At 41.7% G+C, this 114,676-nt stretch carries 119 protein-coding genes and 1 tRNA gene; 49 read left to right on the forward strand and 71 right to left on the reverse strand.

Going from position 1 to position 114,676, the window contains the following annotated elements; all coding sequences use genetic code 11:
• Window positions 1–441 precede the first annotated feature (441 nt).
• The 3 genes from W7W_RS0103410 to W7W_RS23420 all read left to right on the forward strand — a co-directional run bounded on the left by W7W_RS0103410 (window position 442) and on the right by W7W_RS23420 (window position 1,719).
• Window positions 442–924, forward strand: a complete 483-nt coding sequence (locus W7W_RS0103410; protein WP_010662441.1) for a hypothetical protein — start codon at window positions 442–444, stop codon at window positions 922–924.
• 171 nt (window positions 925–1,095) lie between these two features.
• Window positions 1,096–1,326, forward strand: a complete 231-nt coding sequence (locus W7W_RS0103415; RefSeq protein WP_010662442.1) for a hypothetical protein — start codon at window positions 1,096–1,098, stop codon at window positions 1,324–1,326.
• Window positions 1,327–1,572: 246 nt separating this feature from the next.
• Entirely contained in the window at window positions 1,573–1,719 is a 147-nt protein-coding gene (locus W7W_RS23420) for a hypothetical protein (protein ID WP_157202435.1), read from the forward strand.
• Between the two features lie 13 nt (window positions 1,720–1,732).
• On the opposite strand, the gene W7W_RS0103425 is transcribed toward W7W_RS23420, so the two are convergent.
• From W7W_RS0103425 to W7W_RS0103460, 8 genes are all read right to left on the reverse strand, one after another.
• Entirely contained in the window at window positions 1,733–3,046 is a 1,314-nt protein-coding gene (locus W7W_RS0103425; protein ID WP_010662443.1) for a carboxypeptidase-like regulatory domain-containing protein, read from the reverse strand.
• 145 nt (window positions 3,047–3,191) lie between these two features.
• Window positions 3,192–3,428, reverse strand: coding sequence for a DUF3820 family protein (locus W7W_RS0103430; protein ID WP_010662444.1), 237 nt, complete (start codon window positions 3,426–3,428; stop codon window positions 3,192–3,194).
• A 78-nt stretch (window positions 3,429–3,506) separates the two neighbouring features.
• Window positions 3,507–4,331: an aldo/keto reductase gene (locus W7W_RS0103435; RefSeq protein ID WP_010662445.1), complete on the reverse strand. Its 825-nt coding sequence runs from the start codon at window positions 4,329–4,331 to the stop codon at window positions 3,507–3,509.
• Between the two features lie 100 nt (window positions 4,332–4,431).
• Window positions 4,432–5,328 carry a glycine betaine ABC transporter substrate-binding protein gene (locus tag W7W_RS21605; RefSeq protein WP_010662446.1) on the reverse strand — a complete coding sequence of 299 codons (897 nt, stop codon included), beginning with the start codon at window positions 5,326–5,328 and terminating at the stop codon, window positions 4,432–4,434.
• Window positions 5,329–5,418: 90 nt separating this feature from the next.
• Complete coding sequence (locus W7W_RS0103445) at window positions 5,419–6,336, reverse strand: universal stress protein (RefSeq protein ID WP_025006799.1); 918 nt, start codon at window positions 6,334–6,336, stop codon at window positions 5,419–5,421.
• 25 nt (window positions 6,337–6,361) lie between these two features.
• Window positions 6,362–8,047 carry a BCCT family transporter gene (locus tag W7W_RS0103450; RefSeq protein ID WP_010662448.1) on the reverse strand — a complete coding sequence of 562 codons (1,686 nt, stop codon included), beginning with the start codon at window positions 8,045–8,047 and terminating at the stop codon, window positions 6,362–6,364.
• A 143-nt stretch (window positions 8,048–8,190) separates the two neighbouring features.
• Window positions 8,191–9,687, reverse strand: a complete 1,497-nt coding sequence (locus tag W7W_RS0103455) for a glutamine synthetase family protein (protein WP_010662449.1) — start codon at window positions 9,685–9,687, stop codon at window positions 8,191–8,193.
• A 131-nt stretch (window positions 9,688–9,818) separates the two neighbouring features.
• Window positions 9,819–10,430, reverse strand: a complete 612-nt coding sequence (locus W7W_RS0103460) for an HAD family hydrolase (RefSeq protein ID WP_010662450.1) — start codon at window positions 10,428–10,430, stop codon at window positions 9,819–9,821.
• A gap of 594 nt (window positions 10,431–11,024) precedes the next feature.
• On the opposite strand from W7W_RS0103460, the gene W7W_RS0103465 reads away from it, so the two are divergent.
• A complete protein-coding gene (locus tag W7W_RS0103465) occupies window positions 11,025–11,588 on the forward strand; it encodes a helix-turn-helix domain-containing protein (RefSeq protein WP_010662451.1) in 564 nt (187 codons plus the stop codon).
• Between the two features lie 39 nt (window positions 11,589–11,627).
• Window positions 11,628–13,265, forward strand: coding sequence for an AMP-binding protein (locus tag W7W_RS0103470; RefSeq protein ID WP_010662452.1), 1,638 nt, complete (start codon window positions 11,628–11,630; stop codon window positions 13,263–13,265).
• 62 nt (window positions 13,266–13,327) lie between these two features.
• On the opposite strand, the gene nspC is transcribed toward W7W_RS0103470, so the two are convergent.
• The gene (gene nspC / locus W7W_RS0103475; RefSeq protein WP_010662453.1) at window positions 13,328–14,470 is read right to left on the reverse strand and encodes a carboxynorspermidine decarboxylase; all 1,143 of its coding nucleotides are present in this window, start codon (window positions 14,468–14,470) and stop codon (window positions 13,328–13,330) included.
• A 221-nt stretch (window positions 14,471–14,691) separates the two neighbouring features.
• On the opposite strand from nspC, the gene W7W_RS0103485 reads away from it, so the two are divergent.
• Entirely contained in the window at window positions 14,692–14,919 is a 228-nt protein-coding gene (locus W7W_RS0103485; protein WP_010662455.1) for a hypothetical protein, read from the forward strand.
• Between the two features lie 349 nt (window positions 14,920–15,268).
• Here the strand turns inward: W7W_RS0103485 and W7W_RS0103495 are convergent, their stop codons facing one another.
• Both W7W_RS0103495 and W7W_RS0103500 read right to left on the reverse strand, forming a co-directional pair.
• A complete protein-coding gene (locus W7W_RS0103495; protein ID WP_010662456.1) occupies window positions 15,269–16,033 on the reverse strand; it encodes a LytR/AlgR family response regulator transcription factor in 765 nt (254 codons plus the stop codon).
• A gap of 211 nt (window positions 16,034–16,244) precedes the next feature.
• Window positions 16,245–17,270: a sensor histidine kinase gene (locus tag W7W_RS0103500; protein WP_010662457.1), complete on the reverse strand. Its 1,026-nt coding sequence runs from the start codon at window positions 17,268–17,270 to the stop codon at window positions 16,245–16,247.
• A 316-nt stretch (window positions 17,271–17,586) separates the two neighbouring features.
• Between W7W_RS0103500 and W7W_RS0103510 the strand changes: the two genes are divergently transcribed.
• The 8 genes from W7W_RS0103510 (at window position 17,587) to W7W_RS0103545 (ending at window position 26,362) form a co-directional block, all read left to right on the forward strand.
• Window positions 17,587–18,876, forward strand: a complete 1,290-nt coding sequence (locus W7W_RS0103510; RefSeq protein ID WP_025006798.1) for a TolC family protein — start codon at window positions 17,587–17,589, stop codon at window positions 18,874–18,876.
• Between the two features lie 74 nt (window positions 18,877–18,950).
• Complete coding sequence (locus W7W_RS0103515; RefSeq protein WP_234408519.1) at window positions 18,951–19,976, forward strand: efflux RND transporter periplasmic adaptor subunit; 1,026 nt, start codon at window positions 18,951–18,953, stop codon at window positions 19,974–19,976.
• Window positions 19,977–20,063: 87 nt separating this feature from the next.
• A complete protein-coding gene (locus tag W7W_RS0103520; protein ID WP_010662461.1) occupies window positions 20,064–23,231 on the forward strand; it encodes an efflux RND transporter permease subunit in 3,168 nt (1,055 codons plus the stop codon).
• 168 nt (window positions 23,232–23,399) lie between these two features.
• Complete coding sequence (locus W7W_RS0103525; RefSeq protein WP_010662462.1) at window positions 23,400–23,693, forward strand: PG0541 family transporter-associated protein; 294 nt, start codon at window positions 23,400–23,402, stop codon at window positions 23,691–23,693.
• Between the two features lie 22 nt (window positions 23,694–23,715).
• The gene (locus W7W_RS0103530; RefSeq protein ID WP_010662463.1) at window positions 23,716–24,324 is read left to right on the forward strand and encodes a TetR/AcrR family transcriptional regulator; all 609 of its coding nucleotides are present in this window, start codon (window positions 23,716–23,718) and stop codon (window positions 24,322–24,324) included.
• A gap of 157 nt (window positions 24,325–24,481) precedes the next feature.
• Entirely contained in the window at window positions 24,482–25,177 is a 696-nt protein-coding gene (locus W7W_RS0103535) for an alpha-2-macroglobulin family protein (RefSeq protein WP_010662464.1), read from the forward strand.
• Window positions 25,174–25,752: an NAD(P)H-dependent oxidoreductase gene (locus tag W7W_RS0103540; protein ID WP_010662465.1), complete on the forward strand. Its 579-nt coding sequence runs from the start codon at window positions 25,174–25,176 to the stop codon at window positions 25,750–25,752. The genes W7W_RS0103535 and W7W_RS0103540 overlap by 4 nt, the downstream gene beginning before the upstream one ends.
• A gap of 169 nt (window positions 25,753–25,921) precedes the next feature.
• Entirely contained in the window at window positions 25,922–26,362 is a 441-nt protein-coding gene (locus W7W_RS0103545) for a hypothetical protein (protein ID WP_010662466.1), read from the forward strand.
• Window positions 26,363–26,503: 141 nt separating this feature from the next.
• Here W7W_RS0103545 and W7W_RS0103550 read toward each other — a convergent pair whose 3' ends face one another.
• Window positions 26,504–27,697: a saccharopine dehydrogenase family protein gene (locus tag W7W_RS0103550; protein WP_010662467.1), complete on the reverse strand. Its 1,194-nt coding sequence runs from the start codon at window positions 27,695–27,697 to the stop codon at window positions 26,504–26,506.
• Between the two features lie 140 nt (window positions 27,698–27,837).
• On the opposite strand from W7W_RS0103550, the gene W7W_RS0103555 reads away from it, so the two are divergent.
• Window positions 27,838–28,872 carry an endonuclease/exonuclease/phosphatase family protein gene (locus W7W_RS0103555; protein ID WP_010662468.1) on the forward strand — a complete coding sequence of 345 codons (1,035 nt, stop codon included), beginning with the start codon at window positions 27,838–27,840 and terminating at the stop codon, window positions 28,870–28,872.
• Window positions 28,873–28,880: 8 nt separating this feature from the next.
• Here W7W_RS0103555 and cobO read toward each other — a convergent pair whose 3' ends face one another.
• From cobO to W7W_RS0103570, 3 genes are all read right to left on the reverse strand, one after another.
• The gene (cobO, locus tag W7W_RS0103560) at window positions 28,881–29,387 is read right to left on the reverse strand and encodes a cob(I)yrinic acid a,c-diamide adenosyltransferase (RefSeq protein WP_010662469.1); all 507 of its coding nucleotides are present in this window, start codon (window positions 29,385–29,387) and stop codon (window positions 28,881–28,883) included.
• 85 nt (window positions 29,388–29,472) lie between these two features.
• Entirely contained in the window at window positions 29,473–30,219 is a 747-nt protein-coding gene (locus W7W_RS0103565) for an MBL fold metallo-hydrolase (RefSeq protein ID WP_010662470.1), read from the reverse strand.
• Window positions 30,220–30,538: 319 nt separating this feature from the next.
• Window positions 30,539–31,762: an aminotransferase class I/II-fold pyridoxal phosphate-dependent enzyme gene (locus tag W7W_RS0103570; protein WP_010662471.1), complete on the reverse strand. Its 1,224-nt coding sequence runs from the start codon at window positions 31,760–31,762 to the stop codon at window positions 30,539–30,541.
• 306 nt (window positions 31,763–32,068) lie between these two features.
• Here W7W_RS0103570 and W7W_RS0103580 point away from each other — a divergent pair, with 306 nt between their 5' ends.
• From W7W_RS0103580 to W7W_RS0103640, 13 genes are all read left to right on the forward strand, one after another.
• On the forward strand, window positions 32,069–32,875 hold the full coding sequence (locus tag W7W_RS0103580; RefSeq protein WP_010662472.1) for an outer membrane protein assembly factor BamD: 807 nt from the start codon (window positions 32,069–32,071) through the stop codon (window positions 32,873–32,875).
• 12 nt (window positions 32,876–32,887) lie between these two features.
• Complete coding sequence (locus W7W_RS0103585; RefSeq protein WP_010662473.1) at window positions 32,888–33,226, forward strand: DNA-directed RNA polymerase subunit omega; 339 nt, start codon at window positions 32,888–32,890, stop codon at window positions 33,224–33,226.
• 101 nt (window positions 33,227–33,327) lie between these two features.
• Window positions 33,328–34,536, forward strand: coding sequence for a bifunctional phosphopantothenoylcysteine decarboxylase/phosphopantothenate--cysteine ligase CoaBC (gene coaBC, locus W7W_RS0103590; protein ID WP_010662474.1), 1,209 nt, complete (start codon window positions 33,328–33,330; stop codon window positions 34,534–34,536).
• The gene (gene porD, locus W7W_RS0103595; protein ID WP_010662475.1) at window positions 34,533–35,435 is read left to right on the forward strand and encodes a type IX secretion system protein PorD; all 903 of its coding nucleotides are present in this window, start codon (window positions 34,533–34,535) and stop codon (window positions 35,433–35,435) included. Before coaBC ends, porD begins: the two co-directional genes overlap by 4 nt.
• Window positions 35,436–35,441: 6 nt before the next feature.
• Window positions 35,442–37,097, forward strand: coding sequence for a DNA repair protein RecN (gene recN / locus W7W_RS0103600; protein ID WP_010662476.1), 1,656 nt, complete (start codon window positions 35,442–35,444; stop codon window positions 37,095–37,097).
• 233 nt (window positions 37,098–37,330) lie between these two features.
• Window positions 37,331–38,176, forward strand: coding sequence for an enoyl-ACP reductase FabI (locus tag W7W_RS0103605; protein ID WP_010662477.1), 846 nt, complete (start codon window positions 37,331–37,333; stop codon window positions 38,174–38,176).
• A 278-nt stretch (window positions 38,177–38,454) separates the two neighbouring features.
• Window positions 38,455–39,360 (forward strand): sulfate adenylyltransferase subunit CysD, encoded by a 906-nt coding sequence (gene cysD, locus W7W_RS0103610; RefSeq protein WP_010662478.1) that lies wholly within the window; start codon window positions 38,455–38,457, stop codon window positions 39,358–39,360.
• 135 nt (window positions 39,361–39,495) lie between these two features.
• Window positions 39,496–40,773 (forward strand): sulfate adenylyltransferase subunit 1, encoded by a 1,278-nt coding sequence (locus W7W_RS0103615; RefSeq protein WP_029510298.1) that lies wholly within the window; start codon window positions 39,496–39,498, stop codon window positions 40,771–40,773.
• A 159-nt stretch (window positions 40,774–40,932) separates the two neighbouring features.
• Window positions 40,933–41,544 (forward strand): TetR/AcrR family transcriptional regulator, encoded by a 612-nt coding sequence (locus W7W_RS0103620; RefSeq protein ID WP_010662480.1) that lies wholly within the window; start codon window positions 40,933–40,935, stop codon window positions 41,542–41,544.
• A gap of 236 nt (window positions 41,545–41,780) precedes the next feature.
• Window positions 41,781–43,157 carry a TolC family protein gene (locus tag W7W_RS0103625; RefSeq protein WP_010662481.1) on the forward strand — a complete coding sequence of 459 codons (1,377 nt, stop codon included), beginning with the start codon at window positions 41,781–41,783 and terminating at the stop codon, window positions 43,155–43,157.
• A 60-nt stretch (window positions 43,158–43,217) separates the two neighbouring features.
• Window positions 43,218–44,252 carry an efflux RND transporter periplasmic adaptor subunit gene (locus W7W_RS0103630; protein ID WP_010662482.1) on the forward strand — a complete coding sequence of 345 codons (1,035 nt, stop codon included), beginning with the start codon at window positions 43,218–43,220 and terminating at the stop codon, window positions 44,250–44,252.
• Between the two features lie 104 nt (window positions 44,253–44,356).
• Window positions 44,357–47,479 (forward strand): efflux RND transporter permease subunit, encoded by a 3,123-nt coding sequence (locus W7W_RS0103635; RefSeq protein WP_010662483.1) that lies wholly within the window; start codon window positions 44,357–44,359, stop codon window positions 47,477–47,479.
• 151 nt (window positions 47,480–47,630) lie between these two features.
• The gene (locus W7W_RS0103640) at window positions 47,631–47,924 is read left to right on the forward strand and encodes a PG0541 family transporter-associated protein (RefSeq protein WP_010662484.1); all 294 of its coding nucleotides are present in this window, start codon (window positions 47,631–47,633) and stop codon (window positions 47,922–47,924) included.
• Between the two features lie 111 nt (window positions 47,925–48,035).
• Here W7W_RS0103640 and W7W_RS0103645 read toward each other — a convergent pair whose 3' ends face one another.
• From W7W_RS0103645 to W7W_RS0103655, 3 genes are all read right to left on the reverse strand, one after another.
• Window positions 48,036–49,649: an OmpP1/FadL family transporter gene (locus W7W_RS0103645; RefSeq protein ID WP_238532124.1), complete on the reverse strand. Its 1,614-nt coding sequence runs from the start codon at window positions 49,647–49,649 to the stop codon at window positions 48,036–48,038.
• Window positions 49,650–49,730: 81 nt separating this feature from the next.
• Window positions 49,731–51,245, reverse strand: coding sequence for a hypothetical protein (locus W7W_RS0103650; protein WP_010662486.1), 1,515 nt, complete (start codon window positions 51,243–51,245; stop codon window positions 49,731–49,733).
• A 166-nt stretch (window positions 51,246–51,411) separates the two neighbouring features.
• Window positions 51,412–52,779: a GntP family permease gene (locus W7W_RS0103655; RefSeq protein ID WP_010662487.1), complete on the reverse strand. Its 1,368-nt coding sequence runs from the start codon at window positions 52,777–52,779 to the stop codon at window positions 51,412–51,414.
• Between the two features lie 379 nt (window positions 52,780–53,158).
• On the opposite strand from W7W_RS0103655, the gene proS reads away from it, so the two are divergent.
• The 3 genes from proS to W7W_RS0103670 all read left to right on the forward strand — a co-directional run bounded on the left by proS (window position 53,159) and on the right by W7W_RS0103670 (window position 56,564).
• Window positions 53,159–54,634: a proline--tRNA ligase gene (proS, locus tag W7W_RS0103660; RefSeq protein WP_010662488.1), complete on the forward strand. Its 1,476-nt coding sequence runs from the start codon at window positions 53,159–53,161 to the stop codon at window positions 54,632–54,634.
• Window positions 54,635–54,809: 175 nt separating this feature from the next.
• Entirely contained in the window at window positions 54,810–56,045 is a 1,236-nt protein-coding gene (gene pepT, locus W7W_RS0103665) for a peptidase T (RefSeq protein WP_010662489.1), read from the forward strand.
• Between the two features lie 9 nt (window positions 56,046–56,054).
• Window positions 56,055–56,564, forward strand: a complete 510-nt coding sequence (locus W7W_RS0103670; protein WP_010662490.1) for a SixA phosphatase family protein — start codon at window positions 56,055–56,057, stop codon at window positions 56,562–56,564.
• Between the two features lie 108 nt (window positions 56,565–56,672).
• Here W7W_RS0103670 and W7W_RS0103675 read toward each other — a convergent pair whose 3' ends face one another.
• The 3 genes from W7W_RS0103675 to queC form a co-directional block, all read right to left on the reverse strand.
• The gene (locus W7W_RS0103675; protein ID WP_010662491.1) at window positions 56,673–57,548 is read right to left on the reverse strand and encodes an NADPH-dependent 7-cyano-7-deazaguanine reductase QueF; all 876 of its coding nucleotides are present in this window, start codon (window positions 57,546–57,548) and stop codon (window positions 56,673–56,675) included.
• A 174-nt stretch (window positions 57,549–57,722) separates the two neighbouring features.
• On the reverse strand, window positions 57,723–58,580 hold the full coding sequence (locus tag W7W_RS0103680; protein ID WP_010662492.1) for a 7-carboxy-7-deazaguanine synthase QueE: 858 nt from the start codon (window positions 58,578–58,580) through the stop codon (window positions 57,723–57,725).
• Entirely contained in the window at window positions 58,577–59,281 is a 705-nt protein-coding gene (queC, locus tag W7W_RS0103685) for a 7-cyano-7-deazaguanine synthase QueC (protein ID WP_262492824.1), read from the reverse strand. Before queC ends, W7W_RS0103680 begins: the two co-directional genes overlap by 4 nt.
• A gap of 306 nt (window positions 59,282–59,587) precedes the next feature.
• Here queC and W7W_RS0103695 point away from each other — a divergent pair, with 306 nt between their 5' ends.
• Complete coding sequence (locus W7W_RS0103695) at window positions 59,588–60,733, forward strand: acyloxyacyl hydrolase (protein WP_010662494.1); 1,146 nt, start codon at window positions 59,588–59,590, stop codon at window positions 60,731–60,733.
• Between the two features lie 86 nt (window positions 60,734–60,819).
• On the forward strand, window positions 60,820–61,566 hold the full coding sequence (locus W7W_RS0103700) for a GIN domain-containing protein (RefSeq protein WP_025006794.1): 747 nt from the start codon (window positions 60,820–60,822) through the stop codon (window positions 61,564–61,566).
• Window positions 61,567–61,576: 10 nt separating this feature from the next.
• On the opposite strand, the gene W7W_RS0103705 is transcribed toward W7W_RS0103700, so the two are convergent.
• The 5 genes from W7W_RS0103705 to W7W_RS0103730 form a co-directional block, all read right to left on the reverse strand.
• The gene (locus tag W7W_RS0103705) at window positions 61,577–62,014 is read right to left on the reverse strand and encodes an RrF2 family transcriptional regulator (protein WP_010662496.1); all 438 of its coding nucleotides are present in this window, start codon (window positions 62,012–62,014) and stop codon (window positions 61,577–61,579) included.
• Window positions 62,015–62,026: 12 nt separating this feature from the next.
• Window positions 62,027–62,707, reverse strand: a complete 681-nt coding sequence (locus W7W_RS0103710) for a YceI family protein (protein WP_025006793.1) — start codon at window positions 62,705–62,707, stop codon at window positions 62,027–62,029.
• Between the two features lie 42 nt (window positions 62,708–62,749).
• Complete coding sequence (locus tag W7W_RS0103715) at window positions 62,750–64,009, reverse strand: hypothetical protein (RefSeq protein ID WP_010662498.1); 1,260 nt, start codon at window positions 64,007–64,009, stop codon at window positions 62,750–62,752.
• Window positions 64,010–64,057: 48 nt separating this feature from the next.
• Entirely contained in the window at window positions 64,058–64,636 is a 579-nt protein-coding gene (locus W7W_RS0103720) for a YceI family protein (RefSeq protein WP_010662499.1), read from the reverse strand.
• 733 nt (window positions 64,637–65,369) lie between these two features.
• Entirely contained in the window at window positions 65,370–66,308 is a 939-nt protein-coding gene (locus W7W_RS0103730) for a diacylglycerol/lipid kinase family protein (RefSeq protein ID WP_010662500.1), read from the reverse strand.
• A gap of 135 nt (window positions 66,309–66,443) precedes the next feature.
• Between W7W_RS0103730 and W7W_RS0103735 the strand changes: the two genes are divergently transcribed.
• From W7W_RS0103735 to W7W_RS0103750, 4 genes are all read left to right on the forward strand, one after another.
• On the forward strand, window positions 66,444–67,139 hold the full coding sequence (locus tag W7W_RS0103735) for a phosphatase PAP2 family protein (RefSeq protein ID WP_010662501.1): 696 nt from the start codon (window positions 66,444–66,446) through the stop codon (window positions 67,137–67,139).
• A gap of 373 nt (window positions 67,140–67,512) precedes the next feature.
• Window positions 67,513–67,782, forward strand: a complete 270-nt coding sequence (locus tag W7W_RS0103740; protein ID WP_010662502.1) for a hypothetical protein — start codon at window positions 67,513–67,515, stop codon at window positions 67,780–67,782.
• A gap of 139 nt (window positions 67,783–67,921) precedes the next feature.
• A complete protein-coding gene (locus W7W_RS0103745; protein WP_010662503.1) occupies window positions 67,922–68,953 on the forward strand; it encodes a hypothetical protein in 1,032 nt (343 codons plus the stop codon).
• A gap of 145 nt (window positions 68,954–69,098) precedes the next feature.
• A complete protein-coding gene (locus W7W_RS0103750; protein ID WP_010662504.1) occupies window positions 69,099–69,821 on the forward strand; it encodes a glycosyltransferase family 2 protein in 723 nt (240 codons plus the stop codon).
• A 130-nt stretch (window positions 69,822–69,951) separates the two neighbouring features.
• Here the strand turns inward: W7W_RS0103750 and nhaA are convergent, their stop codons facing one another.
• Window positions 69,952–71,289 carry a Na+/H+ antiporter NhaA gene (gene nhaA, locus W7W_RS0103755; protein ID WP_010662505.1) on the reverse strand — a complete coding sequence of 446 codons (1,338 nt, stop codon included), beginning with the start codon at window positions 71,287–71,289 and terminating at the stop codon, window positions 69,952–69,954.
• A 297-nt stretch (window positions 71,290–71,586) separates the two neighbouring features.
• Between nhaA and nhaD the strand changes: the two genes are divergently transcribed.
• A complete protein-coding gene (gene nhaD / locus W7W_RS0103760; protein WP_010662506.1) occupies window positions 71,587–72,972 on the forward strand; it encodes a sodium:proton antiporter NhaD in 1,386 nt (461 codons plus the stop codon).
• A 39-nt stretch (window positions 72,973–73,011) separates the two neighbouring features.
• Here nhaD and W7W_RS0103765 read toward each other — a convergent pair whose 3' ends face one another.
• From W7W_RS0103765 to W7W_RS0103820, 11 genes are all read right to left on the reverse strand, one after another.
• Complete coding sequence (locus W7W_RS0103765; RefSeq protein ID WP_025006792.1) at window positions 73,012–73,761, reverse strand: sugar phosphate nucleotidyltransferase; 750 nt, start codon at window positions 73,759–73,761, stop codon at window positions 73,012–73,014.
• A gap of 190 nt (window positions 73,762–73,951) precedes the next feature.
• Entirely contained in the window at window positions 73,952–74,278 is a 327-nt protein-coding gene (mnhG, locus tag W7W_RS0103770; RefSeq protein ID WP_025006791.1) for a monovalent cation/H(+) antiporter subunit G, read from the reverse strand.
• On the reverse strand, window positions 74,275–74,562 hold the full coding sequence (locus tag W7W_RS0103775; RefSeq protein ID WP_010662509.1) for a monovalent cation/H+ antiporter complex subunit F: 288 nt from the start codon (window positions 74,560–74,562) through the stop codon (window positions 74,275–74,277). Before W7W_RS0103775 ends, mnhG begins: the two co-directional genes overlap by 4 nt.
• A 1-nt stretch (window position 74,563) precedes the next feature.
• Complete coding sequence (locus tag W7W_RS0103780) at window positions 74,564–74,881, reverse strand: Na+/H+ antiporter subunit E (protein ID WP_010662510.1); 318 nt, start codon at window positions 74,879–74,881, stop codon at window positions 74,564–74,566.
• A gap of 137 nt (window positions 74,882–75,018) precedes the next feature.
• Window positions 75,019–76,527, reverse strand: a complete 1,509-nt coding sequence (locus W7W_RS0103785) for a proton-conducting transporter transmembrane domain-containing protein (protein WP_010662511.1) — start codon at window positions 76,525–76,527, stop codon at window positions 75,019–75,021.
• On the reverse strand, window positions 76,524–76,877 hold the full coding sequence (locus W7W_RS0103790) for an NADH-quinone oxidoreductase subunit K (RefSeq protein ID WP_010662512.1): 354 nt from the start codon (window positions 76,875–76,877) through the stop codon (window positions 76,524–76,526). The genes W7W_RS0103785 and W7W_RS0103790 overlap by 4 nt, the downstream gene beginning before the upstream one ends.
• Window positions 76,865–77,278, reverse strand: a complete 414-nt coding sequence (locus W7W_RS0103795) for an MnhB domain-containing protein (protein WP_010662513.1) — start codon at window positions 77,276–77,278, stop codon at window positions 76,865–76,867. Before W7W_RS0103795 ends, W7W_RS0103790 begins: the two co-directional genes overlap by 13 nt.
• Entirely contained in the window at window positions 77,275–79,608 is a 2,334-nt protein-coding gene (gene mbhE, locus W7W_RS0103800; RefSeq protein WP_010662514.1) for a hydrogen gas-evolving membrane-bound hydrogenase subunit E, read from the reverse strand. The genes W7W_RS0103795 and mbhE overlap by 4 nt, the downstream gene beginning before the upstream one ends.
• A 207-nt stretch (window positions 79,609–79,815) precedes the next feature.
• On the reverse strand, window positions 79,816–81,249 hold the full coding sequence (locus W7W_RS0103810) for a RapZ C-terminal domain-containing protein (RefSeq protein ID WP_010662515.1): 1,434 nt from the start codon (window positions 81,247–81,249) through the stop codon (window positions 79,816–79,818).
• An 11-nt stretch (window positions 81,250–81,260) separates the two neighbouring features.
• Window positions 81,261–81,965, reverse strand: coding sequence for a DUF554 domain-containing protein (locus tag W7W_RS0103815; protein WP_010662516.1), 705 nt, complete (start codon window positions 81,963–81,965; stop codon window positions 81,261–81,263).
• 271 nt (window positions 81,966–82,236) lie between these two features.
• Window positions 82,237–83,010, reverse strand: coding sequence for a class I SAM-dependent methyltransferase (locus W7W_RS0103820; RefSeq protein ID WP_010662517.1), 774 nt, complete (start codon window positions 83,008–83,010; stop codon window positions 82,237–82,239).
• 501 nt (window positions 83,011–83,511) lie between these two features.
• On the opposite strand from W7W_RS0103820, the gene W7W_RS23425 reads away from it, so the two are divergent.
• The 8 genes from W7W_RS23425 to W7W_RS0103865 all read left to right on the forward strand — a co-directional run bounded on the left by W7W_RS23425 (window position 83,512) and on the right by W7W_RS0103865 (window position 89,399).
• On the forward strand, window positions 83,512–83,742 hold the full coding sequence (locus tag W7W_RS23425) for a hypothetical protein (protein ID WP_010662518.1): 231 nt from the start codon (window positions 83,512–83,514) through the stop codon (window positions 83,740–83,742).
• 70 nt (window positions 83,743–83,812) lie between these two features.
• Window positions 83,813–85,390 (forward strand): calcineurin-like phosphoesterase C-terminal domain-containing protein, encoded by a 1,578-nt coding sequence (locus W7W_RS0103835; protein ID WP_010662519.1) that lies wholly within the window; start codon window positions 83,813–83,815, stop codon window positions 85,388–85,390.
• A 49-nt stretch (window positions 85,391–85,439) separates the two neighbouring features.
• Window positions 85,440–86,183 carry a helix-turn-helix domain-containing protein gene (locus tag W7W_RS22745; RefSeq protein ID WP_010662520.1) on the forward strand — a complete coding sequence of 248 codons (744 nt, stop codon included), beginning with the start codon at window positions 85,440–85,442 and terminating at the stop codon, window positions 86,181–86,183.
• 52 nt (window positions 86,184–86,235) lie between these two features.
• A complete protein-coding gene (locus W7W_RS0103845; protein WP_010662521.1) occupies window positions 86,236–86,940 on the forward strand; it encodes a transglutaminase-like domain-containing protein in 705 nt (234 codons plus the stop codon).
• A 7-nt stretch (window positions 86,941–86,947) separates the two neighbouring features.
• Window positions 86,948–87,394: a putative quinol monooxygenase gene (locus W7W_RS0103850; protein ID WP_010662522.1), complete on the forward strand. Its 447-nt coding sequence runs from the start codon at window positions 86,948–86,950 to the stop codon at window positions 87,392–87,394.
• Window positions 87,395–87,425: 31 nt separating this feature from the next.
• Window positions 87,426–87,641 carry a DUF5808 domain-containing protein gene (locus W7W_RS0103855; RefSeq protein WP_010662523.1) on the forward strand — a complete coding sequence of 72 codons (216 nt, stop codon included), beginning with the start codon at window positions 87,426–87,428 and terminating at the stop codon, window positions 87,639–87,641.
• A 15-nt stretch (window positions 87,642–87,656) separates the two neighbouring features.
• On the forward strand, window positions 87,657–88,187 hold the full coding sequence (locus W7W_RS0103860) for a lipocalin family protein (RefSeq protein WP_010662524.1): 531 nt from the start codon (window positions 87,657–87,659) through the stop codon (window positions 88,185–88,187).
• Window positions 88,188–88,202: 15 nt separating this feature from the next.
• Window positions 88,203–89,399: an outer membrane beta-barrel protein gene (locus tag W7W_RS0103865; RefSeq protein WP_010662525.1), complete on the forward strand. Its 1,197-nt coding sequence runs from the start codon at window positions 88,203–88,205 to the stop codon at window positions 89,397–89,399.
• A 165-nt stretch (window positions 89,400–89,564) separates the two neighbouring features.
• Here the strand turns inward: W7W_RS0103865 and W7W_RS22750 are convergent, their stop codons facing one another.
• Together W7W_RS22750 and W7W_RS21620 are read right to left on the reverse strand one after the other, a co-directional pair.
• Window positions 89,565–89,819: a T9SS type A sorting domain-containing protein gene (locus tag W7W_RS22750; protein WP_010662526.1), complete on the reverse strand. Its 255-nt coding sequence runs from the start codon at window positions 89,817–89,819 to the stop codon at window positions 89,565–89,567.
• Window positions 89,820–89,921: 102 nt separating this feature from the next.
• The gene (locus W7W_RS21620) at window positions 89,922–90,266 is read right to left on the reverse strand and encodes a carbohydrate-binding domain-containing protein (protein WP_010662527.1); all 345 of its coding nucleotides are present in this window, start codon (window positions 90,264–90,266) and stop codon (window positions 89,922–89,924) included.
• Between the two features lie 248 nt (window positions 90,267–90,514).
• On the opposite strand from W7W_RS21620, the gene W7W_RS0103885 reads away from it, so the two are divergent.
• Window positions 90,515–90,598 (forward strand) — tRNA-Leu (locus tag W7W_RS0103885).
• A gap of 243 nt (window positions 90,599–90,841) precedes the next feature.
• Here the strand turns inward: W7W_RS0103885 and W7W_RS21625 are convergent.
• A complete protein-coding gene (locus W7W_RS21625; RefSeq protein WP_148660830.1) occupies window positions 90,842–91,114 on the reverse strand; it encodes a hypothetical protein in 273 nt (90 codons plus the stop codon).
• A gap of 578 nt (window positions 91,115–91,692) precedes the next feature.
• On the opposite strand from W7W_RS21625, the gene W7W_RS0103895 reads away from it, so the two are divergent.
• Window positions 91,693–92,484 carry a hypothetical protein gene (locus W7W_RS0103895; RefSeq protein ID WP_238532125.1) on the forward strand — a complete coding sequence of 264 codons (792 nt, stop codon included), beginning with the start codon at window positions 91,693–91,695 and terminating at the stop codon, window positions 92,482–92,484.
• A 27-nt stretch (window positions 92,485–92,511) separates the two neighbouring features.
• Complete coding sequence (locus tag W7W_RS0103900) at window positions 92,512–93,348, forward strand: phage antirepressor KilAC domain-containing protein (protein ID WP_010662530.1); 837 nt, start codon at window positions 92,512–92,514, stop codon at window positions 93,346–93,348.
• A 55-nt stretch (window positions 93,349–93,403) separates the two neighbouring features.
• Here W7W_RS0103900 and W7W_RS23430 read toward each other — a convergent pair whose 3' ends face one another.
• The 30 genes from W7W_RS23430 to W7W_RS0104060 all read right to left on the reverse strand — a co-directional run bounded on the left by W7W_RS23430 (window position 93,404) and on the right by W7W_RS0104060 (window position 114,669).
• Window positions 93,404–93,577 carry a hypothetical protein gene (locus W7W_RS23430; RefSeq protein ID WP_010662531.1) on the reverse strand — a complete coding sequence of 58 codons (174 nt, stop codon included), beginning with the start codon at window positions 93,575–93,577 and terminating at the stop codon, window positions 93,404–93,406.
• Window positions 93,561–93,845 carry a hypothetical protein gene (locus W7W_RS0103910; protein ID WP_148660829.1) on the reverse strand — a complete coding sequence of 95 codons (285 nt, stop codon included), beginning with the start codon at window positions 93,843–93,845 and terminating at the stop codon, window positions 93,561–93,563. The genes W7W_RS23430 and W7W_RS0103910 overlap by 17 nt, the downstream gene beginning before the upstream one ends.
• 25 nt (window positions 93,846–93,870) lie before the next feature.
• Entirely contained in the window at window positions 93,871–94,047 is a 177-nt protein-coding gene (locus tag W7W_RS23435) for a hypothetical protein (RefSeq protein WP_157202436.1), read from the reverse strand.
• A gap of 25 nt (window positions 94,048–94,072) precedes the next feature.
• Window positions 94,073–94,360 (reverse strand): hypothetical protein, encoded by a 288-nt coding sequence (locus W7W_RS0103920; protein WP_010662533.1) that lies wholly within the window; start codon window positions 94,358–94,360, stop codon window positions 94,073–94,075.
• A gap of 10 nt (window positions 94,361–94,370) precedes the next feature.
• A complete protein-coding gene (locus tag W7W_RS0103925) occupies window positions 94,371–95,729 on the reverse strand; it encodes a hypothetical protein (protein WP_010662534.1) in 1,359 nt (452 codons plus the stop codon).
• 1 nt (window position 95,730) lies between these two features.
• Window positions 95,731–95,922, reverse strand: coding sequence for a hypothetical protein (locus W7W_RS0103930; RefSeq protein ID WP_010662535.1), 192 nt, complete (start codon window positions 95,920–95,922; stop codon window positions 95,731–95,733).
• Between the two features lie 2 nt (window positions 95,923–95,924).
• The gene (locus W7W_RS0103935) at window positions 95,925–96,140 is read right to left on the reverse strand and encodes a hypothetical protein (RefSeq protein WP_010662536.1); all 216 of its coding nucleotides are present in this window, start codon (window positions 96,138–96,140) and stop codon (window positions 95,925–95,927) included.
• A gap of 4 nt (window positions 96,141–96,144) precedes the next feature.
• Entirely contained in the window at window positions 96,145–98,496 is a 2,352-nt protein-coding gene (locus tag W7W_RS0103940) for a pyocin knob domain-containing S74 family peptidase (RefSeq protein ID WP_010662537.1), read from the reverse strand.
• A gap of 1 nt (window position 98,497) precedes the next feature.
• On the reverse strand, window positions 98,498–100,576 hold the full coding sequence (locus W7W_RS0103945; RefSeq protein ID WP_010662538.1) for a hypothetical protein: 2,079 nt from the start codon (window positions 100,574–100,576) through the stop codon (window positions 98,498–98,500).
• 2 nt (window positions 100,577–100,578) lie between these two features.
• Entirely contained in the window at window positions 100,579–102,282 is a 1,704-nt protein-coding gene (locus tag W7W_RS0103950; protein WP_010662539.1) for a coiled-coil domain-containing protein, read from the reverse strand.
• A 2-nt stretch (window positions 102,283–102,284) separates the two neighbouring features.
• Complete coding sequence (locus W7W_RS0103955; RefSeq protein WP_010662540.1) at window positions 102,285–102,548, reverse strand: hypothetical protein; 264 nt, start codon at window positions 102,546–102,548, stop codon at window positions 102,285–102,287.
• Window positions 102,549–102,625: 77 nt separating this feature from the next.
• Window positions 102,626–102,883 (reverse strand): hypothetical protein, encoded by a 258-nt coding sequence (locus W7W_RS0103960; protein ID WP_010662541.1) that lies wholly within the window; start codon window positions 102,881–102,883, stop codon window positions 102,626–102,628.
• 64 nt (window positions 102,884–102,947) lie between these two features.
• Entirely contained in the window at window positions 102,948–103,385 is a 438-nt protein-coding gene (locus tag W7W_RS0103965; protein WP_010662542.1) for a phage tail tube protein, read from the reverse strand.
• A gap of 31 nt (window positions 103,386–103,416) precedes the next feature.
• On the reverse strand, window positions 103,417–103,812 hold the full coding sequence (locus W7W_RS0103970) for a DUF3168 domain-containing protein (protein ID WP_010662543.1): 396 nt from the start codon (window positions 103,810–103,812) through the stop codon (window positions 103,417–103,419).
• 1 nt (window position 103,813) lies between these two features.
• Window positions 103,814–104,266, reverse strand: a complete 453-nt coding sequence (locus tag W7W_RS22755) for a hypothetical protein (RefSeq protein WP_010662544.1) — start codon at window positions 104,264–104,266, stop codon at window positions 103,814–103,816.
• 2 nt (window positions 104,267–104,268) lie between these two features.
• The gene (locus W7W_RS0103980) at window positions 104,269–104,586 is read right to left on the reverse strand and encodes a phage head completion protein (RefSeq protein ID WP_010662545.1); all 318 of its coding nucleotides are present in this window, start codon (window positions 104,584–104,586) and stop codon (window positions 104,269–104,271) included.
• Window positions 104,586–105,101, reverse strand: coding sequence for a head-tail connector protein (locus W7W_RS21635; protein ID WP_010662546.1), 516 nt, complete (start codon window positions 105,099–105,101; stop codon window positions 104,586–104,588). Before W7W_RS21635 ends, W7W_RS0103980 begins: the two co-directional genes overlap by 1 nt.
• 77 nt (window positions 105,102–105,178) lie before the next feature.
• On the reverse strand, window positions 105,179–106,840 hold the full coding sequence (locus tag W7W_RS22760; protein ID WP_010662547.1) for an HK97 family phage prohead protease: 1,662 nt from the start codon (window positions 106,838–106,840) through the stop codon (window positions 105,179–105,181).
• A complete protein-coding gene (locus tag W7W_RS0103995) occupies window positions 106,833–108,074 on the reverse strand; it encodes a phage portal protein (protein ID WP_010662548.1) in 1,242 nt (413 codons plus the stop codon). The genes W7W_RS22760 and W7W_RS0103995 overlap by 8 nt, the downstream gene beginning before the upstream one ends.
• 5 nt (window positions 108,075–108,079) lie before the next feature.
• Window positions 108,080–109,801 carry a terminase large subunit gene (locus W7W_RS0104000; RefSeq protein WP_010662549.1) on the reverse strand — a complete coding sequence of 574 codons (1,722 nt, stop codon included), beginning with the start codon at window positions 109,799–109,801 and terminating at the stop codon, window positions 108,080–108,082.
• Window positions 109,802–109,811: 10 nt separating this feature from the next.
• Entirely contained in the window at window positions 109,812–110,111 is a 300-nt protein-coding gene (locus tag W7W_RS0104005) for a P27 family phage terminase small subunit (protein WP_010662550.1), read from the reverse strand.
• Window positions 110,112–110,229: 118 nt separating this feature from the next.
• Window positions 110,230–110,451 (reverse strand): hypothetical protein, encoded by a 222-nt coding sequence (locus tag W7W_RS0104010; RefSeq protein WP_010662551.1) that lies wholly within the window; start codon window positions 110,449–110,451, stop codon window positions 110,230–110,232.
• Window positions 110,438–110,818 carry an HNH endonuclease signature motif containing protein gene (locus tag W7W_RS21645; protein WP_010662552.1) on the reverse strand — a complete coding sequence of 127 codons (381 nt, stop codon included), beginning with the start codon at window positions 110,816–110,818 and terminating at the stop codon, window positions 110,438–110,440. The genes W7W_RS0104010 and W7W_RS21645 overlap by 14 nt, the downstream gene beginning before the upstream one ends.
• Window positions 110,808–111,092 carry a hypothetical protein gene (locus tag W7W_RS0104020; protein WP_010662553.1) on the reverse strand — a complete coding sequence of 95 codons (285 nt, stop codon included), beginning with the start codon at window positions 111,090–111,092 and terminating at the stop codon, window positions 110,808–110,810. Before W7W_RS0104020 ends, W7W_RS21645 begins: the two co-directional genes overlap by 11 nt.
• A complete protein-coding gene (locus W7W_RS0104025; RefSeq protein ID WP_010662554.1) occupies window positions 111,089–111,277 on the reverse strand; it encodes a hypothetical protein in 189 nt (62 codons plus the stop codon). Before W7W_RS0104025 ends, W7W_RS0104020 begins: the two co-directional genes overlap by 4 nt.
• Window positions 111,278–111,487: 210 nt before the next feature.
• Entirely contained in the window at window positions 111,488–111,724 is a 237-nt protein-coding gene (locus W7W_RS0104035) for a hypothetical protein (protein ID WP_010662556.1), read from the reverse strand.
• A gap of 268 nt (window positions 111,725–111,992) precedes the next feature.
• Complete coding sequence (locus W7W_RS0104045; protein WP_010662558.1) at window positions 111,993–112,247, reverse strand: hypothetical protein; 255 nt, start codon at window positions 112,245–112,247, stop codon at window positions 111,993–111,995.
• Window positions 112,248–112,249: 2 nt separating this feature from the next.
• On the reverse strand, window positions 112,250–112,603 hold the full coding sequence (locus tag W7W_RS0104050; RefSeq protein WP_010662559.1) for a hypothetical protein: 354 nt from the start codon (window positions 112,601–112,603) through the stop codon (window positions 112,250–112,252).
• Window positions 112,600–113,676 (reverse strand): BRO family protein, encoded by a 1,077-nt coding sequence (locus W7W_RS0104055; RefSeq protein WP_010662560.1) that lies wholly within the window; start codon window positions 113,674–113,676, stop codon window positions 112,600–112,602. The genes W7W_RS0104050 and W7W_RS0104055 overlap by 4 nt, the downstream gene beginning before the upstream one ends.
• A gap of 384 nt (window positions 113,677–114,060) precedes the next feature.
• A complete protein-coding gene (locus W7W_RS0104060) occupies window positions 114,061–114,669 on the reverse strand; it encodes a hypothetical protein (RefSeq protein ID WP_010662561.1) in 609 nt (202 codons plus the stop codon).
• Between the last annotated feature and the right edge of the window lie 7 nt (window positions 114,670–114,676).

Consider the following 114,676-nt stretch of genomic DNA (forward strand, 5'->3'; position numbering starts at 1 on the left):
CCCCGCGGTTTATTGGTCGAGACGCGACCAATAAACCGCGGGAGGAGAGGTATTACAATTTTTCTGGGACGTTGCCCCAGGCTATTGCTTAAAGAACTTCGGCCTTAAAAAAGCACAGCCTAATCTTGTCAAAGTGGCATTATGTATTTCTTTAAAAGGAAAAAGCGAGGCTTTTGGGAGGACTGAATAATTGACTTCGTCGAGCTTCGTTTCATAAATTATCTATTACAATGTTCAACTACCGGCTAAATACAGGCGTCCTCAATAAAATTGACTTGAAAATAAATTTTTATTCCCTTCATCAATTATCTTTGCGGTTGCCCGTATTTATTGGTATTTGAACATCTCATGACGAAAACTTATGAATAGACCAGGTTAATAAAGTATGCATAGTTCGGCATTAATGATTAAATTTGATTTACAATACAAAATCTTGAAACAATGAAAAATATTGAACTAGGAAAAGGTGTCGATAATCTTCAGTTTGGAATGACCCGTGAGGAATTTAAAGCAATCATGGGAGAGCCGGATGAAATTGAGGTTATGGAAAATGAAGATTTAGCTGAAGATACGTCTGAAGCCTGGCACTATGATGAAATAGAGTTGTCGGCTTCCTTTGATCAGATGGAAGACTGGCGACTGACATCCCTGGCAGTTAGTTCTGATGAATATACTTTTGAGGGGGTAGATCTTATAGGGTTGAGCCAACAGGAAGTAATGGATCAGATAGAATTACTTGGATTGGGTGATGTTTCCATAGAGGAGTTGTCGGACGATGAGGATAACAGTCAGCAGATTGCAACTTTGTTGGATGTAAGTCTTAATTTATGGTTCGATAATGGGATTCTTTCCGAGATTCAATGGGGGCCGTATTGGGATGAAGACGAGGAAGAACTGATCTGGCCCGGCGAAGAAGAAGAATGAAACGAGCATGGCAACGATTGTCACAAGTGAACATGTATAAATTCCTAAATGCGAGTTCCATCCGACCGTAATAAGTAGATTTTAAACGGATGAAAAAAAAAGTTCTGATCTTTTGCAATATATTGAATTGAATGTATAAATTTATCGCGTAATTTTTATATTTGTAATTGCATGGAAAAGAGTATTTTAAAGGTTGATCCCGTGGCATTTCGTTACGATGATCCCGAGATTGATGATGATGATTTCGGTGAAGATGATGATTATGAGTGGGGAGAGGAAGACCTGGATGATGAAAATTTCGATGAAGATATTGACGAAGACTTTGATGAAGATTACGACGAAGACTTTGACAATGATTTCGATGAGGATCTTGAGGACGGGTTCGATGACGATGATTTTTAATGTCCGGCTTTAATCATCTTTGTTTTGTGAATTGAGAAAAATAACTTGTTTTATTCATAATAAAGGCCAATGGTCATAGAGTAATAGCTTTCAGCCTGTTGACCCGTTTGCGGCTTTATGTATATGGTAAGTTAAAATAAAGACAGGGGTTGTACATCTTTCTTTGTACAACCCCTGTTGTTTTTTGGCTATTGTTCTGTAAAACGCTAACTGGCTTCAATGGATCACATTCAAAAACCTGGGTCTTTGCAAAAATCTTACACAATCTGTAAAGGAGGGTTTTTCTTCAGTATTCTTCCTGTCAACGGTTTCCCCTCGCTTAAAACCTTTTTCTATTACAAAGAATCCAATCCTTCTTCCAGGGATGGGTTAGGAGAGGCCGTCAATTCGTAGACGGCCTGTTTCCTTAGATGTCTTCCCGGATAAGCTTTTTCTGAATCTTTTTTATTACGTTCTCAATAGGCTGTTCGGGTTCAATGACATTGTAGTCGCCCCAGAAATCCGGATCAGAAAAACCACTGACTTCATCTTCCATGATGGCGTTAATCTTAAGTCTGTCTGAACCTCTGAAAGGATCTTCATTGGTAACATCCCAATCGGTAATGGCCATCTCCAGGGTGGTGTGGTAATTGGTATTAAAGAGTTTTCTGCGCCAGTTGATTTTAAAGGAAGCCTGACCACGGCTGTATCCGAAGTACCATTTCCCATCTTCATTTTGCCGGTAATTGACAATATAGGAGGCCTCGGTGGGATAAACCCGGGCGCCAAAAGGTTTTTTTCGGATAAACATTCTGGCCACTTCATCTTTATCTTCTGTGTTCATGTTAAAAACTGCTCTTGTTACCGCCAGATTTTCGGTGTCCACATAAAGTTTTCCATAGAAAAGCGGAATCTTAACTGAGGGTTTCTGTTCAAAACTCAATACATAGATTGTTCGATCTTCAATGCGTGTAATATTACTGATCTTGAAGTTGTAATAGTCAATCATGTCATTGTCAAACAACAGGTACGGGTCTTTCATGATGTCCAGCATGGTGGCTGTATAAGGGCCGCCCTGCAGTTTAAAGGCTACCGTATCCAGTTTTTCATAATCCGTGCTTTTTCTTCCGATGTGTAGTTTTACCCGGTCTTCGCGCGGATTGTCGTACGAAAACTTATAGACATCGACTACTGCTTCGGAAAGAGAAACGTAAGACCAGCCTTTCTTGATTGTCTCGCGGTAAAAAGCTGTCATTTTTGTGGGTTCGGACAGGTAGTTCTCATCTCTCCGGTTCAGTACGGCTCTGATCAGCAGATTAGGGTCAGAAGGGAAAACGGAAACTTCTACCAAAGGAACTGTAATCATCTTCAGTTCAATGGTGTTTCGCCCATGCCGGAAGGTCGAAACCGGCACATATTTCTTCTCATATCCAATAAAAGAGATGCGGATTTGTTCGTTTGATTTCTCTTTGGGAACCTTTAAAGAGAAATTACCACTTGAGTTACTTACGGTGGCAATGTTTGTTCCTTCAATAGCCACTGTGGCAAAGGCCAGGGGATCGCCGGAGTCTTCATCTTCGACACTTCCCCGGAGCAGTAAAAATTTGGTGGTGTCGGGCAACTGTTCTTCTTCTTCAAATACTGAAGAAGCATATGTTGCAGTGGCGGTCATCGAAATCATGGCTACTAAGACCAATATGAATCGAAAACCTGTGCGGGTATTAAATCTGTTTGTTTTCATGGCATCAGTTTTTGGTGTTCATTATTATGCAGAATGCTATTTTAATCGTTGTTAACAGCGATGGATGTTGTTATTCATCCTTTTCAACATATAGACACCGGGATGCCGGAAAACCCTTATTGGAAATTGAATTTTTTATTTGCCATTAACGATACATTTGTTTCATGGGCTTGAGCAGGTATTCCAGTCCATTGAGTTTTATTTCGTAAATGGTTCCCAGAAGCATCCCCAATTTCCCGTTGGGCCATCCTTTCTGTGACATCCATACCAGGTATGGTTCGGGCAGGTCGCATATTCTGAGCCCTTTATATTTACCGTAGGGCATGCGGTTTGTTATCAGTTCCTTGAGAATTCCTGAATTAATTTGTGGAGTTGGTTCCATTAATATGATTTTTGAGGTAATAAAAAAGCCCGGACATTGGGAGTGCTAATGTCCGGGCAAATGTAGGAATATTTGATGTTAGATTCTATCCGGATGAGGTCCGATTCGTTCGTCGCAGTCCAATGCATCAATTTTTTTCATGTCTTCTTCCGAAATTTCGAAATCAAAGATGGATGCATTTTCTTCGATGCGGGTTTTTCTGACGCTTTTGGGAATGGTTACTATTCCTTTCTGAAGATCCCACCTAAGCACAATCTGGGCGATGCTTTTACCGTATTTTTCAGAAAGATTTTTCAGCAAATCGATTTCAAATATTCCCCCTTGCATCAACGGGCTCCATGCTTCGTATTGGATACTGTGTTTTTTACAGAAATCGATAAGATCCTGTTGGACCAGCTGCGGATGAAATTCCATTTGATTGACCATGGGCACAATTTTCCCTGAGGCCATCACATCTTCCAAATGGTGCTGCAGGAAGTTGCTGACCCCGATGGCCCGTACGCGTCCTTCTTCGTATAAAGTTTCCAGGGCACGCCAGGTATCTGTGTATTTGCCTTTGATGGGCCAGTGAACCAGGTAAAGATCCAGGTAATCGGTTTGCAGTTTTTTCAATGACTCTCCGAAAGCCCTTATCGTTTCATCATACCCCTGATCGGTATTCCACACCTTGCTGGTAATAAAAAGGTCCTTTCGCGCAATGGAGTGTGATTTGATGGCTTCTCCCAGACCGTTTTCGTTTTCGTAAAATGCGGCGGTGTCAATGTGGCGATAACCGAAGTCCAGGGCAGCATGGACAGCGTTTTTTATTTCGTCGTTGGGGGTTTGGAAAACGCCTAATCCCAGGTAGGGCATTTTGATTCCGTTGGCCAATTCTACTGTACCGTTTAAGTCTGTTATTCGCATAATGGTATTGTGTTTTTTGTATTTAAAACAAAAGAAAACCCGTTTTGTTGGTTGCCTGACAGCTATAAAAACGGGTTTTTATTTTATGTTTTAAATGGTATTACATTACTTTAAGTCGTTCTGGTTGCAGGTCTTTAACCCATTTGTTGACGATAAATTTGTTTTTTTCCATCCACTGATGAATGCCGTTGACCGGATCGGTGGCCATTTTTACCTGGTCAATCAGGCTGTTGAATTGTTTATCGGTAAGTTTCATTCGTCTGAAGAACTCGGCAGCATGAGGATGTTCTTCGATACTTTTTTTGTTTCCGACTACATAAATATGCTCGTCGGTAGGGAATATATTGTCCGGGTCTTCCAAAAACCGCACATCATGACGACTGAATATCCAGTGAGGTTCCCAGCCTGTTACTACGATCTCTCTACGACGCTTTATGGAATCGGTCATTTGAAAGGTCATTTGGTCATCCGAACCGGTGAGCAATCGGTTGTTAAGTTTGTAGTGCTTGATGGCTCTGTCCGTGGATGTCATGATACCGGCTCCGGCGTCAATACCCACAATGGGGATGGTGTCTCCGGTCAGGTCGGTGATTGAGACATATTTGCTGTAATCAGGGACCACCAGTCCTGTTTTGGGACTTTGAAATACAATTCCGATGGTGTCGATTTCATTTTTGTGCTTCTCGAAATATTGACGCTGGGTGTGAGGAAGCCAGGCATCCGGAAAGAAGTCGGCCTGCTGACCGGCAACTTCCTGATAGGCCGATTCCACATCTGTCAGTTTCAATTCTACTTCGTATCCCATCTTCTCTTCCAGAACAGTGGCAGCCATCATGGTAATGGCCACACTTTCGGTCCAGTCGGTATAATTGAGTTTTACCACACGTTTGTCCTCTTCTTCCTGTGAGGGTTTGGTGTAGTTACAGGAAACCATTATGCCCGAAATGACTATGCCGGAAAGCATAAGTGAGATCATATTGGAGATTGTTCGTTTCATGCTTTTTTTCTTTGTTAGAGAATTCGTTGGTTTTCAATTTGTTGTTCATGAAAGCCTGCTTTGTGTTGATTATCAGTAATTTTTGGGCTTTCAATCAAAGATACGTTCCAGAATTCCGGTGGACAATTTTTTGTCCTTGACAATCAGTACCGGAAGTGTTTTGCCACCTCCTGCAAGCTTCTCAGAAGTGTTGTCGAGAATGACATGCGTAAGGCCTGATTTCATTTTTGATCCTGACAAAATCAGATCGGCCTGGTTTTGAACCGCTTTGTGATAAAGAATCTGAGCTTCTCCGCCTTCTTTATTCATGCTGAATTCACAGGGAAATTCTTCCTCTTTGATGTTCAGTTTCTTGATGATTTTCTGATATTCTTTTCTGCCGTGTTTGGTCATCTGATCCAGCAGCCTTTTTTCCTGTTTCTCGGTTTGCTGTGGAAAATAGTTTAACGGCAGTTTAAAAACATTGTGGCAGGTGACCTTAGCTCCTGTTTGTTCTTTAATTGACTGAGCCATTTTGAGTGCTTCGATGGAGATTTTGGAAAAGTCCATGCGTACCCAAAGGTGGTTGATGTTGTAAGGGGCTGTTTCGGTAACCAGCAGTACGGAGGAGGGGATCAGGCTCGTGACTTTGCGGGTAATTCCACCCTCTCCGGTGTAGCCTATCTTCTTCCCCATAATCGCGAGGTCTATCTTATTGTTTTTTGCGTATCCCACAATGGTTTCGGTCGTGAGCCCCTGCTTAACCTGAATCGAGAAATCTACTTTGGCATTGAACAGTTCCTTGGCTTTCTCTTCCAGTTCTTCGCGTACTAGTTGGTCCACCGGTTCATTGAACCCGGGAAATGATGATTTGATTTCATCAGGGATTTCCACAGGGTGCATCACATGCATAAATACTACCGATGAAGGTGTAAAGGTATCCACGATAAAGTTGGTGTAGCGAAACAGAAAATCATCCATTTCTGTGAGGTCCAGGCAGACCAGTATTTTATTGAATTTCTTGTTCATAATGCTAGACTTTTTAAGATCGGTATTATTTTTCATTTTTCTTATCTGACGGGGCTTCGGTGCCTGAAGGTTGTTTTGCATGACGTGAAGCTTCCCGCTTACGAATCAATTCGCCAATAACCTTTTGATAATTTTCACGTTCGCGTTTTTTAATGACTGACTGCATGATGCCATGTTCTTCCTGTAAACCTTTGAGTAAACTGAACATCAGTATGATCAGGATAAGTGCAAATGGTAACCCTGTAATGATGGAAGCCGTCTGAAGAGCCCCGAGACCTCCGCCAATCAATAATACTGCTGCTACGGCTCCCTCTGTCAATGCCCAGAAAACCCGTTGTGGAACCGGTGCATCCAGCTTTCCGCCGGCTGTAAGGCTGTCAACTACCAGAGATCCTGAATCGGAAGAGGTTATGAAAAAGCTGGTTACCAGCAAAACTCCCACCAGTGAGGTAATGGAGGAAATCGGGTACTGCTCGAGTAGTATATACAGCGAGGTGGCTACATTTTCCCTGACGGCTGTGGCGATATCGGCCATAGAGTTTAACTCCAGGAAGATGGCACTTCCTCCAAAGGCGGAAAGCCACAGAAAAGTAAGCAGGGTAGGTACAATCAGTACTCCCAGAACAAACTCCCGTAGTGTGCGACCTCTTGAAATTCGTGCAATAAACATTCCCACAAAAGGTGACCAGCTGATCCACCATGCCCAGTAAAATACTGTCCAGCCATTTTGCCAGTCAGATTGCTGATAGGTCTCTGTCCAGAAGCTGATTTCGAAGAAACTCTGGATGTAATAACCTGCATTCTGGGTAAATGAATCTAAAATAAACAGGGTGGGGCCAACGATAATTATAAATATTAAAAATATGGCTGCCAGTACTATGTTTATTTCACTCAGGCGTTTTACTCCGGCATCAAGGCCTGCAACCACTGACGCTGTGGCTCCAAGTGTAATCACCGTGATCAGAATGACCTGAACGGTGATGGTGTCCGGGAGGTTTACCAAATGTGCAAGTCCGGCGCTGACTTGCTGAACTCCTAACCCCAGCGAGGTGGCCAGTCCAAACAGTGTGGAAACAACCGCCAGTACATTGATGCCCTTCCCCAGAGGGCCATTGACGCGTTCTCCCAAGAGCGGATAAAAAATGGAACTGATGGTCAGCGGAAGTTTTTTATTGAAGGTAAAAAACGCCAGGGCCATACCCACCAGCGCGTAAATGCCCCAGGCATGAAGTCCCCAGTGAAGAAACGTGGTTTGCATGGCATGTTTGGCAGCTTCAACTGTTCTGGGTTCGCCCATGGGGGGATTCACAAAGTGACTGATGGGTTCGCCAACACTCCAGAACAAAATACCGATACCCATACCGGCACTGAAGAGCATGGCAAACCAGCCTCCTTTGGAAAATTCAGGTTTCGCTTCGGGTCCTCCGAGTCTTATTTTTCCATATTTGCTGAATGCCAGAAAAAGGATAAAAAACAAAAACAGGTTGACTGATAGAATAAAAAACCATCCACCATTGTCTGATATACTGGTTTGAATGGTGGCAAAAATTTTATTCATGGGAGCTCCGATGGCCAGTGTAACTACAATAAAGGCCACAATCAAAACTGCAGAAGGCCAGAAAACAGGACCGTCCACATCAAAATACTTGTTTTTGCTGATCAGGTGCTCCTCGCCCTCATGGGGAGAGGTGGGGGTGTTTTTATCGTCCATACTTTACTCGTTTGGTTGCAATTAAATTTTCGTCACCGTTTGGAAGCTTTAAGTTATGAACTTTTATAAATAAACAGGGAAGAAATTGTGTTTTTTTTAACAAACTTCTTCCCTGTGTGAAAAGTAACTACTTGTCAGTTAGATTATTGGCAATGGATGTGCTTGATTACTAATTCCCGTTCTCTCTCTTTATCATGAGCAATTTCATTTCGGATGTTGATGTCATTGAAGTTTTTTAGTTTATCGATGGTGTGGGTAATTATTAACCGTGGAAATACACCACTTCCTATAAATACATCTCTTTTCTCATCGAGGCGTTCAGCCGACTCATAACAGGAAGCGGGCAACTGATTCAGATTTTTAAAGTCAGATGTGTGAAAGATGTTACCCTTGACATACAGACTTTCTGCTTGTTCCAGAGCATCATTCATTTTCAGTCCGTGTACGGCAGAGATTAACAAACCTGCCATTATCAGATGGATATTTGCACTTCCGTCGGGAACCCTGAATTCAAAAGTCTGAGTCTGGTTAGTCGGGCTTTTGGTATCCTTTGTCATTCCCGGATTTACGATTTCAGCCATATTGTTTCCGCCCGTCCATCCCAATGGGATCCTCACCAGTGCCGACCGATTTCGTTCTCCCCAGCAAATATAAGTTGGAGCTTCCTGATTGGGTACCAGCCGTAGATATGAGGTAGGCACTGTATTCCCAAAAGCGGTGAGCGCGTCGGCTAAATCCAGAATTCCTGCAATGATTTTTTTTGTGGTTGTGCTGAGATGCTCGTTTTCCATGACGATGTTTTGATCATCTTTGAGAATCATCATGTGAAAATGCAGCCCGTTTCCGGCTTTGCCTGTACTGATTTTGGGAGCAAAACTGATTTCTACATTTAGTTGATCTGCCAGCATTCTTAGAATCCATTTGGCAATGAGAATCTGATCTGCCGCCATTTCCGGAGAGGTGGGAAGAAATTCAATTTCGTGCTGTTCAAAGGCTTCATCTTCTTTGGTGAAATTTCCCACTTCGGAGTGTCCGTATTTTATTTGGCCTCCGCATTCAGCAATCAGGCGCAGGGCTTCTTTACGCATCCATTCAAATTTGGCAAATGGCTCCGATTCGTGATACCCTTTCTGGTCGGTGGCCTGAAAAAGACTATCTGTGGGACTGTTGACATAATACTCCAGTTCCCCGAGCATTTTCATCTCCAGCCCAGTAGATTCATTGAAATAACGGGATGCGTTTCGGAGAATGTTTTCGGGAGCCAGTTCCAGCAGGTTACCCGTATGGTCAAAAAACGAACAAAGTATTTCCACGGATGGAATCTCAGAAAAGGGATTCAGAAAAGCAGTCTGATATCTGGGGATTACATACAAATCACTGCTTCCTGTTTCCATGAACGAAAAAAGTGATGAACCATCCACGCGTTCGCCGAAAGTCAGAATCTTGTTGAGATGGTCAACACTGTGAATGGCAAAATTGAGCGTTTTTAGCCGTCCGTCCTCTCCCGGATATCTGAAGTTTAGCAGCCTGATATCATTGCCTGTCATATAACTGATGATGTCTTCCCGGGTAAACTGTTCCGGTTGTTTCTTCAGAAATTTGGCCAGTGGATTGGGGCTGAAATTAAATTGTTGTTCCATGATTTTGTCCTTAAAAGTTTATAGAAGCAGACTGCATTCGCCTGTTGCAATATGGAATCTAACTTAAGGATATTGTGTCATGAAAAAACTGAGAAACATCAGAAATAAAAGATGTTAGGACTTGATTTTTGTCAGGCTTCCTGTCCGATGGTTACCTCATAGTATTCGGTAACATCGGTAATTTTCATACCTGCTTCCCGGGCTGCATTCATACCCAGAATTCCGTCTTCAAATACCTGACACTCATGAGGGGCAACGCCCATTTGTTCTGCACATCTGAGAAAAGTTTCCGGATGTGGTTTGGGATTGGAAATGTCATCAGAAGTAACCAGAATATCGAAATACCTGTCCATGCCCACCACTTTCAATGTTTGCTCGGCAATGCTCCTTTGTCCCCCTGTACCTACCGACATGGGAAGTTTCCCATGATATTTTCTGATGATGTCAGCCACAGGTTCAATAATTTTAGTTCGATGAATGGTTGCCCTGAAGATATCTTCCTTTTCTTCACCCATTTGCACCGGGTCAATGTTTTTATTAAACATCCCGTTGAGTTTCTCCACAGTGCCATAAAGCGGAATTCCGGCAAGCTCCATGAATAGGTCTGTGGTGAAATCAATACCATGTTTTTTTAATGTGTCACGCCATGCAATAAAATGTGCCGGCATGGTGTCGGCAATCGTTCCATCCAGGTCAAAAATTAGTCCTTTTACTCCCGGAAGAATTTGAATGTTATTTTGCATCTCGAAATTATTGTCTTTATTCAGAAAGCAAAGATAATGAATTGGAATGAGGCCCGGTGTTACCGGAACATTAATGGCTGTTAATGATTATCAAATGACATAGCTTTGCTTATGAATGAAAACAAAAAATGCTAAAATCTTGTATATTTTTTCAAAAAACCGTTCTTTTGAAGTCAATTTGTCAATTTTAATTCATTTTTTGCTTGTTCATAAATAAGTAACGGTTCGTGGTTTTGTCCGGATCTTACCTTAAAAGATGCTTTTACAGAAGTTTGTTTCGAAGAATCGGAACCATTTCCTTTAGCCTGAATAATTGACTTCGTCGAACTTCGTTTTATGGATTTTCGTTATGAGATGCTCAAATACCAGGAAATATAAGAAACCGCAGGCAAATTTGAAGAAGGAAATAGTGAACTATTTTCAAATTAAATTTGCTGAGGACTCTTGAATTTCGCTGGTAGTTGAGTATCGTAATAGATAATTTGTGAATTAATCAGGTTAGTCCTAATAAACATCAAATATTTAACGAATGAAACGAGTCCCGATTACTCGGGACGAGTTCCATTAGATTTTTAATAATCAAATTATACACTAATGAAACCCGGAGAGAAAATCAAATTACAAAGAGAGGATAAGAAATTAGACCTCAAAGAGGTGGCACAAAGGACTCAACTGGATGAACAACAATTGGCCAGAATAGAGGCCGGTGAGGTTGCTCCTGCACTTGGAACATTGATTAAGCTGGCTCGTGTATTCGGGGTGCGCCTGGGAACTTTTCTTGATGATCAGGAAGAAACCGGCGCTGTTGTTTCCAGAAAAGGGGAGAATGGCCCTTCCGATAATATGAATGCGGCAGGATCGCAGCCAAGGGAAAATCTTGCTTTTTCCTCTCTTGCCAGACAAAAAAGTGATCGGCATATGGATCCTTTTCTTATTGAGGTTCAGCCCGGTGATGAGTTCAATTCCGGATCTTCATCACACGAAGGAGAGGAGTTCTTATATGTGTTGAAGGGTACGCTGGAAGTCACCTACGGAAAAGAAAAGTATGAGTTGAAAGAGGGGGATACCATCTATTATGATTCCATTGTGGATCATAAAGTATCCGCAACGGGTACTGAGAAAGCACTGGTGTTGGCGGTTGTTTATCTGCCTGTTTAATGCAATAATTGTTTATCAACTCATCCGAAAAATTTACTTATGTCTTTTCAATTAACCGAAGATACGCTGGGCGGACTGCTTGAGAAGTGGTCCGGTGAGATGCCTGAACATGATTTTATGGTTTACCCGGATCGTGGTCTGCGCTTCTCCTACAGCGAATTTAATGACCGTGTGGATAAAATGGCCAAAGGATTGATGGCCATTGGAGTCCAAAAGGGTGATAAAGTAGGTATCTGGGCCAATAATGTACCCGACTGGACAACACTGATGTTTGCCACAGCCAAGATTGGCGCTATTTTGGTTACCATCAACACCAATTATAAGCTCGCGGAACTGGAATATCTCATAAAGAATGCAGATCTGAATACACTTTGTCTGATTGACGGGTATCGTGACAGTGATTATGTGGATATGGTGTTTCAGTTGGTACCCGAATTGAAAACCTCTCAACGGGGCCATCTGAAAAGTGAGAAATTTCCTGAACTTCATAATGTTATGTTTCTGGGTCCCCAGAAACACCGGGGAATGTATAATACCCCTGAAATTCTGACATTGGGCAATCATGTTGATGATGCTACTCTGCTGGAGCGCAAGCAGCAGGTGACCTGCCACGATGTGGTGAATATGCAGTATACTTCGGGAACCACCGGGTTCCCAAAAGGGGTTATGTTGACGCATCATAATATAGTGAACAACGGACTCGGGGTAGGCGACAATATGAAATATACCCCAAAAGACAGATTGTTGTTGCCGGTTCCTCTTTTTCACTGCTTTGGTTGTGTGCTTGGTGTTTGTGCTGTCATAACACATGGGGTGAGTATGGTTATTACCGAGGATTTTGACCCTTTGAAAGTCCTCGCCGCCGTGCAAAAGGAGAAATGTACTTCCATTTACGGAGTGCCTACCATGTTTATTGCCGAACTCAATCATCCCATGTTTGATATGTTTGACCTCTCTTCCCTGAGAACAGGTATAATGGCTGGCTCATTGTGTCCCATTGATACCATGAAAGAGGTGATGACCAAAATGCATTGTGATGACATTATCATTGTTTACGGTTTGACAGAATCGTCACCCGGGATGACCACAACAAGAACTTTTGATGAGCCGGAAATCAGGGCTACTACCGTTGGGAAAGAACTTCCCGGAGTAGAGGTGAAAATTGTTGATCCGGAAACGGGAGAAGAACTTGAGTCCGAACAGCAAGGTGAAATCTGTTGCCGCGGTTACAATGTGATGAAAGGTTATTACAACAATCCGGAGGCTACCCAAAAGGCAATTGATAAGGAAGGCTGGTTACACTCGGGCGACCTGGCAGTGAGAACGCAGGATGGTTTTTACAAAATCACCGGGCGTATCAAAGACATGATAATCCGGGGCGGGGAGAATATCTATCCGCGTGAGATTGAAAACTACATTTACAATATGCCTGAAGTGGAGATGGTGGAAGTAGTTGGTATTCCGGATGAAAAGTACGGTGAGATTGTGGGGGCTTTCATTAAGCTGAAAAGCGGCAAATCTCTTACCGAAGAGGTTGTCCAGGATTTCTGCCGCGGAAAAATATCACGGTACAAAATTCCCAAACATGTATTTTTTGTTGATGATTTTCCGAAAACAGCCAGTGGCAAGATTCAGAAATATAAGCTCCGGGATATGGGGGCGGAAATGGCGAAATAGATTTGTGTTTTACAGGCGTATTTTGGCAAAACCAAAATACGCCTGTAAAACACTTTTTCAACTTACCCCATTCGCGACTTGTAATCCTCATAACCAAACTTCCGGACAACTTTCAGCCCTTCCGTATTGTTCCAAAAGGCGATGGATGGATGCGGAACCCCGTTAAACATGGTGGTTTTTACAATGGTGTAATGAATCATATCTTCAAAAACAACTTTATCTCCCGGTTTGAGGGGTTCGTCGAACGACCAGTAGCCGATAAAATCGCCTGCCAGACAACTGTTACCACCCATGCGGTAAGTCGGTAAACCTTTTACCGGTTCGTGGTAAGCGCCCCTAATGCGCGGTTTGTAGGGCATCTCCAGACAATCGGGCATATGGGCAGTGAAGCTGACATTTAGAATAGCCGTTTGGATACCGTGGTTTTCTACTATGTCCATCACCTCAGATACCAGAACTCCTGTTTCCCAGGCAAATGCACTGCCGGGTTCCAGAATAATGTGCAGATTCCATTTTTCTTTGAAGGCTTTCAGGGTATGAATCAGATGTTCTACATCATAGTCTTTGCGGGTCATCAGGTGACCTCCGCCCATATTGAGCCATTTAATCTGATTAAGCTGCTTCCCGAATTTAGTCTCTACATTTTCCAATATCTTTTCCAGTTCATCGCTCGATGATTCGCACAAAGCATGAAAATGCAAGCCTTCTATTCCTTCAGGAAGCTGATCAGGAATCTGGTCCGCAATGATTCCCAGTCGAGAACCGGGAGAACAGGGGTTGTACAAATCGGTGGAGACTTCCGAATATTCCGGGTTGATACGTAAGCCCGGGGAGATGTGTTTATTATGATTCTGAAGGAACTTCCTGAACCGTTCGTATTGATTGATGGAATTAAACGTGATGTGGCTGCTGTACTGCATGATGCCCGGAAAATCATCTTCTGTATAGGCCGGGCTGTAGGTATGTGCCGGGCTTCCCATTTCCTCAAAAGCAAGGCGGGCCTCGTGAATGGAGCTGGCGGTGGCGCCGGGAATGTACTCCCTTACGATGGGAAATGCCGGCCACAACGAAAAGGCCTTGAATGCAAGTATTATTTCTATTCCGGCCCTGTCACGGACACTTTTTATAAGTTCAAGGTTTTTGCGCAATAAAGCCTCATCCATCACATAGGCTGGCGAGGGAACCTGATTGATATTGATGCTCATTCTGCTGTTTTTAGTAAACGACAAATATAGCAGAGAATTGTTTGCTGACAAATGGTTTTGTTTGGAAAGGGAACCTGGGTTGCATTTCATGATTTCGATTAATATTTTGCAATTGCAAGGCATTGAGAAACCATCCTGGAAAGAAATCTTTGGTTATTTAAACCCAACATCATTGATAAATTTTGTAACTTTGATTGATTCGAGAATAAAAAAGTTAAATTATGGGGAATGAGGCAATTAAGTTGGAGCTTATTGAATGGTTAACCAAACTGGAGGATGAGGAAACCATCGAATATCTGAAAGTTGTAAAGGATTCAAAATCTACTGAAAAGGAATGGTGGACTGATTTGACTGATTCTCAAAAGCAGGGGGTTGAAAGAGGATTAAATGATATCGAAAATGGTCCGACAGTTTCTCATGATGATGTAAAACGCAGGTATGGACTTTGAATTGAGATGGTCTGAAGAATCTGTAAAGAATCTTGAAGATATTTTGGAAGATTTACGTTTAAGATGGACCGAAAAGGAAGTCAGTAATTTTAAATAGAAGTTGAGTCAATAATTGCAATTGATTGTTCAGAATCCTCTTTTGTTTCCATTATCAACTCAGAAAGATGAATTGAGAAAGGCTGTTTTAAGTAAGCAAACTACAATTTTTTACAAGATAAAAGGGAATGTTGTTTTTCTTGCTTATCTTCATTTGAATAGAAGGGATATGGGGTATATTAAATAAAACGAGCATAAACCTTCGGTGTCTTTTTTGTACTGCAGATTTGTAAACAAAGAAACACGATGATTTCTACTTCTTCCCCGCAAAATAACTCAGCAATTTGGGTTTCATCATTTTACTCACAGATATTGTGTGTTCTCCTACTTTTACCAGATTGCCATTGATTTCCCTGATTTTATCCAGTGCCACAATATAGGATTTATGAATGCGCATAAAACGCTCTGCAGGGAGCTCCTGCTCTAGCTTACGGAGTGAGAAGAGCCCCATATATTTGGCTGTGTGCGTGTGAAAAGTAACATATTCCAGAGCTCCTTCAATATATAGGATATCGTCATAAAGAAGTTTTACCATTCTTCTGTCTGATTTCACTATAATGAAATTTTTTGTTTCCTCGGCGGGAGCTTCCTGAACGATTGATTTTCCTGCAGGTGATTCCAGTTCCTTGTATTTTTGCTTGTAATTGAGAATGGTAATAATCTTGTTGACTGCTTTAACAAACCGTGGAAAAGAAACCGGTTTCAGCAGGTATTCTACTGCATTCACTTCAAATCCCTGAACAGCATATTGAGGATAAGCCGTGACAAAAACGATTAGGGGCCCGTGGGGGACCATCAGGTTCTTGATGAAATCCATTCCCGACATATCCGGCATCTCAATATCTGTAAAGATGACATCAATTTGGCCGTTGGAAATGGTATCGATGGCAGCCATCGGGGAGTCAAACGAATCGATCAGATTGAACTGAGGAATTTTTGAAATATAATCGGCCATCAGTTTACGTGCCAGAAATTCGTCATCAATTACAATGCAGTTATATTTTCCCTGAGCTGCCATAGGATAGATTATTTAGAGTCTGTCTATAAAATAAGCGTTTTTCACGTGTTTGAGATAGAAAGTTCAAATTCAAGGCGTGTGAAAAATCTAAACCGCAGTCCCGAAGTAGCTTTTGTAAGGTTTTTTAAACAAAAAACCAACAAAAAGCACAATCGGGATGAGGACTTAGATTTTGAGCAACAACGCAGAAGTTGGACTTCATAGACAAACACTATTTATACAATTTCAAAGTTATTTTATATTTGTCTTCATCATGGACGATAATCAGCTTATGCTTTTTAGGATAAAGTAGTTCAAGCCTGTTGCGTGCATTCTCAATGCCAATACCACGTGTTTTGCCTGTTTTTTTGTCGGTTGTCTGAGCCCGGATGCTGTTTTCCACACTGAAATGAAATTCTTCAGCGTTTTGTTTCAATTCAATATTTACAAAACCTGATTTATCCTTTTCAATCTTGCTGTGTTTGAACGCATTTTCCACAAAGGTAACCAGAAGCATGGGAGCAATTTGATAATTTTCGTCATGTATTCCTACTTCAAAGGTGATATTTTGTCGCTTTTCAGTTTTTAGCTGCTGAAATTCAAGGAAACTGTTGATGTAATCGATCTCCTTGTAGAGAGATATATAGTCCGATTCGCAATCGTACAGCACGTACCGAAGCATATCTGACAGCATGGTGATTTTTTCGGGTGTTGATTCGTCACCCGTATAGGCCATGGAGTATATATTGTTAAGTGCATTGAACAGAAAATGCGGGTTGACCTGTGTTTTTAGGAATTTTAATTCACTTTCAGCCTTCTCGCGCTTGAGCGTTTCAATTTCCACAATGCTGTTTTCCTGTTTTTCTTCCAGGTATTTGGTCATGCTGATCCAGAAGGCAATCAGACACAGTATGATATGAAAAATAAAGGCACCAAAAAGGTTGAAGTTCTCCGGTCGTAATGACGGGTATAGTTTTGTGAAGAAGGCTTCGATACTAACACCTATAACAGCCAGACTTACAATGAGTATTGTGTTGTATACTCTGAATTTGGTCTTATAGCCGGAATGATAGCGGGGCATAAGCCATTTAATGTTTACATTGTAAACAATATACTGGATGGAGGTCAGTACCACAGCATGAATAAGGCCTTTCAGGGCACTGATCTGAGATCCTATTGAAAAGTAAAACAGAGCCAGCATTATCCATATTGCAATGGATGGAAGGGCCTTGTACCACCTGGTGAAGTTTGAAAACATGGTATCCTTTCTAAATTTATTTTTTGGCGTCCGGCCCGGGGCAAAATTATTATTTATCCCCGGGAACACTATTGTCTTCTGTCAAATTTCAATAAACGGACGAAAATTTCAATAATCGGCCTTTTTTTTCAATGAACGGACTTTCTCCCGGATTTTGTCTGATTATTGAAAACTCTCCGCGTTTCCTTGATTCCATTTTAAATACCTGTTGGCATGGGTGATATTTGCTGACGGAATTCAAAAATAAGCTTTGTCCGGCCCTTTTGATTTCCTGAAAGTAATTGAAACCATGTTGAAAATCAAATTTTAGTACAATATGCAAAACAGGATTTTAATGTTTTTGATGGCGGTGATGCTGACGGGTACTGTCGGTGCTCAGGAAAGTCTCCGTTTGACGTTGGAAGAAGCGCAGAACCATGCTTTGGAGCACAACCGTACACTGAAAAATGCTTCTATGGATGTGCAGATCGCGGAGGCAAGCCGTTGGCAGACCATAGCAACCATGCTGCCACAGGTAAATGCCACCGTTGATTACAGTAATATGTTCGGGTATTCGATGGATTTGGGAGACTTTCAGATCTCTATGCCCAACTCAGTAACGTATGGAGGTACCGCTTCGGTTGCCCTCAGTGGTGCACAGGTTGTTGGAGTGCAGTTGGAAAATATTGCCAAAAATATGGCTGATATCACCCTGAAGCAGAGTGAGAAGGAAGTGACCGATCAGGTAAAAACATTATACTATTCTGCACTGGTGATGGAGGAGACCACATCTTTGTTGGAGAAGAACCTGGAAAATCTGGAAAAGCTTTTCAATTATACACAGCAATCGGTGGAAGTGGGGATTTCTGAGCAGACTGATGCCGACCTTATCTCGGTGCAGATTGCCACCATGAATACCAATATCAATTCCACCCGGAGATCATTAGAGATGATATATAACTCTCTTAGACTGCAACTGGGACTGGACGTTAATTCAGAAATTGAATTATCCCAAACCATTGATGAATTGATGCAACCTCAAAAAGCCATGGCGTTGCTTGATATGGATTTTATGCTCGACAATAATTACAACTACCAGTTGCTGGAACAGAATGTGGAACTGGCCAAAAAGCAGGTGACAATGAAGAAGTGGGAGTATGCTCCGTCGCTACAGGCATTTTATCAATACACCAAAAAGGAGTATTTGAGTGATGAGGCCACGATGAACAGCACGCCTCCCAATATGTTCGGGGTTTCACTGAATATTCCCATTTTCTCCAGCGGCAGCAGATATAAAGCTGTGCAGGAAGCCAAACTGGGATACAAGCAGCAACTGAATACTTTCGACGATACACGTGAGTCTTTGATTATTCAGCATCGTCAGCTTTCGTACAATCTTACTTCATCTTATGAAAGTCTGGAAACCCAGGAAAAAAATATGGTGGTGGTTCAGCGGGTATTCGATAATGTTTCCCGTAAGTACGAACAGGGAATTGCATCCAGTCTGGATGTGACCAATTCCGGAACCGAACTTATTTCAGCCCAGAACAGCTATGTGCAGGCACTGCTCGATGTGGTGACGGCTCAGATTGAGCTGGAGCAACTGCTGAATGTGGAAGCACCTTAGAAAGGCAGGAGTGAGGTTGAGGCTAAGGTTAAGTGATATTAGAATAATAATCAGATAACAATAAAACACAGATAATGATGAACCGTTTTTTAATACTTGTAATTACAGCAGGACTTTCTTTGGCAATGGTTAGTTGTGGTGCTGCCACCGAAAAAGCTGAAGCCAAAAACGAAGCTGAACGGGTAGAAAATGTAAAAGTTACCGAACTAAAGAAAAGCACGGTGACCCGTAAAATTGATATCTCTACTACCCTGGAAGGGTATGAGACAGTGAATATTGCACCCTCTCTGACCGGAATTATTGAGGAGATTTTTGTGGAAGTGGGATCACGTGTGAATAAGGGAGATATGCTGGTGCGACTGGATCAGAATCAGTATAAAACAGCCAGGCTCACTTATTCCAATGCAAAAATTGAGTTTAAGCGGCTGGAAGTGTTGAAAGAATCGGGAACCGTTTCTCAACAAGCTTATGATCAGGCCAAGCTGGCTCTTGATCAGGCCAAAGAGAATCTTGAGTTTCTGGAACCCAACACATTTGTGAAAGCACCAATACGCGGTGTGATTTCCGAAAAGAATTATGAGGAGGGCGAGTTGTTTAGCGGAAGTCCGATTCTTACGCTAACCCAAACCCATCAGCTAAAGGCGTTGATTAGCATTCCCGAATCTTATGTGCCTTTTGTAAAGGAGGGAATGGAATTGACTGTGAAACCCGATGTCTATAAAAATCAGGAATTTCCTGCTGTTATAGAAATTGTTTATCCCACCATCGATCCTGCAACTCATACCTTTCAGGCAAAAGTACGGATTCCCAATTCAGAGAATTTGCTGAGGCCAGGAATGTACGTGCAGACATCAATAAACCTTTACGATGTTGAAGCATTGATGGTTCCTTATCGCGCAGTATTGAAACTGACAGGTTCGGATGAACGATATGTTTTTGTGAACGAAAATGGTACAGCAAAAAGAATGAGGGTGAAGCTGGGACAACGTTTTGATGACCTCATAGAAGTTTCTTCTGATGAATTGAAACCAGGAGACCAGTTGGTAACCGTGGGACAGGCCAAACTGATTGAGGGCATGAAGCTCAATGTAGTAAAGTAATCCTGATTGTTGTTTTAGGTTACTCCGGTTCGGTGACTTTTTCCACCGAAGGGAGACGTTCTGTCCTTAATAAAAACTTTTTTTAATATGAGTATTTTTAAATCATCTATCAATAAGCCGGTTACGACTGCACTTGTTTTTGTGGCCGTGATAGTGATAGGGCTGTTTTCTTTACAACAGTTGCCTATCGATCAGTATCCTGAAATTGATCCGCCTTACATTTCGGTGATGACCTCCTATCCGGGAGCCAACGCCAGCGAGGTGGAAACCAATGTTACCCGTCTGCTGGAGAATAGTCTGAACTCGGTGGACGGATTGAAAGAGTTGACTTCCAGGTCGCAGGACAATATGTCACTGGTTACCCTGGAACTTGAGTGGGGAATGAATCTCGATGAGGTCATTAATGATGTGCGATCGTACATCGATATGGCCAAAGACAACCTGCCCACGGGAGCGGGTACGCCTTTTATCTTTAAGTTCAGCACCAGTTCAATGCCTATTATTATGTATTCGGTAACGGCTGAGGACAGTTATGCAGGACTGGATAAAACTTTGAACGATGTGGTGATTCCACAGCTTAACAGAGTTGATGGAATCGGAAATATTTCTCTTTCCGGAACGCCTGAGCGTTATGTATATGTGGACATCGAACAGGAGAAGCTGGATGCATTTAATATTCCGCTCGAAACAGTGGGAAATGTCATCAGCAGCAACAATCTGAATATGTCTTCGGGTACTGTGAAGATGAATAAAGAACAGTACCAACTTCAGGTGCGTAGCGAGTATGTGGAGAGTTCGGAGATTCGTGACATCGCGGTGACGACCACCAGTGACGGTCGTCAGGTGTTTGTCCGGGATCTGGCAACTGTTCGGGATACCATCAAAGACCTTGCGCTGGATGAGAAAATCAACGGAAGAGAAGGCGTCCGGGTGATTATTGCCAAGCAGTCTGGCGCCAATACCGTTGAAATTTGTAAGGAGGTCAATAAGGAAATGGCAAAAATCCAAAAACTTTTGCCTGCCGATGTGGAGGTGGATATTATTTACGACTCGTCCGACAATATTAAAGATTCCATCAGCAGTCTCGAGGAATCTATCTTATATGCCCTGATGTTTGTTGTTCTGGTGGTATTGCTTTTCCTGGGACGATGGCGGGCCACTTTGATTATCGGTATTACGATTCCCATTGCATTGATCGTGTCGTTTATCTACCTTGCTTTTGTGGGGAGTTCATTGAATATCATTTCTTTGTCGTCGCTTACCATCGCAATTGGTATGGTGGTGGATGATGCCATTGTGGTGCTCGAAAATATTACCAAGCACATCGAACGGGGCTCCAGTCCACGTGAGGCTGCAATTTATGCCACCAATGAGGTGTGGGTGTCAGTAATCGCAACAACCATGGTAATTGCTGCGGTGTTCGTTCCCCTTACGATGCTGGGAGGATTGGCAGGAATCATGTTTAAGGAGCTGGGATGGATTGTAACCATCGTGGTAGTTACCTCAACAGTAGTGGCTATTTCGTTAACTCCGATGTTGACTTCCAAATTGCTTAAAGCCCGCGATTTTAAAGTGGATGCCAAAGGGCACATCATCCCGGAAGAGCCTAAGCGTAACTGGTATCAGAAGTATGTGGTGGGTGCTCTTGACCGGCTGGATGGCTGGTACTCCAGGGTTCTTCGTTTCTCTCTGAACCATAAGAAACTGACTTTGCTGGTTGTGGTGGTGTTGTTTTTCATTTCTTTAATGCCTGTTTTCTTGGGAGTTATCGGTACCGACTTCATGCAGCAGAGTGATCAGGGACGGATTTCCGTTACGGTTGAATTGAACCGGGGAACACGGGTTGAAGAAACCATAAAGACCGCTCGCAGGCTGGAAACCCGGTTTTCTGAACTCGCTCCTGAAATAGAAATGGTGGCGACCACAACCGGTTCCAATGATGAAGCCAGTGTCTCTGCGCTTTTTGCATCCTCAAGCAACAATAAGATTGCCATGACGGTTGTGCTCAGAGATAAGGATGAGCGTGAACGCAGCGTATTTGAGATTGCAGAACTCTTCAGACAGGAGATGTCTGAGTATCCGGAGATTATCGATTATCAGGCCAGCGTGTCCAGTGGAATGGGGGGGTCTGCTTCTACTGTTGATGTGGAAATCTATGGTCATGATTTTGACAAAACCAATATTTTGGCCGAAGAGGTTCAGCATATTATCAGAGCCAATGTGCCAGGCGCCCGTGATATCACCATCAGCAGAGATGAAGATCGTGCGGAGTTGAAAATTGATGTGGACAAGGAAAAGCTTGCCCGTCACGGATTGGATGCTGCCACTGTGGCGAGCATGGCCTACAATCGCGTGAAAGGAATGTCAGCCAGTTTTCTGAAAGAAGATGGAGAGGAATATCCCATTGTGGTTCGAATAGAGGAAGAAGATCGTAACTCTATTTCAGATATTGAATCACTGACCATTCCCGCCGCCAATGGCAATATCAAACTGAGTGAGATTGCCGATGTGGACGAGTACTGGTCACCACCTACCATTGAGCGTAAACGTCGTCAGCGGATTGTCACCGTTGCCGTTACGCCCTATGAGGTTTCGTTGGGCGAACTGGCCATAGAAATGGAGAAAGCCCTGGATGAAGTGGATGTCCCTCAGGGAGTGACGCTGCGTCTGGCCGGTGACTACGAAGAACAGCAGGAGACATTTGCCGATATCGGACTGCTGCTGGCATTGATTGTGATGTTGGTTTACATCGTGATGGCTTCTCAGTTTGAATCCATGTCCAAGCCCTTTATCATTATGATGTCCGTCCCTTTTGCGATCTCGGGTGTGGTGCTTGCTCTCTGGGTGACTGGTGTGTCGCTGGATATGATTGGGGCACTCGGGGTGGTCATGCTCGTTGGTATTGTGGTGAAAAACGGTATTGTGCTGGTGGATTACATTAATCTGATGCGTGACCGTGGCTATGAGCTGAACGAAGCGATTGCTTTATCCGGTGCTTCCCGACTGCGTCCGGTATTGATGACGGCCTTCACAACCATTCTGGGTATGTTGCCTATGGCCATGAGTACCGGTACGGGTTCGGAAACATGGAGACCTATGGGAATCGTGGTGATTGGCGGATTGTTGGTGTCAACCATGGTCACCCTTATCGTGGTGCCACTGCTTTACGGTATCATGTCCAAACATGGAGAACGTGATAAAGAGGAGAAAACCCGTAAAGAGTTTAAGTTCCTGCAGATTGCAGATGATGAATAATTTTTGAATGATAAAAAGCAGTTTCTCCTCCCCCTCGATTCCGATCGAGGGGAGCCCTGGCTCTCGTTTCTCACGAGTAGGTGAATGTCAAAGACTACGGGTTGTTTGCCTCGATCAGACTAAATAAAAAGGGGATATTTTTGTCAGATAATTAAAAATTCTATAGAAATGAAAGCAGTATTTATAATATTTAATCAGGCCAATACCGAACGTGTAGAGTATATGCTTGATCAGTTGGAGATAAGAGGATTTACCTTTTGGGAACAGGTGCAGGGACAAGGATCTCTGACCGGGGAGCCTCGTCGCGGAACCCATACGTGGCCCGAAATGAATTCGGCCATCATCACCATGGTTGAGGATGATAAGGTCGATGTGTTGCTTAAAACAGTTCACAAACTGGATATACGTAATAAAGCCATTGGTGTGCGTGCATTTGTATGGGATATTACGCAGTCGTATTAGGTCGAAAGAAAAAATATTGGGTATGAAGAATAAAGTCTTAGATCTCGACCGCATCATGAATCTCTATTTTCGTTACGGCGTTAAAAACCTGACTATGGATGATGTGGCTCAGGAATTGGGGATTTCAAAAAGAACGCTTTATCAGCAGGTAACTACCAAAAATGAGTTGGTTGATATGGTGCTGAATGACCAGTTCTCAAAGTACAGGGAGGCAGTGTCTTCCATCGTTGATAAAGAGGATGGCAGCATCCGTAAACTCTATTGCGTTTACAAGTTGATTGCTGATTTTTTTAAGCCATTGACCCCTGTTTTTGTTTATTCATTAAATAAAATGAGTTCAAAACTGGCCGAAGAATTGCATCGAAAATACAACGATTTTATAGTTGAAATATTCGGTCGGATTGTGGATGAGGGGGAAGAAGAGGGAATCTTCCTGGTGCGATTTAAAGATGATTTTGCCCGTTTGGTGGCTGGTTATCTTTTTCAGACCAATGAGAAAGGAGCGGTGTTACAGATGGCTGAAATTGACTTGAACAATGCTTTTTATTTGCAGACCAGTGGTGTATGCACCGATCACGGACGAAAAGTGTTGAACCAGTTGATGGATAATCCGAAACTATTGACAGCATAGATTAAGGTTACATTTATCCTTGTTTTGAGCGGGGTTTCTGTTTTTGCAGAATCCTCGCTTTTTTATGTTCGGATTTCTGAAACCAGAAGGTAATCCTCAAAAGATTTTATATATTTGAGTATTGTGTTCTGTATGTGGTAACTATATCCAATAAACTGTGGCATCCTGGGATAAGGATAAATTTTCAAATGATATTCCATCCAACTATTTTCTGGAAACCCGACAGAATGGCTATTGGAGAAATACTTATGAGTCAGCTCAAATTGTCGAAGCCATTCTGCCTGATTTGCTGGGGGATAAATCAAAAGTGAGCAAGCCAGAGCTGCAATTGACCGGTGATGTCACTAAAACGGTTACCCAATTTCCCTTTGAGATGCAGTTAGCACCATCACAACAAGTGGAAATCACTAAAACAGGAGACTTTCCGGTTTACCTGACTTCATATCAGCGCTTTTGGAACAGTCGGCCTGTTTTAAAAAAGAATGATTTTGAGATTTCCACCAGTTTTGACAATGGAGCTTCTGTTAAGTTGGAGTCTGGGCAGGAAACCATGCTCATTGCCCGGGTAACGGTTAAGAAGGATGCTGAGTATGTGATGATTAATATTCCGGTGCCGGGAGGTTGTTCGTATGGCAATAAGCCAAACAATCGCGGAATAGAATCGCACCGGGAATATTTCAGAAACGAAACAACCATTTTTTGCGATTATCTGCCCAAAGGAGATTATACTTTTGAGATTGAGCTGATTGCCAGATATGGCGGTACCTATACGGTCAATCCTGCAAAAGTGGAATTGATGTATTTTCCGATATTCAATGCCAATAATGAAATAAAAATAATCAGAATTAAATGAAAAACATTCTAATCATTAACGGTCATCCCGACAAAATTAGTTTTTGCCACAGCCTGGCGATAAGTTATAAAGCAGGATGCGAATCCCAAAATGCGAATTGTACTTTGGTAAATCTTGCGGATCTTCATTTCGATCCCATTTTGCATTATGGTTACAGGCAGAGAACAGAACTGGAGCCCGATCTGGTCCAAATGCAGGAAGCCATTTTGAAAGCGGATCATCTGGTATTTGTTTATCCTACCTGGTGGGGGACTTATCCTGCTTTGCTGAAAGGTTTTTTCGATCGTGTTTTTCTTCCAGGTTTTGCTTTCAAATATCGCGAGAATTCGCTCTTTTGGGATAAATACTTCAAGGGAAAAACGGCCCGACTTATTGTAACGATGGATACCCCTAAATGGTATTATTCTTTGATTTACAAAAGTCCCGGGCATAACTCTTTGCGTAAAGGAATTCTGGAGTTCTGCGGAATCAAACCGGTTCGGATTTTAGCATTTGGCCCGGTAAAAAATTCGGATGATAAAAAACGGGAAAAGTGGCTGAGCCAGGTTACAAAACTTGGTGCTGAGTTGAAATAAAGATACTTTCTGAAGATCTATGATTCTTTGGTCTCTGATAATTCTTTTTTTTTGAAAATGTTGTATTTTGTATATGGCAGGTTGAGTGTGAGATAAATAATTAAATTTTCTTTTGATGTTGTTTGGGTTATTGTATTTTAGGTGATTAACAACAAATATTATTTAAGGGATGACAAAGCCTGTATTAAAATATGAAATCATTGAAGAACCCGGATTGATTGTACGTTATCTAAAGGGCCAAATTGATTTAAACTCTTTGTTTTCCATGATGTTGGAAAGTGCAGAGGAAAAAAGATATCGTAATGATTTTCAAGTTCTTTATGATATCCGGGAAGCCGAATTTGTAGTCAGAAAAAATTCAATTGAGGATTTCCTGGCCAAAGTCCGGGGTAATTCTGATATTCTTGTGCGTAAAAGAGTCGCATTTCTAACGATGAATCCCAATCAGGTTGTCTTTAGCTCTCTACTAAATCGTTTTGCCGTTACGGGTATTTTCTCTTTGGAAACTTGTTCCACCCTTCCGGCTGCATTGAGCTTTTTGAATGTTGATTCATCATTTTATCAGGAGGTTGAGAGTGTGTTAATTGCGCTCAAGGAGGCGGATCATTGAACAGTAAATGAAGTACCAATGAAATTTTGAATATATCTAAAACCCGCTTTTCTTTAATGGCGGGTTTTTTGGAATTGATGCTGAAAAAAGCCGGCTTCAGAAACCGGCTTTTTTATTTTAAATCTTCTGTTTAACCTCCAATTACAGTTCCAAATCCACATTATGTTGTTCATGCCAGGGCAATCCGCGTTTATTGAGCTCTTCCAGAAACGGATCGGGATTAAACTCCTCTACGTTGAAAACGCCGGGTTCCTTCCACAGTCCTTTGAGGAACATCATAGCACCGATAGTGGCGGGTACGCCGGTAGTATAACTTACGGCCTGAGTTCCTGTTTCCTTGTAAGCCTCTTCATGGTCGCAATTATTGTAGATGTAGTAAGTTTTCTCTTTTCCGTCTTTTAATCCTTTGATGCGACAACCAATGGATGTCTGTCCTTTATAGTTTTCGCCCAGATCACCGGGATTGGGCAATACAGCTTTCAGGAATTCGATGGGAACAATATCCACCCCATTAAATTTTACCGGTTCAATTCCGGCCATCCCAATGTTTTGAATCACACGCAGGTGGGTCAGGTATTCCTGACCAAACGTCATCCAGAAACGGGCTCTTTTCAGAGTGGGGAAGTTTTTAACCAACGATTCGAGCTCTTCATGATAGATGAGGTACGACTCTTTGGGGCCGATTTCGGGATAATTCAGCGGCTTGTGAATTTCGTGGGGCTCGGTGAGTTTCCATTGTCCGTTTTCCCAGTATTTTCCTTTCTGGGTTACCTCCCTGATGTTGATTTCAGGGTTGAAATTGGTAGCGAAAGGTTTTCCATGGTCACCTGCATTGCAATCCACAATGTCGAGAAAATGCAATTCGTCGAAATGATGTTTGGCAGCATAGGCGGTAAAAATGGAGGTAACTCCCGGGTCAAAGCCACACCCCAGAATAGCAGTGAGTCCGGCTTCTTTAAATTTTTCCTGATAAGCCCATTGCCATTTATATTCAAATTTTGCTTCCTCTTTGGGTTCGTAATTGGCCGTGTCAAGATACGAAACCCCTGTTTCCAGACAGGCATCCATGATGGTCAGATCCTGGTATGGCAGTGCCACGTTGACAACCAGATCCGGTTTGTAGCTGTTAATCAGTTCTACCAGTTCCGGCACATTATCAGCATCTACCTGTGCTGTTTGAATACGGTTTCCACCAATTTTTTCTGCAATGGCATCGCATTTGCTTTTGGTGCGACTTGCCAGTATTATTTCAGAAAAAACTTCAGGAATGGAGGCCATCTTATGGGCCACCACTGTGCCGACACCTCCGGCGCCAATAATTAATACTTTACCCATTTTCTGATTTACATTTTTTTGGTTTGAAAATACCCTTTAATTATGGCAGCAAAGAAATGAATTTTTTTAATCTCTTTACCTTATGGGTCGATTAATATAGCAATTTTATATTTTTACTGCGAATTTAAACCGTTAAAATAATGAACAATGTAATTAAAGGACTTTTGTTCCTCCTGGTGATGGTTGTTGTTTGCTCATGCCAGCCATCTGTCGAGCAAAGAGTCGTAGGATTTTACAATTTAGAGAATTTGTTTGATACCATGGATGATCCGGATGTGAGGGATGAAGTATTCACTCCGGAAAGTGAAAAGAAATGGGATGTTAACCGTTATCAGCGAAAGCTTCAGAATATGGCTTCTGTAATATCAGGGATAGGAGCGGCCGAAGTAGTAGGTGCTCCTGCTGTGCTGGGGCTTTGCGAAATGGAGAACCGGGAAGTGTTAGAAGATCTGGTATCAACCGACAGGCTTAAAGCATTCAATTATCAGATTATTCATCAGGATTCTCCTGATAAGCGCGGTATTGATGTGGCACTGATTTACCGACCGGAAATTTTTAAACCTGAATCATACCGAGCCGTTCCTCTTTTCATCCAGGGGGAGGAGGGAGAGCGCATTTACACCCGTGATCAGTTGGTCGTTACAGGGGCGCTTGATGGTGATCGCATGCATTTTATTGTGAACCACTGGCCATCTCGTTATGGGGGGAAAGAACGCAGTATCCCGTTGCGAAAGGCCGCTGCTGAATTAACCCGTTCATTGGTCGATTCTATTGCGTCGGCAGATGCAGATGCCCGCATTGTTGTAATGGGTGACCTTAACGATGATCCGGTGGATGTGAGTGTGAAAAAATATCTGAAGGCAGGGGTGACTTCGCAACAAATAGGTAGTGACAGTCTCTTTAATGCTACAGCTCCGTTGTTTTTTGAAGGTCGTGGAACACTCTGTCACCGTGATTTTTGGAATTTATTTGATCAGATTATCGTTACTCCTAATCTGATGGATGCTAATTCCGGGAAACATCATATCGTTAAAACAGAAATTTACGATAAGCAGTACTTACGTCAGCAGGAGGGTGATTATAGTGGCTATCCCTTTCGGACTTTTGTAGGTAATTGGTATCACGGTGGATACAGCGATCATTTTGCAAGCTATGTTGTGTTGAAGAAAAAGTAGGAAGAGAATTAAAACTCAATCCCCTTCCTTGCTTTTACATCTTTTTGATAATAATGACTGACCTCTTTCATTTCGGTGACGAGGTCAGCTTTTTTTATAAGCTCGGGAGGGGCGTAGCGACCTGTGATGACCAGCTCGGTATTTTCAGGGACTTCATCAAGCATCGCCAGAACCTCTTCGAGTTTGATCAATTGATAATAGAGGGCGATGTTTAATTCATCCAGCACCATCAGGTCGTATTTACCCGATTTGATTAACTCTTTTACTGTCAGCAAGCCTTCCTGAGCAGCTTTGTAATCTTCCGGTTCCGGATCCCGTTTAATAAAGCACTTCCGTCCAAATAACTGATGATCTATTTGGGGTATTTGCTCGGTAATGAGTTTTACTTCGCTGTAAGCCATTCCTTTAACAAACTGCCCAAAGAATATTTTCTTTCCTGCTCCTGCAGCTCTTACGGATAATCCCAGTGCGGCTGTGGTTTTACCTTTTCCGTTGCCTGTATAGATGTGAATCATGGAGTAAAGATAAGTAAATTCCCGGGAATGGTGCAGAGGGCAATGACTCTGACGCTCATTCCTCAACCCTCACCACTCAACCCTTCTACTGTCTGAAACGGACCTCAATTTCGTCAACCTCCTCCATCAGTTGGGCAAACTTTTGGGTATCGGTTTCTCCCATTTTGTAATGATATGGGAACAAAACGGTTGGCATTACCATCAGGGCGGCTTCTTTACACATCTCAGGACTCATCGTGTAAGGAAGGTTCATGGGCAGAAAAGCGATGTCTATTTTTCCCAGATCTTTCATCTCCGGGATATTTTCAGTATCTCCGGCCACATAGACTTTGGTGTCTCCGAATTCTATGACATAGCCGTTCCCCCGGCCTTCTGGGTGGTATGCCGTGCCATCCTCACGTTTGTGGACAATATTGTAAGCAGGAACAGCACTAATCTTCCATCCTAAACCTTCTGTTTTATCTCCGTTTTCCAGTACATTACCTTTTTTGAGTGCATCGAATCCGGCCTGGTTGATGAATATTTGTGTATTTTCTTTTGAAATCAGTTCAATGGTTCCCGCATCCAGATGGTCCCCATGCTCATGAGTGATTAGAATTAGATCGGCTTTAGGCATGGAGGCGTAATCTCCCATTTGCCCAAAAGGATCTATGTGAATTACTTTGTCATTGACTTCGAACCAAAGTGAGGCGTGCCCAACATGGTGAATGGTTAACGTTCCAATGGAGGTTTCAAAACCATCCTTTTTAATTTCCTGTGCATTGGAGGTAACGGTGCCTGTGAAAAATAAGGCAAGTATCACACTAAGCAGTTGTAAAGTATTCTTTTTCATAGTATTCATGTTTTTTTGATGTTCTTGTTATTTATAACTGCTTTTTGGCGTAAATGTTTTGGGTTTGGGGGAGAATGAGCATAGGGCATGGTGCATCGTGAATACGGAGCCTGAAGGGCTGCCATGTTTATACCTGTTCGCCAAATCGTAGAACACCGCCTCTGAAAGTGTCGTATGTTTAAGTGATAGTAAGATGTGATTTTTTTGAATGAACGAAATATTTATTTGATACTCATATTTGTGATGAGCCAAAGGAATAAGCCAAAAAAAAGGACACCAATATTGATGTCCTTTTAAAATTATATTATTTCAGCTTTTTTTACTGCAAACTTGCAATTTTATCTCCCTGGTATTTTCCGGCAGCCAGTTTTCCTTTGATTTCAGCGAAGGCTTTTACCGTAAATTCCACATCCTCGAGGGTATGTGCGGCAGTGGGAATCAGACGCAGCATAATTTGTCCTTTAGGAATGACGGGGTAAACAACGATGGAGCAGAAAAGATTGTAATTTTCACGCAGGTCCATGGTGAGATTGGTTGCTTCTGGTATTGTTCCGTTCAGGAATACAGGAGTAACCGGTGATTCAGTGACTCCAAGGTTGAAACCTTCTTCACGCAATCCTTTTTGGAGTGCTTTCACTACCGTCCACAGTTGTTCTTTAAGCTCGGGGCTGTTTTTCAGCAGTTCCAGACGCTTCAATGCTCCAATTACCATAGGCATGGGCAATGACTTGGCGAAAATCTGGGAGCGCATATTGTAGCGCAGATATTGAATGACATCTTCCCGGCTGGCAACAAATGCACCAATTCCGGCCATTGATTTGGCAAATGTTCCGAAAATTACATCCACCTTATCTGTAACGCCGTAGTGTTCGGCGACTCCGGCTCCGGTTGTTCCCATGGTTCCAAATCCGTGGGCATCGTCAACCAAAAGGCGGAAGTCATATTTTTCTTTCAGGGCAGTGATTTTATGTAAGTGACCCAAATCTCCTGCCATTCCGAAAACACCTTCTGTGATCACAAGGATACCACCTCCTGATTCCCGGGCCCGGTTGGTGGCCATTTTTAGCATTTTGTCGCATCGCTCAATGTCGTTGTGCGGGAATACAAAGCTTTTTCCTCCTTTTGCCTTATGGAGAAAAACACCATCCATAATACAGGCATGTGACTCGGAGTCATAAACGATGACATCTTTGCGGGTTGCCAGGGTATCAATAATAGAAACCATTCCCTGGTAACCGAAGTTGAGCAGGTAAGCATCGTCTTTACCAACGAAGTCTGCAAGTGCACTTTCCAGCTCTTCGTGTTTGCTGGTATGGCCTGACATCATACGGGCTCCCATTGGATAACCAAGTCCCCATTCTTTAGCCGCGTCGGCATCTGCTTTGCGAACTTCGGGATGATTGGCCAAGCCGAGATAGTTGTTCAGACTCCAGGTAAGAACTTCTTTTCCACGAAAGATCATGTGCGGATTTATCTCACCTTCCAGCTTTGGGAAAGCAAAATAACCGTGGGCGTCTTTGCCATATTGGCCAAGTGGCCCCATGTTTTGACTTATTTTATCAAAAATATCCACTTTACTATAGCTTTTTAGATTTTACGGGCAAAGGTAATGTTTTTTGTTTATTTCTATTGTTCCTGCCAAAAAACCATGTAATGAAGTGTATTCTTGTTCTGATTATTTCTCTGTGGCCTGGTTTTTGATAATCATGAGCGTCAATGATTGAAAAAGAAAAAACACTTCAAGAACTGTTTTTTTAAAGTAAAACCGTATCTTTGCACGGAATTTTGTCAATATCTGTTTTGGTTATTGAACCTGATTCAGCAAATGCACAAAAAGCGCATATTTACAATGAGGAAATTGCTTGTATTACTGGCCGTTGTATTATTGGCCTCCTGTAGCGAATATCAGAAAATATTAAAAAGTACCGATTACGACCTGAAATATGAAAAGGCGTTGGAGTATTATGAGGAAGGCGATTATATGCGCGCTTCTACATTGCTTCAGGAGCTGATTTCTGTGTTTATGGGGACCGCCCGGGCAGAAGAAGCACAATATAAATATGCCAACGCACTTTACGAAATGCGTGACTATATCAGTTCGGTTCATTTTTTCCGGGATTTTGTAAAGAAATATCCCAATAGTGAATATGCTGAAAAGTCACAATTTATGGTGGGAGCCAATTATTATCAGATGTCTCCCAAACCGCGACTGGATCAGACAGATACTCAGAATGCCATTGAATCGCTGGAGCTGTTTCTAAGCCTTTATCCACAGAGTGAAATGGCCGATGAAGCCGTTACCATGATTGAAGAGATGGAGGAGAAGTTGGTATATAAATCTTATTTAAGTGCCAAACTTTATTATCACCTTGGTACTTATATGGGAAACAATTACCATTCGGCCGTAATTACAGCCCGCAACAGCCTGGATGAATTTCCCGATACTGAATACCGTGAAGAGCTGTCGTTCCTCATTCTGGATTCACTGTTTATTCAGGCAACAAACAGTGTGAAGGAAAAGGAAGAAGATCGTTTGAGGCTTACGCTGGATGAGTATTATGCTTTCATTAATGAATTTCCTGAAAGCTCATACATGAAAGAGGCCAATAAGATTTTTGAAGATGTAACATCGATGTTAGAACCATATAACAATTAAATTTTCATTGCAATGGATTATAAAAAGTCAAATGCGCCATTGAGTACTATTACCTGGGATACTCAGGAGATGTCGGCTCAAACCGGAAACATCTATGAGACGGTGATGATTATAGGTAAAAGGGCCAATCAGATTGGTGTTGAGATGAAAGAAGAGCTCAATAAAAAATTGCAGGAATTTGCTTCATATACCGATAACCTTGAAGAGGTTTTTGAGAACAGAGAGCAAATTGAAATCTCCAAGTTTTATGAGCGTCTTCCCAAGCCGTCTCTGCTTGGTGCTCAGGAGTATGTTGAGGGGAAAATTTACTATCGTAATCCCGCCAACGATAAGGCTGAAGACGAACAATAGAAAATATTTCAAAAAGGCTTCCCTGCTTTTGCGGGGAAGCTTTTGTTGTTTTCAGGATTGTTGAATCTGTTCCATGAACCAAGGAACATTAAATTCCCCGGATGCTGAAAGGAAAGAAGGTTATTTTAGGTGTCACCGGCAGTATTGCTGCGTATAAATCTGTTTTGTTACTTCGCCTTTTGGTGAAAGCCGGTGCCGAAGTGCAGGTCATTATCACTCCTGCCGGCAAAGAGTTTATTACCCCTGTTACGTTATCTGCCCTTTCGGGCAAAGCTGTTCTCTCCGATTTTTTTGCCAACAAAGATGGCACATGGCATAGTCATGTGGATCTTGGCTTATGGGCCGATATTATGGTTGTTGCTCCGGCCAGTGCCAATACCATGGGTAAAATGGTCAATGCTATTTGTGACAACCTGTTAATTACGACTTATCTTTCGGCGAAATGTCCTGTGCTTGTTGCTCCTGCTATGGACCTGGATATGTATGCCCATCCGGCAAATCAAAGAAACATTGAGCAGTTGCGTACTTTTGGGGCCCATATTGTGGAACCCGGTACCGGAGAATTGGCCAGTGGCCTTGAAGGAAAAGGGAGAATGGAAGACCCGGAGGTAATTGTTCAGAGAATTACGGAAATTCTGGGCAATCAAAAAAAAAAGACACTGACTGGTAAAAAGGTGCTTGTCACTGCCGGGCCTACCTACGAAAATATTGATCCTGTTCGTTTTATCGGAAATTATTCATCAGGCAAAATGGGGTTTGCTATCGCCGAGGCACTTGCAGACAAAGGGGCGGAGGTGAAACTGGTGGCAGGGCCGGTAAATCTTTCAGTTGCTCACCCATCAATTAAGCGTGCCGATGTAGTTTCTGCCAGAGAAATGGACAGTGCCTGCCGGGAAATATTTCCCGATTGTGATGCTGCTGTTTTTTCTGCGGCGGTGGCCGATTATGCGCCGGCCAATCTTTCTGCTGATAAAATTAAACGAACCGGAGAAGAATTGAATCTTCAATTGAAACCCAATCCTGATATTGCAGCCAATATGGGGGCCCTGAAGGAAGATCATCAGGTAACTGTTGGTTTTGCACTGGAGACTTCCAATGAGGAAGCCAATGCTCTTAATAAAATCAAAAAAAAGAATTTTGATTTTATTGTGCTTAACTCACCGAATCGTGCCGGTGAGGGCTTTATGACCGATACCAACCGTATTACAATAATTCATAAAGACCATAAAAAAGAAAATTTTCCGTTAAAGAGTAAGAAAGAGGTTGCTGGAGATATTGCTTCAGCCCTGGAAAAAATTCTTTTGAAATGAGAAAACTGATTTTTGTATCTTTCTTTTTGCTGATGTCTCTGATGGCTGCGTCCGGGCAGGAACTGCGTTGCAATGTTCAGGTAGTAGCTCCATCCGTTCAGGGGACCAATCGTAATGTGTTTCAGACATTGCGTGAGACCATTTATGAATTTATGAACAACCAGCAGTGGACCAATCATCAGTATGAGAACTCCGAACGCATTGAGTGCACCTTTCATTTTACCATCGACGAAGTAATAGGAGTGGATCAGTTCAGAGGCTCCATGCAGATACAGGCTCGTCGACCGGTTTACAATTCTGCTTATTCCACCACTACGTTGAATCTTAAAGATGATAATGTGGATTTCAGGTATGGTGAATATGAACAACTGGTTTACAATAAAAACAATATTGAATCCAACCTGGTGGCACTATTAGCTTATTATGCCAATATTGTCCTGGGGTATGACTATGATACTTTCAGTCCTGAAGGTGGAACAACCTGGTTTGAAGAGGCTGAACGCATTGTAGGGATGATGCAAAATGCCCGTGAAAGCGGTTGGAAACAATTTGAAAGTCGGCAGAACCGCTACTGGCTGGTGGATAATCTGCTAGAAGAAGACCACAGACCCTTGCGGGAGTTTTATTATGAATATCATCGCACTGGTTTGGATCAGATGTCCGAAGATCCGGAGGAGGGAAGAGCAAATATTGCGGAATCGATGGATTTGTTGAAAAAAGTTTACAGAACAGACCCCAGTTCGTTTGCTTTGCAGGTGTTATTTGATGCCAAGCATCAGGAATTTGTCAATATTTTCTCGGAATCTTTCTCCATGGAGAAGGCAGAGGTTGTCAATACCCTTTCAGAAATCAATCCTACCAATTCGGATGCTTATCAGAAATTGCTTAAAGATAATTAATGTAATATGCTGAAATCTTTATCCATAAAGAATTATGCGCTGATTGATAAGGCCGTTATCGAATTTGGTTCCGGCTTTACTGTTATTACAGGCGAAACAGGTGCCGGAAAATCTATCATGCTGGGTGCTCTGGGACTTGTGCTGGGGCAACGAAGCGATGTTTCTGTCATTGGAGATAAGGAGAATAAGTGTGTTATTGAGAGTGTTTTTGATGTATCCAAATACGGATTACAGGTGCTCTTCGAAGAAGAAGATGTGGATTATGAAGATGAAACAGTGCTGAGACGGGAAATTCTTCCGTCCGGGAAGTCTCGTGCTTTTGTCAATGATACTCCTGTCAACCTGAATTTTCTGAAGTCTTTATCCGACAAGCTGATTGATGTTCATTCGCAGCATCAGAATCTGCTTCTGGGGGATAATCATTTTCAGTTAAATGTGGTGGATACCGTCGCTTCAAATCGCCAAATACTTGAAAGTTACCGCGAAGCATATCATACATACAGGAAATTACTTACAGCTAAGAAAAAACTGGAGGAACTCAATGCCCGTCAGCGTAATGATCAGGATTATTGGGAGTTTCAGTTTAAACAATTGGAAGAGGCTAACCTTCAGAAAGGGGAGCAATCCGAATTGGAGCTGGAGTTGGAAACCCTTTCGCATGTGGAAGAGATAAAATCAGCTTTATCGCAGGCTTCCATGACCCTTTATGAAAGTGAGCAACCCATGGTGCAGGAGTTGTTTCATCTGAAAGAGGCTTTGCAACGAATTTCACCTTATCTTCCTCAGGGCGAAGAATTGTCCGGACGCCTGAACTCTGTCTATATTGAACTTAAAGATATTGCCGAAGAGATCACTGAGCGTGGCACTGAGGTGGAGTTTGACCCTGGACGTCAGCAATTAATTCAGGAGCGTTTGGATATGATTTACTCTCTTCAGCAAAAACATCATGTTGATTCTGTGGAGGCACTTTTGGAAATAAGAGAGGATCTCTCCTCCAAACTTGAGCAGCTGGCTTCCTTTGATGAAGAGTTGGTGGGGGTGGAAAAAGAGATTGCTGCAGCACTGAAAATACTGCAGGACCAGTCAAACTCATTGACAAAAAGCCGCGAAAAGGTCTTCACACAGATTGAGGGGTTTATTCAGGGACAATTGCGTGAACTGGGAATGCCTAATGCCAGATTTTCTGTTTCCAACCAAAAAAGTGCAGATTTTGGTCCTGAAGGTCAGGATGAGATTGCTTTTCTTTTTTCTGCCAATAAAAGTGCACAACTTACCGATATTCCAAAAGTAGCCTCCGGAGGCGAAATCTCCAGGGTGATGCTTTGCATAAAATCGCTTCTTTCGGATGCCAAAGGATTGCCTACCATTATCTTTGATGAGATAGATACCGGTGTATCCGGAGAAATAGCTGACCGGATGGGGCGCATCATGCAGTTGATGGGGAAGAATATTCAGGTTATCAGTATCACACACCTTCCACAGATTGCCGGAAAAGGCAATCGTCACTTCAAAGTTTTCAAAACAGAAACCGATCATCAAACCATTTCCTCTGTTAAGTTGTTAAGTAATGACGAAAGAATAAATGAAATTGCAGGGATGCTTAGTGGGTCAAGCGTTACGGATGCCGCCCTTGAAAACGCCCGCTTTTTAATGGAAAATTGATGTTACTGACAAAAAACACCCGCTTTTACATACATTTCAATCACAAATGATGCTTTTTAATACCTAATTGGTGTGTAATTTTGTTAAATGTCTCTTGCAGCTTGTTGTGCAAGGTTTTGTGTGTCAGAGATTAGACTTATTTTAAAATAGATTCGATTAATATAAGGTGACCGGATTCTTTTACCGGCAGTGAATTTGCAATATATTTGCAGCCTGAAAAACATTTTACCGATATGGGAAATAACTTGTTAAAAGGGAAACGGGGGATTATTTTCGGCGCCCTCAATGATATGTCAATCGCCTGGAAAGTTGCCGAACTGGCTCACGAAGAGGGAGCCACTTTCACATTGTCAAATACTCATGTGGCCTGCCGCATGGGGGAGGTGACCAACCTGGCAGAGAAAACAGGAGCAACCCTGCTGCCTGCTGATGCCACCAATGTTGAGGATCTTGAAAATGTTTTCAAACAATCAACTGAAATTCTGGGCGGCAAAATCGATTTTGTTCTGCATTCAATCGGGATGTCTCTTAATGTAAGAAAGAAGAGAGTCTATCACGATCTGGACTATAATTATCTTCAGAAAACACTGGACATTTCTGCTATTTCATTCCACAAGATGTTGCAGGTGGCTTTTAAGCTGGATGCAATGAGTGAATGGGGATCTGTGCTTGCACTTTCTTATGTTGCTGCTCAACGTACCCTTTACGGATACAATGATATGGCGGATGCGAAAGCATTGCTCGAGTCTATTGCCCGTAGTTTCGGGTATATTTTCGGACGGGAGCGTAAAGTCAGGGTTAATACAATCAGTCAGTCACCTACGGTAACTACCGCTGGTAGTGGGGTAAAAGGGTTTGATGGATTGGTGGATTTTGCCGATCGTATGTCACCTCTTGGCAACGCTGATGCACAGGATTGTGCCAATTTCTGTGCCCTCATGTTCTCCGATTATGCCCGGAAAGTGACTATGCAAAACCTGTATCACGATGGAGGATTTGCAAGTATGGGTATGAGTATGCGTGCAATGAAGCAGTACAATAAGAGTTTTGATTCCGGAGAGTTGAGTGACATGTATTAAAGAGAATAGCCTGATGCATGCAGTTTTGCTATAAGTATTTGTAGAACAGTTGTTTTGTTTGAGGAGGATTCTATGGGTAAAAGATTGGATTCTTGATTTTTTTTGACTTTTAAGAATCTAACATTCTATTGTTTATATGGCCATTCCTTTTTTTGGGAATGGCCTTTTTATTAAGTATATTTGGAGCCGATTTTAAAAGCATGTATTTATTTAAAGATTAACTGATACTGTTGATTTTGATAGCATATCGGATAATCTCAGCAAAAGAATAAAGATAAATGGACAAATACCAGATTAACCACCTTAAGGAGTTGGAAGCTGAATCTATTTTTGTGATTCGCGAAGTTGCCGCCCAGTTTGAGAACCCGGTGATGTTATTCTCGGGGGGGAAAGATTCTATTGTGATGTTTCATCTGGCCCGAAAGGCTTTTTGGCCTGCTAAGGTGCCATTCCCGTTGATGCATATTGATACAGGGCACAACTTCCCTGAGACAATTCAATACCGTGACGACCTGATGGAAAAAACCGGTGCCCGCTGTATTGTGAAATATGTTCAGGACACCATTGATCAGGGTAAGGCAGTGGAAGAAACCGGTGTGAATGCAAGTCGCAACAAAATTCAAACCATTACTTTGCTGGATGCCATTGAACAGGAAAAGTTTGATGCTGCAATGGGAGGTGGACGCCGTGATGAAGAGAAAGCTCGTGCGAAAGAGCGCTTTTTTTCACATCGTGACGAGTTTGGTCAGTGGGACCCCAAGAATCAGCGTCCCGAACTCTGGAACTTGTTCAACGGGAAGAAGAATATGGGAGAGCATTTCCGTGTATTCCCCATCAGTAACTGGACCGAGATGGATGTGTGGCAATACATTTATATGGAGGAGATTGAGTTGCCTTCACTATACTTTACTCATAAAAGAGAGGTGTTTCAGCGTGACGGTGTATGGATGGCAAAAGCACCTTTTATGCAGTTGAAAGAGGGTGAAAAGCTGGAAATGCGTGATGTTAGATGTCGTACCATTGGTGATGTAACATGTACCGGAGTTTCTCTTTCAACGGCTAATAACCTTCAGGACATTATTCAGGAAGTCGCTGCAACCCGTGTTACAGAACGTGGTGGCCGTGCCGATGATAAACGTTCTGAATCTGCAATGGAGGATCGCAAACGAGAGGGGTACTTTTAAAGGGCCCCCTAAATCCCCCCAAGAGGGACTTTCTCTGACGTGTTGGCTTGATGGTGAGCCATAAATAAAATATAAATTGATAACTGATCATTGACAATTGCTAACTGGACATTGATCATTGCTAATTGAAACAAAATGAGTGGAAAAGAATCCGGATATTTAGATATGGAGCTTTTGCGTTTTACCACAGCTGGTAGCGTGGATGATGGCAAAAGCACACTAATTGGTCGTTTATTGTTCGACTCCAAAGCCATTTTTGAAGATCAGATGGAGGCTATCGAAAAAGCCAGTCTGCGTTCGGGTGGTGAGGATGTGAATCTTGCTTTACTGACCGATGGTCTGAAGGCAGAAAGAGAACAGGGCATTACCATTGATGTGGCTTACCGATACTTTGCCACCCCCAAAAGAAAATTTATTATTGCCGATACTCCCGGGCATATTCAATATACCCGTAACATGGTTACCGGTGCCAGTACTGCCAATGCGGCCATTATCCTTGTAGATGCACGTCATGGTGTACTCGAGCAGACTCGCCGGCATACTTATATTGCTTCACTTCTGCAAATACCTCATATCATCATTTGTGTGAATAAGATGGATTTGGTGGAATATAAGCAGGATGTTTTTGAACAGATAAAATCTGATGTGGAGGGTATCTCTTCCAAACTGAGTGTGAAAGATGTTCGTTATGTGCCCATTAGCGCGCTGGTAGGTGACAATGTGGTGGATCGCTCTAAAAACATGGATTGGTATGAAGGGCCAACGTTGATGTACCTTCTTGAAAACCTCCATATTGGAAGTGATATTAATCGTGACGACTTCAGGATGCCTGTACAGTATGTGATTCGTCCTCAGTCCAAAGATTATCCTGACTATCGTGGATATGGTGGTCGTATTATGAGTGGAAGTCTTAATGTTGGCGATACTGTAAAAGTTTTGCCCTCGGGCTTTACTTCAAAGGTGAAAACCATCGACTTGTTTACAGAAACTTTGCAGAAAGCGTTTGCTCCACAATCTGTTTCAGTACAATTGGAAGATGACATTGACATCAGTCGCGGAGATATGCTCGTTAAAGAAACCAACGGACATGAGCCGGTGGTTAGTCAGGATATTGATGTGATGCTCTGCTGGTTTAACGAGCGGAAAATGATTCCGGGAGGTAAATATACTTTGCGCCAAACCAGTGCCGAAATGCGTTGCATGATTAAGAGTGTTGATTACAAAATGAACATCAACACGCTTGAGCATGATCCCGACGATCTGGAAGTAAATATGAATGATATTGTACGTGTGAAACTTAGGACTACCAAGCCTTTGTTCTACGATTCTTATAACGTCAACCGTAATACCGGAAGTTTGGTACTTATTGATGAGACTACCAACGAAACAGTTGCGGCAGGAATGATCGTGTAAGACATTTCTTTAATTGATATAAAAAGACCGTCAATGCCTTAGGGTGTTGGCGGTTTTTTTTATTGACAAAAGAGAAGGCCATTAATAAAAGTTAATTTGCGAAAACTATTTTGGTTTTTTCAGTTTTCGCCATACATTTGTTTCTCTCAAAATTACTGGATGGATATCAGAGAACGCATAATCACGGGAGCCGGTAAACTCTTTTATTCCAAAGGAATAAAACGGGTTACAATGGACGATATTTCCACAGAAATTGGTATGTCCAAGCGAACCATTTACGAAAATTTTCGCGATAAAACCGAAATACTCAGAGCAACGGTTGATTTCCTAAGCGATAAACACCGTCAGGAGGTGGATCAGATGCAGAGTGAGTCAGGGAATGTGATGGAGGTAATCATTAAAATTCTTCGTTACGGTTTGGAAAGCATCGATTTGGTTTCTCCGATGTATCTGGAGGATATGCAGAAATTCTTTCCCCGGATTTGGGAGGAGACCATTCAAAAAGGGCGGAAATCTGCTCAGAAACAATTACAGGATTTATTGGAACGAGGAAAAAAAGAGGGGCTTTTCAGGGCTGAAATTAATACCGGATTGGTTGCCCGTATTTTTTATGAGCAATTGAACCTGATTCACAGTAATGAAGCTTTCCCAATTGAGGAGTTTCCACGTAAGGAATTGTTTGAGAATATGTTTCTCAATTTTGCACGTGGAATATCTACCCGGAAAGGTGTGGAAGTGATGGAGGAACTGCTGGGAAGAGCCAGTTATTGATTCATTTTATGAAGTTATTAGCTTATAACTTCATGGTTTAAATAGTGTTTGTCCATAAAGTCCAACTTCTGCGTTGTTGCTCAAAATCTAAATCCTCAAATACATTAGTATTCTGCGGTTTAGATTTTTCACAAGCCTTGAATTTGAACTTTCTAGCTCAAACACATGAAAAACGCTTAGTTTATGGACAGCAACTAATTAGAAGATTTTTAAGACTTTATTAAGAGATTGAAAATATGATACAAACGAATTCATTAGGGAAAATTTTTCTTCTGCTTGTTCTTGCTCTGCTGATTTTTTCAGCAAAATCCGTAGCTCAGGAAGATGCCGGAAACGATACACTTTACCTTAACATTGGCGAAGCAGTGGAGATCGCATTGTCGGATAACCCGGGCATAAAAGTTGCCGACAAGGAAATCACCAAAGTGGATTACTCCCGTAAGGAGGCCTGGGCCGGATTAATTCCTTCGGTTTCTGCAGAGGGGAGCTATAACCGGAATGTGAAAAAACCGGTAATGTTTTTGTCTGAGGATATGGCTGCCGGTTTCGGTGGCAACACTACCATCGAGATTGGTTCGGACAACAGTTACTCAGGAGCCATCACAGCCGCCATGCCGTTGTTTAATATGTCACTTTTTCGCAATATTCAGATGACTGAGGTGCAAATGGAAAGCGCTCTTGAGTCGGCACGCCAGTCAAGAATAAATATGATTAGTGAGGTCAAAAAGGCTTACTTTAACTGCTTGTTGGCCAATGATTCCTACAATGTCATGAAACGCAGTATCCGTAATGCACAGGAGAATTATGAGAATATTAAACGTCTTTATGAACAGGGAGCTGCTGCCGAGTATGATGTGATTCGTTCCGAAGTACAGGTGCGTAATCTTGAACCGTCATTGACAGAAGCAAAGAACGGGCGTCAAGTATCCGTTTTGATGCTGAAGATTTTATTGGGACTGGAGCGGGATATGCCTGTTAAATTTGAGGAAGACTTGTTGACTTTTAATCTATTAATTGAATCCATGCCACCGGCACCCCAGCAGGATCTTTCAAACAACAGCGATATCAGGCAACTGGAGGTTCAGGAACTTCAACTGGACAAACAGTTTGATCTTACAAGGGCACAGCGTTTCCCGACGTTATCGGCTTTTGTCAATTTTCAGTATCAAACGCAGGCCAACCACTTCCGGTTTAATGAGTACGAATGGGCAAAACCGGTGGTTGCCGGCTTGCAGTTACAAGTCCCCATTTTCAGTGGGTTTTCTAAGCGTTATCAGGAAAAGCAGGTGGAAATTAGCATGGAACAACTCTCTTTTCAACGTGAAAATGTGGAAAGGCAGGTTTCTGTGGCTGTTCTCAATGCATATTCGCAAATGGAAGCTGCCGCTGAAAAGGTTGAGTCCGGAAAGGTGGGGGTAAAACAAGCTGAACGGGGCTATAAAATTGCCCGGACCCGCTACGAAACAGGCGTTGCTACATTGCTTGAACTGAATGATGCCGAGGTGGCACTTACTCAGTCACGACTTAATCTGAATCAGGCCCGTTTTGATTTTTTATCTGCCCGTGCAGAATATGAGAAACTTCTTGGCAATTCGTTGCCCGGGACAAAATGAATTTTATTAATAGCCTTGTATTGATAATTAGTAAACCAATAACTCATAATAAAAGAAGACATGAAAACCAGTGTGTTAAACAATAAAATCCTGTATTTATCCATCTTTTTATCATCTGTAGTTGCTTGTTCCGGGCCGGCAGAAGAACAAAATGATGATTCTGCCGAAGAAATAAAAAAAGTGGAAACAGCCTTTTCTGAAATCAGAGAAGTGGATCAAAAAATGACTTTAACCGGAAATGTGGAACCTGTTGAGCAAAATATTATTAGTCCATCCATGCAGTTGCGTATTCAGCAGATTTTTGTTGAGGTTGGAGACCCTGTTCGGAAGGGGCAATTGCTGGTGCAGATGGATCCCTCTCAACTGGTTCAGACCGAATTGCAATTGGCGCATCTTGAAAAGGAGTTTGCCCGACTCGATACGCTGCAAAAAGCCGGAAGTGTTTCTCAGCAACAGCTCGATCAGATGCGTACAGAGCTTGAAGTGACTCGTTCTGCATATGAAAATCTTAAAGAGAATACCCGGTTGGTTTCTCCGATTAACGGAATCGTTACAGCCCGAAATTTCGAAAACGGAGATATGTACTCCATGGCTACGGGGGCCGGTATTCTTACGGTAATGCAGATCAACCCTGTTCAGGTGGATGTTCATATTCCGGAGGCTTTTTTCCCGCTTGTAAAGAACGGAATGCCTGTTTCCATGGAACTGGATGTTTATCCGCAGACGGAGTTTGAGGGTGAAGTGTTTTTGAAATATCCTACCATTGATCCCAACACCCGGACTTTTACTGTGGAAACCAGATTTCCCAATCAGGAAGAGAAGATTCGCCCGGGTATGTTTGGTCGTGTGAATATGGTGTTTGAAACCCTGGAGCGGGTTACCGTGCCCGATTTGGCGGTTCAGCGCCAGCAGGGAACCAATGATAAGTTTGTTTTTGTGGTAGAGGATGGCAAAGTGATACGAAGAGTGGTGGATCTGGGACGACGAATTGATGATTTTTATGAAATTACCGAAGGGTTATCAGCAGGAGAAGAGGTGGTTGTAGCCGGTCATGCCGGATTGCTGGATCAAACGCCGGTGGAAGTTGTGAAGTAACCAGGAAGGATGACGGTGAATTGATAATCACAAAATATGTAGATAGTTCTGAGTCATCGTGGTGTCCTTTTTAATTGATTTATTAATCAGATAATTATCAGACAATGAGTATATACGAAAAGGCGGTTAAAAAGCCGATATCAGTAATTTTGATATTTGTCGGGGTAATCATCATGGGGATGTTTTCGCTTCGCTATCTTCCCATCGATCTCTATCCTGAAATTGATCCGCCCATTGTGAGCATTTTCACCTTCTATCAGGGTGCCAGTGCTGCAGATATTGAAACCAATGTTACCCGGATTCTGGAAGACAACCTAAATACCGTAAATAACCTTAAGGAGTTGACTTCCACATCAAAGGATAATACTTCTTTGGTGATGCTGGAGTTTGAGTGGGGGACCAACCTTGATGAGGCAACTAATGATATCAGAGATGCTTTGGGCAGGGTGGAATCATATCTTCCCGAAGGGGTTGAGAAGCCGATCATCTTCAAGTTCAGCACCAGTATGATTCCCATTATGCTGCTTTCTGCCACAGCGGAGGAAAGTTATCCTGCACTCACAAAGATCCTGGATGAAGGAATTGTGAATCCGCTCAACCGCATCGAAGGGGTTGGGGCCGTTTCTTTATCAGGAGGTCCCAAACGGGAGATACAGGTGAATGTGGATCCCCGGAAGATTGAGGCATACAACATGTCCGTGGAACAAATTGGAGCAGTAATCGGTCAGGAAAACATAAATCTTCCCGGAGGTAACCTTGATATTGGAAGTCATCGGTATCCTGTGAGAGTGGAGGGAGAATTCAAATCAAGTGATGAACTGAAACATCTGGTTCTGGGAAACTTCCAGGGGCGCATCATTCGTTTGTCTGACGTGGGTACTGTAAAAGATACGCTGGCCGAAACAACCATCGACGAACGCGCCAATGGTCGTGTGGGTGCACGTATTGTGATTCAGAAGCAATCGGGGGCCAATTCGGTGGAAATAGCTCAGGAGGTGCGGGACAGGTTGCCTGTGTTGATGAAGAATCTGCCACCGGATGTGGAGATTGAGACTATTTTTGATACCTCTGAGTTTATTGAAAACTCCATCAGTAGTCTTGCCAATACAGTGATGTACGCCGGTATCTTTGTGGTATTGGTAGTACTCTTTTTTCTTGGAAGATGGCGGGCTACCTTTATAATTATCCTAACCATTCCGGTCTCATTGATTGTATCATTTATCTATTTGTATGCTACGGGTAATACGCTGAATATTATCTCTTTATCATCTCTTTCGATTGCAATCGGAATGGTGGTGGATGATGCGATTGTGGTACTCGAAAATATAACCCACCACATTGAAAAGGGGAGTTCTCCCCGTGAAGCAGCCATTTACGGGACCAATGAGGTGGGATTGGCGGTTGTGGCAACCACCCTGACTGTTGTGGCAGTGTTTTTTCCTTTGACATTGGTTCAGGGGCTGAGTGGTATCATGTTTCGCCAGTTGGGAATGATTGTTACTTTGGTGGTGATTGTATCCACCATAGCTGCACTGACTCTTACACCGATGCTTTCTTCGCAAATGCTGCGACTGATGCCTCCCCGTAAAAAGGGAGTTGCCAAAGCTGTTTTCGGAACATTTGAGAAATTTCTGGTGTGGCTCGATAATATTTACGAGAAAACACTCGGCTTTGCCGTCAGACATCGTGTGATGGTGGTTATTGTTTCCGTAATCATCTTTGTTGCCAGTATTTCACTGGTTTCATTAGTGGGGACGGAGTTTATTCCACCCGCCGACAATGCACGGATTGAGGCAACTGTTGAGCTTCCCATGAGTTTACGGCTTGAGAAAACACAAAAAGTTGCCCGTGATCTTGAAAATATCTGGCAGGAGAAATACCCTGAGATAGAGGTGATTTCCACCAGTGCCGGTGTGGCAGACGAGGACAATATCTTTTCGGCCTTTGGAGAGAACGGGACCCATGTGATTAACTTCACCATGCGATTGTCCAACAGTTCGGAACGTGAAAGAGATATTTATCAGATAGGTGATTTGATGCGTCAGGATCTGGACAGCGTTACCTTACTGAAGGATTACACCGTTTCTCCGGGAGGTAGCGGAGGCGGTATGGGCAGTGGTGCCAGTACTGTTGAAGTTATTGTGTCCGGCTACAATATGGAGGAGACTGGAAGAGTGGCTGATCATTTTATGGAGAAATTGGAAAATATGGAGGGGCTTCGCGATATTGATATCAGTCGGGACGATCCCAAAATGGAATACCAGTTGGTGCTTGATCGCGAAAAACTGGGTATTTACGGACTCAATACAGCTACAGTTGCCAATGCCATGCGAAATCGCATCAACGGACTGATTGCGGCTCAATACAGGGAGGATGGTGATGAGTATGATGTGAGAGTTCGTTTTTCCGAGCCTTTCCGAGAGTCCATTGAGTCTGTCGAAAATATTCTGGTTTACAATACGCAGGGCGAGGCCATCCGGATTCGTGAAGTTGGAAGCGTGGAGGAATATATGGCACCACTTTCCATTGAGCGAAGAAACCGCCAACGGGTGATTACGGTAACCGGTTCGCTTTACGATGCTTCTATTACCGATGTGGTAAATGAGATAAACGCTGAAGTGGATCGGATGGATTTGCCACAGGGAGTAGGGATTGATATTGGCGGAACTGCAGAAGATCAGCAGGAATCGTTCGCCGATCTTGGCTTGTTGCTGGGTTTGATTATCATTCTGGTTTATATTGTGATGGCTTCCCAGTTTGAGTCGCTGCGTTCGCCGTTTATTATCATGCTTACCCTGCCGTTTGCTTTTACCGGAGTTTTTATTGCGCTCTTCATTACTGGTACTACGCTCAACCTTATTTCAATGATTGGAGGAGTGATGCTGGTTGGAATTGTTGTGAAAAATGGTATTGTTCTCATCGACTATATTAATTTGTTGCGCGACCGGGGAATGTCCCTTGTTCAGGCAGTGGTAGCCGGAGGTAAATCCAGATTGCGGCCGGTATTGATGACAACACTGACCACTATTCTGGGAATGTTGCCTCTGGCCATTGGTATTGGTGAAGGAGCCGAGATATGGCGTCCTATGGGTGTTGCCATTATCGGAGGACTGACAGTTTCCACGATGCTTACTTTGGTACTGATGCCTGTTGTTTACACCATGTTTGGTGCCAACCGCATGAAGAGTGAACGAAAACGAATTGCTAAACTGGAAGAGAGCATTTGATAGTTGAGGGTTCAGGGTTGAGAGATGAGAGATGAGAGATGAGAGATGAGAGATGAGGGGCATCGAACTCAGAACTCCGACCTCCGACCTAAACTCAGAACTCTCAACTCCGAACCCCGAACCCCAAACTCAAAACTCAAAAATCATTAAAATGAAGACAGTTTTTATTACATACAATCAGGCGCTTACCGAGAAAATAGAGCACATCCTGGATAAACTTGCCATTCGTGGTTATACCCGTTGGCCACAGGTGCAGGGAAGAGGTACCAAAGATGGGGAACCCCATCAGGGTACACATACCTGGCCGGCCATGAATGAGGCAATCATTACTGTTGTGGAAGAAGATCGTGTTGCCGGTCTGCTGGAACACCTGAATCACCTAAACGACAAGGCCGAAATGCAAGGGCTTAGAGCTTTTGTCTGGGAAGCAGAGATCGGGGTTTAAAAGGGTTGGTAGTTTATTAAGCGGACACCAATGATCACCATATAAAAAGCAGGATTCCTTCATCTTGAAGAAACCCTGCTTTTTTCTATTCTCTAAGTCCTATTCCCTAGTCTAAAACCTCCATCCCAATGTTACCGCCAGATGATGGTCTTTTGCAGTCATGTAGGCAGGAGAATAATTTTCATTTTTTGAAGTGTTTTCCGGGAAACGACCATTCTGTTGAAGAACACCGAAAAAGCTATCACTTACACTATACAGTGAATGAATATATGTTTCATAATTGTAGAGATATGCCACATCAATGGTCATATTTCCATTTCTGAAACCAATGCCACCCGTTACATTGTAATGCTCGCCATCTGCATTCAGCAGGTTTTTATCCTGTTTGTAAGGGTTCTGAAACATAGCGTAGCCACCCCGGAGTGACAACATTGGGGAAACACGGTATTCGGCTCCGAATCTCAGATTGTGGGTTGCCCGGAATAGTTCATTAATGGCGGTGTTGGTTGCATTAAACTGGGCTGTTTCGTTGATGTGGTTGTTTTTGCTGTTGTATTTCATGGATGAATAGTCGGTGTATTCATAATCAACGGATACCAACCCTTTGGTTCCTATGATATAGGCAAAACTACCAACGGCTTTAAGGGGGGTGCGGAAATTATAGGATATTTCGCCAAGATCAGAGGTTATCTCATAGTTGTCGGCATCGAAAAAATTTGCACGCGCTTTTGTGTCATATTCCGTTTTCATTGAATAGTATGTAGGGGTATGCAGCGATGCTCCAATACGAATGCTGTTAATGGGTTTGTAGATGGCACCAATTTTAAAATTGAGACCTGTCCCGGATGTCCGTTCATATTCGTCGAAGTAGAAATCATCCAGAATTTCAAATCCATTATCCAGTCTGTAATCAATATATGCGTTGTAAACTTCATCACTACCCTGTTCGTAGTGTTGGGTTTCAATTTTATTTTCAAGGGTAGCTATTCCCAGGCTGGCTCCCAGATAAAACTGATTGCTGAAGTTTGCACCAAAAGAGAAATCAAACAAGCCTGAATATCCAGATTCTGTCATCAGTTTCATTTGATTTAACCCGTTTTGAGGCCCTAATGCAATTGTTCCATCTTCTTTTACGTATTCGAATGCATTTAAATAATCATAATATTCGCTATTAGGCATTAACTCAGTTAATCTTGCATCGTAAGCAATACCTGTATAAAAATTATCTAATTGTTGTGGTGTAAAGTCAATACTATTTTCAACAAAGGCGTCAAGAAGTGATGATTCTCGTCCATCGGCCTGAATAAAACTTTTCCGGTTGTAATTATTAGTCCGGTTATAACCGATTGCAAAATGAGTGCTGACCAGTCCGGTTTCCACCTCTCTCATCAATCTGGAAGTGCCCACGTAAGAAACCTGATTAATGGGAACACTAAACTTATCATCTGTGGAAAGATTACCGTAATAGTTGCTTTCAGTTTGTCCGAAAACCAGAGAGGGGGTAAACGAGAATTCACTGCTTCGATAAACGGCAATACCTGCCGGGTTGATGCTAATGGCAGAGTAATCACCACCAAGGGCTCCCATAGCTCCTCCCAATCCTATGCTTCGCGCTGTTCCCGTGGGGTTCTGAGTTGAAAAACGCAAAGCATGGTCTTCTGTCTGTGCATTAATGGAGGTGTTTATCAGCAATAATGCGGTTGCCAAATATAAATATTTTGTCATATCCATAGGGTTTGAAAGATTCTCACGCAAATTATTTGATAATTTGCGTGAGAAAAGATTATGAAACAAGGATGCCACTTTTTATCGCCTTCCGCTGCGCACAGTACTTCCACTGCTGGAACCACTGCTGCTTCTTGAACCTGACGAGGTAGAGCTGCTTCCTGAATAGGACGATCTGCTTGAGCTGCTGCTTGATCTGCTTGGCGTATAGCTACTGTTAGATGAAGAGCTGCGCTGGGCAGGAGTGTAGCTGCTTCTTTGAACATTGGATCGTTGCTGTGTACTGCTACCACTGTTGTATGTTCTTGTGGGCGTGGACACTGATCTCTGTTGTGTTGAACTTCCGGCTTTCAAAGAGCTCTCGGTACGTGTCCTTGTGTTGGTCCCGGTTGGACGAGTGTATGTACTTGTCCGGTTGTAGGATGGTTTTGAAGCGTTTTCCGGTTGACTATAGGTTGGGGCTGAACTCCTTCTTGTTCTGGATTGAACGGTTCCGGATGACGCACCTGTACTCCTATAGCGGGTAACACTTCTGTCCTGAGTGTTTTGTCCGTCAGACTTAAGTGTGGCAGTTCCTCTGATAACTCTTTGTGTATTCCGGTCAGGATTGGTAACTGTCGTACTTCCGTTGGAGTTACGAATAATTCTCGTACCACTATCGGTTGTTCTGACGACACGTTCTTCACCTGTGCTACCCGTACGCTTAAGCGGAGTATAAGCACCACCTGACGAGGTGTTGGAATATCTGGTGTTGGTTCCCATTGATGGTTTTATACCACGTTCCACATTTCTGTAATCTTTTTTACTGTTATGGCTGTAATACCCGTGGTTGTAATAGGGTTGATGCCAATAACTGTAATATGATCTGTGGTAGTAGGGACGATGATGGTAACCCCACCCGTAATAATAAGGGTCATAAAACGGATCGTAATAACCATATCCATACCAGGAGTTGTAGGACGGATATCCCCAGGAGCTGTATCCAAACGACATGCTCCATGGACTTGACCAACGGTTGAAGCGATAGGTGTCGTACCAACGATTGCTCCAGGTAGGAAATGCATAGGCATAGTTTCCATCCACATAAACATTCCAGTCAGGGTCGTTAAAATAGACAAACTGGTTGTAGAGTGGTGAATAATATGGTATGCGATTGAAAGGGCCGTGGAATCGAATCAGCCTTTCAGCATAATCACGATCCATGCTGCTTCCATCGAAACCGTCCACCCAATACCCGGTTTCATCATTGTAATAAATCAGGGTATCTACTTCTTGCGCCTGTTCATCAGACAAAACAGTTGCATATTTTTCCTGAATTTCAGAGAAATCACGAACATCTTCCTGTTGACGGGCAATGCTACTGTTTTCATATTCCCGAATCTGGCGGTCTTCTTCTCTTCTTGCTTGTTTCAGTTCCTCTTTGGCAATGGAAGGCACCGGAGCAAATGCCTGCTCACGGGTTTCCTGTGTCATGTCCGGTGCATAGTAAATATCATCATAATATACTCCGGTTGATGCCATTTGGCCGGTAGTTGTGCATCCACCTGCCACTATCAGCAAAACAGCTGCGGTTGTTGTTAATAATAAGTTTTTCATAAGGCATCCTCCTGTTTTGTTTCTGTTTTTTATGGAGCAAAATCTATACCAAAACGTCGTTTTTTTGTGTGAGTGTTAAAAAATGTTTTGTTCTTTTGTGATAAGCTCCATTTTTTTACGCTTTGTCCTTCTTGTTGGACAGTACCGGGGTGTTTAGGTTTACCGGTCATACAAAAAGGCCGGCAAGCATTGTAGTTGCCAGTCCTCCAACTGCAATGATGGATTCCATTACTGTCCAGGATTGTAATGTTTGTTTTTCATTCATACGCAGATATTTACCTACCAGCCAAAAGCCACTGTCGTTGACATGTGACAAAAGGGTTGCTCCTGATGCAATGGCTAATACCACCAGTGCCCGATGGGGATCGGTGAGATCCATTTCCTGTATCAGTGGTGCCATGATTCCGGCAGCAGTAATCATTGCTACGGTGGCAGATCCCTGGGTTACTCTTACTATGGCTGCCAAAAGCCATGCCAGAAAAATGGGAGGAAGAGAGGAACCGGCCATCGATTCAGCCAGTATTTTTCCAATTCCGCTGTCCACCAGTACTTCCTTAAATACACCGCCTGCTCCTGTTATTAAAATGATGATACCTGCCGGCCCCAGTGCTTTGGTGCTGAGTTCAAGAACTTTATTTTTGGAAATCCCCCTGCGAAGACATAAAAAGTATATGGCCAGTAACGTAGCAATAATTAAGGCAGTGAAGGGATGCCCCAGGAATCGGATGGTATCAGTGAGTGCCGTTTTATTCAATATTTGCTGATCAACCAGAACGTCAGAAAGTGTGTTTAATAAAATCAGGAATAGCGGAACCCCTATTAAAAGGGCAATCAATCTGAAAGAAGGCGGCTTTTGCGTTGTTTCTTCCGGAGTTTTCTCAAAAACAGGGTCTTTATTCTCTTCTGGGGGTGAAACCATTATTTTTTTGGAGATATATCTGCCCCAAACCGGCCCTGCAAGAATTGCCACCGGAAATCCCAGGATAACTCCGAATAGAATGACCCACCCCAATTGAACATTAATGATTTCTGCTACAGCCACCGGCCCCGGTGTTGGCGGTATGAAACTGTGGGTTACAGCCAGACCGGCCAATAAGGGGATTCCGTAATACAATAATGATTTTTTGGTGTCACGAGCCATGGCATAAATGATGGGAACTAAAATGATGAATCCCACATCGAAGAACACAGGGATGGCTACGATGAACCCTGTTAGAACCATTGCTGAAGGGGCCCGTTTTTCTCCAAATTTTTTAATTAGAGAATGGGCAAGGGCCACCGCACCACCGGAACTTTCCAGCATTTGCCCGAAAATGGCCCCCAAACCGACGACTGTGGCTACAAAGCCCAGTGTTCCTCCCATTCCATTCTGAATGCTGCTGATGACTGCCTGCGGAGGCATGCCCGATAGCAACCCCACGTAGATGGAGACCATCAACAGGGATATGAAAGCACTGATTTTTAGCTTCAGAACAAGAAACAGAAGAACTGCTACCGCGGAAACTACAATAAAGATAATGTAGGGTGTTGACATTGTAGGTTGTTTTAGCCTGCTATATTGTTTTATGTATAAAGCAGGTTAGATTTTATGTAGAATATAAATCTGCGTAAACATCAACTATTTCTGCAAATTGCAGTCGTAAAATAACAAAAAGTTTACCCATTTTTATTATTTTCGTGGCGCTTTCCGAAGCATTAGATTCTTATGGTTTCATTCTCAGTAAAATGGGATGTTTAAGGAATTTGAGAAGTTTTGGTTGAATCGTGTTTGAAAAAGTCAGTAGGGAATAGTTCTAATGCACTTAAATAGTGTTGTTTATATGTTTTTTCAGTTGTTTTGGTTATATCGAAATTTGAAATTCAATTAATCACTACTGACTACTGACTAACATCTAATTATCTAAATAATAGTCATGGCAAAAGTTTTGACCCCAAGAAGTGAGAGTTATGCGCAGTGGTACAACGACCTGGTAATTAAAGCCGGACTGGCAGAGAATTCTGCTGTTCGCGGGTGTATGGTTATCAAGCCCTATGGTTATGCAATTTGGGAAAAAATGCAGCGGGTGCTGGATGACAAGTTTAAAGAAACCGGTCATCAGAATGCTTATTTCCCGTTGTTTATTCCAAAATCTTTTTTTAGTAAAGAGGCTGATCACGTAGAGGGATTTGCCAAGGAGTGTGCCGTGGTAACTCATTATCGTTTGAAAAATAATCCTGATGGCACCGGTGTTGTGGTGGATCCTGATGCCAAACTGGAAGAGGAGTATATTGTTCGTCCAACTTCAGAAACCATTATATGGAATACCTATAAGGATTGGATACAATCGTACCGCGATTTGCCTATCAAAATAAACCAGTGGGCCAATGTGGTTCGCTGGGAGATGCGTACCCGTTTGTTTTTACGTACTGCCGAGTTTCTCTGGCAGGAGGGGCATACAGCACATGCCAAAAAAGAGGAGGCTATTGAGGAAGCTGAAACAATGCTGAAGGTATATGCCGATTTTGCTGAAAATTATATGGCTATGCCTGTCGTTCAGGGATATAAGACTGCCAGTGAACGTTTTGCCGGTGCTGTAGAGACTTTAACGATTGAAGCTTTGATGCAGGATGGAAAGGCTTTGCAGTCAGGAACCTCACATTTTCTTGGTCAGAACTTCGCAAAGGTTTTTGATGTTAAATATCAGAGCAAAGAAGGAAAAGAGGAATTTGTCTGGGCTACTTCCTGGGGTGTTTCGACTCGTTTGATGGGGGCCCTTATTATGGCCCACTCCGATGATAACGGGCTGGTACTTCCTCCTAAACTTGCACCCATTCAGGTGGTTATTGTGCCTATATATAGAAAGGAAGAAGAGCTGAAGCAGGTGGTGGACAAAGCTGATGAAATTGCTGCCGCTCTTAAGAAATTCGGCATTTCTGTGAAGGTGGATGATGACGACAATCACAAGCCGGGATGGAAGTTTGCTCAGTACGAATTGCAAGGGGTACCTTTGCGTATTGCCATTGGCCCCCGGGACCTGCAAAACGGAACAGTGGAACTTGCTCGCAGGGATACGTTGACTAAGGAGGTGGTTGCTGTAGATGGTCTGGAAAATCATATTAATAAGTTGCTGGAGGAGATCCAGAACAGTATTTATCAGCGAGCCATTGACTTCAGAAAAGAAAATACCCGTACAGTAGAGTCTTATGAGGAATTTAAGAAAGTCCTCGACGAAAAAGGTGGTTTCATTATGGCCCATTGGGATGGTACGGAAGAGACAGAGGAGAAAATCAAGCAGGAGACGAAGGCCACGGTGCGGTGTATTCCCATTGATGGTCCTAAAGAACCCGGAAAGTGTATGGTGACGGGCAAACCATCCGAAAGAATGGTTGTTTTTGCACGTGCCTATTAATTTGAAGAATAGTAACAAAATTATTAAAAGCCTGGACCTTGATTGTTCAGGCTTTTTTTTTAGCCTAAACCTCAGCCTCAACCTCAACCTAAGTCTCTCTTAATATTATGACTTCCCTCAATACAGAGTTCATCTTATTTTTTTATCTTGCAAACAACAAATAAAAACTGATATTATGACTTCTATAGTTGACAGATTTATCAAATACACCCAAATCGACACGCAGTCGGATCCCGATACAGGCCTGACTCCCAGTACGCCTGGACAGATGCTTTTTTCACGTGAATTGGCTGAAGAACTCAAAACCATCGGGCTGGAAGATGTGGAGCTTGATGACAATGGATATATCATGGCCACCATACCATCCAATATTGAAGAGGATGTTCCTGTGGTAGGTTTTATAGCTCATGTGGATACGAGTCCTGATTTTTCAGGAAAAAACGTATCTCCAAAAATTGTTGAAGAGTATGATGGCGGTGAAATTGTGCTTGATGCGGGGAATAATATTTCATTAAAGCCTTCTGAATTTCCGGAACTGAAACAATATATCGGACAAAAAATTATCACTACCGATGGTAGTACGCTTCTGGGGGCTGATGATAAAGCAGGGGTTGTCGCCATAGTTTCGGCTATGGAATACCTGATTAAGCATCCGGAGATTAAACATGGAAAAATCAGAGTTGGTTTTACACCGGATGAGGAGATTGGTGAAGGAGCAGATTTGTTTAACGTGGAGAAATTTGGAGCTGAATTTGCTTATACCATTGATGGAGGAGAGATAGGAGAGTTGGAATTTGAAAATTTCAATGCTGCTATGGCCAAAGTCACAGCTCATGGTCGTAATGTACATCCCGGTTACGCCCGAGGCAAGATGCGGAATTCTATCCGGATTGCCAATCAGTTGATTGCAATGTTACCCCGCCATGAAACGCCTGAACATTCTGATGGGTATGAGGGTTTTTATCATTTGATGTCTTTTAACGGAGATGTTGAAAAAACGGAAATGCAGTTTCTTATTCGTGATTTTAAACGTGATCGTTTCGAAGATCGGAAGAAAGAGATGGAGCACCTTGTTCGGAAGGTAAATCATGAATTTGGAGAAGGTGCCATGGAACTGGACATTAGAGATCAGTACTACAATATGCGGGAAAAGATTGAGCCCGTAAAATATATTGTTGATCTGGCTGAACAGGCAATGAAGGATGCCGGGGTTGTTCCTAAAATAAAGCCCATCAGAGGAGGAACCGATGGTGCGCGACTGGCTTTTATGGGGTTGCCCACACCAAATATCTTTGCCGGAGGACATAATTTCCATGGGCGCTTTGAGTTTCTGCCTGTTCCATCGCTTGAAAAAGCTATGGAGGTGATACTTAAGATTGCAGAGCTGGTGCCTTCGGTAAAAAAAGTGTAAATTGGATTTATGAAGAGATTGATTTTAGTAAGACATGCCAAGACTGAACCGCTGACTGATGCGGAAAATGATTTTTCTCGTCAGCTGAAAAAGCGGGGACATAAGGATGCAAGAATGATTGCTGATCATCTGATTGGTAAAAGTCTGGTGCCGGAGGTTGTTATTTCGAGTCCGGCCCGGCGTGCCTTGCAAACCGCCCGAATTATGGCAGGCTCGTTCAGTATTCCTGAAGCAGATATTCAGGAGGTGCCGTTTGTTTATGACGGGTTTGCATTGGATGAACTTGTAAGTAAGATTGCCGAACTTTCGGGAGATAAGGATTCTGTGATGGTGGTGGGGCACAATCCCGACATTGCTTTGATGGCCATCCAGTTTGCCGGGGATAATTTTTTCCATTTTCCTACTTCAGCTACTGCAGTTATCGGTTTCTCTGTTTCTGAATGGAATCAGATAAAGGCAGGAGCGGGAAGAACGGAAATGTTTGTTTATCCGAAGGAATTGAAAGGGAAAAAGGAGTAAAGCATAAGCCCCCGCATTATTACCGGGGGCTTTTTATTTTTTGTCAAAAAGATATATCAGGCCAAAACCTCAGAACTCAAACCTTTCATCTGTGAATCCCAAACTTTTTTACTGTCTGAGCAGTTTGCTCATCAGCTTATTCTTATTTACCAGGTTCTCGGGCATCAATTCGGGGGCACTGGTTCTTACAGGGCATATGTCAATGCCTCCACGCCGTGTATAGATGCAGGATACCATCAATTCTTCAGGTGAAAACTTGTCCCACAAGCGTTTGTAAATCATTTCACAGATCTCTTCGTGAAAATGATTTTCATTGCGGATGGAAACAATATATTGCAAAAGGGCCGGTCTGTCGGGTATGTTTCTTCCTTTCAGATGAATGAATGCACTTCCCCAATCGGGTTGAAAGGTTACTTTGCAGTTGCTGCGGAGCAGATGAGTGGAAACGTTTATTTCTTTTTCCTGATTGTTTCTGTCTTCTTTTAATAATTCCGGATCTTCATGAAATATTGAAAACTCAGTGTTTTCAACTTCCGGTTGTTCTTCCAAAATTTCATAATCCGTAAAATCGGCTTTTGACGATTCTTCTTTTGAAAAAAAGGAGACTTCTACTTTGGTTTCCAGGAGTTTCTCCAAATCGTCTTTTATGGTTTGAAGTACCATCTCTGTTCCTTCGGCGGATCTGTTTCCAAATCGTTCCATATTAAACGAATTCAGATACAGCTTTAATGATTTGCTTTCCACAATATTAGGGCTGTCGGATGGATAGATGATTTTTAGTAATCCCGCCACCGGCATTCCCTTTTGAGTAAGAAAACTCAGTTCGTACGCATGCCATACATCCATGCCAGTGAAAGGAAGGCTGTGCTCTTCCAGACCGTATATTTTCCTGTTAAGCACGCGTGGCACTGGTACAAGTACTTCCGGGGCATATTGTTTTGGGTACTTGGTGGCTTTTCCCAGATATTTGGCTTCGTTGTTCATATCGATAGTTCGTTAAAAAAAACATAAACGCAAAGACGCAAGGACGCAAAGTTTTTATTAAAAGTGATTTGTTTGTTGTGGTTTGTATAAATAAGAAATTATCAAATACTACTAAAAGATAACGGAAGTACTGTCATATTTCTTCGATTATTAAAGAGGAAAGAGGCGATAATATTATACCCCCGCTTTAGGCCCAAATAAATCGATGTGTAAGCGTGGGGCATAGCGCCATCCGTTGGTGATGGCCATTTCTGCTACCATGGCAGAGGTGGCTTTTAACTCTTCGGGAGTGGCCCCCAGTGGCATCAGGAGAATATCGGCCGGATTCCAGTTTTGAAGGTGATCCAGAAATTCTTCCTTTATTTCCAGGTAATCGTTGGGTTGACCCACCACAAATTTAAGCTGTAATTCCTTGTCTGAAGCATTACAAAAGTCAATGTACTTCTGGAGTACCTCAATATTTCTTCGTTTCTCGGCATGATAAGTCAGCGGTCCGTTGGGCTTCAATCCGTAGGCAGCCAGTTTTTGGGCTGAAGGATTGGAGTTCTTCAGTTTGGGGGAAATACTGAACAGATCGATGTGTTGGGCCACGTCTTCAGCAAATATTGTTCCGTTGGTTTCAATGCTTAAATGTAGCTGTAATTCTTCCTTGAGGCGTTCGGAAAGCATTGCAAGGTGTCTGTGCTGGAGCATTGGTTCTCCTCCTGTCAGAACTACGTGGTTGAGGTTTCCGATATTGTGTTGTACCAAAGCAAAGATGTCCTCCTGATCTAACTGGAGTTCCTGTTCTGCTTCAAATGAGGCATACGGAGTATCGCAGCGGCACAATGAGCCGTCAGGAAGTGACCACATACAACGCAGATTGCATCCGGCAAGTCTGATGAATAATGAAGGAACCCCTGCCAGTTTGCCTTCGCCCTGTATGGTGCCGGAGGTTTTCATTCCTGTGGCAGGTACCGATTTTAACGGATTGCCATGTTTATCCTTAGTTATGGGGAAAACGCCCTCGTTGGCCAGTACTATCTTGCTCATCGTGTAAGTGCTTTATCTTCCACCCCGGCTTCTTCAAAGGCTTTGGCCCTCAGAAGACAGCTGTCGCAGGTTCCACAAGGCTTTTCACCACCCCGGTAACAACTCCAGGTCAACTCAAAGGGGACGCCCAGTTCCCTGCCTATTTGTATTTCCTCAGCTTTGGTTTTGTGCACAAACGGGGCATGAATCCGGATGGGGCGATTTTGTTCAGCTCCCATTACCGTACCTTTGTTTACTGCGTTTTCCATGGCTTCGATGAATTCCTGGCGACAATCTACGTAGCCGGAATAGTCCACCTGACTGACTCCGATAAAGATTTCTGTAGCCTGAATCGCTTCGGCGTACGAAGCGGCAACAGACAAAAATACCATATTTCTGGCAGGTACGTAGGTGACAGGAATGTCCTGACGTTTTACGTCGCCGTTTTCCACCTCCATTGACTTGTCGGTAAGGGAAGAACCTCCCCACTGATCCAGCTTCAGGGAAACTACCTGATGAGCTGCAACACCGGCTTCTTGTGCAATGGCTTTGGCCGCATGTAACTCACGATCGTGACGTTGACCATAGTCAAACGACAGGGCGTGGATTTCAAAGTCACGGGACTTAGCCAGGTAGAGGGCAACAGCACTGTCTAAACCTCCTGATAATAAAACAACTGCTCGTTTCATTGATTGATAATGTTTTTTACAAATAAGGTGCAACCAACCATTTGGTCAGTGAAACCAATTTGCTTTTCCTGAAAAAACATTGGGGAATGGAAGAACCGGAGAGAAATCTCCTGCAAAAGCACACTTTCCGGTCAATTTTGAGATGACAAAAGCCGGAAAATCAGCATTTACGCACATGCAGTCCATGGCCCATAGTTTTTTTTAGAGACAGGATGGTTTCGAACTGTCTTTCTGATTTCGGGTGCAAAGATACGAAAATATGAAATCCGCAATCATGGTTTCATTCAAAATGTGCATTTTTGCACCTGATTTGTTTTAGCAGCCAAAAGATTTTGTATTGTGAGAAGTTGTATTCTGTTTTTAATAACGTTTATTCTTTTGTTTTCCGGGGTTGGGAAGGCACAACATGTACCGGTTTCGGAGGTGGGACTTCCGCCTAATCAGCAGCATGTGAGTGTTCTTTACCATCATGGAATAGTCATTCCTCATCATGCCAATATGATCTATTTTATAGATGATTTCTCACGGGGTGTGGAAGTGAATTACGGTTTGTGGAGATTCGACAGGGCTGGTTGGCAACAGTATTACAATTATCCTGAGGTTGGGGTGGGATTTTTTTATAATTCTTATGGTAATCCTGATATTTATGGCCAGGGGATGGCCATATATCCGTATTTGCAATTTCCCATTGTGCGGACCCCCCGTTTTACCTTAAAAAATAAGGTGGCAATGGGCCTGGGTTATACCAATAACCCGTTTGATCCGCAGGAAAACCCATGGAATCAGATTTTTGGAGCCAGACTGAATGCGTATGTTGGATTCGGCCTTTATACAGGTTACCGGATTCTTGACCACTGGTCATTGTATGGTTCAGCTTCCCTGAATCACATGTCGAACGGAGCTGCACGCAAACCCAACAATGGAATTAATACTCTCACCTTTAGTTTGGGAACCCGATATCATTTTCTGGATGATAAAATGCCCCAACTGAAACGGCATGAAGCCCCACGAAGAAACAATAAAGAAATTGAAGTGTTTTTAAATTATGGGCGAAGTCAGGCCAATGATTACAATTTTAATATCTACTCATCAGGAAGTCTCAGCATCAATCATATCTGGTACCGGTCTGTGAAGTCCGCCTGGAGTGCCGGATTGGATGCCATTTATTTTGGGGCCGCTCCATATGCATATCCGGATATAAAAGAGTATATCGACCATACTGACCGTATGTTTTATGGTGTTTTTGGCGGCCGTCACTGGATTATGGGGAAAACTTCTCTTTTTGTTCAGATGGGAGTTTATCTTTATTCCCATATAAAACCTCCTCAGCCCGTTTATCCCCGGTTAGGTATCCGTCACCGAATTACCGACAGGTTGGTAGCTAATTTTAGCGTGAAGGCGAGTTTTTTCAGGTCGGAGTTTATGGAATTTGGATTGGGATATCGTATTCCATATAAAAAGAATGAAACTGTCATGGAATTTTGATTCTTGAAAATAGCACAAAATTCTATGTGTAAAAGGAATGCGAGTTTTATTCGACCTTGTAAAAGTAATTTTTATACGGATAAATTATGAAGAGTTATTGGATACTATTAATATCAATGATTTGTTTGTCAGGTTGCGATTATACCGATGCTTTGCTAAAAGACGGGGAAATCATCAGAAAAGAGGTGGTTCTTAATTCCTTTGACCGGATTGAGATAGAGACTTCTGTTGAGTTGGTTCTGACTAACGATGCGGATTCTGTTGCTGTAGTGGAGGGGCTTGATTTTCTTGTACCCCGGTTGGTTTTAAATCAGGAGGGAAAAGTTTTGAAAATTGAGTCGGAAGGACTGATTGGTTTTAGGGAAAAGCAGTTACCGTCAGTAACTGTGGGTGTATCCGGACTAAAGAGAATTACTTCGAATTTTCCGTCAAAAATCACCAGTACCGATACTTTGAAAATCTCTTCACTTACGGTGGTAGTTAACGGACGTGGAACTTTTACACAGTGTGATTTACTGGTTGATGCGGGGTCCATCTCTCTGGCAGCTTATGGCAGTAATGTTGGAAATCATATTTTTCGCGGAAAAACCGGTAAACTGATTGTTAATGCAGAAGGATTAACCACGGTGGATGCTTTGCAGCTGGAGGCCAAATCGGTTCGTTTGGTTCAGAAATCGGTAAACTCTTCATACGTGAATGCTCTGGAAGAGTTGAGTGTGGATATTTTTTCTTCCGGTAATGTTTATTACACCGGAAATCCTGATACAACGCTAAATATTGGAGACCCGTTGTATGAGGTGGAATTGGGGACTTTAATCAGGTTGAAGGAGTAAAAAAACCGTTTTATTGTTTGGCGCTTTCCTTTTCGTCGAGTTCTATTTGTTCCTCTAATAAATTTGCCAGCGTGTTGCTTTGGAAATAATCGGTAATAATACTGTTTAGTCCGGACCAGAAATTTTTTGCTGAGCAGGCATTTTCACGCTCGCACTTGTAGTTCATCATTATACAATCAATCACACAAATGCCCGGTTCGAAAGCATTGTTGATGTCCAGGATAGTAATTTCATGTGCCGGTCGTGTAAGAATATAACCGCTTTTTTTGCCTTTTACATTGGTAATCAGGCCCGAAACTTTGAGAGCATAGATAATGTGATCAAGATATTTGTTTGAAATGTCCTGGCGTTCGGAAATGTCTTTCTGAAAAATACCGTTGTTGTTGGTTTCTCTGGCAATCTCGACCATGGCCCTGAGGCCGTAACGGGTTTTAGTGTTAAATTTCAATGTTTCAGATTTTTACTTGTTTAAAGTAAGTCCAAAGTTAATAAAAACTTCATTATTAACCTTTACCATGCCCATGAATTTGGTGGGAGGCTCCAGATTAAAATCTCTTAGATTGATGCTAACTTTCCCATTAAGATGGAGGGATTCTTTCCTGCAGTCATGTATGCGCCCGGGTATTTCATATGTTTTGGATGATCCGGCGAGACCCACTTTTATCTTCGGTACCACTGTGCTTTCAGGCCCGGCCGGTAATTTAATGTTTTCAAAGAAGATGGTGATATTGATGAAGGGATATTCCGAGGCTTTTATGAGTTTTAGAAAGTCATCAAGCATCATGGGATTTGACGGGGTGAATTCGCGGGCTGGAATTTTAAGCTTTATTATTTCACCCAAATGGCTTTCTTCCTCGATAATTTCATCTTTTTTGTTGAAGATCTGCTCAAAATGAAAATGATTTACATTGGTGGACCCTTCAATCTTTATAAAGTTGTCGCACTCTTCAACTGCTGATTCATTGTGATGAGGGAGATGTTTTTCAGCCATTGGTTGCCCGAATATATTGAAGAAACAGAACAAAAAACTTACTACCATCACTTTACGTAATCTTCCGCAATGTCTTAAGGCATTTTGTGAGATTCGTTTAACCGGTTTTTGATTACCGGCAGGTGACAGTAATAAGTTTTTTAATGGCATTTATCTGATTTTATATATTTGAAAATCAGCTGTTTGTTCTGATTAGAAACTGATGGCAGCTTCTAACAGCAAGCCGTTGAATTTGCCCTCATCCAGGATGTCTCCGGTGGGAAATCCGTCATATTTCTGACTTACATATTCTATCTTTGCGAGGATGTTTTTGGTCATAAACCAACCACCGCTTAACTGCACCCGGTTGATATCGACGTCTTCTCCGGTGGCAATTTCTCCGCCGACCGTATTGTAGCGTCCGCCCAAATAGAAATTTTCTTCATTACCAAATCGATAAATCAGTTCTCCTGATAGTTGGGTGAAGTTGCGAGTGTCAGTTTCTCCGTTTGATTTTCCACTGGCAGATTCTATTACTCCGAAAAATTCCAAACCGCCTAACTTAACGAATGGATTGACCATAAACGCAGTCAGTTCGTTATTGAATCCGGGATTCCAGCGGCCTGATCGGAAGTTTCCTGAGGCAGATGCATCCGGAGCTTCCATTACATAATAGTAACGTGATCCTGCGCGGTCGCCGGCATACAGGTATGTTCTTGCACTTTCTCCTGTGGTGTAAACAGAGCCCGTCAGACGGAACCTGAAGTCTTCATCAACTTGTTTGTCATATCCAACTTTACCGACAAATGAGGCCTTGGTGGTTCCGGGGTTGGTGACTGATTGGTTCAGCTTTCCGTTGGTCAGACCTACCATTCCGATAAAGCCGTTACTTCGGTAATAAACTTCTCCGCCTACTTCTGTGGTAAAGGCATCCATGATGAGGTTGCCCACAAACGGGTTGTAAATTGCTCTGGCATTGTCGGTTCTTCGAAAGTGTGCATCACCATAATTGTTCTCCATGTGACCGATTTTGATGGTTACCTTTTCCATCAGATCGGACATGAAGCCCTGGCGAATGAAATCCAGCTTGTCAATCTGGAAGTAGCCTCCTTTTACGTATGGCTCCGGGTGGTGACGTGATGATAAATAAGTGCGGAGATGCATTTTTACACCATCATAAAGATGAACGTCTAGGTCCAGGTTGGCAGTTGCCAGATTGAAATTATCGCCAATTTCAATCAATTCCACATCGCCTGAGTTTTCATGATCCACTGCCTGGAATTGAATGGTCGATGCTCCGCCAATTCTAACGTCAACACCGTCAAAATTATCGGTTGTGTCTTTAGGTGCTTCAAAATCATTGATTCCCCGTTGGTCGGGAAGCCTGAAATTTTTAAAATCTCTGTCGTTTTGGGCGCTGGTGGAAATACCCATTACCAGAAAAGCCAGAAATACTAAATATTGAAATTTCATGTTTGCTTTTTTTATTGGTTTGTAATGCATTAATGTTTAAAATGATAATTATTTGAGTTCAAGTTTTATGTTGACTTTTACTTCATCTCCGGTTTTAACAGTTCCGAACATTGCTGTTGGAGGATCCATCTTGTAGTCGCTCATCAGCACGGTAGCGGTACCCGTTACAAGAACTTTTCCGCCTTCCTGAATCGTCAGATTGATGGGAATGGATACTGGTTTTGTTTCCCCCGCAATTTTAAGATTCCCTTTGATGTGAACTTTTTCCTCATTTCCGGCCTCAATACTCAGCGGTGTCGATTGGCGAAAAGTTAATTCCGGCGCTTTTTTGGCTCTGAGTGCATCCTTGGCTTTATTATCCATCATTGAGTTATCGCTGGATAATTTGTTCGCATCTCCGGTTAAGCCGGCATTCGTCAGGGTATAAGAACCATCTTCATTATGGGTGACTTCAGCAGTAGCCCTGAAATCCGATAAAACCATTTCCCAATCGTGAAGGGAAGAGGTACCGGTAACGACCACTGAATTGTTGGTTCCTGTTAAATTCAGTTTTTGTGCTTTTGTTGTCGTACCACTAACAAGCGTTAAGGCAATTATCAGAAGTGTTTGTAATGCAATTTTGGTCATGTCTTTAGTTTAAAATATTAATCCTATTGCAAATGTAGTATAAAATGATAAAGTTTTAAATACTTAGAAGTCTTTTTTTAATTGTTCATATTCAGTTTTGTCAAAAATGATTGTTTCCAGGATGCATTAAGTCTTATTTGAAGCCGTTTCTGGCAGATAAGAGTGAAAACCGGGGAAATCCTGGATTATTTGGTTTTACGAAAACAGTAAGAAGCTTTTTTGAATAGTGTTAAGTGTAACAATAATCATGAAATAATTTCTTTCTTTTATCAAGACAAGACTTGGAACATAGCTGAAATCATGAACACCAAAAAATGATTATGTCGTGAGATTAAGTAGGTCAGGGTTTAAGCGATGAAATCCCTTTTTGGGAAATTTAACTTTATAATCGGACACCCAAAGTTCAAATATCAAAAAAAATAATCGTTTGAAATTAGCAGGGTATTTGTCTGTTGTGTATAGGTGGGCAGGTTGCCATTCACCCATTACAGTGTTTTATGACCATAGAGCAGGCTTGAAGAAAAAAGAAACTTCTACTTAGTGTTTGTCTATAAACTAAGCGTTTTTCATATGTTTGAGATAGAAAGTTCAAATTCAAGGCGTGTGAGAAATCTAAACCGCAGAATACTAATGTATTTGAGGATTAAGATTTTGAGCAACAACGCAGAAGTTGGACTTTACAGACAGACACTACTTAAGGTGATTCTGCTGTAGGATGTTGCTCAATGGGTTTTTACATGCCCAGTGGAATCATTTCCATCAATGGTTGGAGAATGTTAGAGGTTTGACGTAGATGGATGGGAGGAACCACTACTTTAAGAGCCAACGGCAGGATTTCAATATCCACTTTGGTACCCAGATTGACGGGTTCGCCATCTACATGGCCAAGCAGGGCAGTGGGGTGGGTAATTTTTATTTTTCTAGCCTTAACGATCTTATCGTATTTGCTTTTATCGATGGATTGGTCCACCAGACTAATCAGTAATGCCGGTGCAGTGTATTTAGGAAAGTCTTTGATGAGGCAAACATCAATCAGACCATCATCAATGCGGGCTTGTGGGGCTATGTGAAAATTGTTTCCGTATTGGCTGGAATTGGCAAAGCTGATAAGAAAGGCATCTATGTCTATAGATTCGCCATCTATTTCAATTTGGTAATGATCTGATTTGTATTTTGGAAACTCTTTGGAAATGAGTTGCATGTATGCAAGAGGGCCTCTTTTCTTTTTATGGGCAAACTGGTGACTTATATAGGCATCAAAACCAACTCCTGCAACGTTTAAAGAGTAATAGTTGTTTACTTTGATGGCATCAATGGATTTAATATTTCCATGATTGATAACGTCCAGCGCTTTATTGACCTTGAATGGCATTTGCAGAAACCGGGCGAGTCCGTTTCCCGATCCGGTGGGGAGTATCCCAAGTGCTGTTTCGGTGTTGAGCAGTCCGCGGCCAACTTCGTTGACTGTTCCGTCGCCACCAACGGCTACAACAATGTCGAAATCTCCGGCAGCCTGACGACTTATTTCGAATGCGTGGTCGGGGTGTTTTGAAAAAACAATGTCAATGTCCAGACTAGACGTGTCGGTTTCATTGTGAATGAGCTTTGCCATGTCTTTCTGGCGTCCGATGCCGGAGGCCGGATTGATGATATATAAAGCCTTCTTTTTCATTCAATACCTGTTGGTTTTGCGGGCACAAATTTACATATATATTTTTGAAAATACCTCATTTGTATTAGTCATGGACAATTTTTATGAGAAAAGTGAGATAATTTTATTTTCTTTGATAAACTAAAATACGAAGCCGTGGAAACATTAATTCAGTTAGATCAAGAACTTCTGCTCTACTTTAATTCTTTTACATCGCCTTTGTTCGATAATATCTTCTGGTTGATTACCAGTAAAAGTATTTGGGTGCCGATGTATGTGATGATCCTGTATGCGATATTTAAAAATCAGGGAATTAAAGGGTTTATGACTGTTGTTTTCCTTGGTTTGATGGTGCTCTTATGCGATCAGATTTCCACCAATATATTTAAGGAAGGTTTTGAGCGGTTTCGTCCTTCGCATGAACCTGCCCTGGAAGGGATGGTGGACTTAATAAATGGCAAAAGAGGTGGGCAGTTTGGATTTGTTTCTTCCCATGCCACCAACTCTTTTGGCTTGGCGGTATTTTCGTTGCTTCTTTTCCGTTTTAACTGGTACACTGTTTTTATTTTGTTTTGGGCAGCGTTGAATAGTTATTCCCGTATTTACATGGGGGTGCATTATCCCGGCGATATTTTAGGTGGTTTAATACTGGGGTCTCTGATTGGCTGGGTCGTTTATTGGTTATACAGAAAAGTGGCTTCAAGGTTCCTTTTGATTCCGGACAGGATTACACCTACCATTGGAAGAAGGGAATTCGCATTGCCTTCCGTTCGATTGGTTATTTTTACAGGACTTATCACTTTCATCTTGATATTTTTATCGGGTAAAATTATTTTACCACTTACTGTTTAGTCAGGTTTTATTCACAAATTATTGGTGATGGGGTTCAGGCTTCTGCGAATTACGAATGTCCTCAATTAAATTAGATATAGCTGGCTGCTGAGGCAGCTTGCACCAAAATGAAAGTATACACTGTAAATCATCTATTTCTATTTTGTTTTGTTATTTGGTTCTGGCTCGTTCAGGTTGGATTAGGAAATATTATTGTGGTTTGCCTGTGTTGAATTGCATTGGTATTGAGGTTCTTAAGGTTGATGCGGGATGGGGGGAAGTATAATTTTTGTTAAAACCTATATTTTTGATGTTAAATCTATTTTAAACCTTCCTTTTTTTTCTTAATTTTATATCACATCAATATCAATAACCTCTTTAAATCATTTCAATTATGAGCACTACAATAACATTCAATCAGCTCAGGAAGATTAAGGATAGTCTGCCTGAGGGAAGTATGCGCAGCATTGCCGACTCGTTAAACCTCGACGTAGAGACAGTCAGAAATTATTTCGGAGGGGCCAACTACGATCGGGGCAGAAGTATTGGAATTCATCTGGAGCAAGGCCCTGATGGTGGCGTAGTAGAACTTGACGACACCACCATCCTGGATATGGCCAGAGAAATCATCGAAGGGAAACGAGAAGTGCCTATGAGTAACTGATTGAAGCGTTGCCTTACCTGAGCGGGTGAGGTTTTATTTTGATACTATGTGAAACCGGGAGTGTTTTCAGATTTTTTGAGAACACTCCCTTTTTTAATCCTTTTGTATTTATCATTGACCGGAGAACCTTGTTTGTACCATGAAAAAATTAACCAACCTGCTTTTCTCTTCTGATAGTTTTATTTTTTTTATTTCTCTGGCTGTCATCCATGGTGTTTCTTTTCAGGTAATGGACGTTTTAACGGTGGCAAATAATCCCGATAGTGTTACTTATCTGGGAATTGCAGAACTGGACTTTAATCAGTCAGAGATAAGACGTTATCGGGTAATTATTCCCTTTCTGGCAGGTGCAATCAATTTTGTTTTCGGAAATTTGTTTGATTTGCTTGCACCCTGGACTTTTGAAGGAGATTTTTCCTTATCCATGAGTTTTTTGATTGTAAATAATCTGCTGATGGCCCTGGCTGGAGTTTTTGTTTTTAAATATGTTTATGTTCATACAGGACATTTTATTTCTTCGATACTGGGGCTTGTCAGTTTTCTAACCTGCCGATGGACCGGAGTTCTGGCAGGAACGCCTTTGGTGGATAGTCTTTTTGTTTTGGTTTTAGTTCTGGTCTTACTGGGATTGAAGACAAACAATTGGCAAATGTTGATTTTTTCAATATTCCTGGGGCCCTGGGCTAAAGAATCATTCATTTTTATTGCGCCCATAATATTTTTTTATGCCCCCATTAAGAAAACGAGAATGTTTTTTTTATTTCTTGTTTCAGGTATCTTGGTTTTTTCCGGACGTTTCATTATAGATGCATTGAGTGATACTCCGCCACTTCTTTCGTTGGGAAAGGATGTCAGGCATCTGACTTATATTGTATTGGGGCTTAAAAGACTTTTTTCTTTTCACGGAATTTATGAGGTTTTTTCGGTTACCGGTTTCTGGATTTTGTTGATAGTGCCGGCAGTTTTGAATGGGAAACTGAAGTCTTACCTAATCGCTTTTAAAGGTTATGAGTGGTGGTTTTTAGTTTCAGTAATTTTTCAGGCCTTGATTTCGGTTGAAATTTCCAGAATGCTTTTCCTGTTGACGCCTTTGCTCGCGGTGCTTTGGGGAAAAGTTATCAGAGGCTGCCTCGAACAACCGCAATTGAATAAACTCTTTAGATCGGTATGAAAGGTTTATCTTAAGAGAGTCTCAAGCTTTGTGTTGTTGTAACTTTAACGAAGGCACGAGAACAGGGATTTTGAATACCAATCAATTTTAAGGAGTAAATTTTTACAGGTGAAAAGAAAAGGTATTTTTTAATACATATTGTTGGATGAAGAAAAAGCTTTGTATCATAATTCCTGCCTACAATGAGGCTCGGACTGTTCAAAAAATATTGATCCGCATTAACTCTGTCAGATATAATTTCCCCATAGAGACTGAAATTATCGTTGTTGATGACGCATCCACCGATGATACTGTAGATGAAATAGAAACATTCCGCTTGAAGTTTCCGGATGTTAATCTTGTTGTTTTATGTCAACTTGAAAACTCCGGTAAGGGAGCAGCAATCAGAAGAGGTGTTGAGTATTGCCGGGGTGATTATATTGTCATTCAGGATGCCGATCTTGAGTATGATCCCCGTGAATATAATGATTTGCTGAAGCCATTGGAGGAAGGTGTTGCAGATGTGGTTTACGGTTCACGCTTTATCGGCAGGAATCCTCACCGAATCCTTTTTTTCTGGCACTCCATCGGCAACAAATTTCTGACATTAATTTCCAATGCTTTTACCAATCTGAACTTATCAGATATGGAATCCTGTTATAAGATGTTTCGTGCCGATGTTATTAAAGGGGTAAAGCTGAGAGAAAATCGATTTGGTTTTGAGCCGGAAGTGACTGCTAAAATAGCCCGAATCCCGGGTATTAGAATATATGAAGTAGGCATCTCCTATTACGGAAGGACTTATGATGAGGGGAAGAAAATTAACTGGAGGGATGGGGTAAAAGCTATTTTTTGTATTCTTAAGTACAATATCTGGTCATTAAAATAAAGATAAACTTTGAAGGTGTTCTGCCAATTGTGTGCCGTTTGTAAATATATGAAATACCGATAAAAAAGGGTCGATTCTCTCTACTGGAAAACCAACCCTCTTTTCCTTTTGATGGATATTTGGAAATTAATTATGCAATTTCCTTTTTAAGCGATGTCTTCAGAATATAAAATCCGATAAGACCTGCTGCGATAGAGCCGAAAAAGATTCCGATTTTGGCCTGGTTCATCAGTTCCTGTGTTTCAAAAGCAAGGCTTGAAATAAACAATGACATAGTAAAGCCTATACCTCCGATGAAGCCCAATCCGATAAAGGCTTTCCATGGTATGTTACGAGGCTTCACAGAGAGTTTCAGCTTTACGGCCAGCCATGAGAACAGCGAAATTCCGATGGCCTTCCCAAAAACCAGACTCACCGCAATGGCAATAGATAGATCGTTGAGAATAGCTCCGCTTGAAAGAGGAGATCCCGGAGAGAAAATGGTCACCCCGGCATTGGCCAGCGCAAAAAGTGGGAGAATCAGGTAGTTGACTGCTCCGCTCAGATTGTGTTCGATCATTTGCAAGGGGCTCTGGGTCTTCTTTACCAGTGATTCCACATGGTCAATTGCGGCCAGCTGTTTGTTGCTCATTACAAATTTCTTATCGTCACGTGGTAAGGTCGAAAAATGCTTTAATCCGTCTTTTATTTTGGGAATAAAGTCATTGATATGAATTTTGGGACGCATCGGGATACTGAATGCCACTAAAACTCCTGCAATGGTGGGATGAATTCCTGATTTCAGGAACAGAAGCCAGATAATGAATCCCACATAAGTGTATAGATATAGATTTTGAATGTTGAAGTAATTGGCTGCAAATAAGATCAGTAATAAGCCCAATGCGAAGAACAGATAGTACCACAGAATGGTGTTGCTGTAGAACATGGCAATGACCAGAACAGCTCCGAGGTCATCAACAATGGCAAGAGCGGTAAGGAAAATTTTCAGACTCAATGGAACCTTTTTCCCCAGAATTCCAAGAATGGCCAAAGAAAAGGCTATATCTGTGGCCATGGGAATTCCCCATCCCTGCGACATTTCACCTGAAAATCCAAAAGAAACAAACAACAGGATGGGTACAATCATACCTCCAATGGCTCCGAAAACCGGGAAAATGGCCTGGCGGAACGAACTAAGTTCTCCTGCTATAAATTCACGTTTGATTTCCAGGCCTACCACAAAAAAGAAGATGGCCATCATGCCATCATTTATCCAGTGTAAAAGCGATTTTTTGAGTTCAAAGGGTGCCAATCCCAGGATGAAATCATATTCCCATAGTGATTCGTAATATTCTTTCATGGGCGAATTGGCCCAAAGCAGCGCCAGAAAGGTTACAAAAATTAACAATACACCACCACTGGTAACATGTTTTAAAAACCACTGTATGGGATCTGCCAGATTGGGTTTAGGGAATTGATTTTTCTTCATTTCTAATGTTGGTTATTATGTTATTTTTTTTGTTGTCCCGGCTATTTACGCATTTACCTGTATTATGTTTCAGCTAATTTAGATATTTAGAGTTTTGTATATATGTGCCTTTTCACATATATATCTGTGTGGTATTGAATTGTCATCTTTTTTTGTGATAAAATAGATTTTATCTGAATAGTGAGTCCTTGCTGCGTTAAACATTCTTAAAACTGAGCTAATGGAGGATAATCAGACGCAAAGGGCTCTACCTTTGCCGGCGTCAAAAAATTACCTCTCTCTCTAATATTTATTCTTATGTTTTTCTTCTATGCCATGATCATAGTCTTCATTGTGGGCTATGGATTTATTGTTTTCGAACACGTCAATAAAATTGATAAAGCTGCAACAGCTTTGTTTACAGGAGCTATTTTATGGACCTTACTGGTGATTGATGCTCCGAATATAATGCATTTGCATCTGAACCGTAACTGGGAAGAATTTGCATCCGGGCTGGGGATTATTGAGACAGCCCAGGTAATGGAATTTATTACGCAGCATGCCGTCATTGAGCATTTGGGAGATGTCGCATCTATTATCTTTTTTCTTTTGGGTGCAATGACAATAGTGGAGGTTATTGACCGCTATCAGGGCTTTCGGGTTATTACCGACAGAATTCATACAACCAATCGGATCAAACTTTTGTGGATTATCAGTATCCTTACGTTCTTTATTTCTGCGGTTCTGGATAACCTTACCACTACGATTGTGATGATCGCCTTGCTACAGAAACTGCTCAGCAAACAAGACAACCGATGGCTTTTTTCCGGAATGGTGGTTGTTGCAGCCAATGCCGGCGGGGCCTGGTCTCCAATGGGGGACGTAACGACCATAATGTTGTGGATAGGGGGACAAATAACGGCTGCAGGAATCGTTAAGTCGCTGTTGATTCCCAGTTTGATAACCATGCTGGTTCCATTGGCTGTTCTTTCTTTAGTGATGAAAGGAGCCACCAACCGTCCTTTGCTGGAAGCTGACGAATCTGCAGAATTTATTCCCTATAAAGACCGGTTGAAGATTTTGATTTTAGGAATTCTGGCGCTTGTGGCAGTTCCGGTGTTTAAAGGCCTGACTCAGTTACCGCCATTTCTGGGGATGTTGCTCGGATTGGGGGCTTTGTGGATGTACACTGACCGTCATCTGAAGAGAAGAAATGTACTGGACAAAAGGAAATTGAGTATTGTTAAGATCCTGGAACGGGTGGATGTGGCTTCCATTCTTTTCTTTTTGGGAATTCTACTTGCGGTGGCAGCGCTCCAAACAGCGGGTCATCTAAACCTAATGGCCCAATGGCTGGATGAAAACGTTTCCAATATTTATGGAATCAATATTATTATAGGATTCTTGTCAGCAGTCGTGGACAATGTCCCTTTGGTGGCTGCATCGATGGGGATGTACGAAGTGCCGCAGGTTGCGGATGTGTCCATGGCGTCGGATTTCTTTGTGGATGGTAATTTTTGGTCATTCCTGGCCTATTGCTCCGGTACAGGTGGCAGCATTTTAATTATTGGATCAGCTGCCGGAGTAGCAGCTATGAGTATGGAAGGAATTCCGTTTTTCTGGTATCTCAAACGAATTAGTTTATTGGCCTTGTTGGGATATGTCGCCGGAGCCGGAACTTATTTGCTGATGTTTGCCTTGTAATAGGGCGGTGATGGTACAATCTGGGATAAAAAGAAAGCTTCAAAAAAGCAGTCTTTTTTCACCTTCACTCATCTGTTCAATCGTTTTGCGGGTAGTTTCAAATTTTTCGGGGGTCCCGATGTCGAACCATAAATCGTTTCGGCTTTCGTATCCCATTAATGTGTGTTCACGAGACAGACGCAGGTAAAGCTCTATGATGGGGAACTTTCCGGATTCAATGATTAAATCGAAAATCCGGGGTTCTATAATGTGAATTCCCTGAAAACCGAATCCCTTGTAATTGCTAGTGTCTTTAGTTATGATCTTCTCACCGGTCTTTAGGTTTTCCCATCCTGCCAGTTCTATGTGTTCATTGAAAAGCAAATGTCTGGAAGTAGGACGTTTTTTTATCATGAGAGAAACAAGCCCGTCGTAAGAGTGATGGAATGCAATAAAATCTTTGAGGTTGGCGGTGGTCACAATGTCCACATTGTAAAGAAGAACAGGGCTGTTTGCATCAAACAGGGGACGGGCTTTCAGCAGACCTCCTCCCGTGTCCAGCAATTGATCCGATTCATCCGAAACAATTACTTCCATTTTGTCGGATTTGAAACGAATGATTTCTTCCATAACCAATTCACTAAAGTGATGCACATTGACCACGGTTTTGCTGATTCCCGCGTTTTCAAGCTTTCGGAGGGCTATATGAAGCATCGTCATTCCGTTGACCTCAATCAAAGCCTTTGGTTTATCGTTGGTAAGAGGTTTTAATCGGGTGCCCAAACCGGCAGCAAACAGCATTGCGTTCATAATTATTTTATTCAATTAATTTGGTCATCGTTATTGGAGGGATTACAGGAATGTCAGAATATTCCGGCTTTATCAGGAACCGGAGTTTTTCATCTTTTTAGTCCAACCCTTATCCATTCTTTCTAAAATCTGTAAATTTCGGGTGCGACAGCCCCATGCTCTCTGCCCTCAGCTCCGGAACAACCATTTACTACAGGCCATCATCGGTATTTTTGCTTTCCGGCTCATCAGTGGTTCCCGGTGTGCCGATACTGCGGGCTGCACGAGCTATAACGTGTGCTGCAACGGGTGAAAGAAATACCAGGACACCAAATACGATGGCGGATTCCAACAGGACAAACCAGTCGAGAAACAGCAGGTTAACACCAATCAGGAGCAGTAATAGGCCCAGTGACGATACCTTGGTAACTACATGCATACGCGCGTATAAATTTTTGAAACGCCAGATTCCTACTGAAGCAATCAAAACTACGATGGCACTTATTAATAATATGGCTCCTACAATATATTCCATCATTGGTCTTTGTTTTGTTTGTATAAATAACGGGCTATAATCATTGACCCGAATGCCAGTATGAAGGCCACTACCAAAACCACATCCAGCAACAGCTTTTCTCGGGTGTAGAGAACATCACATACCATCATTCCCACGATGATTACACCTATCTGATCGAGCGCCACGACACGGTCGGGGAGGGTAGGTCCTTTGAAAAGGCGTAAGAAGGGGAATATGAGGCTCATGGAAAATATATACAGGGCAATGAGTGCGGCATATTCCAAAAAAATATCGGCATGGTTCATATTACAAAGCTTTTGATAACAAACTCTCAATTTTACCGGTCACTTTCAAAAAATCAGTATGGTCGCTTCGGTTGAGCAGATGAACCAGTATTTTATTGCTTTCAGAGTCAATGTCTATACTCATAGACCCGGGTGTCATACTGATTAGGTTAAACAGCAGGACGACTCTCCAACCCTTCTTCAGTGTCGATTGATACTCTATGAGCATTCCGTTTTCTCCCCGGCTTCCGCGAACCACCTGCATGGCAATGGCCAAGCCGGATTCGGTAACCTTGAAGGCGTAGTAGATAAAGAAGTATATGAAATAGAGTGGTTTCATTTTTTAGTTAATTAGTTGTTCTTTAGCTTATAGTTCTTGGCTCCTCGCTCTTAGCCCCATGCACCCTGCTCCTTGCCCCACGGCTCTGCTCCTTACTGTGGACCCGGAAGTCCCCCTTGGGGGGATTTAGGGGGCCGTTAGTTATTCTTTAGTACAAAGTTAATGTAATCAGAGGGTTGCATCAGTGATTCTGCCGCCAGTGTGCAATATTCTACGATTGGGGTGGCAAATACTCCGGCCAGCACAATAATAATTGCCATGGCTCCTGAAGACCATTTCATCCAGCTGATATTAACGGGTTTATCGTCAAGTAAGACGGTTTTTATAATTGGGACAGCCGACTTCTCGGGTGTTTTTTTCCAGAATACTTCCATCCATATTTTCACCATAGAGAAGAGGGTAAAGAAACCCACAAAGAGGGCGGTAAAGGCAATCCCCAACTGGTGGGCTTCAATGCCTGCTTTGATAAGCAGGTATTTTCCGATAAATCCGCTGAGTGGTGGTAATCCGGCCAGACTGAAAGCGGAAATAAAAAAGAATATGGCCCAAAGGGGATGTTCTTTGTAAAAATCGCCCAATACTTTAAGATTGAGGGTGCCTTTTTGCCTGTGGACGTATCCGGCTACTAAAAAAGCATTGGTTTTGGAAATCATGTTGTGGGCAAGGAAGAAAATGGCACCCGCAAGTCCTGCTACGGTAAAAAGTCCCAGTCCCATTACTACGTAACCAACCTGGCTGATGATGTGAAACGACAATACTTTTCGAAACTCAAACTGGGAGGTTGCCGTTATGACCCCGATCACCATACTGAGTCCTGCAATCCATAAAATCAGGGGTTGCCAGAATTCGCTGTTCTGGTGCAGAAAAAGGGCATAAAAACGGATGAGCGAGTAAATGCCAACTTTGGTTAGAAGACCTGCGAACAGCGCCGTAACCACAGGAGGTGGGGTATGGTAGGAGGCAGGTAACCAGAAAAAGAATGGTACCAATGCTCCCTTGATGGCAAATCCCACAAAAATAAGGATGAATGCAGGATTCAATTCCGGAGGCATGGTTTCATAACTCATCAGTTTCTGGGCAATATCGGCCATGTTGAGGGTTCCCATTTTTCCGTAGAGAAGTCCGATGCCTGCCACGAAAAAGAATGAGGAAATGAGGTTGAGAATCAGGTATTTGATGGCCCCCTCCAGTTGGTTGCGTTCTCCCCCGTGACTCATCAGAATGAACGAAGCCATCAGCATCACTTCAAACCAGACATAGAGGTTGAAAATGTCACCGGCAAGGAAACTGCCATTGACGCCCATCAGTATGCCAAAAGAAAAGAGATAAAATCCAAAGCTTTTTCGCCGGGTGTCAACCGATTGAATGGAGTAGGCCATGGCTGCCATGAATACGATGGCTGAAACCAGTACCATTAAGGCGCTGAAGCGGTCGGCAATGAGTGTGATGCCATAAGGAGCGGGCCAGTCACCCATCTGCATTTTTACCATTCCCTCGGAGTTCACTTCCATCAGCAGAATCACCGAAATCAGCAAGTTGAGGGCAGCGGCTCCCAACGCAACATATTCCCGCCCATGAAAATGGCGAAACAGAAAAGCAAAAATCATGAATGCCAGTGGCAAAAAAACAGGTAAAGCTATTATCATTTCTGGTCGGTCTTACTCAGTTGATCCAGGTCGTGTGTCCCGGTAGTTTCAAAATATTTATATTTCAATGCCAGTATGTAGGCAGCGATTCCCAATCCTATGACAATGGCTGTAAGTATCAATGCCTGGGGAAGGGGATCTGTCATTGTTTCCAGAGAGGCTTTTTCGGCTTCGTCTCCAATGAAGCTGACACCACTGCGGGTAATTCCTCCCGATAGAAAGATGATCAGGTTGGTGGCATTACTGATAACAAATACCCCGAGGATGAGCTTTACAATACTGCGCCGAAGCAACAAATAAACGCCGCTGGCATATAGCAATCCTATAAATATGGCAATTACGAGTTCCATTTCAGTACGTCCATTATGTTGGTGAATATTGATACTATCATTCCTACTACAAGCACAAACACTCCGATGTCAAAGAGCAGGGGCGTTCCCAACGCGATTCCGGCCAGGGAGGTCCAAACTCCTGTCAGCGGAGGTTTGCCCAGCATCATAGGAATCAGAGCTGCGAGTAAGGCAATGAGCAGACCGCTGCCCATGATGTAACGTGGATTAACCCTGATTTTTTCAAGTACTTTTTCCGAGCCAAACACAATTCCATAGAGGAGAAATCCTGCGGCGGCAATAATGCCGGCTATGAATCCTCCTCCAGGACGGTTATGGCCTCTGAACAGCAGGAAAAGAGCAAATCCTACCATGACATATAAAAAGAGGCTTACGATGCGTTCCAGTACAATATTTCTCATTTCTCAGATTTCTTTTTTATGGGGTTGAAACGAAGCAGTGTAAATACACCTGCGGCAGCCAGGGCCAGAACGGTTATCTCTCCCAGGGTATCGAGGGCCCTGAAATCAACCAGAATTACATTTACAATATTGCGTCCGTGGCCTTCCAAAAAGCTTTTTTCTGCAAAAAACTGAGAAATGGGCTCTTCCATATTGATGAATCTGGCCTTAAGCACAACCATGGTCATCATAGCTCCAACGGCCAGGGCTATAATGGCATCTCGAATGCGTGATTTTTTGCTGGAAAGTACTGCAAAATCGGGTAGATAAAAAATTACCATGACGAAAATGACCATGATGATGGTTTCGGCCAGAAACTGCGTAATGGCCAAATCAACCGCTCCGTAAAACATATAAAGAACAGCCACACCATATCCCAGTACCCCCATGGAGACGATGGCCGAGAGCCGCGATTTGCTGAAAACGGCAAACAGCACTGCCATCGCTGATATTATCAGCACCAGAACTACATGCATTCTTACCGGGGAACTTTCAGCGGGGTGGAACCATTCTCCCCCGGCGTCTAACAATTGATAAACAATCAAAAGCAAGGTGGCCATGAAAAAAGTAATGAGGTAATAACGGTGATAACCGTGTTGAATGCGATTGGTGTGCTTTCCGGCAAAATTCAGATAATTGCTGATGAGATTGTTGAATTTTTCCGGCAAATGATACTGGTCGGTCCACAGAATAATGATTCCTACCAATTTGCCAACGGGGCGTCGAAGAATGAAAATTATGGTTCCCATGGCCACGGTGAAAATACTCAACAATAAAACCTGGTTAAACCCATGCCAAAGGGCCAGATGAACATCCACTGCCTGTGACTGCACATAAAACATCGCATTGGACAGAATATTATTGAGCCATCCGGGGACCATCCCGAGACCTAATCCTACCAGGGCCAGAACTACAGGTCCTACAAGGAAGTTACCAGGCAGTTCTTTTTCCTTATGAAAAAGAGGAATCGCCGGTTTGTTTTTTCGAGGGATAAAAATCTCGTAAAAAACCAATATCGAAATGGCTACCATCATCATATTGGCTGCTACTCCTAGTGGAACCACAAGCCAGGATAATTCCGGCATCTGTACTTTGGCATCGTAAATTAGTTCTTTTCCTATAAAACCGAGCATTGGAGGGAGGCCTGACATACTTAAAAGGGCCAGAATGCCAGCTATACTTGTAACAGGCATGCTTTTTAGCAGCCCGCTGAGCCTGGTAATGTCGCGGGTGCCGGTATTTTTGTCAATGATGCCGGCGACCATGAACAACCCACCTTTGTAGAGACCATGGACGATGAAAAATATCAATGCTGCTTTGATTGAAGCAGTGGTGTTCATCCCGATAAGCATAACCATAGTCCCCAGAGCACTGATGGTGGTAAAAGCCAGAATGCGTTTAAGGTCTTTTTGCCCCAGAGAGAAAAACGCACCAATAAACATGGTGATGCCCCCTGTCAGAATCAAAGCTCCTTTCCAGGCGATGGTACCTCCCATGACAGGGTTCAAACGGAGCAAAAGAAAGATTCCTGCATTGACCATGGTTGCTGAATGGAGGTAGGCACTGATGGGAGTGGGGGCATTCATAGCTCCGGGCAACCAAAAATGAAATGGAAACTGAGCCGATTTGGTGGCAATAGCTACAAAAATCAGCAGAAAAACCGTCTGATAGTGCGAATGGGCGCCGAGATGTATTCCCTGTGCATATAGTTCGCTCAGGCGGAAAGTACCTGCAATATTACCAACCATGATAACGGCAAACAGCAGGCAAAGACCTCCCAGGGCGGTGATGAGCAGGGCCTGAAGGGCAGCCTGTCGCGGTTTATCCTTATCGTGATCGAAGCCTATCAGGAAAAAAGAAGTGATACTGGTCAATTCCCAGAAAATAAAAAGAGCCAGCAGGTTGTCAGCAAAAACAAGTCCCAGCATGGCTCCCATAAATAGTATCAGAAAGAAGTAGAATTTGGTTCGGCCGGCATATTTGGCCATATAAAATGAGGAGTAACCGAGTACCAATCCTCCAATTCCGCTTACCATCATACCAAAAATAAGACTGAGTCCGTCGATGCGGAATGAGAATTGCATTTCCGGTAGAAAACCAAATCCGGTCTCAACAATGCGGGCAGTCTCATCGGGTAACGTAAAAAACAGGAATGTAAGTGCCCCGAACAGCGCAAAAGGCACCAATGCCAGGATTCGTCCGGTGTAGTTTTTTAGTAACGGACGAAGAACGGGGACCATTAGTCCCATAAGAAAAATAAGACCTATTAAAACAATTGCCAGCTGCTCCATGCTGTAGTGTTGAATTTACGATTTTTGTACTGCTACAATTTATCGGGTTTGCACAATTTATCTTTCTTCTTTGCCGAATGACCGCACTTTCTACATTCAAATTTATGTGATGGTTTTAACTCCTTTTCTTTGTTGGTTTTGCATTTTTTCTTGCTCATAAGCGGTTTTGTTTGTTTGATTATGGACACCAACCGCCTGGGCATGGTTTTACAAAGGCCAGGATGCTCTTTCCATATGTTTTAGCTCAATGTTTACCGGATATTGTTTCCGGAGATGGCGGGCCAGATTCTCGGCACAATATACTGAGCGGTGTTGTCCTCCAGTACAACCAAAGCTGAACATTAAATGTTTAAATCCGCGTTTCAGGTATTTTTGAACTGACTGATCAGCCAATTGGTAAACGTTTGTCAGGAATTGATCCATCTCTTCCTCTTTCTCGAAAAAGGCAATTACTTCCGGACTTAATCCGGTTTTGCTTTTGTATTCCTCATAACGCCCCGGGTTATGAATGCATCGGCAATCAAACACAAAACCTCCTCCATGGCCCGAGTCGTCGACAGGAATACCACGTCGGTAAGAAAAACTATGGATGCTGATGGTAAGTTTTGGTGTTTCACTTAACTGCTGCAACTTTTGAGATTTAGTTACTTGCCATAAGGCTTCCTCCAGTGCCGGAAATTTTTCCGGAAGTGAAAGATTGGAAAGAATAAATCTGAGGTTCTCAATAGCGTAGGGAATACTTTTGAGAAAATGTTCTTTGTTTTCATAGAATCCCCGAAATCCATAAGCGCCCATAGCCTGCATAATTCGGATAAGCACAAAACCCTGCAGGAAACTTTTGAATGAAGATTCGTTTACCTTTATCTTTTTCCTGAGCTTGGAAATGTAAAAATCGAGCAGTTCGCTGCGAAGTTCTTCCGGTAAATCTGCTTTAGCATCATACAGCACAGATGCCAGATCGTATTGCAGGGGGCCTTTGCGCCCTCCCTGATAATCAATGAATGCCGGCCCGTTGTCGGTTACCATGATGTTTCGAGACTGGAAATCACGATACATAAAATAGTGGCCGTCGGCTTTCTGCAAATATTCAGCAAAAGCATTGAAGTCGTCTTCCAGCAGTTGCTCGTCGAAAGGGATTCCGGCCAGCTTCAGAAAGTAATATTTAAAATAGTGCAAATCCCAAAGCATTGATTGCTTATCGAAACTGTGGCGTGGATAGCACAACGAGAAATCGAGCTCTTTGGCACCTTCTGTCTGAAAATGAATCAGGTGTTCTAAAGACTTCTTGTAAAAAGTGACGATATCAGTGGGAATGTCTTTGCCGATTCTGGTTGTTGACAGCCAGTCGAACAGGGTGGTGTTTCCGAAATCTTCCTGCAGGTAGCTGTCGGTCGTTTCACTCACATTGAAGATCTCTGGAACAGGGAGTCCTAATGCTTTAAAGTGTCGGCTGAATTCTATAAAAGCACGGTTTTCTTTTTTATTGTGATTGATGGTGCCAATTGCGCTTTTGGTGGCTCCGGAAATGCGAAAATAGCGACGGTCCGAACCAGAGGGCGGTAGTGGAGTAAAACTTTCGGTTTCCTCCCCGGCCCATTTTAAGAATAGTTCTTCCAGATGTGGTGGATATGAGTTTTTCAATGTCAATCAGTTTAAAATAAAGAAAACGGAAAAATATGGCGGTACTGCATCCATGCAAAAAGTACCACGAAAAGCAGGGAGGGTAAAAGGTCGGTTATTTTCAGTTTCCCCAAATTCAGGATGTTGATGCCCAGACCAATCAGGAGTACTCCTCCGGTTGCTGTAAGTTCATTGACAACGGATTGGGCAAAGAAATCGCCCAGCCACATCGACAAAAGGGTTAGTCCTCCCTGGTAGATCAGCAGCGGAACCACGGAAAAGAGTACTCCTACGCCCATGGCAGCTGCCAGTGCCATGGATGAGAACCCATCCAGTACTGATTTGGTAATCAGTAGTTCGGGTCCTTTTCCCATTCCTTCGTTAATGGCCCCCAGCAAAGTGAGCGACCCCATACAAAACAGAAGAAATGAGGTAATCAATCCTTCGGTAAAACGTTCATCGGTAAAACGAAAACGGCTTTTGATGCTTTCAGACATGGTTTCCACTCGTTCCTCCAACCGGAGTAGTCCGCCGGTAATGCCTCCAAAAAGCAGGGAGAGCACTACTGTGATGATCCATTGACTCTCGAGAAACATAGAAACACCCAGTCCCATGGTGAATAGGCCGATGCCATGAAATACAACTGTTACGACCCGGCGTGGTAGTCGCTGCTTGAAAATAAGGCCGAGAATACTTCCGGCAATTACGGTGGCTACATTGACCAGGGTACCTGTCATTTTGAGGGTTTTTTTTGATGCCTTGCAAAAATAAGACACACAGGCTTAAGAAAAAAGAAAAAAACGGAAAAAGGAGCAGAGGACAGTTAGCAATGACCAATGACCAATGATCAATGATCAATTAGGAATGACCAATTAGCAATGAACAATTAGCAATGGAAAGTTAGTCTGAAGTTGCACACCATCTCGCCAGCTTTTTTATCCCGGGGCTTGAAATTTTAGACAACAAAATAGGTTGTACCTATGTCACTTTTTGGGAAAACCCCGGCTTTCAGATTTTTTTCCCGATATAAAATGCATAACCGTAGAACTTTTTGTACTTATAGTAAAGTTCGGTTTCGTGTTTTTGGTTAGCAATAAAGTCTATTGCTGTCTTGTTTCCTGCATTTTTATTAAGGAATATCTTCTCTGCTCTGACTTGTGGTTTATAAAAATGGTCAATCCAACAATCCTCAGGAAGAATAAATGAAGCTATAGGGATGTATCCTGAATCCTGCATTTTTTGCATGTTGCCCGGGATCGTATCTATACCGGGATAGGCATCTTGCCAGAATGCATCAATTTCCTCCGGACGCTCGTTGGTAAACCAGGAGGCCTCGCTGACGGCCACATAACCTCCTTTTTTGAGGAATGGCTTCCAGGTTTTCAGTCCGGTTTCAAATCCGATGTTGTAAATGGCTCCTTCAGACCAGATTAGATCCAGGGATTCCTGCTGAAATGGCAACTTATCCATGGAGCCAACCATTCCGGTTACTCTGTCCTGAAGATTAAGCTTTTGTGCGTTCTGATTGAATAAATCGATAAACTTTGGAAACAGATCCAGTCCGGTGACTGTTCCCGGAGCATTTTGGGCCAGCACCATGGTTTGTCCGCCGGTACCGCATCCCAGATCAGCTATTTTCGAATGCTCTGTCAGTTTATCCACAAAGCTTAAAGCTTTTTTCGTGACCTCGGGACTTCCGGGGCCCTGACGTTCCAATAAAGAATAGTATTCACAAATAAGTTTGATTTCAAAATCGTGAATGGATGTATTTTCGTTACTCATGATGTTTAAAATTTGAAGGTTTATAATTAAACCACATAAGAGCACAACAGGGAAATTGTTACTCTGGAAAAATGTGGAAAACAATATTGACCGATGTGTTTATTAGATGATTTGCATACTGCCGGGAAAACCCGCAACAACATAAAAATACTCCGGCATGAAAATGCCGGCTTTTCAGGGAGAGATAACCACGGGCAAAATGCCTGAGGTTATTTATTTTACCAGATCCGAATTTGTTCTAAACATTCATTTTTATTAAGCATTAAATTTAGGATATTTTTTCCTGAAAATGCAAGAGAAAAAGGTTGTAAGGGGCAGGGGGGATCAACCCATACCAACTTTGTTAAACCCGTTAAAACGGAGTCATTGCGAGCAGAGCGAAGCAATCTTCTTTCATAATAATAGTTTTTTTCGGCCAATAGTGATTTAAAAATAAGGAATAATAGACTCGGTTGATGGAAATCTCTTAAATTAGTGGTTTGTAGCCAAGATAAAACATATATGCTAAAAACCCGAGATGACAGATATGGTGGTGTAATAGTGTACAATCATACACTATCGCTAAGTTGTGAAGTCTTTCAAAGAGAAATAGAACTATTGATTGAGGCCTCCAGCGGCAAAGAAATTATTTGGATTAGTATTCCCTCTTATCAGTCCGGATTTATACCGATACTAACCAAGCTTGGTTTTGAATTTCATCATTGCGATAATCAGAATCTGATGCTGGCTTAAAACCAATATTTAGGCTAATCTGTTTCTTTTTGAAAATAATGATATTTACCAACATCATAATAATCATGCCATGAAAACGTTAATAATTTTTCTGTTTTTATTCTCTTTCGGGGTGTTTACGATTAACGCACAAAATCAGGCAACCGGATTTGTGTATGAGGACATTAATCAAAACGGTAAAAAAGAGAAGGGGGAATCAGGTATTCCAAACGTGGCTGTTTCCAATGGACGGGAGGTGGTGCTCACAGATTCCGATGGGAAATACAAACTTCCAGTGGGAGCGGATCATCCCATTTTTGTAATAAAACCTTCAGGCTACTCGCTGCCCGTGGACGAGCATAATTTGCCACAGTTCTTTCATATTCATAAGCCGGCAGGATCTCCTAAGCTTGACTACAGTGGTGTTGCTCCAACAGGCGACTTACCCCGATCTGTTGATTTTGGCCTCTTTCCCGGTGCTGAAAATATGGATTTTACCATGTTGGTTTTTGGCGATCCTCAACCTTATACCCGTAAAGAGGTGAAATATTTCTACAAAGGAATTGTGAAAGAATTGGAAGGAGTTGAGAATGTTGATTTTGGATTAAGTCTCGGCGATTTGGTGGGCGACGATTTGGATCTTTTTCAGCCCTATCGCAATGCTGTCAAAAAGATTGGTGTTCCATGGTTCAATGTCATGGGGAACCATGATATGAATTTTGATGTGGAAGCTGATTCTTTGTCGGATGAAACTTTTGAAAAGCACTTTGGCCCGGCAAACTATTCTTTCAATCACGGGAAAGTACATTTTATTGTACTTGATGATATTCTTTACCCCGATCCGCGCGATGGCAAAGGATATTGGGGAGGATTTCGTGAGGACCAACTGGCCTTTGTGAAAAATGACTTGCAGTATGTGCCCAAAGACCATCTGATCGTGCTGGCTTTTCATATCCCCCTTAAAGAGGGAGAGTTCGGGGATACTTTTCGGGACAGTGACCGCGAAAAACTTTTTCATTTGTTAAAAGATTATCCGCATACGCTTTCACTTTCAGCCCATACCCACATTCAAAATCAGGATTTTTTTGATTCCAAGGATGGTTGGCAGCAGGATTGCAGGCATCACGAATACAATGTGGGAACGACTTCCGGTGACTGGTATGGTGGTCATTTTAATGAGCAGGGAGTGCCTGTTTCTATGATGCGCGATGGTACGCCTAAAGGATATGCATTTCTGTCTTTTGAAGGAAATCAATACTTTACCAAATACAAAGTGGCAGGGGAGCCGGAAGATTATCAGTTGAGTCTTTATGCGCCCAAAGTGGTGCCTCAAAATGAATGGTTGAGTGCTCCTTTGGTGGTTAATTTTTTTATGGGGAGTGAAAAGGATTCGGTGTTTTACCGGATCGATCAGGGGGAGTGGAAGCCCATGAATTTTGTGCGAACGTACGACCCGGCTTATATTCATACCATGCAGGAATGGGACTATGCGGATAGCCTGTTGCCGGGAAAACGCCCTTCCAATCCTGCAGAATCAACCCATATCTGGCTGGGGCGAATCAATAACCATCTGGAAGAGGGTTTACATATCATCGAAGTAAAGGCAACAGATATGTTTGGTCAGGAGTGCAGGGCAAGAAAAGAATATAGGATTGTAAACCGTAAGTAATTTATGGGCTTGGGGGAATTGAAGCATCACAGGGACTATTGATTATTTCATGGAAAACGCAATTTACATTGAAAGGGATTTTGGTTGGTTTTTGGGATGTTTTGATAATAATCGTAAGCACCGTCATTATGCCATTCAGTTAAGCATTCCCATTAATGGTTTTATTAGCGTTGAATTATCGGAAAAAGTCATCTCTACGGAGTCACCCGTTTTAATAAAACCGAATATTTCTCATCGGATAACCTCAGATGCAGAACAGTTTTTATTGCTCATCAATCCTGCCTCAACGATTGGTCATTTCTGGAATAAAATTGCTGATACTACTGTTTCGGAAATCGATCACCCCTTTGTAGCGGAATTGCAGGCAACTCTCAATGATGGAGCAATGGATATAGATGAACGTCGGTCGATGATAAATGGTTTGATCAGATCGTATGATTGTTTTTGTGACTCTTTTATTCATCGGGGAGATGACCGGATTAATAAAGCCTTGGGGTATTTGGCGAATCATATAAACCGGGTTGTTTCTCTGGATGAGATTGCCGGAATTTGCGCCATTTCTCCGGACAGATTCCTTCATCTGTTTAGAGGTGCGACCGGCATGACCTATCGGCGGGCACAGCTTTGGGCAAGATTAACAGATGCCATACCTTTGATGAATAACTATTCTCTGACCGAAACAGCACATCAGGCTGGGTTTGCTGATAGTGCACATTTTAGCAGAACTTTCAGGGAGAACTTTGGCTTTAGTCCCCGTCAAATATTGAAATTTAGCAGGTTTATTCAAGTTTAAGGAGGTAGTGTTTTCGATTTTTGTACTTAGTAGAAACAAAAATAAGAACACTATGAAAAAGTATTTAGAAAGAACTCCCATTTTGGACTATGACCATCCAGGTATTCAGTCGCTTATATCCTGCAAGAAGTGGGGTGATCAGGATGCTATTACCCAAATAAGAAGCATTTACAATTTTGTGAGGGATGAGATACAGTTTGGTTACAATACTGATGATGATATTGCTGCGTCAAAAGTACTGGCTGATGGATACGGCCAGTGCAATACCAAATCCAATTTGCTGATGGCACTTCTCAGGGCTGTTGGTGTGCCGGCCAGGATTCATGGATTTACCATCGATAAAGAATTGCAAAAAGGGGCAATAACAGGACTTTGGTATCATTTGTCCCCTCAAGTCATTCTGCACACTTGGGTAGAGGTGTATTTTGAGGATCGATGGTACAACCTTGAAGGGGTTATTTTGGATAAAATTTATCTTTCTGCATTGCAGAGGAGGTTTCCCGATTGCAAAACCACTTTCTGCGGGTATGGTGCTTTCACCGATTCTTTTTCCAATCCTCCAATCGATTGGAACAGGAACAACACCTACATCCAACACAAAGGAATTAATCAGGATTTTGGTCTTTTTGACTCTCCCGATGCATTTTACAAAATTCATTGCCAGCAACTAAACCCCTTAAAAAGATGGATTTTTCGAAATTTTGTGCGACATTTAATGAATAGAAATGTGGAAAGAATAAGAAGAAAGATAAATTAACAGACGGATGAAGCAAATCTTTATAGTGTTGGGAATGCTTTTCATGGTTATTTCCTGTAAAACAACAACCAAAGATTCATATCAAGGGGATGAAGCTGCGAGCCCTGATGAAATGTTGATTCGGATTTCGGAAATAAAAATTCATCAGGCTTATTTGTCGGAATATATTTCTATTCTTAAAGAAGAGGCAGAGGCATCTGTAAGACTGGAACCTGGAGTAATCTCTATATTTCCCATGTTTCAGATGGAAGATTCAACAGAGTTTCGGATACTTGAGATTTACAGAAACAAGGAAGCTTACGAGTCTCATTTGAAAACGCCTCATTTTAAGAAATATAAAACCACCACACTTGATATGGTTGAATCATTGAAATTGACAGATATGGAAGCAATAGACGAAGAAACCATGCCCGATATTTTTTTGAAATTGAGATCAGTTGTGACGGTTCAATAATTTTAGTAATTTGACATTCAAACTCATTGTTATGAAAATCAAGCCAAACCAGCAAATACTTGATGGCATGAGCCGAAATCCCAATAATTGGAAAGGTGTTTTTTATTTCAACAGGAAAGACCCCAGGTTGATGGTTCCCAAACAAATTCCATCAATGGGATGGACTTTAAATTTTGCAAGCCCTTATTCCTGGATTACATTGATAGGGATTATTGTGATTATTATTGCTTCATCTTATTTGTTGTAAAAAATTAGCTTAATTATGAGACGGAGTAATAATCTTTTCTTTTTGATAATTCCCATGATGGTATTTGGATTTTTCTCATGTCGCACCATTCCGCAGGGAGCAACGGCTGTAGAGCCCTTTTATGTTGAAAAGTACCTGGGCAAATGGTATGAGATTGCCCGTCTGGATTTTAAATATGAGCGGAACCTTAACAATGTTACTGCTGAATATTCATGGAATGAGAACGGAAGCATAAGGGTAGTTAACCGGGGGTACAATACTGTTGAAAAGGAATGGCAGGAGGCAGTCGGGAAAGCCAAATTTGTGGGTGAAAAAGATGTAGCCAAATTGAAGGTTTCTTTTTTCGGCCCGTTTTATTCGGGCTATAATGTCATTGCCATCGATGAAAATTACCAGTTTGCCTTGGTCGCCGGCAAAAACCTTGACTATCTTTGGATTTTGTGCAGAAAAACGACCGTTCCTGATGATGTAAAAGAAAAATATCTTAAAATTGCTGATGATATTGGCTATAATACTTCTGATTTACTATGGCCGCAGCATGATTAACCCTAAACTCAACAGATGAAAAGTAAATTAATTCCTTTCTTTTTAATTTTTTTCCCATTAACAGGTTATTCACAGATTTCTTTCGAGAATGGTTTTTATACAGATAATTCCGGTTCCCGGAATGAGTTGCTGATTAAAAATATGGATTGGGACCGAAATCCCACTGAGATTGAAGTGAAAACCAATGAATCTGAAGAAGAGGAAATACTCTCAATTCAAGATGTTCAATCTTTTGGTATTTACGGAGCCTCAAAATACATTAGGAAAGAGGTGTCCATGGAACTTTCTGAGAATCAGGTTGGAAGTCTGAGTAATACCAGTGAGCCGCAATATGAAAATGAAGTAGTTTTTCTAAATGTTTTGATTGAGGGGGCTGCAAGTTTATTTATGTATAGTGATGGTTATCAAACAAACTATTTTTACAAAGTTGCTAATTCCGGAATTCAACCTTTGATTTATAAAAAATATAAAGCCCCTGATGACGCCAAAATACGGGAGAATACTCGTTACAGGCAACAACTCTGGAACGATTTAAAATGCCCTTCCTTTGAGATCAATCGTTTTGAAAATATTCGTTATAGAAAGAGTGATTTGCTCAGGTTGTTTCAGCAATACAACGAGTGTCATCAGGAAGAATTTACAAACTTTGAACAACAACGAAAGGAGGGAAGAGATCTCTTTAATATTTCAGTTCGTCCCGGTTTTAATTACTCAACGCTGAGTATTAGAAATGAGTTTTATGATCATCGGGATGCAGAGAGTTCGCAAAGTAGTTTTAGGATAGGTCTGGAAGCTGAATTTATATTGCCTTTCAATCAAAATAAGTGGGCATTGGTGGTTGAACCCACTTACCAATCCTATAAGGTAAAAGAAAAGGTTTTTATGGACAATGCTGATATTGATTATCAGTCCTTAGAAATCCCCATGGGCGTGCGTCATTACTTTTTTCTGAATGAGCAATCTAAACTTTTTGTTAACGGTCAGATAATTATTGATATAAATCTGGGAGATTCAAAAATAGGGTTTGAGCATGCCGAAGCTATGGATGTCAGAGGTAGAAATAACCTGGGTTTTGGAGCAGGTTATACATTCAATAACCGATATAGCATTGAATTCAGATATCAAACCAACCGGGAGATTCTTAGTGATTACATTAATTGGAACTCGGATTATCAGACAATATCTGTGATTCTCGGGCTTCGGTTATTTTGAATGATGAGGTTGTTTATGGTAAGAAAATCCGATAAATGAAACCCATTCTGATATTCCTTTTACTAATTCTTTTAAGGTATGAGAAGGATGTTCCCAGCCCATATCGATAAAAAAGGCCGCTCCTGTTGAGAGCGACCTTTTGAGGGCTTGGGAAAAAGGGTTAGGCTACTTAAGGAATTTCAGGTTAAAGCTTTGGTTATCCACACTAATCAACAAAAAGTAGATTCCATTGAGTAAGTCACTTGGGGTGACTGGATTATTGCCCGGTTGCGCAAGGAATTGCTTCACGGCAGCTCCGTTGGTGTTGTAAATAACAGCTTCGAAGGGGCCCTCTTCATTGGCAGCAACAAAGATGTTTAAGATGTTTACTACCGGGTTGGGGTATATGCTTACATTTGTTTCTTGATTTTCTTCTTCCATGGTCGCCTTATTGCCAGCCGAGGCGGTGCGGAGTGGATTAAAGCCTATATACCCTCCACAATGCATCCATTCGCTGTAAGACCCACCGCAATTTCCATCCTGTCAGACACCGGTATTGGTTGTTTGGTCTTCGGCCTGCCAAATGGCGCCATTTACTTCAATATAATCCAGCTGAACATCGCGGTTGCCTCCGTCGTTGGTGAATTCCACATTAATTCCTCCTGTGGCCGAGGTGTAGATGGTCTGGTTCGAAAAACTGCTATTCAGGGTGTAATTGGCTACTTCGTTTCCGCCAACTGTAACCCGCAGGTTTTCTCCGCCTGCAGTTCCCCGTGCTCTTACAACAATGGTGTTGTCACCACTTACGGTATCTCCGCCCGAGCTGTCGCCGGCGTCGCCGTGGTAGGTGATGTCTCCAAATCCAATGCCCCCTCCGCAGTGCATCATCTCGCTGTAGGAGCCTCCGCAACTACCATTTTTTGATGCGTTGGAATTTTGTCCTTAAGAGTGGTACTTTTGTCTTTAAGAAGCGTTTTTTGTGTGCTGATTTACAAATTGTTTTAGCTATATATCAATAATAGTAACGGTTTAAGCTTATTTTTAATTGAAAAAAAATCTGATTTGATGTTGCAGAGAAAAATTTAGTTTTTATATTTGCACCGCTGTTAAACGAAACGGCAAGCCAAAAAATATTGGCCCAGTTGGCGGAATTGGTAGACGCGCTAGTTTCAGGGACTAGTATCCGTAAGGATGTGAAGGTTCGAGTCCTTTACTGGGCACGGTAAGAGAGCGGTAAGTGACTGATAATAGGTCGATTGCAGCTCTCTTTTTTTGTTTGTATTACGCTACGTATTACCGAGTACTACACACACTGAAAAATCAACTGTTACAGCAAATTTATGGATTGAAAATTTCAATCACAACTTCCTGGAGCAAACTTCTGGAAGCCCCATCAGCTTTGGTTTGTAGAGAATCACTGTGAAAACGCTAAAAATAGGAAAAAATGGGGGTTCTATTTAACATCAATTATCCGAATATTTAACTTTATTTAACTCTTTGGGGACCTTCAAAGTTTTCTTCTGCTCCTCCACAGCTTTATGGAATACTGTTCGGTAAACATCAAACACTGGTCTGACTTTCTTGGCGATGAAATATTCGAGACAGGAGGTGGTGAGCATGTATTTTACGCTTCTGCGATCACCTCCCCTTCCAGTTGGTTTTGATTCAACTTTTTGGTTTAAACACTGGTAATCATGACCTTCGGTGAACATCACATCATCCTTTAAAGCTTTCACAGCTTTGTGCTTGTGAGAGTAGAGTAAACCCCACACCTCATCCAAATCCACGGGGAACTTCTCCCCGGATTCTTTGAGTTCCAGGATACGGTTGAAATAGGCTTTGATCTGATTGTTGCCAGATGCCTTGGTTAATGAGACTACTCACTCCCTAAAAGATTTTACACTATAACTGCCATAATGCTCCATAAAATTCTCATAAGGGAGTAAGGAGGTCATATTGTGTTGTAATAGCCTTCTTCTTCCGGAGTAAAGAGGTGTATATGTAGGGTGTAGTATTTTAAAAGTATTAAAATGGCACAACTACTTCCTCAATAAAGGAGTAATAATAAAGCTACAACACTAATAACTACTTCTTCTTCCGAAGTAAAATGTCTCATATATAGAGGAGGAAATTTTTGTAAACGGAGTAATTATATAATTATAGCGTTTACAAATTTTTCCTACCCATTGCACGTCAATAAATACAAGGCTTTAAGGAATAGTTCAACTGTTCCAAAACTTATAAAATGAAAAATTTGCAAGGGAGAAAAATTATTTGTAAATTGTTATTAGTAACAAATTCAAAAGTAAGTTATATGAATGAACCAATCAGAAATCTTTGGGCTGAAGTCCAGGAAGAAAAACAAAAACTGAAGTACAAGACACCTTCCCCTTTTCCTAACCAAGAGGTGTATTATTCAGCGGAAGGGAAGCTATTTGTGAGAAATTACAGCTTCTCTTATGGAGTGTCTACCTCATTTCACTCACAACACGTTGACTACTCTCCATTTGATTATTTTATGTCTCAAACTGCAATATTGAAGTATAATAACTCTATAAATGACAATTCAGATATTAGTATTGAAGTTGTGAAGTTTGCTCTTAATGGAATGATCCGTTGGAAAGGGAATGAAGCACTATTATCAATGAAGGAGGATGTCGAAGAGGCTATTGATTACGCTCTGGATGCCTTCTTTAATAAAGGAATAGATGCACTCCCATATATCCGGAAAGCAGGGTTTCAGAAGAAGTGGTGGTATAGTGATGAGATTGAATCTTTAACTGGGAAAGAAAGATCTAAGAGAAAAGTTGCTGCCAGGGCTTCTATTAACTCCATGGCGATTCGCGAAGAGATTAAAGAGGTATCAGATGAGTACCGGGAAAATAATTTCAATGTCTTCCCTGCAATGGCTCATCTCGAACCAAACGTAGACTACACCAGACCTACAATAGTTAAACACGGAGCAGGGCTTTATATCTCAACTTCTGAGAATAAATTTCTGAGAGTAAAGCAGATTAAAGCTAACTACCCTAATAAAACCCAAAAAGAGGTTGCTGACATACTTGGAGTGGACCCACGTACTGTCAGATTATACTGGAATAAATAATTTACAAACAACTTAAAAATAAAAGTTATGAATAAGACATTTACAGTCAAAGGTGGAGAATTTCAAGGTGAAACATTTACAGATGAAGGTTTAATGGCCTGGTACAAAGAATTACTGCTCCTGGAGCAAATGGAAGTGAAGTATCCGGTGAATTTTGACCATACCTGGGTGAAGTTTTTTACTGAGAAGAAGAACGGGGTGAAATTCCTAAAGAATAATTACGAGCAAGGTGTGGACTATGAATACTTCAAAGTTGACCCGAATATGGAATTAAGTAGTATGGAAATATCTAGTCATAAACTACTGAAAACCAGTATCTTCTCACAACTGCCTGATAATGAGCACCTACTCCAAATGGAGGGAGTGGTCAATATCAATAAGTTAGAGCCTTTTAAAGGCCGAGTGCATGGTGTTCAGAATTTGGTTCTGTTGATTTCCTTGGATTGTTATGAGGATATTGCACTCCGGAGAGACAGAGGTATCCGTGACATCTATAAACAAACATTCCGGTATACTATGAATCATATAGCTCAAAGTAATATTGAACTCCGGTTGGAAAATGATGACCTGAATAAAGAGGTCAATAATCTCGATGCTATTGTTGAAAAAGCTATCAGGGAGAAGGGTGGTTATTCCCTGAAAACTTTCTCGAATACCTTTAACCTGGATTTAGGTAGGAATAATCTTTTTAAGCAAATGAGGTTAGATGGATTCCTTTGTACATCCAAGTCATTGTGGAATCAACCACTTCAACGGTTTGTAAATATGGGTGTTCTGGATACTTTGCTGCATGAAGGTAGAAGTGTTACCTATATCACTCCCAAGGGAGCCGAATACTTCTTTAAGAAGTACCAATCGAATTAGTAAGAACCGGCATAAAACAATAAAACCCGACCCCTGTTAAGGAGCCGGGTTCTTTTTATTTTTGGAGGTCTTTTATAGTCTCCATCAGTTTGTTATTTTTAACGTATATCAATCCTGCTCCGGAGCCAATTCCAAAGGATACATCCATCCAGGAGTAGTCCTTGAGAAAAATTGTTGCTACTGATGCCAGTATTATCAATACTCCTAAAATGCTAGTTAGTTTGTTCATTTTGGGCCATTCCTAAGAGGGTTTCTATTTGAATGAGTCTTCGTCCGTGTTTGGTTTGAACCAAGAGCATATCATTGTATTGGACGGTTAGAATATCGTCTTTCTTCTCCAGGTTACCTGTTCGTTCATCCAGAACTTCTTTTGTATGCTCTACGGTTTGAACTACCAGAGCTAAGTCAGTTTTAATGGAAGCCAGGGTTACAGCCATCCAAACGATAAGAGTGGAGGTAAGGGTTCCCACTACTCCCATTATCCAGTTCTTTGCCATATTTAAAGGGTTAAGGTTGGTTAGGTTACTTCTTATCTTTTCCTGTAATATCAGTGATATTCTCGATCATTCCACCTCCTTTGGCTTTAATCTTATCGATTTGATATTCTACTTTCGGAGGTCCCAGGTAAAGGGTTAAGAAAATACCCACAATGATTCCGATTAGAACCATTGCGAGATTTTTAAAGATGTTCTTCTTCATTGTTAAGGTTTAAGGTTAAACTGGATTAATTAGCGTAGAGTAAGGGATCAGCGTGAACTGCAACCAGGTCTTCTTTCATTTTCTCATTCAACCCGGCCAGGTCATCCGATGCCTGTTGATTTGAGTTGCTATTGAAATTCTGACCATCATGTGTACTCATATAGTACACGGTGCGACCGTCAATTCGTGCTTCTCCTGAAAGATTCCCGGTTAACTTACCGTCTTTCATTTGAAATCGGTACATGAGGGAGAAATCATTGTGTGTTTCTGCTACCTCGATGTTTTCTGTTTTTGATTTGAATACTAATGCCATAATTTATTATTTAAGTTAAACCAATCATTGCGTATCTATGATTAGGAATCGAGTAACCATCATAAGAAACTCCAAACTCCAGATTGATAACATTTATAATGTTATTTGAATAATAGGGCATATTTGAAAACATATCAATAAATGGAGTTGATGATGTTGTGTTGCTTTCATAGCATGTAATTTTTATAACTTTCCCTTCTCCGGGAGAAAGGTATACGTTGTTGTCTGAATTATCGTCAGTATTATTATAGTAAGCTTGACCAATAGATTCTATAGTAGGACCAAGCCTATTCCTTAATTTACTTATATCAATTTGTTGAATTCTATCAGTATCATTAGTTAACATGATAGTAAATTCACTTGTTAATTGATGTGTTGGTTTGTCGAGTAATTCTGGTGATAATGATGTCCCACTCCAATTTATATAGTGAGTTGTATTACCATCTATAATAAACTTCACAGACATAATACCAGCTTGCAAACCCAGTCCAAAAGACCCTCCATAAACACGAAACTTAATGGACTGTTCACCTCCCGGAAAACAGAATGCGCGCCCGTTTGAGAGCCATTCAAAATATGGGTTCGCAGCCCCTTCCACATACTCAAGATTGTATGCGATGAAAGGAATTGCAGTTAATTCATGAATTGCAGATAGTTCTGTTAAGTGATCTAAATATAATTTGAGGTTGTAATCTAAATGGAACTTAACAAATAAATCTGATGGATCTGTAAAATCTTTTATTGCTTTAACAGAGCTTGCTATATAATATTTACTTCCATTATTAGCGAAATTATGACTATTTATTATTGCTAAACCCAACCGCCATTCAGATGTTTCAAAATCTAAGCCATTAATATTCAACCTATTTAAAGGTATTTCCATATTGAATGTATTAGCTCCTATTGCATCTTGCGATCCATCCCCCCATCTAAAATCAGGATACCATGAAATATCCTCTAAAGATTCAATAAGTGAATACCACTTAACTGGCAAAACATTTTTTATAAAAGGAACAGCATCCTTATTATATCCTCTAAAATCGCCTAATCTATGTGGGGCTAAATTTACTTGATGCCCCCACTCTTCTATGAGTAGCGGATCATCGACTGTTGCTCCACCAATACCCGTTATACTGGCTTTAACAATATTTGGTAGCTCTTTAGGAATAAGACCATAGTTAGCATATTTCATCCCATTATCAAGTTCATTAAATGGTACGTCCATCCTATAATTAGGGGCATTTACTGGCTTATATCTAGCCCATTTATTAATATTCGGATGCTGACAAAGAGTTTGAATATTGCTACTCGAAGTTCCAAGCGCATTCATTATCTCCGCTACGTCAGGGCTCTTATCTATTAGTGCCATATCAAGCCTCCTTTCTCAATTCCTCACCCTCATCGGAGTAAGCGGTTATTTCATCGAACGGGCCTCCCTCTTGTTTGTGAGTAGGGCCGTTGTCATAAACATATACTTCTCGACCGGCTTCAAGGAATAGCTCTTCCCGGTTTTCCGTTTCTGTGATGTGTATGTTTCCCTCTCTGTCTGTCAATATCTTCATGTCTATCGTCTTTTACTATTATGTTCCTTGTAATAATCGTCTAAAATCTTACCTGTATCGGCATAAGCTGCAACAGTATCAAATGTTCCGCCGTTAACCTTTAAAAGGTCTGTCCCAACTCCGTGGAGCGCTACATCTTTATCGGTCAATAACTCCAATTCCTCTTTGTTATCCCTTTCGATAACTTCGATTTGACCTTCACATACTACTATCTTCATATACTTAGTTTTTTAAGCGTTGTATTTCACTTTCGAGTGATTGCACCCGATTGGTTAATTCACGTATTATTTCCGTATTAGATTTGATTTTTACGTCCAGTTCCTGAACACCTTTAACGGCAACCATTGTGGCAAATTCAGCGTAGTTAATAGAAAGATAACTCTTTTCTGTCTCTTCCCCAAGAACAAATTGAGGGAAAAGCCTCTTTAGATCCTGTGCCATAAGACCGGTACGAATACTCTTATTCTCCAAATCGGTTCGGTAGTAATCGTAAATAGTTAACTGGTTTACTTTGTCAATTACAGAAGCCGTAGGGTTGATGATATGCTTTAACCGGGCATCGGAGTATGCGGTGACGTTGCCGGAGGCGAGGATGTTGCCGTTAACGTCTAAGGCTTCGGTGGGGGTGATTGTACCTATTCCTAATCTTTTATTAGTCCCATCAAATCTTATATATTCACTTTCGTTTTCATCATAAAATTCAATATCTGAATTACTTGCCCCACGCATTAAAATGCGTGTTGAAAGCCTATTTAATGCATTGTTTTCTGTTTGAAATTGCAAAGTTGCATCTCCTGGAATTGACAAGTTACTCCCTATTCTTTTTCTAAATCCATAATTATAAATATCTATATTGCCTGAAAACAAACCATTACCGTTAACGTCTAAGGCTTCAGAAGGTGCTGTGTTTGAACCAACTTTTAAAGATGTTACAACTCTTGTATCAGTTGTATTTGCAGGGGCAATTAAAATTGGTTGACTACCTGTTGCATTAGTACCCCCGTAAATATACAATGCACCACCACCATAATTTTCAATTACTCCTATTGTGTTTGATTGTCTTAATGTTACACCATTGTTTATTCTTATTTGTGTACCATTCGAATAAATGCTCCCACTTGCTTTAATATTCCCATTAACGTCTAAGTTACTATCAGTAACAATATCACCAGCAACCTGTAATTTTCCACCTCCCAAATTTGGCATATCACCAGTATCATACGCATAACCGATTGATACACCATTCCTAAACCACGCCCCCGCATCCTGAGTGACGCCGAAACGAGTTGCACTCCCTGAACTTTCAACAGCAAAAATGGGGTATGTGGCTGCTGGATTATTAATTGCTTTTACGGCTATGCCTGTTGAAACATTGCCAGTACCAGCAACAATTTGAGTATCTAAGCCAAATATTAAACTACCACTTGCTTTAATATTCCCATTAACGTCTAAGGCTTCGGTGGGGGAAGTTGTATTTATGCCTAAACGGCCATTCTCATCAAATAACATCTCTTTATAAGTGCCATTTGTAACATTTGAGTAGGCCCTAAATAGAAGTCCATCACCATATGAAGGGCCATAAATAACCGCTTTAGCTTCTGAATCAGAATCATTTAAAAAGGTTATTGAAGGGTTCCCGCTACCTCTTCTAAGGGTTAGAGTGTCAACGTTTTGACTTGAAATTGTTAAATTAGCGTTCATTGTATCATTTGCATCTGAACGCAAAAACTGCCAGGCCTGTAAATTATCAACTTTATCAGCATCCAGCCCACTGCCAGCACCATCATTACCTGAATGCCAAATTTTATTCCAAGTAGTCGTAATAGATGCCGGAGCTCCGCTTCCACCTCTCCAAAAAATATCCTGATTTGAATACTCTGCATACATTTGGAATGAAGTATCCGATCCTCCATATACTACAAGTAATTGCCCGTGAAGTGCTCCCGGCACATTAGTTGAATTTGTAGATACTTTGTATGCTCCTGAATTTAAAACTGTATTTAAGTCATAAGTTCCTGAACCAAAATCTCTGAAAAAAACAGATGAATTTAACCCGTCTAATTTATCAGCATCCGCAGCCTTAGCCGTCTTACCTAAATAATTCAACCCTACCCAGTTCTCAGTAGCATACCCGGTCAAATCAGGGGTGATAGTCCCCAAATTAACACTTCCACCACCTCCGTCAAGGGAAAGAGTAGAACCGGATAGGGAGAGGACTTGGGGAGAGAGTGAAGAACCATCAAGAGAAATAACACCATTGGTCACACTTATCCCGGTTCCAATCTTAACACCCCCATACGCTGTGGTTGAAGCTTTTGGCATCTGTTCCCAGATTGTAGGAATATCAACACCACTTCCGGCATAGGCAACAAGGTTAAAGTTAGATGCCAATGTCTTCTTTACAGTGAGGAAATCAAGCTCCTCATTATATTCGAAGAACTCATCCAACCAACTACCTCTTCCGGAAGTAGATACAACGGAAGAAACTGCAGAGGAAGAGCCAGAGGACTTAAATTTATAGTCTCCATTCCTTCCTTGAGCAGGTACTTTTATCTTATTTATATTCAGATTCATATTATTGGTCTTTTACAATCTCGTTAATGGTTAAGGTTGTTGTTGAATTCATGTAATCAACGGACATCGTGGTTGGAAGCATTCTGACTGGGGTAGTGTCTCTCTTCAAAACATCAAAAGTGAAAGTATTAAAGAAGGAATGATAACCTGGGAGTGTGCAGTCGAGTATGTACCTACTTTGTTGCAGATTTGACAAGTATGTTCTTAACAGAAGCTCTTCAGTTGTTCCAGTGAACCCCGCCCTTATCAATGAATTGAGATTTACAAGCCTATTATTCGTAGCAAAATCTGAATCTGTATAACTACCACTTAACTTAATGATGAAGCCACCTCTGGAATTATCTTCTAAATCAGTCCCGTGTTTAGTCTCTATCTTCAGGTCATTTATATAATTAGCATCTATATTACCTCCATACTCATCATCGGTGTTATCTATCCCATATAAGTTACCCCACTCATCTTCAGCCATAATAGTAACTTGGATGTCTTTTACCCGAATTCTAAGGTTTTTATCTGCCCCCCAATACTCACCCGAACCCCTGAATAATTGAATAGGTTGTGGAATAATGAATTCAATTAATAATTCATCATCACCATCTATCGAAGTTAATTGCTCATTTGCACTTTCATCATTATTTAGTTTAGCAAATAAACCTTCTGTATTGTAGTTATGTGCATCATAATACTTGTTAATATCTATTGAGTATTGTGGATAATGTGTGATACTCGTAGCTGAATACGGGGTTCCTTGTTCATCAACGAGTGTTTGTGTTTCCCAGCTTTTGTTTGCAACACTATTATTAAAGAATATTTTATCCCCTAATCTAAACCTGTAATTAATCCTATAATACAATGCTTGCACATTGTACTCTTTATTAATATTATCCAAGTCCTCAATCATCATTTTAAAACCTAATTTTATGTGATTTTTTGAGGAAACTGGATAAATACCTGTATGTACTGTAAATGAGACAGGAACATCAAAAGGGATACTTGGATCATAGGAAGGGATTGTTGAACCGGAACTTCGGATGAAATAGTCAATTTTATCAGCCTGGCTTGTGTCTGTTAGACTAATTAGTTTGGAGTCACTTAGTACAATACCCTCTTGTGCTGTGTATTCCTTCTCAATAAAGTTTATTTCATCTTCGTTTGTACGTGTTATCTCACTAACCTTATTATCGAAGTTAAACTCAAAATCCCTAGGTAACTCATATACATACTTATTGAACTTCACGGCAACTTTGCTGACTCCTGGTTGCATAGATAAAGAGTAACCTCCTAATCGAGTGTCAATATCATTGCTGTTATTAATGACAATAGTCTCTCCATAGAGGAGTGATTCAAAAGAAAAACTTTTGAGGGTCAGACTCTCGTTTGCAAGTTCATTGATATCAACAATAAAAATGTCATTACCTTGAATATACATCCTTGCACTAAGGGGGACTAAAATCTCATTGATAACTTCACGAGAACTCATAACGTTCCCTTTTTCATCAATGTAATTTCCACTCTTCACAAAGAGCTTATGAAGTATAGTTTCATTGGAGGGTAAACCTCCTTCCAAACTTGTAGAAAGCCCTATGTAGATGTTATTGAAATCAATACTCAACTTAATTAGAGCCATTTTTATTACATCAACAGCCCTATGCACCCCGGTAAGAACTTGGTTGTATTCATCAGCCATCTTTATTCTATCCAGAACTGCGAAACCATTATTTGAAGTCAGCTCTATATTGTAATTTATCCTTTGGCTGAAGTCATCAGTGTATTGTTCTGTGTCTAAATATCCGATGTAGTTTAAGGAAGAGTTAAGATAATGCCTTACTTGTAACCCTTTTGGCTCTATGGTATAAAGCTCTCCTAAGTAGAAGAGCTTTGATTCACTCATTATACCAATTTTGGCACCACAACCATAAACAGCTTGCTCACCAAATAAATCAATACCCGGGTAATCAATTACAAATGAATTAACATTGATTTCCTTTGCTGTCACGGTTTTCTCCGTAAGTATTTCCAATCGATTTGAGTTTCCGTCAAAATCCTTCCACTCCCCGTAGTATTTAATATTCCAAGCCATAATTATCTATATGAATTTGTTCGATTATTGTGGTTTTTTAGTACACCAACTAGCTTATCTCCTTTGATCTCAAATTGGACCTGACCTCCGGAACCAGTGCCTCCCTTATTAATCATGTTCAGAAGGTTTCTTTGCTGACCTCTATTGAGAATCATTTCTCCTGAGTTTCCACGGAATAGCAGTTTATCACCGGTCATAGAGTTTCCACCCAGGATACCACCTGATTCAAATTTTGGTAGGGATGAGAATATAGATGTGATTGTTCCTACAATGCTTGCAATCATTGGTAGAGTCATAAACCAAGGAGCACTTGCAGCAGAAGCAGTACCTGATGCAATAGCTTCAGATTGCTTTGCAGCAATTTTCTTTTTGGACATGAGTAATTGTTGCGCTCCAAGTTGATTTAACTGGTCCCCAAGTTGGGGGAGAGTGTCCATCAGAGTCAGAGCAAACCCGGCAAAGCTATCTTTGGCAATCCCAAAAGAGTTAGCAATAGACTCACCTACTTCGCTGAAAGATGCACTGACTTCTTCATTTACTTCCTGAGTTTTTCCTTTAAACTCATCCATCTTTTCTTGAGTAGCATCAATCTCTTCCTGCAGTTGTTTATATTGTTCCGGAGTAAAGGCTTTCTTTTGTTGTTCCTGGAGTTCTTTGAGTTTAGTTTGGTACTGCTCAAGAGGGGTGATAAAGTCATACTGATCATCCAGTTCTGTTCCACCTGAGTTTACTTCCTCTTTAAGAGCTTCATTGAGGGCCAGTACTCTTTCCAGTGATTTTTGCCAGGCTTCAGCTTCCTTTTCAGCTTGCTGAGTGTTTTTCTCCTGCTCATTACGGGAAGTATTAAGCCTATTCTCTATCTCCCGGAGTTGGTCATTCATTTGTTTCTGAACATCCATTCTCTGAGCTTCCAGTTCTGCCAGAGCCTTATCATCTTCATAGGTGTTTTCTCCCTGGGCCTGTCGCTCCTTGAGGGTAGCAATCTCTTCATCCAGGAGTCTTTTCTTTTCTTCACCAACCTTCCTTACTATTTCACCGGCTTGCTTCTCAAATTTATGTCTTTGTTCAGCAGAATAGTTTTCCTTGTCTTTAGATTTAAGGAGAAGTTCAGATTTCTCATTGAGTAATCTTTTCTCCTCTTTAATCCATTTAATTTGATCTCTCTTTAGTTGAGCCTCTCTGTCAGAAAGTTTTTTACTCTTATTGTAGTTATCTTCAATCTGATCCCCAAATCCACTAAAAGCACCCTTGGCATCGTTATATGCTCCTTTGAAATCTCCCTGGAAGAGTTTAACTATGGCACCTCCAACCTGTGCTATTCTGGATTTAATGGCATCCATTACAGCACCAAAAGCATCCATCCCTTTTGACACCAGATCCACTCCAGCTTTTGTTTGAGTAAAGTAGGATACTAAAGAACCTAAAACCACTACCAGAGCACCAATTCCGGTACTTATTATAGCTCCACGGAGTCCTTTCATCCCTTTGGATGCCATCTTTACTCCTTTGAACATATCGGTGAAACCAGTAACAGCACCTCCAGTCATCCTATCTAAGAAACCTCCGGCTGCACCAGCAGCCCCTTTCATTGATGTTTTGAGTCCTTTGGTAAATTGTCTTGTCTGCCTTTTGGCTCTGGAGACACCCTTTTCGTAATCTTTGGTATCCAAACCCAACCAGGCCCTAATGTTAAATCCCTTTGCCATAGTTATTTGAGGTTAAAGCGTTTTTTAAGTCTTTCAAAGTCCTCACGAGTATGAGGTTTTACAGTTGGTTGTTTTTTATCCCACGGCAACGGCATAAAGGAGGTGATATTTTGTTCCTTTTTCATGTAAGGAGCAACGATATTGTAAGCCAGGATTCTGGTCTGCTCCCAATCTTCCCGGCTGCTATAGTCGTATGCTTTGAAGGCAGCTTCTATATCTTTGGCATCCATTTCCCGGAGAACATATTTCCTGTCCAGACCAATCATTATGGTCAGGAGGGAGACTGTTTCTCGAATAGATGTTTTATCAGATTGGTCTTCGTCTGGTTCGCTGTCGTGGGAGTCTACTTTTTTTCAGTGAACTGTTTTAGTTCTTCAAGTAGACCTTTTTGGTAGGGGAGTAGCCTTACAAAATCTTCAAAGGAGTAATTAAATACATCATTACATCCTTTCAATAGATAGTAGAAATATTTTAGTTGAGCCTTGAGGGTATCAGGAACATTATTAAGAGAGCCATACTCCTCTTCCAAAAGAAGTAGAGGTTCTAAAGCTTCTCTGATTTCGTATCGTTTACCATCAAATTTTATCTTAAGTTTTTTCATCCTTGTCATCTATTAAAAAGCCCTCTCCGGTTAAGGAGAAGGCTTATGGGTTAGGGTGTTAGACTTAGACTGCATCCTCAGCAGAATCGGCCACAAGTAACTCTCCACTTCCTTGAAAACTAATTGTGAAAGTCATAGTTTCCCCTCGTGGAGCAGTTAAAGGAAGACTTGTAATTAATGCCTTGCCTGAGAGTTTGTAAGTGTTTATACCTTCTTTATCCTCATCATATTCACAAGCAACATCAACAAGGTCACCTTTTTTCATTGCCTGGAGCATTTGCCTGAATCCGTTTGTTCCTGAAAAATTCACAAAGTTTTCCGAGCTCATACTCCAGTTCATTGTTCCAGCAGCAAAAGCGTCCCAAATCCCAGTATCTTTAGAGCCAACATCTCTTGTATTTCTATTGATTTCAACAGAGCAAGTTGAGGAACTTCCGAGTGCTTCACCATCCACACTCAGTATCATGTTTACTCCAGTAATTATTTCATCTTTAAAAGCCATAGTTATTCTTTTTTAGGGTTAATTTGTTTATTTATTTGAATTCAAAAGTTAGTATTTGTCCATAGTAAGCCGGGAGGTCGAAAGCTTCGCTGGCAGAAATCATTTCAGATTCTTGTATTCTCACACCGGCAAAAGTTCCTTGCTTATTTTCAAGTGTACTTCTAACATCTGTAGCGATTTCAATCACTTGTTTGTAGCTTTTTGCCCAAATATCTATGGTTACTGTTACAGCATCCTTTTTACTTTGGTCTTTATAGTAATCAGGATCCACACCACTTCTTCCATAAATAATTAAAGGGTATTCGACATTTGAGCCGGTTTCATCCACATTAGGAACCCCAAGAGGAAATATATTTCTCCCAACTTGAGAAGTAATGTTTGGGTTATTCTTTAGCAGATAGTTCACTGCAAGTCCTATATTGAGCATATCAGTATTTTTTATCCATAAATATTTTCATCCTGCGATCAAAAGCCTCCTGCAGTTCTTTGGGAATGTTACTCATGTTACTGGTAACAGCACTGTCAAAGAATTTTGATCCTTTAACACTTCCACGGTTAGCTCCAGTAGCAGTTGTTCTGACTTTGGTTCCGGAGTTGATTAGATGGAAATGGTTTCCTTTACCTGGGCCTTTTCTGGCACCTGTGGCAGCATAAGCAGTATTGTCACGCACCTTAGCGATAACTCCTAGGCTTTTCAACAGATTACCAGTCTTATTGTGTCCGGAGGATCTTAGATTGTTTTTTGCATCTTTAACAATGGGCTTCAGGGAGTCCTTCATTGTAGCTCTTTTGATGGAAGCTCCCTCTTTACTTGTCAGGAGGAGTTCATCAAACATCTTATCAATCTCATTGAGATTAAGGATTTCTACATCAGGTTTCATACTTATTGATTTATTCGATTACAATGAAGTACCTGTTTTCGATCATCATAAGAAGGCTCAATAAAATCAATACTGTAAAAGTTTTCCTTCCATTTGATCCTATTGACTTCAGTCAAACTATGGTGGTTCCATACCTCAACTTTGATAGTCATTGAGTTGAATACCTCAGAGTTTTTCAGATTTGTAGAACCGGATTGCTTTGTAACCTGGGCCCGGGTTGATTTTACTTTTGACCAACTTTGAACTGTCTCTCCATACTCGTTAGATGTATTAGAGGAAGTCCAGATTTCGATTGTATGTCTCATTCCACCGCTTCTCATTACCAGTACCTCCTTTTATATTTACTAATCAGGGAATCAATAACACCGGTTTTGGAAACCGATACTCCAACTATCAAGTCTGACCTTTCCGGGTCATATAAGTTGGCAGCTTTGATTATTACAGCTTGTTTGAGTCCTGCAGGGAGTTTCAGATATCCTGTTTTGAATACAACCTCCACAGCTTCGTACTCTCCATCGGGAAGAGTTATTTCAAAGTGAGACCAGAAAGGATTAACAGTAAAGTCAGTGGTTTCAACTCCATCTAATTTGACAGATTCTACAGAGATCAAAGGAGCTTCATAGATGTGAACACTCCCTGACACTTCCTTTAATGTTAAAGTGTTTGTAGTAACCTCCACATCTGCTGAAATTTCTCCGGAAATGAAATCTTCTGCAGTTTCAATCAGAGATTCTATATAACTGTCATCTTCAGTAAATGAAGCATCAATATTTAGTTGCTTTTTCACATCTGCAACAGTTACCTGATATGAGGTAATTATCTTATTTGTCAGCATAAGGGTTAGGTTTAAGGTATTGAGAATAGGGTGAGTATTTCTACGTCACCCTATTCTGAGATATATAGATGGAAGGACTAGACAGCAGCGTCCAGGTCACCTGACTTAGCAAAAGCAGCAGGATTCAACAGAGCCACATCAGCCAGTTTATTGACTGTGATGACAATTTTTCCTTCTCCGGCTTTAGTTACCTTGTCAATGATAACCTCATTCATACCGTAGTCGGCAACGTGGATTTTTGACAAATCACCATAAGCGACAAACTTCTGATTTTCTCCATCAGAGAACAGAGTGCTGTACCAGAAGTTAGAACCTTCGTAGGTTTTTCCTTTGTCAGCATCACTCAATTCAGCAAGGAAACGACCGGAACCGGCATCGATGGGAGTTCCTTTAGCTTCGAAGAAAGTCTTACGGTTAGCAAGGAATGAACCTTCTCCGTCAATTTCAGCACCGGCCTGGAGTGCATCAAAACCACCTTTTGAGATATCTGCTTCGGAAACTGCAGAAGCACCTGCTAAAACTTTGGTGTAAACTTCTGCAGAGATTTGACGGTCACAACCTTTCTCCATATCGGAAATCAGTTTTGACAAATACTCATCTGAAGCAGATGCAATGGTTTCAAGGGTTACAACTTTCTGAGTGGTAAACCTACGGGCGCGAACCAGAGTTCCATCAGGAGTAACGGTATCCTTGGTCACCGGTGCCAATTCAGCAAGCTTCTCACCTACGATAGGATCCTGGAAGGGCAGGAGGTAAGTTCCTTTTGCGTTGGGGTTGTAATCAACTCCCATTTTTGACCATACGGGTTCTTTACCCATAATGCTGAGTTCTCCAACACCTTGGGCAACTACTTTAGACATAGATGTGCTATCACCATCAACGGCAGCACGTTCAATCATTACGGAGCCACCTTGTCCGTTGGCAGCTTCACGAATCAATTCAAATTTGTTCATTTGAGTTTCGGGTTTAGTATTAATACTATTGTTTAAATCACGCTTTACTTCTTTTTCTTCAGAGGGTTCAGTTTCTTCTTTTTCTTCCTCCTCTTCAGGTTTCTCCTCTTTTTCAGGAGTTTCAACCTTCTCTTCCTTTTCAGGCTCTTCAGGTTTTTCCTCTTCACGTTCAGCTTCCTCAGTTTTTTCAGGAGCTTCCTCTTCAGAGGGCTTTTCTTCTTTGGGCTCTTCTGTGGGAGCCTCATTTTTTACTTCTTCAGTTTCCACCTCTTCATTTTCCCGGGCTTCAACTTGTTCTTTTTCGTTCTCCATAAATTCACGGATTATTAGGTTAGTACCAGCGTATGCGCCTTCTGAGACTATGGATACATCTCTGAGCAAGTCTATTGCTTTGATGTACCTGATAAGTTCTCCGTCTTCGTATTTTTCATTCCAATCAGTCACACGACCGATGAAGGAACACTCATCCAGGTCTCCTCTTTCAACTTGCTCAATAGTGTCTTTGTGAAGTTGGGTTGACCCCATATTCACGACCGCTTTGAGGCCGTAGTCATCTACTTCAAGCTTGAGGGTTCCTGAACGGGAGCGACCTATGATCTTATTTTTATCGTGGAAGAGAGTTGCCAGAGTGTTTGATGTATCAGTAACATCATAGGTCCCTGGCAGAATAACTTCACGGAAGGTCTTTCCTTTCTCAGTAATAGGTTTTGATTTGGAATTGAAAACCGAGGCGTAGAACTCAAGGATTGTGGCATCATTTTCCTGCCTTACAATTATTCTACTCATTCTTATATCGATTATCGGTTAGGCTTTTATCTACATTCGGGGAGTCCTTCAGTAGTTGATTGAACTCAGAGTATCGTTCTAAAGGAATCATTTGAGCCTGGGTGAAGTGATATCCACCAAACTCTCCGGGAACTCCTTCAAATCCAAGTTTCTTATTTGCCTGGTCAGGAGTCATCAGACCATTGTTCACGGCATCCTTAAGAGCTGTTACTTTATCTCCAAAGGTTACTTCCTTGAGACTATCCAGGTCAAATTCAATCGTATAACCTTTCTGAATCTCCTCTTTAGATAGCATCTTAAAGGCAATCTCATTGGAATAAATATTGGCTATGTTTGCCATTGTTCCGGAGACAAATACAGAGGTTTGTTGCTCTACATTTTGTTGGCTGTCGTTTGCACTAAGCATCCAGTTTGGGACCTGATAGAGGGAGGTTATAGTATCCCTTGTAAACTCTAAGGTTTTTATCAATTCAGCATCAGCAAACTTTACAGCCAAGGGAACAATCTTTTCCCCAAGTCCCAGGTGGATGGTATTTCCGGCATTATCAGTACCGGCATTCTGTTCCTGGAATAGTTTCCTGTCAGCCACAACGTTTTGATAACTTCCACCTGCAGGAATAGTCCTTTCAACAGCGTGGGTACTCATCGCGTTGTTCTTATAGAAAGAACTGACAGTACGTGTAGCATTCTGCATCAACTGATGTGTGCTGTAAGCAGCACTCAGAGGAGATAATCCAAATACTCCATTGTTACTGACTCCCCGGAAGTGGAGCAGATTCTTTGCTTCAATTTCCCGGCTTACCCGAAGGTCTCTGTTTCTCGGATTACTGATGGGAGTAAGTTTGTATTTGAGTCTTCCTCCTTGGATTTCATAGTCTGAAAGTTCCTGAGCAGGGAGATAAACAAGTCCATTCGGGGTGATTTCCATAAAGGAGTTACCAAAGATATTCCGTTCCCATTCTGATGTAGACCTCAAGGTCTGTGGGTTCATCCAGTCATTTGGTTTGTTGTTCCATAGATCACTTACTTTATGAGGAACTACTTTCCCGTTCCCATCCTTTACTAAGATTGGAGCCCGGCTGAAGTTTTCACTCAATATCTTTACGCAAGTATATAGAACAGTTAGATTGTCAGGTTCTACAGCAGCGTCCTCCTTGTTGCTAAAAACACCGTAGCGTATCTTAGTTCCAGGACTACCACCTCCGAACCCGGCTAAAAGGTCAAAAAAATTCATAGGGTTTAGGTTTCGTTTTTATTCATTAGATGGGTTAGGGTATCAAATTCAGTTTGCATATAAACTGCCAGTGCCACAATCGTACTGATAATACTATCAATCGGATTAAGCTGTTCATCCTTAGTAACTCTTATCAGATTGGAAGTGGGAGAGTGCTTTATCCTTGCATTGGAATTACAGTATCTCAATACAGGGTTAAGACCAAGGTTAATATCCTGACTGATTACAAGCTCCTCCAGATACTTCGTGGGCGTACTCATTGTGGTTATACTTTGAGAGACCGGAACAATTTCCAAGTGAGCCAGGTCAAGATTAGCTTGAAGTTTTGCTAACAAATCCCAGGCGTGGTAAGGGTCATATCCAATCATTTGAACATCAAACAGGGAAATAGCCTCCAGAAGCTTTTGATACACGTCTTCCAGGTCAATTCTCTCCTCATGTTCAATGATGTATCCCTGTTCAATCCACTCTGTAAGGTCAACTCCGTTAGCACGTACCACTTTATTTTCCTGCTTTCCGGGGAAAAAGTGGTACGGAATAGTGTGTAGCATCTTTGTATCGGGATGTTCAACCAATACAGTGAAAGCTGTAAGGTCAACAGACTGTGATAAGTCAAGTCCTATCCAGGCTCTTGCTCCTTTAAGCTGTTCTAAGGGAACCTCCTGACAGCATTTAGTGAAATGTTCATCCGAAATGAATGGATCTTCAGTTGTTGTTTGAAAGATATTGCAGTTTTTCACCAAAAAGTTTTTCCAACTTGAAGGGAGAAGGAGTGCTTTATCTCTCATTGCTTTCAACCGGTCCGGAGATACGGCTGTTCCTAAACCTGGATTAGCTTTCTCCAGAATTTTGATATCATCATTCTTAGCTTCTTCCTCACTATCCAGGGAGTAGATTGCATAGAATGTACTGTCATCCTCAATCTCTCCGGAAAGCACCTTCTTTGCAAGTTCAACCTGAGTGAATAATGGATACCCTACAGTGAAGAATCCTGCAGTTGTAACAGTTAAGAATAGTGGGTTTGGTCTGGCTCCCATACCGGTTACCACAACCTCCTTCAGAGCATCATTTTTAAATGCGTGTGCCTCATCATACAGGCAGAAGGAAGGATTGGATCCATCGGCACGTTCAGCCTGTTGTTCTGAAAGCTGCATTAATGTATGCATTGAACCACCATCGTCATAATGGAGTTCGTCCCTGTAAGCCTCGATTCTGGACTTTAAAGAAGGAGAGTTCCGGACAATCACTTTGGCGTAATCCATTAATTGTTTGGCCTGTTTTTGGACTGTAGCAGCTCCAAAACATTCCGCTTGCATTCCACCATACTTGGTAAGGAATATCAATGAGAGAGCTGCTCCAAACATTGTCTTACCTGACTTTCGGGATACAAACACCAGAGCTTCTGTATGAACCCGTTTACCATTGGCAGGATTAATGATTGTAAATAGATTCAATAGAATCCAGCACTGCCAGGGAGCAGGGAGGAATTGTGTAGGTCGGTCATCGACCGGGATGTACATATAGTAGAATAAAGAAGCTACCCGTCTGAATTCCTTCTCTGAGTAGCTGTATTTCTTCCTAAGCTTTATTGAGCGTTTTACCGCTTTCTTTATGTCTTTTCCGGCTATCTGTTTGCCGGATTGTACATCCTTTTCGTATTGAAAAGCCCTCCGTATTACTTCATCCTGAAACTCCGGGAGGGCTTTGATAAGTCTCAGTGGTTTCATTTAGTATTGTTTAAATATCATCAAACCCATCATCATTGTCAATAGCTTCCAGACCGGAATCCTTTGGTGATAATTTCAGAAGGGAACAGAGAGTTCTAAATTCACGGAGTAGGGGAGTTATCAAATCAACTGCAGGGTTCTTCCTGCTACCCCGGGTAGATGTAATATTGATTCCCTCATCTTTTATCGACTTTTTGGCAATCTTTATGAGTTCCTCTGTCTCATATAATTTATCTATGATAGGGCTGTAATGATTCTCATATAACCTCTTCTCTTTAAGGAGTTTAATGAGTGATTGTCTTTGAATCATAGTGGTGAGGTTTTAAGGTTAAAGGGTTGCCTAATTTTCAAAATCAAAATCGATATTTTGTGAAAAAGATGGGGCGGTGTGGTATCAGGCTGATTGTCAATTCACTACAATCAACCCCCTATCCCTTCTCAACTTTCTCAATTAAATAGTTGCTTTTATGAACACCTAACTTCCTAAGAACACTCTTAGCTTCAGGTTCTTTTTTGAATATCCCTGCACAAAGTTTTCGTCCACCTTTACCTTTGTAAACAGCAGCATACTCATAAGATTTTCTTTTCTTCTTAGGTTGCTTGGGCTTCGGAGCATCGGGTGTAGTTGTGGTTTCGTTATTTGTTTCCATTTGTGAAATCGTTAAACTTATTCTGTAATTCTTTACCACGTTGTAGGTTAGTGGCACTGTACTTAGAGTTAGTCTTAGACCTGTTGGTCTTCTTCTGGTGACATTTGGCACATAAGCTTTGTAGATTATTCCAGTCCAAGCCATACTCCCAAAAGTTCTCAAGAGTCAGGGGAACAATATGATCCACATACTTTGCAGGGACCAGTCTATCTTGCTTCTCACAATCCTTACATAGAGGGTAGGTCTTGATGAAGACATTCCTGAGTTTCTTCCAAGCAGATGTATTATAGAATCCTGCCTGGGAAACATCAGTCATCCCATCCTTATGTTTGTGCTTCTGCTGTTCCCATTTAAACTTATAGCCCATAGCCACGAGCTTTACGGTAATATTGTAGCCACTCTTCCCGTTCCTTTCTTCTTATCCTGGCTTTTCTCATTTCATTTTTCCACCTGGTTTCCCATTTGAGAATGATACCTTTACTGTATAGTATCATGTATACAGTGATTAACACATCGAGTATAAGGGTAGTGGGATAGAGAAAAAAGAATCCCGGCTCAACTAAAAAGAGAACCGGAATAATAAGTAGTTTAAGAAGGAGGGCATTGTAAAGAGCTTTAAACGCCTTATGCCTGTCCATCATTTGTCCTCCTCTGTTTCAGGAGTTTCAACTTCCTCTTCAGCAATGTTCTCAGATTCCTGGACCATTTTGATTAGTTCCTGTATCTGGAGGAAAGTTAATTCAGTTTTGCTTCTGGCAATTACTTCAATAAGATTCTGGAGTACCTGTACATCCACCTTCTTATATTGTTTCTTCTGATCTTCCATCTTAATATTGTTTAGGGTTATCGAATAATTATAACTTTATCATTGTTCATTGTGTGTAATAGGATGTAGTCTGTTGCTTCAGATCTATCCATATCCTTTCTCTCAAGAATTTCAACCATCTTATTCAAGGAGTAACACACCTTAGCTGTTTTGGTGCAAAAGCCCAGAATAGCTCTGTCGAAACCTTTCATAAACTTCATTTTCTCTCCCTTAAAGGGAATCGATTGGAGTCTTTCCATATTTGTAGTTATCGTTAAGGATAATCCACTCATCAGAATCCAAATAACCTCTTACTATAAACAGGTTTGTAGCTTCATCTGGTCCCAGGTTATGAAACTCTTCCAAATTTTTAAGTAATCCATTTAAGGAGTAAATGTATTGTCCTGTTTTCTGGTTAACTCCAAGTATGGCACTATCCTGATTTGGGATCTTTGTTTGATTTGTCATTATTGTTGTCTTTAAGATTAGTTAAAGTGGGTTAGAGGTAAGGTTTTAACTAATCTTTAAGCATCCACTTTCCAACCTTTACTATTAGGTGGAAAGCAACTGTAATACATACACATATTAAAGTAATATCTGTGGCAAACTTTAGCGGAGTGATTAATGCTATTATTTTTGATATATAGCCCAACAACAGTAGAGCTAAAAACACCACTGTACTTTCTACTAAGAACAGTATCAATTTGGTAAAAAACTTTTTCATTTTATCTCAATTTTAATTCATTAAGTACAGGTCATCAGCTATAATAAGCTGACCGAAGTTGACGTCGGAGATATTGTATTCATACCATTCCATAGCCTCTTCCAGTGTCATTCCATCCTTCTCCTTAAGTATGCTTATTATCTTATGGAGGGAGTAGATAACCTTCTGGGAGTGATCGCAAACACCAATTATGGCTTTATCATATCCGGTAATTCTTACCAGAATATCACCATCATATCTATCAAAAAGTTGTTGTAGTCTATCCATCGCTATCTCTTCAAAGTGTTAATGATTTTCTTTAATCCAGGGATTCCGGTAGTATTGTATAACTCTCCCGAACCAGGAAACTTCATAGGGTGTGTCTTTCGTTTTGTCATTAGGTAAGCGTGGATATACGCTTCATAAGTCATTAAATCAGACTCATTCCCTTTCATTTTTTGAATTATCCTCACTTTGAAGCCTAACTTCTCAAATTCATATCTCCTTTTCGGAAAGTTTGAGGAGTAGCCTATTTTGATGTAATCTCCTGTAGAATCGGAGAGCATCACTTTATAGAGACAGGGTTCATCAGGCACCATTGAAAGTGCCTGAAGTTTCTTATATTCGTTTAGTACTTCACTCATGCTACTTCCTCCATCTTTTGAGGAAGTTTGTATGCGATTCCTCTAAAGTTTGTGAAATCAATCTCATAAGTGAAACCATTGTATTCAAAGAAAGCTACTGTACCATCCCATTGTGGTTTAAAGTCTGACCAGATAGCTTTATCTTCATCATCACTATATTCGCCTGTAGGGTAGCTGACAGTTTCAAACATCCACCATATAAAATAGCTTTTTGTTGTTTCACCGAACCTGGCGTGAATACTTATTTTTGGCTTACCTGATTTTAACCTATCCCTGGGGTGACATTGAGCAAAATCAAAATCAGTACAACCTAGATCAGTAAGCTTGTTGACATACCAGGCTAAACCTTCATTTGATTGCATTCTGGCTCCAAACAAAGCAGGTTCCATCTCTTTGTTCAGCTCATTTAATTGACGCTTCAGATGGGCTTTATAACCACCGTTTATGCGGTTATTCAGGGAGAGAATCTTCTGATCCAGAGAAACCGTCTTAGTAAGGTATATATCCCTGTAATCCCGGTCATCTTCTGCTAATTCGGAAAGAGTTTTATGGAGTGATTTATAACCTTTCAGTCTGAAATCAGGCTTAACCTTATTGAAGGCTTCCACCAATTCTGCAATTTTCTCAGATGGTCTTCCGGAGTTGATGAACTGTTGAATAAGAGCGGAAGGTCTTCCATTCCCCTTACATTTGTCAATGATGTTACCAAGTAACACTTCATCCACATTAGCTTCTTCAGAAATGTAGCCACCGTGCATTCTGATGGAAGGTAAAACCTCTTCAGAAAGCCAATCATACATTGGTTCTGCAACCTGTGATTGGCTCTTCAGAATCGCTTTATAGAACTGTTTTTCTGTGATAAAATTTTTCGCTGATTGCAGCGAATCATTCACGTTCAATGCTTTACGCAGCTTTTCCATGTGTGGGTAAGATTTCTCACCTACAACTTTGGAAGGTTTCCATAAGAGTAGTGCTACTTCTCCGGCTTTGAACAGAGGTTCTTCCGGAGTTCCATAGATATTGACATTTAAGTCAAGTTCTGCGTTGGTCGCCACCTTAATTAGATCTGTCATAATCTTTGATTTGTCCCGGGTGTCGGGGGTGTTAAATAAGGTTACGACAGGCCCGGTCACCACCCCGGTTTATCTGAGAACCGTAGCTATCGGTTAATTCAGACTATTGTATCTGTCGTGACAGTTATGCTGTCAAATGAGGAGTTTGTGGAATCGAACCACACGCCAGGCTATGCGAGACCCTTAACTGGTTGTACAGACCAGGTAGGCTAACCATTAACTCCAAATAAAAACCCCGACAGAGCTGGACGTTTCCAGGTGCCGGGGAAAATTGAAAAATGAGAATTATTTAGATTGACGACTTTTCGGAAAGAGGCCCGGTCTTATAGTGTTGTGCCGGGCGGTATCTTATGCTTTCTATATATATCGGAACTGTACCGACAATTATTTATTCCTTTTTTTAACAGTACGTGTAGCTTGGTAGATCATACCGGTTTTAGTAATATATTTTCCACGAGATAAGCATTCAACCATGATATCATTGATGGCATCCTCTTTACTCAGGGAGTTGGAAGGATTAATTGTTCTTCTACAATCTGAATTCATCTCTTTAAGGATAGTCTCATAAGAATTGATCATGTCATCCCACTCATCATACTCCAGCTTTCCGTATTCTTTTTCTTCAGCATTTTGAGCTTTTAACTCTCCTTTGTTGGGTTTATCCCAAATAAAACGGTCTTCATAGTAGCCATTTCGCTTCATCCTTTGCTCCTTATTAGGGAGGTAGTCTATTGATTCCTGGATTTCTCGTTTTGAGAACCCATTATCCTGCCAACACTCCTGGGACCTACTCTCATTCCTACCTAATAAGTCTGCCATTACAGCATCCTCATAACTCATAGGAGTTCCGTTCAATGTCTTTAGGATTTGCTCTTCCGAAATAGGGAAGGAGTTGGTGATCTCTTCGATGGTGTGGCCGTCACTTAGAAGTTCATTCAGAAGGTGTTTGTCTGGCTTGGAGGTGCCTTGAGCACCAATGTAATTTACTTTCATTTCTCAA

Origin of the sequence: Marinilabilia salmonicolor JCM 21150 (assembly GCF_000259075.1) — a bacterium.
Taxonomy (GTDB): Bacteria; Bacteroidota; Bacteroidia; order Bacteroidales; family Marinilabiliaceae; genus Marinilabilia; species Marinilabilia salmonicolor.

What these genes read in the sequence shown, in the direction of transcription:
- W7W_RS0103410 (WP_010662441.1), top strand. Translation starts at nt 442, where the DNA reads ATGAAAAATATTGAACTAGGAAAAGGTGTCGATAATCTTCAGTTTGGA.
- W7W_RS0103415 (WP_010662442.1), top strand. Translation starts at nt 1,096, where the DNA reads ATGGAAAAGAGTATTTTAAAGGTTGATCCCGTGGCATTTCGTTACGAT.
- W7W_RS0103425 (WP_010662443.1), bottom strand. Translation starts at nt 3,046, where the DNA reads ATGAAAACAAACAGATTTAATACCCGCACAGGTTTTCGATTCATATTG.
- W7W_RS0103430 (WP_010662444.1), bottom strand. Translation starts at nt 3,428, where the DNA reads ATGGAACCAACTCCACAAATTAATTCAGGAATTCTCAAGGAACTGATA.
- W7W_RS0103435 (WP_010662445.1), bottom strand. Translation starts at nt 4,331, where the DNA reads ATGCGAATAACAGACTTAAACGGTACAGTAGAATTGGCCAACGGAATC.
- W7W_RS21605 (WP_010662446.1), bottom strand. Translation starts at nt 5,328, where the DNA reads ATGAAACGAACAATCTCCAATATGATCTCACTTATGCTTTCCGGCATA.
- W7W_RS0103445 (WP_025006799.1), bottom strand. Translation starts at nt 6,336, where the DNA reads ATGAACAAGAAATTCAATAAAATACTGGTCTGCCTGGACCTCACAGAA.
- W7W_RS0103450 (WP_010662448.1), bottom strand. Translation starts at nt 8,047, where the DNA reads ATGGACGATAAAAACACCCCCACCTCTCCCCATGAGGGCGAGGAGCAC.
- W7W_RS0103455 (WP_010662449.1), bottom strand. Translation starts at nt 9,687, where the DNA reads ATGGAACAACAATTTAATTTCAGCCCCAATCCACTGGCCAAATTTCTG.
- W7W_RS0103460 (WP_010662450.1), bottom strand. Translation starts at nt 10,430, where the DNA reads ATGCAAAATAACATTCAAATTCTTCCGGGAGTAAAAGGACTAATTTTT.
- W7W_RS0103465 (WP_010662451.1), top strand. Translation starts at nt 11,025, where the DNA reads ATGAAACCCGGAGAGAAAATCAAATTACAAAGAGAGGATAAGAAATTA.
- W7W_RS0103470 (WP_010662452.1), top strand. Translation starts at nt 11,628, where the DNA reads ATGTCTTTTCAATTAACCGAAGATACGCTGGGCGGACTGCTTGAGAAG.
- nspC (WP_010662453.1), bottom strand. Translation starts at nt 14,470, where the DNA reads ATGAGCATCAATATCAATCAGGTTCCCTCGCCAGCCTATGTGATGGAT.
- W7W_RS0103485 (WP_010662455.1), top strand. Translation starts at nt 14,692, where the DNA reads ATGGGGAATGAGGCAATTAAGTTGGAGCTTATTGAATGGTTAACCAAA.
- W7W_RS0103495 (WP_010662456.1), bottom strand. Translation starts at nt 16,033, where the DNA reads ATGGCAGCTCAGGGAAAATATAACTGCATTGTAATTGATGACGAATTT.
- W7W_RS0103500 (WP_010662457.1), bottom strand. Translation starts at nt 17,270, where the DNA reads ATGTTTTCAAACTTCACCAGGTGGTACAAGGCCCTTCCATCCATTGCA.
- W7W_RS0103510 (WP_025006798.1), top strand. Translation starts at nt 17,587, where the DNA reads ATGCAAAACAGGATTTTAATGTTTTTGATGGCGGTGATGCTGACGGGT.
- W7W_RS0103515 (WP_234408519.1), top strand. Translation starts at nt 18,951, where the DNA reads ATGATGAACCGTTTTTTAATACTTGTAATTACAGCAGGACTTTCTTTG.
- W7W_RS0103520 (WP_010662461.1), top strand. Translation starts at nt 20,064, where the DNA reads ATGAGTATTTTTAAATCATCTATCAATAAGCCGGTTACGACTGCACTT.
- W7W_RS0103525 (WP_010662462.1), top strand. Translation starts at nt 23,400, where the DNA reads ATGAAAGCAGTATTTATAATATTTAATCAGGCCAATACCGAACGTGTA.
- W7W_RS0103530 (WP_010662463.1), top strand. Translation starts at nt 23,716, where the DNA reads ATGAAGAATAAAGTCTTAGATCTCGACCGCATCATGAATCTCTATTTT.
- W7W_RS0103540 (WP_010662465.1), top strand. Translation starts at nt 25,174, where the DNA reads ATGAAAAACATTCTAATCATTAACGGTCATCCCGACAAAATTAGTTTT.
- W7W_RS0103545 (WP_010662466.1), top strand. Translation starts at nt 25,922, where the DNA reads ATGACAAAGCCTGTATTAAAATATGAAATCATTGAAGAACCCGGATTG.
- W7W_RS0103550 (WP_010662467.1), bottom strand. Translation starts at nt 27,697, where the DNA reads ATGGGTAAAGTATTAATTATTGGCGCCGGAGGTGTCGGCACAGTGGTG.
- W7W_RS0103555 (WP_010662468.1), top strand. Translation starts at nt 27,838, where the DNA reads ATGAACAATGTAATTAAAGGACTTTTGTTCCTCCTGGTGATGGTTGTT.
- cobO (WP_010662469.1), bottom strand. Translation starts at nt 29,387, where the DNA reads ATGATTCACATCTATACAGGCAACGGAAAAGGTAAAACCACAGCCGCA.
- W7W_RS0103565 (WP_010662470.1), bottom strand. Translation starts at nt 30,219, where the DNA reads ATGAAAAAGAATACTTTACAACTGCTTAGTGTGATACTTGCCTTATTT.
- W7W_RS0103570 (WP_010662471.1), bottom strand. Translation starts at nt 31,762, where the DNA reads ATGGGGCCACTTGGCCAATATGGCAAAGACGCCCACGGTTATTTTGCT.
- W7W_RS0103580 (WP_010662472.1), top strand. Translation starts at nt 32,069, where the DNA reads ATGAGGAAATTGCTTGTATTACTGGCCGTTGTATTATTGGCCTCCTGT.
- W7W_RS0103585 (WP_010662473.1), top strand. Translation starts at nt 32,888, where the DNA reads ATGGATTATAAAAAGTCAAATGCGCCATTGAGTACTATTACCTGGGAT.
- coaBC (WP_010662474.1), top strand. Translation starts at nt 33,328, where the DNA reads ATGCTGAAAGGAAAGAAGGTTATTTTAGGTGTCACCGGCAGTATTGCT.
- porD (WP_010662475.1), top strand. Translation starts at nt 34,533, where the DNA reads ATGAGAAAACTGATTTTTGTATCTTTCTTTTTGCTGATGTCTCTGATG.
- recN (WP_010662476.1), top strand. Translation starts at nt 35,442, where the DNA reads ATGCTGAAATCTTTATCCATAAAGAATTATGCGCTGATTGATAAGGCC.
- W7W_RS0103605 (WP_010662477.1), top strand. Translation starts at nt 37,331, where the DNA reads ATGGGAAATAACTTGTTAAAAGGGAAACGGGGGATTATTTTCGGCGCC.
- cysD (WP_010662478.1), top strand. Translation starts at nt 38,455, where the DNA reads ATGGACAAATACCAGATTAACCACCTTAAGGAGTTGGAAGCTGAATCT.
- W7W_RS0103615 (WP_029510298.1), top strand. Translation starts at nt 39,496, where the DNA reads ATGAGTGGAAAAGAATCCGGATATTTAGATATGGAGCTTTTGCGTTTT.
- W7W_RS0103620 (WP_010662480.1), top strand. Translation starts at nt 40,933, where the DNA reads ATGGATATCAGAGAACGCATAATCACGGGAGCCGGTAAACTCTTTTAT.
- W7W_RS0103625 (WP_010662481.1), top strand. Translation starts at nt 41,781, where the DNA reads ATGATACAAACGAATTCATTAGGGAAAATTTTTCTTCTGCTTGTTCTT.
- W7W_RS0103630 (WP_010662482.1), top strand. Translation starts at nt 43,218, where the DNA reads ATGAAAACCAGTGTGTTAAACAATAAAATCCTGTATTTATCCATCTTT.
- W7W_RS0103635 (WP_010662483.1), top strand. Translation starts at nt 44,357, where the DNA reads ATGAGTATATACGAAAAGGCGGTTAAAAAGCCGATATCAGTAATTTTG.
- W7W_RS0103640 (WP_010662484.1), top strand. Translation starts at nt 47,631, where the DNA reads ATGAAGACAGTTTTTATTACATACAATCAGGCGCTTACCGAGAAAATA.
- W7W_RS0103645 (WP_238532124.1), bottom strand. Translation starts at nt 49,649, where the DNA reads ATGACAAAATATTTATATTTGGCAACCGCATTATTGCTGATAAACACC.
- W7W_RS0103650 (WP_010662486.1), bottom strand. Translation starts at nt 51,245, where the DNA reads ATGAAAAACTTATTATTAACAACAACCGCAGCTGTTTTGCTGATAGTG.
- W7W_RS0103655 (WP_010662487.1), bottom strand. Translation starts at nt 52,779, where the DNA reads ATGTCAACACCCTACATTATCTTTATTGTAGTTTCCGCGGTAGCAGTT.
- proS (WP_010662488.1), top strand. Translation starts at nt 53,159, where the DNA reads ATGGCAAAAGTTTTGACCCCAAGAAGTGAGAGTTATGCGCAGTGGTAC.
- pepT (WP_010662489.1), top strand. Translation starts at nt 54,810, where the DNA reads ATGACTTCTATAGTTGACAGATTTATCAAATACACCCAAATCGACACG.
- W7W_RS0103670 (WP_010662490.1), top strand. Translation starts at nt 56,055, where the DNA reads ATGAAGAGATTGATTTTAGTAAGACATGCCAAGACTGAACCGCTGACT.
- W7W_RS0103675 (WP_010662491.1), bottom strand. Translation starts at nt 57,548, where the DNA reads ATGAACAACGAAGCCAAATATCTGGGAAAAGCCACCAAGTACCCAAAA.
- W7W_RS0103680 (WP_010662492.1), bottom strand. Translation starts at nt 58,580, where the DNA reads ATGAGCAAGATAGTACTGGCCAACGAGGGCGTTTTCCCCATAACTAAG.
- W7W_RS0103700 (WP_025006794.1), top strand. Translation starts at nt 60,820, where the DNA reads ATGAAGAGTTATTGGATACTATTAATATCAATGATTTGTTTGTCAGGT.
- W7W_RS0103710 (WP_025006793.1), bottom strand. Translation starts at nt 62,707, where the DNA reads ATGCCATTAAAAAACTTATTACTGTCACCTGCCGGTAATCAAAAACCG.
- W7W_RS0103715 (WP_010662498.1), bottom strand. Translation starts at nt 64,009, where the DNA reads ATGAAATTTCAATATTTAGTATTTCTGGCTTTTCTGGTAATGGGTATT.
- W7W_RS0103720 (WP_010662499.1), bottom strand. Translation starts at nt 64,636, where the DNA reads ATGACCAAAATTGCATTACAAACACTTCTGATAATTGCCTTAACGCTT.
- W7W_RS0103730 (WP_010662500.1), bottom strand. Translation starts at nt 66,308, where the DNA reads ATGAAAAAGAAGGCTTTATATATCATCAATCCGGCCTCCGGCATCGGA.
- W7W_RS0103740 (WP_010662502.1), top strand. Translation starts at nt 67,513, where the DNA reads ATGAGCACTACAATAACATTCAATCAGCTCAGGAAGATTAAGGATAGT.
- W7W_RS0103745 (WP_010662503.1), top strand. Translation starts at nt 67,922, where the DNA reads ATGAAAAAATTAACCAACCTGCTTTTCTCTTCTGATAGTTTTATTTTT.
- W7W_RS0103750 (WP_010662504.1), top strand. Translation starts at nt 69,099, where the DNA reads ATGAAGAAAAAGCTTTGTATCATAATTCCTGCCTACAATGAGGCTCGG.
- nhaA (WP_010662505.1), bottom strand. Translation starts at nt 71,289, where the DNA reads ATGAAGAAAAATCAATTCCCTAAACCCAATCTGGCAGATCCCATACAG.
- nhaD (WP_010662506.1), top strand. Translation starts at nt 71,587, where the DNA reads ATGTTTTTCTTCTATGCCATGATCATAGTCTTCATTGTGGGCTATGGA.
- W7W_RS0103765 (WP_025006792.1), bottom strand. Translation starts at nt 73,761, where the DNA reads ATGAACGCAATGCTGTTTGCTGCCGGTTTGGGCACCCGATTAAAACCT.
- mnhG (WP_025006791.1), bottom strand. Translation starts at nt 74,278, where the DNA reads ATGATGGAATATATTGTAGGAGCCATATTATTAATAAGTGCCATCGTA.
- W7W_RS0103775 (WP_010662509.1), bottom strand. Translation starts at nt 74,562, where the DNA reads ATGAACCATGCCGATATTTTTTTGGAATATGCCGCACTCATTGCCCTG.
- W7W_RS0103780 (WP_010662510.1), bottom strand. Translation starts at nt 74,881, where the DNA reads ATGAAACCACTCTATTTCATATACTTCTTTATCTACTACGCCTTCAAG.
- W7W_RS0103785 (WP_010662511.1), bottom strand. Translation starts at nt 76,527, where the DNA reads ATGATAATAGCTTTACCTGTTTTTTTGCCACTGGCATTCATGATTTTT.
- W7W_RS0103790 (WP_010662512.1), bottom strand. Translation starts at nt 76,877, where the DNA reads ATGGAACTCGTAATTGCCATATTTATAGGATTGCTATATGCCAGCGGC.
- W7W_RS0103795 (WP_010662513.1), bottom strand. Translation starts at nt 77,278, where the DNA reads ATGAGAAATATTGTACTGGAACGCATCGTAAGCCTCTTTTTATATGTC.
- mbhE (WP_010662514.1), bottom strand. Translation starts at nt 79,608, where the DNA reads ATGGAGCAGCTGGCAATTGTTTTAATAGGTCTTATTTTTCTTATGGGA.
- W7W_RS0103815 (WP_010662516.1), bottom strand. Translation starts at nt 81,965, where the DNA reads ATGACAGGTACCCTGGTCAATGTAGCCACCGTAATTGCCGGAAGTATT.
- W7W_RS0103820 (WP_010662517.1), bottom strand. Translation starts at nt 83,010, where the DNA reads ATGAGTAACGAAAATACATCCATTCACGATTTTGAAATCAAACTTATT.
- W7W_RS23425 (WP_010662518.1), top strand. Translation starts at nt 83,512, where the DNA reads ATGCTAAAAACCCGAGATGACAGATATGGTGGTGTAATAGTGTACAAT.
- W7W_RS0103835 (WP_010662519.1), top strand. Translation starts at nt 83,813, where the DNA reads ATGAAAACGTTAATAATTTTTCTGTTTTTATTCTCTTTCGGGGTGTTT.
- W7W_RS22745 (WP_010662520.1), top strand. Translation starts at nt 85,440, where the DNA reads ATGGAAAACGCAATTTACATTGAAAGGGATTTTGGTTGGTTTTTGGGA.
- W7W_RS0103845 (WP_010662521.1), top strand. Translation starts at nt 86,236, where the DNA reads ATGAAAAAGTATTTAGAAAGAACTCCCATTTTGGACTATGACCATCCA.
- W7W_RS0103850 (WP_010662522.1), top strand. Translation starts at nt 86,948, where the DNA reads ATGAAGCAAATCTTTATAGTGTTGGGAATGCTTTTCATGGTTATTTCC.
- W7W_RS0103855 (WP_010662523.1), top strand. Translation starts at nt 87,426, where the DNA reads ATGAAAATCAAGCCAAACCAGCAAATACTTGATGGCATGAGCCGAAAT.
- W7W_RS0103860 (WP_010662524.1), top strand. Translation starts at nt 87,657, where the DNA reads ATGAGACGGAGTAATAATCTTTTCTTTTTGATAATTCCCATGATGGTA.
- W7W_RS0103865 (WP_010662525.1), top strand. Translation starts at nt 88,203, where the DNA reads ATGAAAAGTAAATTAATTCCTTTCTTTTTAATTTTTTTCCCATTAACA.
- W7W_RS22750 (WP_010662526.1), bottom strand. Translation starts at nt 89,819, where the DNA reads ATGGAAGAAGAAAATCAAGAAACAAATGTAAGCATATACCCCAACCCG.
- W7W_RS21620 (WP_010662527.1), bottom strand. Translation starts at nt 90,266, where the DNA reads ATGATGCACTGCGGAGGGGGCATTGGATTTGGAGACATCACCTACCAC.
- W7W_RS0103895 (WP_238532125.1), top strand. Translation starts at nt 91,693, where the DNA reads ATGAATGAACCAATCAGAAATCTTTGGGCTGAAGTCCAGGAAGAAAAA.
- W7W_RS0103900 (WP_010662530.1), top strand. Translation starts at nt 92,512, where the DNA reads ATGAATAAGACATTTACAGTCAAAGGTGGAGAATTTCAAGGTGAAACA.
- W7W_RS23430 (WP_010662531.1), bottom strand. Translation starts at nt 93,577, where the DNA reads ATGAACAAACTAACTAGCATTTTAGGAGTATTGATAATACTGGCATCA.
- W7W_RS0103910 (WP_148660829.1), bottom strand. Translation starts at nt 93,845, where the DNA reads ATGGCAAAGAACTGGATAATGGGAGTAGTGGGAACCCTTACCTCCACT.
- W7W_RS23435 (WP_157202436.1), bottom strand. Translation starts at nt 94,047, where the DNA reads ATGAAGAAGAACATCTTTAAAAATCTCGCAATGGTTCTAATCGGAATC.
- W7W_RS0103920 (WP_010662533.1), bottom strand. Translation starts at nt 94,360, where the DNA reads ATGGCATTAGTATTCAAATCAAAAACAGAAAACATCGAGGTAGCAGAA.
- W7W_RS0103925 (WP_010662534.1), bottom strand. Translation starts at nt 95,729, where the DNA reads ATGGCACTAATAGATAAGAGCCCTGACGTAGCGGAGATAATGAATGCG.
- W7W_RS0103930 (WP_010662535.1), bottom strand. Translation starts at nt 95,922, where the DNA reads ATGAAGATATTGACAGACAGAGAGGGAAACATACACATCACAGAAACG.
- W7W_RS0103935 (WP_010662536.1), bottom strand. Translation starts at nt 96,140, where the DNA reads ATGAAGATAGTAGTATGTGAAGGTCAAATCGAAGTTATCGAAAGGGAT.
- W7W_RS0103940 (WP_010662537.1), bottom strand. Translation starts at nt 98,496, where the DNA reads ATGAATCTGAATATAAATAAGATAAAAGTACCTGCTCAAGGAAGGAAT.
- W7W_RS0103945 (WP_010662538.1), bottom strand. Translation starts at nt 100,576, where the DNA reads ATGGCTTGGAATATTAAATACTACGGGGAGTGGAAGGATTTTGACGGA.
- W7W_RS0103950 (WP_010662539.1), bottom strand. Translation starts at nt 102,282, where the DNA reads ATGGCAAAGGGATTTAACATTAGGGCCTGGTTGGGTTTGGATACCAAA.
- W7W_RS0103955 (WP_010662540.1), bottom strand. Translation starts at nt 102,548, where the DNA reads ATGATTGGTCTGGACAGGAAATATGTTCTCCGGGAAATGGATGCCAAA.
- W7W_RS0103960 (WP_010662541.1), bottom strand. Translation starts at nt 102,883, where the DNA reads ATGAAAAAACTTAAGATAAAATTTGATGGTAAACGATACGAAATCAGA.
- W7W_RS0103965 (WP_010662542.1), bottom strand. Translation starts at nt 103,385, where the DNA reads ATGGCTTTTAAAGATGAAATAATTACTGGAGTAAACATGATACTGAGT.
- W7W_RS0103970 (WP_010662543.1), bottom strand. Translation starts at nt 103,812, where the DNA reads ATGCTCAATATAGGACTTGCAGTGAACTATCTGCTAAAGAATAACCCA.
- W7W_RS22755 (WP_010662544.1), bottom strand. Translation starts at nt 104,266, where the DNA reads ATGAAACCTGATGTAGAAATCCTTAATCTCAATGAGATTGATAAGATG.
- W7W_RS0103980 (WP_010662545.1), bottom strand. Translation starts at nt 104,586, where the DNA reads ATGAGAAGCGGTGGAATGAGACATACAATCGAAATCTGGACTTCCTCT.
- W7W_RS21635 (WP_010662546.1), bottom strand. Translation starts at nt 105,101, where the DNA reads ATGCTGACAAATAAGATAATTACCTCATATCAGGTAACTGTTGCAGAT.
- W7W_RS22760 (WP_010662547.1), bottom strand. Translation starts at nt 106,840, where the DNA reads ATGAGTAGAATAATTGTAAGGCAGGAAAATGATGCCACAATCCTTGAG.
- W7W_RS0103995 (WP_010662548.1), bottom strand. Translation starts at nt 108,074, where the DNA reads ATGAATTTTTTTGACCTTTTAGCCGGGTTCGGAGGTGGTAGTCCTGGA.
- W7W_RS0104000 (WP_010662549.1), bottom strand. Translation starts at nt 109,801, where the DNA reads ATGAAACCACTGAGACTTATCAAAGCCCTCCCGGAGTTTCAGGATGAA.
- W7W_RS0104005 (WP_010662550.1), bottom strand. Translation starts at nt 110,111, where the DNA reads ATGATTCAAAGACAATCACTCATTAAACTCCTTAAAGAGAAGAGGTTA.
- W7W_RS0104010 (WP_010662551.1), bottom strand. Translation starts at nt 110,451, where the DNA reads ATGGAAACAAATAACGAAACCACAACTACACCCGATGCTCCGAAGCCC.
- W7W_RS21645 (WP_010662552.1), bottom strand. Translation starts at nt 110,818, where the DNA reads ATGGGCTATAAGTTTAAATGGGAACAGCAGAAGCACAAACATAAGGAT.
- W7W_RS0104020 (WP_010662553.1), bottom strand. Translation starts at nt 111,092, where the DNA reads ATGATGGACAGGCATAAGGCGTTTAAAGCTCTTTACAATGCCCTCCTT.
- W7W_RS0104025 (WP_010662554.1), bottom strand. Translation starts at nt 111,277, where the DNA reads ATGGAAGATCAGAAGAAACAATATAAGAAGGTGGATGTACAGGTACTC.
- W7W_RS0104035 (WP_010662556.1), bottom strand. Translation starts at nt 111,724, where the DNA reads ATGACAAATCAAACAAAGATCCCAAATCAGGATAGTGCCATACTTGGA.
- W7W_RS0104045 (WP_010662558.1), bottom strand. Translation starts at nt 112,247, where the DNA reads ATGGATAGACTACAACAACTTTTTGATAGATATGATGGTGATATTCTG.
- W7W_RS0104050 (WP_010662559.1), bottom strand. Translation starts at nt 112,603, where the DNA reads ATGAGTGAAGTACTAAACGAATATAAGAAACTTCAGGCACTTTCAATG.
- W7W_RS0104055 (WP_010662560.1), bottom strand. Translation starts at nt 113,676, where the DNA reads ATGACAGATCTAATTAAGGTGGCGACCAACGCAGAACTTGACTTAAAT.
- W7W_RS0104060 (WP_010662561.1), bottom strand. Translation starts at nt 114,669, where the DNA reads ATGAAAGTAAATTACATTGGTGCTCAAGGCACCTCCAAGCCAGACAAA.